This window comes from Lysobacter brunescens, from assembly GCF_042677005.1.
Classification (GTDB): domain Bacteria; phylum Pseudomonadota; class Gammaproteobacteria; order Xanthomonadales; family Xanthomonadaceae; genus Lysobacter_I; species Lysobacter_I brunescens.
In genome coordinates this window covers 1-113,646 of sequence record NZ_JBHTIF010000001.1, presented here as the reverse complement: position 1 = coordinate 113,646, position 113,646 = coordinate 1, and the positions used below count along the sequence as shown (strand labels likewise).

Sequence of the window (113,646 nt, the reverse complement as noted above, 5' to 3'; positions counted from 1 at the left end):
CGAGGTGCAGTTCATCGCATCGCTGGGCTATGCCGTGCTACAGGTCAATTTCCGTGGCTCCGAAGGCTACGGGCGACTGTTCCGCGAAGCGGGACATGGCGAGTACGGTGCCGGGATCGAAGACGATATCGACGCCGCGATCCGGGACGTGGTCGCGCGCCATCCCATCGATGCTTCCCGGATGTGCATCCTCGGGAGCAGTTACGGTGGGTACTCTGCGCTGATCTCCGCCGTGCGCTGGCCGGATCGCTTCCGTTGCGCTGTGTCGATCGCCGGACTCAGCGATCGCCTGCTGTTCTTCACGGCGAGCGACGCCGTGCGCAGCCAGGCCGGACGCAAGGTGATGATCCAGCTGATGGGCGATCCCCGCGAGCGGACGCAGGCGTTCATGGATGCTTCGCCGCTGTACCAGTATCGCAAGCTCACGCTGCCGGTCATGGTGGTGCACGGCCGCGAGGATCTGCGCGTCGATTTCGAGCACGCGCGTCGCCTGGTCCGCATGCTGAAGCTGGATGGGCGCCCGCCCGTGGTGCTCGCGTTTCCGGACGAAGGCCACGGGATCGATGGCAAGGCGGCGCTCGAAACGGCCTGGACCGGCATCGCCGGTTTCCTGCGCAAGCATCTGGACGACGTGTCCCCGACGGCCGCGCCTGCCGTGGCTGCGCCCGTCGTGCCCGCGCCAGGCGCCACACCTGCGGCGCCCGGGGGCTGAACGTGGCCGGCGGATTCAGGGAAGGTGGCCTGCTTTGCGGCAGACTGGCGCCCTGTCCGCTCTCGTCCCCGGTGTTCGAATGAAGAAGGTGTCCTTGCTGCTGCGATGCGGGATCGTGCTTGGCCTGTCAGCGCTCGCGGCCGTCGCGTCGGCCGCGAATTCGAACAAGTGGCGCCTGCAATTCAGCGGTGCGGCGGAATCGGCAGGGGAGATGGTGTTCGAGATCGTCCCGGCAGGGCAGCCGCCGGTGCGGGTGGTGGCGGTGATCGAGCGCAACGACGGCGAGAACCGGGTCGCGCGCAAGGTGAAGACCGCGATCGACCGCCAGGCGGGCAAGTGGGTCGATGCCGAGCTGGACGATGGCGAAGACGTGCTGGTGAAGCGGCATTTCTTCCGTGGCTTCACAATCGTGCTGGTGTCGAGCACGGTCAAGGACGTGCGGATCAACTTCGACCGGGAGTGATCCGCCGCGGCGCGGGTCCGATCCGGTCGATGCGCCTGCGTCCCGCGAGGCGCAGACTGCAGCCGCGTCGACTGCGTTCGATGCGAATTTCCGGAGGCGACATGGCCATCGAGTCGGCGGCATCCTCGGCATCCTGCAGCTCGCTGCGCATGGCGCTTGCGCTCTCGCTTGCGATCACGGCATCCATCGCCCTCGCGCAGGCGGACCGTCCGCGCATCACCGGTGGCCCGCTGCCCGCGACGCGTCTGACCTCGGCGCAGAGCCTCGCGTCCGGGCCCACGCCGTTCACGGCCGGCTGCGACGGAGTCACGCCCAGCGGCACGCTGTACGTCAACGCCGAAGTCGAACCCTACGTCACGGTGAATCCGGCGAACCCGAGCATCCTCGTCGGTGCCTGGCAGCAGGATCGCTGGTCGAACGGCGCCGCGCGCGGCCTGGTCGCCGCCACCAGCTTCGACGGCGGACGTTCGTGGCAACGCACCGCGCTGCCGTTCTCGCGCTGCGGCGGCGGCACGGTGATGAACGGCGGCAACTACGAGCGCGCGTCGGATCCGTGGGTATCGTATTCGCCGAACGGCGTGGTCCATGCGATGTCGCTGTCGGTCAGCGGCGCGACCAGCGCGATGCTCGCCAGCCGGTCGTTCGACCATGGGTTGAGCTGGAGCAATCCCGTCACGCTGATCGTCGACGGCGCCGGTGCGTTCAACGACAAGAACGCGATGACCGCCGATCCGTTCGACGCGAACTACGTCTATGCGACCTGGGATCGCCTGGTCGACGCCAACAACACCGGGCCGACCGTCTTCACCCGCACCACCAACGGCGGCGCCAGTTGGGAAGGCGCGCGCGTGATCTTCGACCCGGGCACGCGCGCGCAGACCATCGCGAACCAGGTCGTGGTGCTCTCCGGCGGCGTGCTGCTCAACCTCTTCACGCAGATCGACTATCCGCTCGGCGCGCCGCAGCGCGCACGCGTCGGCGTGCTGCGCTCGCTCGATCGAGGCGCCACGTGGTCCGGGCCGATCTACGTGTCCGACCTGCTCGCGATCGGCACGCGGCATCCGGAGACCGGCGCGGCGATCCGCGACGGTTCGATCGTGCCGTCGATCGCCGCCGCGCCCGATGGCGACGTCTACATCGCCTGGCAGGATTCGCGCTTCAGCGCCGGCGCGATCGACGCGATCGCGATCTCGCGTTCCAGCGACGGAGGCCTGAGCTGGTCGGCGCCTACGCGCGTGAACGCCGCGCCGAGCGTGCCTGCGTTCACCCCGAGCGTGCACGTCACCCGCGACGGCGTGCTCGGCGTGAGCTACTACGACTTCCGCAGCAATACCGTCGCGACCGGCCTGCCCACCGACTACTGGCTGGCGCGTTCGTTCGACCGGGGCGCGACCTGGACCGAGGCGCGCGTCGCCGAACCGTTCGAGATGACGCTGGCGCCGGTCGCCAACGGCCTGTTCGTCGGCGACTACCAGGGGCTGACCAGCGTCGCCGGGCGTTTCCTGCCGTTCTACAGTCGCACCAGCGCGGGCGATGCCGCGAACCGGACGGAGATCTTCGCCTCGCCGTTCATCGATCTCGGCTTCCCGTCCGCAGCGAAGTCGCTGGCCGCGCAGCGCGCCGAGCTGCAGTCGCGGCAGGTACCGCGCCAGTTCCGGATCACGCCGCTGGTCCGCCATCGGGTCAGCGAGAACCTGCGCCGTCGCCTGAAGCAGCCGCCGGGGTTCGGCAGCGGCTGGATCATGCCGAACGTGATGCGCGCGCTGCAGGGCTGAGCGTGATCGACGCCCTGTGGATTCAGCCGCTGACTGCGCGCGACAGGCGGTCGTGCACGTCGCGCCAGTCCTCGCCTTCGGGCGGGCGTTCCAGCCAGATCGCGTCGGCGCCGGCGCGATCGAGGGCGTGCAGCGTGGCGTAGAGCGCGCGGGCGAAACCGGGTTTGTCGGCAGGCAGGCGCAGTGTGGCGATCACGCCGCGCGATGCGGGCAGATCGTCGCTGGTGTGCGCCAGCGCGATGCGGGCGTCGTCGGGCAGGGCGTCGAGCTGCGCGCGCAGCGTGGCGGTGTCGAACATGCGCAGCGGCGTGCCGGGGCGGTAATGCACCGCGACGTTGCCGGGTACGGCGACCGTGTGCTGCCCGGGAAAGTCGACCGGCATGCCGAGCGCGGCTTCGAGCTGCGCGCGCGTGATCGGTCCGGCGCGCACGATGCGTGGCGGCTCGCCGGTGGCGCAGCCGGTCAGATCGACGATGGTCGATTCCAGTCCGACCTCGCACGCACCGCCATCGAGCACCGCATCGATGCGTCCCGACAGCCCGGCCAGCACCTGGTCGGCGCTGGTCGGACTCAGGCGCTGGTAGGGATTCGCCGACGGCGCTGCCAGCCCGCCGTCGAGGCGCACGAGCAGGGCGTGCATCACCGGGTGCGCGGGCACGCGCAGACCGATGCTGGGGCGGCCGCCGGTGACTTCGCCGGGCACATCGGGCGCCTTCGGCAGGAGCAGGGTGAGTGGGCCGGGCCAGAACGCCTCGGCGAGCCGCCAGGCGGCGTCGGGGATGTCCACGGCCCAGCGCGACAGATGCGACGCATCCGGCAGGTGGACGATCAGCGGATGGTTCGAGGGCCGGCCCTTGGCCGCGAAGATGCCGCGCACGGCCTCCGGGCTGCGGGCGTCGGCGGCCAGGCCGTACACGGTCTCGGTGGGCACGGCGACCAGCCTGCCGGCGCGGAGCAGGGCGACGGCGGCGTCGAGGTCTTCCGGGCGGTCGGGATCGAGCCGGCGCGTGTCGAGGCGGCGGATTTCAGGGGTCTGCGACATCCCGGCAGGGTAGCAAAGCGGGCTACACTCGGCGCCCTTTTCCCGAGTCGCCGGCATGTCGCCCAAATCCACCGTGGTCAAGGTCGAGCTGCAGGTCAGCGACATGGACCGGCACTACTACGCGCAGCACAACCTGACGCTGGCCCAGCACCCGTCGGAAACCGACATCCGGCTGCTGGTGCGGCTGCTGGCGTTCGCGCTGCATGCCGACGAACGACTGGAATTCGGTCGCGGGCTCAGCGACGAAAGCGAGCCGGACCTCTGGCAGCGCGATTACGTCGGCGACATCCTGCTGTGGATCGACCTGGGCCAGCCCGACGAAAGCCGCGTCCGCAAGGCCTGCGCCCGCGCGCGCAAGGTGGTGGTGGTCAACTACGGCGGCAACGCTGCCGAGGTCTGGTGGAACAAGAACGCTGCGGGACTGGCGCGCTTCGAGAACCTCACCGTGCTCGACCTCGACCCAAAGGCCATCGACGAGATGCTGGCCCACGTCCAGCGCGGCATGCGCCTGACCGCGATGATCCAGGACGAGGAAGTGCAGCTGATGAGCGACACCCTGAGCGTGACCCTGCGCCCCCGGGTGCGGATGCGCGCGCGGGGCTGAGTCGCGCCGGCGCCCGGCGTATGATCGGCCGGTACGTGAACACTCGGCGGAGGCGACCATGGCGACCGGATGGGCCGGCGACGGCGCGGTGCAGGACCAGATCGACGCGACCATCAAGGACGGCATCGAGCGCGTGCGGCGGCAGCTCGCCCAAGGGCCCGGGCTGGAACGCTGCGAGGAATGCGATGCCGAGATCCCGGAAGCCCGGCGCAAGGCTGTCCCCGGCGTGCGCCTGTGCGTGAGCTGCCAGGACGCGCAGGATCGCGAAGCCGGCGCCTTCAGCGGCTACAACCGGCGTGGCAGCAAGGACAGCCAGTTGCGGTGAGGTGTGCGGTGATGCGTCCTTGATGCGAGAGGGGGAATGATGCGCTGGATCTGCGGTTTGATCGTGGGCTGGATGGTCGTGTTCGCCGTGCAGGCGAAGGTCCGGGAGGTGCCGCCTGGGCAGGTGCCCGAGGTCGGGCCGGGCGAAGGGCTCGTCATCATCGTGATCGACACCGACTCGCGGCTGTCCGACATCCGCTTCCGGCAGGAAGGTCGGTTGATCCATTCCGCGGTCATCGATTCCGCGCCGCCCGGCGCCACGCCCAAGCTCTACGTCCTGCCTGCGGGCGAATACGAATGGGCCCGGCTGACGTCCCGGTACGGCCTGCGCTACGCGTTCATCGACAAGCCGGGCACCCGGTTCAAGGTCGAAGCCGGCACGCTGAACTACCCGGGCGACCTGATCGTCCGCGGAATCCTGTCCGAAGCGCCACGGCTGCAGTTCTCCAATCGCAGCGTGCAGGCGATGGACTGGCTGGACTCGAACTATCCGGGCCTGGGCGAACGCCTCGCTTTCCGCTATGCGGGGATCTACCCGGATGCCTTTCCCGCGTTCTATCGCGAGGCGCAGCGCGCCGTCGGCAAGCCGCATTCGGAACTGGCCTATGCGTTGAACCCCCCGAAGCCCGGGCCGTTGCCGCTGCCTGCGCGCGCCCTGTGGCGCAGGGAGCGCATGTCCGCCGCGGACCTGAATCCTCGCGGCGACATGCTGGTCAAGGTGCTGAACACCGACGCCGGGACCGAATACCACCTCGTGGAACTGCCGGGCGGCGAATCCACGCTGCTGATGAAGGGCGACGGTCCGATCGACGAGATGGGCTGGGCGGGCGATGACGTTTTCATCGTCGCGCTGCGGCAGCCGGGCTCCAGCGCGGCGGACATCCACGTCTTCCGTTTCCGCAAGACCGAGGCGGGCACGCGCGCCTTCGAACATCTCGAGCAGCTCACCTATGCGCAGTTCGTCACCCTGCTGCCCGAGCAGCCCGACTACATGCTGCTGTCGTCCTTCGACGACGACGGCCGCCTGCTGGTGCATCGCCTCGGCATCCGCGATCGCAAGGAGATGGCGAAATTCCGCTTCAAGCCCGGCAACAGGATCAATCGCGGGGTGGCGGAGGACAGGGCATGGTTCGCCGACGGCCAGGGCCGCCTGCGGGTCGCCCTCAGCCGCGTCGGCGAAGAGCTTGCGATCATGCACGGGCTCGATGGCTCGTTCCGCGAGGTCATGCGTTTCGGCCTGGAAACCCCGTTCTTTCCGATCAGCCTGTCGTTCGACGGTGATCGCATCTACGGGTTGAGCGAGCACGGGCGCGGACAGCGCGACCTCGTCGTCTTCGACACCGCGTCGCGGACGATCCAGACGCTTTTCAGCAAGCCGGGTGTCGACGTGGTCGCGCCGATCCTCGACGGTGCGCGCAAGCCGATCGGCGCGATGTACCACCTGGACGGCCACCTGGTGAGCGACTATTTCGACCAGGCACAGAGCGGAACGACCGAGGCGCTGCAGCGCCTGTTCCCGGGCAAGGCCATCGCGGGTTCGGATCGCGCCGTGAACGGCGGCATGCTGGTCTGGGTGAGCGGTGCCGAAGACGCGGGAGCGCTCTATCACGTCGATCTTTCGTCGAACAAGGCCACGATGATCGAATCGGACGCGCCGTGGCTGGCGGGTCATCGCTTCTCGCCGACGGAAGTGCTGAAGACGCCGTCCCGCGACGGCAAGACGATCGAGTCCTATCTCACCCTGCCTCGCGGACCGGGACCGGGACGGTGGCCGCTGGTCGTGCTGTCCCACGGCGGACCGGTCGGCGTGCGCGATGTCCGTGGCTTCGACCGCGAGGTGCAGTTCATCGCGTCGCTCGGGATCGCCGTGCTGCAGGTGAATTTCAGGGGGTCCGACGGCTTCGGCACGTCGTTTCGCGATGCCGGCATGCGCGCGCACGGCACGTCCATCGAGGACGACATCGATACGGTGCTGGCCGAGGTCGTCCGCGACCCGCGCATCGACGCGTCGAGGATGTGCGCGATCGGCTCCAGCTATGGCGGCTACTCGGCGCTGATCTCGGCGGTCCGCTGGCCGGAACGCTATCGCTGCGTGGTGTCGATCTCGGGCCTCAGCGACATGCCGCTGTTCTTCTCCGCCAGCGACAGCGGCAACACCCGCCTTGGTCGCGATGCGCTCACGCGCTTCGTCGGCGATCCGGTCAAGGATGCGGAGGCCATGCGGCGCAATTCGCCCGTGTATCGCTACGCCGAACTGAAGTCGGCGCTGATGCTGGTGCATGGCGACGACGACCTTCGCGTCGATTACGAGCACACGCGGCGCATGGTGCGCATGCTCAACATCGCGGGCCGCCGGCCGACGCTGATCACGGTCGAGAACGGCGATCATGGGTTCGATTTGCTGGACGATGTCGAACGTGTCTGGGACGGGGTCGCTGGCTTCCTGCAGCGGCACCTCAAGCCCGACGGGAAAAGCGGCGAGGCCCGATGAAGGCCCGGCGACGGCGCTCCGGCGCGCCGGTCCGGGCCAGCGTGCTGCGTGTGGTGCTGGCGGCCATGCTCGCGATGTCCTTCGCCGCGTTCGCGAAGGTCCGCGAGATCCCGCCCGGCGAGCTGCCGCGACTGGCCGACGGCGAGGGGCTGGTCGCGATCGTGGTCGATACCCGCACGCCGCTGCGCGAGGTGCATTTCCGCGATGACGTGGCGGATGCGGTGGTCGTGCAGTCCGCGACGCTCCGCAACCTGCCGGCGGGGGCAACGGCGCGGCTGTATGCGCTGCCTGCCGGCGAGTACCGCTGGCATCGGCTGACGACGCTCTACGGCCTGCGCTACCTGCTGCACGACCGGCCCGAGCATCGCTTCCGGGTCGAGGCGGGCGTGCTGAACTATCCCGGCGACCTGATCGTCCGCGACGTGATCTCGGACCTGCCGCGCGTGCAGTTGTCGAACCGGGCGCTGCAGGCGATCGACTGGCTGGACGAGGTCCATCCCGGCCTGGGCGAACGTGTTCCGCTGCGCTACACCGGCCGTTATCCCGATCCCTTTCCCGCGTTCTACCGCGCGCAGCAGGCCCTGGCCGGCAAGCCGCACACCGCGCTCAGCGACGTGCGCCGCCCGCCCGCGCCGGGCGCGCTGCCGCTGCCGGTGCGCGAGCTGTGGCGTCGCGAGCGGATCAGTCGCGCCGACCTCAGTCCGCGCGGCGACCGGCTGGTGAAGGTGCTGCACGACGCGCAGGGCGATCACCTCGAACTGGTGCCGCTGCCCGGCGGGCAGGCGACGCCGCTGATGCGCATGTGCTGTCCCATCGAGACGATGGGCTGGGCCGGCAGCGATGTCTTCGTGGTCGCGACCCGCGCGCCCGGCACCAGCATCGTGCACCTGCGCGTGTTCCGCTTCCGCGCGCCGGGCGAGGGCGAGCCTGCCTTCGACATGCTCGAGCGCTGGATGAACGCGCAGGCGATCGAGATCCTGCCCGAGCGTGACGACATCGTGCTCGTGTCCTCGCGCGACCGGCGCGGGCGGCTGATGGTGCATCGCCTGCGCATCGACAGCACGCACGCGATGACGCGCGAAGCCTTCGATCCGGCGACGAAGCTCAACCGGGGCGTCGACGGCGACCTGGCGTGGTTCTCGGATGGTCGCGGGCGCCTGCGCGTGGCGGTCGCGGCTGTCGGCGAGGATGGCGAGAACCGCGAGAACCGCAGCATGCGGCGCCTGCTGCACGGCGCCGATGGCGACCATGTCGAAGTGCTGCGCCATCCCGCCGATACCTTCACGCCGATCAGCCTGTCCTTCGACGGCGCGCGGATCTACGGTCTCGGCGAGCCGACCCGCAACGACGATGCGCCTGCCGACGCGCATGGCGGCGGGCAGCGCGACCTGCTGGTGTTCGACACCGCGACCGGTCGCCTGTCCACGCTGTTCAGCCGACCGGGCGTGGATGTCGTCGCGCCGATCCTCGATGGCGCACGCGAGCCGGTCGGCGCGATGTACCACCAGGACGGCCATCTGGTCAGCGAATATTTCGATGCGGCCGCGCCGGCGACCAATGCTCTGCTGCAGTCGATGTTCCCCGGGCGCAGCGTCGTCGCATCCGACCGCGCGGCCGACGGAGACCTGCTCGCATGGGTGGAAGCGGCGGATGACCCGGGCGGCCTGTTCCACATCGATCTGGATGCGGATACCGATGCCGGTGCGCCGCGCGCCACGCGCATCGAATCCGAAGCGCCATGGCTGGACGGTCGCGCGTTCGCGCCCTCGACGCTGCTGCGCGCGGTCGCGCTCGACGGCTCGCCGATCGAGGCCTACCTGACCCGGCCGCCGGGCAGCGGGCGCACGCCGCTCGTGCTGCTGCTGCACGGTGGCCCGGTCGGCGTGCGCGATGCGCGCGGCTTCGATCGCGAAGTACAGTTCCTGGCGTCGCTGGGCTACGCCGTGCTGCAGGTGAACTTCCGGGGTTCCGACGGTTTCGGCAGCGCCTTCCGCAGCGCGGCGCGACGCGCACAGGGCACGCTGATCGAGGACGACATCGACGCCGTGCTCGCGACCGTGCTCGACGATCCCGGCATCGACCGTGAGCGGGTCTGCGCGATCGGCGCCAGCTATGGCGGCTACTCGTCGATGGTGTCGGCGATGCGCTGGCCGGGTCGGTTCCGCTGCGTGGTCTCGATGTCCGGGCTGACCGACCTGCTGCTGTTCTTCACCGCCAGCGACAGCGGCAGCACGGCGAGCGGACGCGATGCGCTGGTCCGCGCGTTCGGCGATCCCGATACCGATGCCGAGGTCCTGCTGGGCCGCTCGCCCGCCTACCGTTTCCGCGAACTGGGCGTGCCGCTGATGCTGGTGCACGGCGACGACGACCTGCGCGTGGATTTCGAGCACACCCGGCGCCTCGTGCGCATGCTCAACATCGCCGGAACGAAGCCGACGCTGCTGACGGTGCGCGATGCCGGCCATGCCTTCGAGACGCTGGACGATGTCGAAGCGGTCTGGACCGGCGTCGCGGGCTTCCTGCGCCGGCACCTCGGGCCCGGCGTGCAGGTCGCGGCGTCGTCTTCTCCGCCGGCGCAGGACAGCGTGTCGGCGCCGCGCAGCGAGTGACGCCGCCGGTCGGCGAAGCGCCGCCTGCCATCACGATTCCGCACCGAATGCGCCGGCGGGCTGGCCGGAGGGCCGACGGCGGCGCGTTGACGGCAGTGGCGGTCGTCGATCGCCAGCGGTGCAGGGCACGGGCGTCGCGCATGCGGCGCCGATCGGGACGCACGGGCGGGACGCCGGCCATGGATCGCTTTCATGGATCACGAGTCGAAGGAGAGACGCATGAACGCATACAGACGTACGTGGATGTCACTGACGCCGCTGTCGCTGGCATTGGCATCACTGGCAACGATGGCCCCGCGCGACGCGACCGCGCAGAGCTGGGAACTGGTCTCCGGACTGCCGGCCCAGCGCGATGTGCATCGCGGCACCAAGGAGATCCGCAACTGCCTCAACCCCGGCGGCGTGCTCAGCGTGGGCACCACCACGCCCGGCGGCGCGGCCCCCAACACCAACATGCTGATCGAGCGCCTGACCGCAGGCGCCGGCCTGGTCTACCGGTTCCAGTACGACACCGCCCAGCAGCCCGAACAGGCCGCGCAGGTGACCGAATTCCGCGACGGCACCGGTTTCGCGGTGGTCGGCAGCCTCGACCCGCTCAACGTCGCCGCACCGCAGTCGCGCTTCATCGTCACCAAGATCGATTGCAACGGCCAGCCGCTGTGGCGCTTTGCCTACGGCGACAGCACCGAGTTCAACACCGGCTGGGACATCCTGCAGGCGGCATCGGGCGCGGCGGCGTCGGGCACGGCAGCCGGCGATCTCGTCGCGCTGGGCCGTTACTACAAGCCGGCCACGGCGGCCGCACCGGCGGTCTACCGCGCGCGCATCGCCCGCACCCGCGTCAACGGCACGCCGATCTGGGTGCGCGACTACCAGGCGTCGATCGCGGGCGACTTCGAACTGCACGCTATCGCCGAACTCGTCCCCGTGGCGCCCAGCACCACCGGCGATCTGGTCGCCGTCGGTCGCATCGCCGGCGAGGCAGCGGTGCTGCAGGTCAACGGCAATAACGGCGCGGTGGTCTGCACCGCACGCATGCGCGGCCTGGGCACGGCGCAGTACCACGACGTGGTGCCGGTGAAGACCTCGGCGGGCACGCCGGAATTCCTCGCCGTGGGCGAAACCAGCCCGGCCGGCGCGGCCTCCCAGGTCTATCTCTCGCGCTTCGTGCCCAACTGCCTGCTGCGCGTGCACACGCACTGGGGCGCGACGGCGGATCGCGAGATCGGCTGGGCCGGCGATCTCACCACGGCGACCACGGTGAGCGGCGTCGGCGCGGGCGTGCTGCTGTTCGGCGGCGAAGCGAACGGCACCTACAACGGCGTCTTCAGCCAGGATGCGTTCCTCCACCTGGCCAATCCCCAGACGCTGCTGCCGCTGCCCGGTGGACTGGGCAAGCGCTACGGCACGCAGGGCGCGCTGGCCGAGAAGGCGCTGACGCTCTCGTCCGCGAACAACGGCGCGTATTTCGCCGGGTTGTCGACCACCAACTGGCTGGCCAACGGCGACCCGCAGCACGCGCTCACCGCGCGCGCCTCGGTCAATGCGCTCAAGACCAGTTGCGCGGTCGACTGGCAGCCGCCGGCGGTCAGCCTGGCGCTCGCCAGTGCGACCTACGGCGTCACCATCACGCCGAAGGACGCCGTGCAGCAACCGCTGCCGACCCGTTCGGCCGTGCTGTCGCAGAAGCTGTGCTGCCCCGTCGGGCCGTGATGCCGGTCTGAGCAGCCAAGGCGATGCCCGGCGTGATGCCGGGCATCGCTTCCGTCACGCGATGCGCGCGGCAGATCCCGCTCAGCCCCGGCGCATCCACCACAGGAACAGTGCGAACAGCAGGCCGACCGCCAGTGCGATCTTCGTGAGGATGCCGAAGCGCGTGGCCTGCCCGGGCAAGGCATCGTCGTTGCGGTTGCCATAGTAGAGCCGTGCACGGATCGCCTTCGGTTCGAGGTTCACGCGATCCTGCAGGTCGAGGCTGACCGCGACCATGGCGCCATCCGCGAAGGTGTAGCTGTGCCCTTCGCGGCCGACCCACACCGCCTGCGGCGAGGCCCCGACGTTCGCCACGCTCTCGCCCATGTAGGCGGAGCGGATGCTGACCACGCCGAGGTTGACCGGGATCTTGCACGGCTGCGGCGTGTCGTAGCACTCGATGCCGATGTCGATCAGCGCTTCGCTGTCGGCATCCGGATCCGGGCGCGTCGCGGCGTAATCGATCACCAGCGTCACCGGGCCCTTGCTGGCGTCGTGCTTGAACTCGAGCGTGCCCAGCCCGCGCATATCCTTCGACTGGATCTGGATCTCCGGCCCGGTCCAGGTCTGGTCGGCGATGATCTCCAGCGGCTTCTCCGGATCCTCGCTTTCCAGCGGCATCGGCAGGGCGCCCGATTGCGCCTGCGCCACGAACGCGGCAGGCAGCAGGGCGAGGGCGAGCAGGGCGGTCAGGGCGCGTAGGGTCATCGGTCGGTCTTCATGCAGGATCGGTATGGGAAGGGCGGGCGGCGACGTCATTCGATCAGCCGCCAGCCGCCGGGGCCGTCGAACAGGGTGGCCTTGGTGCGGATGCGTTCGGGTTCGTCCTTCACCGGCGGGAAGCTCGCGCGGTAGGTGATGTCGCACACGTAGACGCGCTCGCCACCGGTGCAGCCATGCACGACGGTGCTGTGCAGGCGCACGTCGAAACGGATGTCCTTGAACCCGCCTGCGGAGCCCATGTTGATGCGGATGCCCCCGCGGTCGTTCTGGTGCTCGAACGCCTTGCGCAGCGCGCGATCCACGTCGTCGCTGTCCGGCGGCCCATCGCTGCCGCAGCCTGGCAGGGCGAGCGCGAGCAGGGTCGCGATCGCGACACGTCGAATCGTTGCAGGCATCGGTTCCGTCCCCCGGCGGGTGTATGCCGGGGGAGCATAGCCGATGCCGTGAGGGACATGTCTCAGGGCTGGTACGTCACCCGCAGCGTGGCGGTGGCGCCGTTGCCGATCCACAGGTAGTGGGTGGCGGTCTGCGGGTTCGCGAAGCGCAGTTTCAGCTGGGTGCGGCCGCTGCGGTTGATCGCGGCCAGGCCCGTGGCCGTGAAGGGCGTGCTGATCTGCGTGCCGCCGGTGAAGGGCAGCAGCTGCGCGATCGCCGATGCTGTCGTCGCGGCGCCCCAGTCGCCGGTCTCGATCGTGCAGGCGCCGAAGCAGCCGCTCTTCGCATCGATCACGAGGCTGTTGCCCGCCGGGTTGCTCCACGGGTCGCCGGAGGCGCTGCGATAGGTCACGGTGAGCGTGGCCGAGAGCACCGTGGCGGTGTCGGGCAGCGACGAGGTGTCGAACGACAGGATCGCGCGATTGAGCTTGCCGTCGGTGCCGCGACCGATCGCCAGCCCGAGGCTGGATTCCAGCGTGCCGATCGCGGGCGAGCCGCCGGTCGCGGTCGCCTTCACGTAACCGTCGTTCGCGTCCTCGTTCGCGAAGTCGACGGTGGTCGATCCGCCGCTGCCGCCGCCGCTGACGGTCACGTTCACCTGCGGCGACACGCCCGTGTTGCCGGCGAGATCGATCGCGCGCGCGGCGAGCACGTGCGCGCCGTTGCTCGTGGTCGCACTGTTCCAGGCGAAGGCGTAGGGCGCGCTGGCGTCGCTGCCGAGCAGACTGCCGTCGAGCAGGAATTCCACGCGCTCGACGCCGATGTCGTCGCTCGCGTTGGCGGTGATGTTGACGATGCCGCTGACGCCCGCACCATTGGCGGGTGCGGTGATCGTCGCGGTCGGCGGCACGCCGTCGAGGTTGTCCAGACCGAAGAAGCGCGCGATGCGGTAGCTCGAACACAGGTTCACGTCGAGGATGTACGCGCCGGCGGTGCCGCACTGCGTCTCGCCGGTGCCCGGGTCGACCGGCGTGCCGTGGCCCATGCCGGTGATCGTCCAGGTCTCGACGCGCGCGACGCCGGCCGCGTCGCGATACACGCGATGCGGATAACCGCTGATGGTTTCGCTGACATCCGCGACCTGATCGATGCCGTGCACGTTCGTCCACTGCTCCAGGCTCTCGGTCAGGTTCATCGGACGCACGGTGTAGTCGGCATCGCCATGCCAGATCGAGACGATCGGCCTCGGCCCGGTCCATGACGAGGCCGCGCGCACCCGGTCGCCCCACTGCGCGGGCGTAAGGTCGCTCCCCGGATTCATGCAGGAAAACGCGGCGCTCTGCGTCGTCGCGCAGCGGTAGGGGAGTCCGGCGATGATCGCGCCGCCGGCGAACACGTCGGGATAGGTCGCCAGCATCGCTGCCGTCATCGCGCCGCCCGCCGACAACCCGGTGATGTACACGCGCGACGGTGCGATGCCGTGGTCGGCGATCATGCGGTCGACCATCTGCTTGATCGACAGCGCCTCGCCCTGGCCGCGCGAGGTATCGCCGCTCTCGAACCAGTTGAAGCAACTGCTGGCGTTGTTCGACGACTGCTGCTGCGGCAGCAGCAGGGCGAAGCGGAAGCGGTCCGCGAACAGCTGCCAGCCGGTCTCGTTGTCGTAGCTCGATGCCGACTGCGCGCAGCCGTGCAGGGCGACGACCAGCGGTGCGCTCGAAGGCAGCCCGCCGGGCACATGCTTGAACATGCGCAGGTTGCCTGGATTGCTGCCGAAGCCGGTGACTTCGACCTGCGCCCAGGCTGCGGGCGCGGCGAGCGCGCAGAGCAGGGCGAACGCGAGCCGACGGACGTGCGGGGAACGCGACATGGCGGACATGGGCGGGAGCCTCCTGCGGATGGTGCGCGCAGTGGGCCACAGGCGCGCCCGGCTCGACATTGGCCGTTGGGGCAAGCTGCGCTGCAGCATCGCCGGCCGTCGCGCGGTCGCGCTTCGTGCGTGGCGCCTCGCTATGCTGTGGCGGTCCGCAGCGCCAGAGGAACGATGCCGTGACCCCGACCGAACAGAGTCCCGAGGACGCCCGCCCCTTCGTCGTGCCCTGCGCCACGCTCGACATCGGCGCGCCCTGGCGCTGGCTGGGCGCCGGCTGGCGCGACCTGCGTGCCGCACCGGGGCTGTCGCTGCTGTTCGGCGCGGTCATCGTCCTGGTCAGCGCAGCCATTTCGCTGCTCGCATGGAAACTCGGGCGCTTCGCGCTGCTGGCGACGCTGCTGTCGGGCTTCGTCTTCGTCGCGCCGCTGATCTGCGTCGGCCTGTACTGCGTCAGCCGCGCGCTGCAGAAGGGACGACGCCCGACCCTAGTCGATTCCTTCGTGCTGGCCCGGCGCGTGATCGGCCAGGCCGGCGTGTTCGCGATCGTGCAGGGCGTGATCGTGCTGCTGTGGTCGCGTGCCGGGATGATGGTCGGCGCGTTCTTCCCGATCGACGAAAGCAACGCGAACGCGTTGTGGGAATTCCTGGCGATCGGTTCGCTGGTCGGCTCGGTGTTCGCGGCGCTGACCTTCGCGATCGCCGCGTTCTCGCTGCCGATGATCGCCGACCGCGATGTCGACATGGTCACCGCCGGTATTTCCAGCGTGAACGCGGTCCTGCGCAACAAGGCGGTGATGGCCGTGTGGGCCGCGATCATCATCGTGCTTACCGCGATCGGCTTCGCGACCGGTCTGCTCGGGCTGGGCGTGCTGATGCCCTGGCTGGCCTACGCTGCGTGGCACGCCTATCGCGAGACGCTGGATGCGTCGGGCTGGCCGGAGCTGGACTGAGCCTGTTGCGCCTGCGGCAGGCGTGCGGCGTGGATGAGGCGGATGATGCGGTAGAGATCGCCGTCGTTGAACCGGTAGGCACGCTCGGTGTCGACGCGGTGCACCATCACCAGCTTGTGCTTCGGATACACACCGAGCATGTGGACGCCGACGCCGGTATGGTAGAACGATGGCGTTTCGTCGGGCGTCGCCGGCACCAGCACGTTCCACAGCATCCCGTAGGCCAGGCCGTACTTGGCGTCCTCGATGGAATAGGGCTGCGTGCTGCGCGCGATCCAGTCGGCAGGCACGAGCTGCTGCCCGCGCCACTGTCCGCGCTGCAGGTACAACTGGCCGAACAGGGCCAGGTCGTGGGCGCTCATCCGGAAGTGCCACGCGGGATACTGCGACTTCTCGCGTTCGTACTGGTAGTAGCCATCGGCGTTCGCATCGACGGGCGAGCCATCGCCGGCCGCGACCACGATCCGGTTGCGGTAGTCGCGCATGCCCAGCGGCCGTGCGATCTCGCTGTCGAAGAGGTCGTACAGGCGCTCGCCGGTCGCGCGTTCCAGGATGCGGCCTGCAACGTTGAAATCCCAATTGTTGTAGTAGTAATGCGTGCCCGGCGGATGCGCGCCGCGTGGCGGGCGTGATGCGGCCATGCCTTCGGACTCGGCGGCGGCCGGATGGTAGACGCCGGAGCGGGATTTCAGCACGTCCTCGAGTCGCGCCTGTCGCTCCTCGTCCGTGAGCGCAGGCGGGATGTCGTCGATGCCCAGCTGCGTCAGCGTCGCATCGAGATCGATTTCGCCGCGTGCTTCATGGATCCCGTACAGCGCGTTGAGCAGCGGTTTGCGCATCGAATGCAGCAGCAGTTTCCTGTGGATGTCGCCGTATTCGAAGAACACCTTGCCGTCGTGCAACAGCAACAGGCTGTCCGAGCCGGCCTCGCGCAGTGCCTGGCGCAGCCGTTCCAGCGCCTCGGGCGAATAACCGGCCTGTTCGGGCGTGATCCGCGCGAAGGCATCCTGCGCATGCGTCGCCGGTGCGGCGAACGCCAGCAGCAGGCTCAGGACGATGGCGCGCATGGCGATCCCCGCGTTGGCGATGCGCGCAGCCTGCGGCGCCCCGCGCCGGGCGGCCAGTCCCGAAGGTCATGCGCTTGTGGCCCGCGTCGCCGCTGCGGGACAATGCATCACTGTCGAACCCTTGGAATCCCGATGACCGCCGTTCCCGCCTGCCCGCAATGCACCCTCGCCAACACCTACCGCGACGGCGAGCTGTTCATCTGCGCCGACTGCGGCTTCGAGTGGCCGGCCTCTGGCGAAGCGCCGGCGGGGGATGAGCTCATCGTTCGCGACAGCAACGGCAACCGGCTCGCGGAAGGCGACACGGTGGTCGTCATCAAGGACCTGAAGGTCAAGGGCTCGTCGATCCCGCTCAAGCAGGGCACGGTGATCAAGCAGATCCGCCTGGTCGATGGCGATGCGGAACACATCGAAGGCCATTCCGACAAGATCAAGGGCCTGGTGCTGAAGACCTGCTTCCTGCGCAAGGCCTGAGCAGCCCGCCTGCATGCCCGACAAGCGCGACCTGCCGACGAAGACCTGCCCGGTGTGCGGACGCCCGTTCGCATGGCGCAGGAAGTGGGCGCGTGACTGGGACAACGTGAAGTACTGCTCCGACGCGTGCCGCAAGGGCACGCCGCGCGGTCGCGCCGCACCGCCTCGCTGAAGCGCTTGCGCAGGCGCCACGCCGAAGCGCACGCGCCTCGCCTGCGGCATGTGCGGAATCCGCTCGAATCGACGCGTGCGTGACGGCTGTCGACGAGCGCCGATCTGAATACGTATGCAGCTGTCCATGCTGCACCGCGATGCGCTCCTAGCATGCTCTCGCGTCGCGCATGTCGTGCGTGTCGCGACGCCCAACGTCCGGAACAGGGGCCGGTCGATCCATCGTCTGTCGCCATCGTGCGGCGCGCTCGCGCCGTGCACAGGGAACCTTCGTCCCGCTTCGGGACGCCATGCATCAGGAGAAGCCAGATGTCGTTCGATCGCAAGCCGTCGAGAAACACCGCGTCCCCCGCCTTGCTGCTGTGTGCCCTCGCGGGCGCGTCCCTGCTGTCCGGGACCGCGCGCGCCGATGCCGTGCTGCATGCGTTCAACTGGCGCTATGCCGATGTCGAGGCGCGCGCCGCGCAGATCCAGTCCGCCGGCTATCGCGCCGTGCTCGTCGCGCCCGCCTACAAATCCGAGGGCAGCGCCTGGTGGGCGCGCTACCAGCCGCAGGACTATCGGGTGATCCACCACCCGCTCGGCGACACCGCATCATTCAAGCGCATGGTGTCTGCGCTGCGCGCGCGCAACATCGACGTCTACGCCGACGTGCTGATGAACCACATGGCCAACGAATCGGCGCAGCGCCCGGACCTGAACTACCCGGGGACGCGCATCCTCAATCTCTACGCCGGCAATCCGACCTACTACAACGGGATCCGCCTGTTCGGCACGCTGTCGTCGAACTTCCTCAGTGCGCTGGATTTCGGCGAACAGCGCTGCATCGCCGACTACAACGACGTGTGGCAGGTGCAGAACTGGCGCCTGTGCGGCGGAAACGGCGATGTTGGTCTGCCGGACCTGAAGGCGAACAGCTGGGTGATCGGCCAGCAGCAGGAGTACCTGCGCCAGCTCAAGGCGATCGGCGTGAAGGGCTTCCGCATCGATGCCGCCAAGCACATGCCGATGTCCCATCTCAACAGCGTGCTCACCGCCGACATCAAGAACGGCACGTACGTCTTCGGCGAGATCATCACCGGCGGTGGCGCCGGCAGCCTCGAGTACGACCGCTTCCTGCAGCCCTACCTGCAGGGCACCGACCACGCCGCGTACGATTTCCCGCTGCAGACCAGCCTGCGCAACGCCTTCGGCTTCGGCGGCAGCATGAGCAGCCTGGTCGATCCGGCTGCCTACGGCCAGGCCTTGCAGGGCAACCGCGCACTAACCTTCACCGTGACCCACGACATCCCGAACAACAGCGGCTTCCGTTACGCGCTGATGGATCCGGTCGACGAGACGCTGGCCTATGCCTACATCTTCGGACGGAACGGCGGCAAGCCGATGGTGTATTCGGACAACAACGAAAGCGGCGACAACCGCTGGGTCAATGCGTACAACCGCAACGACATCAAGGGCATGATCCGCTTCCACAACGCGGTGCAGGGCAGCGACATGCAGGTGCTCTCGCACGGCAGCTGCCACATCGTCTTCCGTCGCGGCAGCCAGGGCATCGTCGGCATCAACAAGTGCGGCAGCACGGTCAATGCGACGGTGAACATGAACAACAGCGTCCTGTGGTGGTACGCCAACTACACCGATACCCTCGGCTCGGGCAGCGTGGTGAACATCGGCAGCAGCAGCTACACCTTCAGCCTGCCGGCACGCAGCGCGAGGATGTGGCTGCGCTGACGGATCGCCGGACGCCGCATGCCGGTGGCGTCCGGTCGTTTCGCGAAACCGCGATGGTTCGATCACGCGGGCTGCGCGCCTGCATCGTCGTCGTGGAATCGAGGTGGATGTGTCGTCAGTCCTTGCGGGATCGTCCGTCGTGTCGCTGGTGCTCGCGGCGTGCCTGCTCGCGTGCCCGTCGCGGAGTGCGGCCGAGGTGACGGTCAGCGAACGGGTCGAGCATTACCTGCTCGATGCCGCGACGCCCGACGAGCTGCGTCGCCAGCTTGCAGAGCGCGGTCCGCTGGGGCGTGGACGGACCGTCGCGGCGATCACGCGGCACGCGCTGAGCGTGCAGTACTGGCGGCGACAGGTCGGCGACGTCTGCGAGGCCTACGGCATCCGCGTCGAGATGGACATCACCATGCGCCTGCCGCGCTGGCGACCCAGGCAGGCGCCACCCCCGGCATTGGCCGAGCAATGGCACCGGCTGGAGCATGGCCTGCGCATGCACGAGCAGGGGCATCGCGACAACGGCATCGACGCAGCGCGCGCACTCGATGCCAGGCTGCGCGGCATTGGTCATGCGCCTGACTGCGGGATCCTCAAGTCGGCCTTCGACGCGGCGCGCAGGGAGGTCCGGCAGGCGCTCCAGGCGCGCGAGGATGCGTTCGACCGCGAGACCGACCATGGCAGGCGCTGGGTCCGTCAGGAGCGCGCGGACCCGTAGGGCGCTGTCCCGACGCTGGGGGAGGTCGGTCTTCCGGGCGGTCCGCACGGGGCGGATCTTCGACGTGCTCCGCAGGCCGACCGCTCGTCGGAAAGTCGCCGTGCAAGGCGCGGTTGCCGGCCGTCCGATGGGCTTCGCCTGACCTGTGCGCAGGGCGCCATCGGGTGCAAGATGGGTCGGGATGTCGCGGCAGGGGGCTTGTCGATGGCGGGGCGCTCGATGCGTGTCCAATGGCAGCGCGATGGACGGTCTGCACTTCCCGTGGGCCTGCCCCTACAATGCGCGCCCGTCCGGGGGTGCTTCGCAGCGACCGCCCGGGTGGACCACATCTTCCGCAGGGGGGCGGAATCCATGACCCGTCAACAGGCGCCTGGACGCTCGCCGCGCCCGGTCGCGGCTGGCCGGGCCGCATCCCGTCGTCGCGAGACCATCCGGCGCATCCGCATGAATGCGCTGTGCCTCGCCGCATGCCTGGTGGCCGTTCTCGCCGCGCCGGCACGGGCGCAGCACGCGCGCGCGAACAATGAGGTGCTGACCCTGCTGTCGCGCGCCGAAGCGGTGCAGCTCGGGAATCCACAGGAAGCCCTGTCCCTCGCCCGGCGCGCGGTGACCGTGGCCGATCGCGCCGGTGCGCAGGCGCTCGTCCGCCGTGCCGAGGCGGCCGTCTGCGAGATCACCGCCGACATCGACCCGCAGGCGGCCCTGCCCCTGGCCGAGGACGGCGAACAGGCCTCGCGCGCGGTCGGCGACATGCGCGGCGTGGCGCGCTTCCTGGGCTGTCAGGGCTACGCCCTCGAGCGCCTGGGCAAGAGCCACGAGGCCGCGCTGGTGCACGAGAACGCCGTCGCCGCAGCGGAACGGGCCAGCGACAAGGCCGCGCTGGCCGATGCGCTGGCGATGCGCGGCGAGAGCCGGCATTACCACGGCCGCTACGACGAGGCGATCGCCGACCTCGACCGCGCCTATGCGCTGAACCGCGACCTGGGCCGCAAGGCGGGCCAGCAGTACGCGCTCAATGCGATCGCCAATGTCTACAGCGACACCAACGTCGCCGAATTCGACAAGGCCATCGGCTACTACCGGCAGTTGCTCAAGGACAACGAGGCGGCCGGGCAGCGCAGCGAAGTGGCGACGATGCTGTTCAACATCGCCACCGCCAACGTGCAGAAGGGGCGGCTGGACGAAGCCCTGCCCGATTTCCGTCGCGCCATGGCGATCGACCTCGAACTGGGCAACACGGCGGGCGTGGCCGAGAGCGAGCGTTCGATCGGCCTGGTGCTGGCGAAGCAGGGCCGACCGGAAGACGCCTTGCCGCTGATGGACAGCGCGATCGCCCGTTACCGTGCCGCCGGCAGCGACGAAAGCGTCGCGCGCGTCCGCATCTCGCGCGCGGGCATCCTGCAGGCGCTGGGGCGCCCGCGCGATGCGCTCGCCGACCTCGCGATCGCCGAGCGGTATTTCCACGACCGCAACAATCCGCGCCTGCTCGCCCAGGTCTACGAATCGCAGGCCGACCTCCATGCCGAAGCCGGCGACTGGCGCAAGGCCTACGACGCGCTCAAGGCCTACCGTACGACCCAGGAACTGCTCGAAGCCCGCGCACGCGAGGAGCAGGGGTCGCGATTGCGGGTGCAGTTCGATACGGCGAAGAAGGAGCAGGAAAACCGCGAACTGCTGATCGAGAACGCGCATCGCGGCGAAGCGCTGCGCAACGCCGAGCGCATGCGCGCGCTGCAGCGCCTGACCATCCTGCTCGGCACGGCGCTGGTGGTCTTGCTCGCGGCGATGGCGATCCTGCAGGTCCGGCGTGGATTCCACCTGCGCCGGCTGGCCATGACCGACGAGCTGACCGGCATGCCGAACCGGCGCAGCATCCTCGAACGTCTTGAGCGCGAGGTGGCTGCGCTGCGCGACGGGCGCGCGCTGGCCGTGGTCGCGTTCGATGTCGATCATTTCAAGCGGATCAACGATGTCCATGGCCACCACGGCGGCGACCGCGTGCTGCGGTCGATCGCCGACATCATCGGCCGCGCGCTCCCCGCGAATGCGCGGCTGGGGCGGATGGGGGGCGAGGAGTTCCTGATCGTGCTGCCCGCCTGCGGTGCCGACGCAGCCTTCGCGCTGGCCGAACGCTTGCGTGCGCTTGTCGCCGAGGCCCGCTTCGACGGTTTCGCGGCCGACGAGCGGGTCACCATCAGCCTGGGCGTCAGCGAAGGCCTGCCCGGGGACGATGTCGAGGCCCTCCTGCGCCGGGCGGACGCTGCGCTGTATCGCGCCAAGGGCGATGGCCGGGATCGCGCCGTCCGCAGCTGAAGCTCCGCTCCGCTCGATTCATCGGCATGTGGCGTTGCACATATTCAACGAAATGGCGATGCCGACCGGTGTCACGTCCAGAATCCTGCATGGGTCACGCTCTGGTATCACTTCCCAGGCCGTCGCACCTTGAAACCCTGTCCGGGTTCGGGAAAATGTGACGTTGTTCAAGGGGAAGCCGGGCAAGGGAATCTTGGTGCATGCCGTGGCACGCACCAGAGCCTGGCGAAGCGGGTGAAGTCGGCACAGGGGGCAAGTGCGGGACAGCCTGTCATCCCGGCGCAATGCGCGCCATGGGATGCGGGCGTCTTTTTGCGCGTCGGTGTCGGCATCGCCGAGTCGTACATGTTCGGGGGATGCGTGAGGACGGTTCGATCAAGTCGCAGGAAAGTCGCAATACGCGCCCTCTGGGCGGTCGAGCTGGGCGTGCTCATGCTGGCGGTGATGCTGGCCGCGCGCCTGCGGTTCCATGCGGATCCCGCAGGCCTGGCGCACTTCATCGAAGGCATCGCGCCGCGCGCGCTGCTCGTCGCCCTGAGCATCACCGGCGCGATGCTCGCCTTCGGGCTGTACCAGTCCTATGTCCGCCACAGCCTGCTCGACCTCATCCTGCGCGTGCTTCTGTCGTTCGCGCTCGGCGGCGTGGCCCTGCTGGTGGTGTACTACGTGGCGCCGATGGCCTACATCGGTCGCGGCGTCCTCGCCATCGCGCTGGCGATGGGCGTGGTCGGCATCTTCCTGGTGCGCGGAATCGTCGCGCGCCTGTCCAGCGCGCAGGCCCTGAAGAAACGGGTCCTGGTCTACGGCGCGGGCAACAACGCCAACCTGATCAACACCCGCCTGCGCCGCAAGAGCGATCGCCAGTCCTTCAACGTGCTGGGATTCGTGGCGGCGCCCGGACAGCCGGTGGTCGTGGAGGCGTCGTCCCTGATCCAGACCGACGAGCCGCTGTGCGCGCTGTCGGATCGCCTCAACGTCGATGAGATCGTGATCGCGCCGGACGAACGCCGCGGCGGCATGCCGATGGCGCAGATGCTGGCCTGCGTGCAGCTGGGCGTGAAGGTCACCGACCTGTCGACCTTCTTCGAGCGCGAGGCCGGCATGGTCCAGCTCAACATCGTCGATCCCTCGTGGCTCGTGTTCTCCGGTGGCTTCGACTACTCCACGCCGCGCCGCCTGACCAAGCGCTTCTTCGACCTGCTCGCGGCCAGCGCGCTGCTGCTCGTGGCCTGGCCGGTCATGCTGCTTACCGCGCTGGCGGTGAAGCTGGAGTCGAAGGGCCCGGTGATCTACCGTCAGGTGCGCGTCGGCGAACACGGCCGGCATTTCGAGATGATCAAGTTCCGCAGCATGCGCGTCGACGCCGAAGGCGACGGCGTGGCGCGCTGGGCCACGCAGAACGACGACCGCAGCACGCGCGTGGGCAAGTTCATCCGCAAGACGCGGCTGGACGAACTGCCGCAGCTGTTCCTCGTGCTCAAGGGCGAGATGAGTTTCGTCGGGCCGCGCCCGGAGCGCCCGCAGTTCGTCGAGATGCTGGCCAGCGAGATCCGCTATTACGACGTGCGTCATTCTGTGAAGCCCGGCCTGACCGGCTGGGCGCAGTTGCGGTACCCGTACGGCGCCTCGGTGCGCGACGCGAACGAAAAGCTGAAGTTCGACCTCTTCTACGTGAAGAACCACGGCCTGGTCTTCGACCTGATGATCATGCTCCAGACCGTGGAAGTGGTGCTGTTCGGGCGCGGCGCACGCTGATCGACTGCGGCGGCAGCGCCTTTGCGCGCAGCGCGAACGCTCAGCCTCGGCGCAGCGCGCTGTGCAGCAGGCGACGTGCCGCGAACGGCACGAGTTCGCGCACCATGCGTCGCGATTCGCCCATCGTCGCGTGCGCGCGGGCCGCGCGCCACAGGCGCAGGGCATCGCGCCAGCGCCTGCGGATCAGCATGCCGCGCGCATTGCGCGCATAGGTCACCGCCAGTGCTTCGCGGCGGATGTCTTCGTCGACGCTGTCCCCGGCATCGGCCACCGCGCGCTCGACCACCTTCACGTAATCGTCGTAGGTGGTCGCTTCCGCAGAGAGTCCGGTGTCCTGGCCGCGCAGCGCATCGACCAGCGAGTCTTCGACCACGCCGATCTTCCAGTGCCGCGCCACGCGCAGGTGGAAGTCGATGTCCTCAGCCGTGCGCAGGCTCACATCGAAGCCGCCGCAGGTCTCGAACACTTCGCGGCGGAACATCGCCGAGGCCGGGACCAGCGACGGGTTGAGCAGCAGCCAGCGCAGCGCCCAGCCGTCTTCGGGCAGCACCTCGCGGCGCACGAACACGTCGTAGGGCTGGCCGGCGTCGTCCACGCGCACCACATCGCACAGCACCAGCCCGAAATCCGGATGCGCATCGAGCCACTCGACCTGGCGCGCGGTCTTTTCCGGGCGCCACAGGTCGTCGCTGTCGAGCAGGGCGAAATAGCGGCCGGTGGCGATCGACATGCCGGTATTGCGCGCGGCGGACACGCCGGCATTGGGCTGCCAGTGGTAGCGGATCCGGTCGCCGTAGCGCGCCGCGAGCGCCTCGCCTGTGCCGTCGGTGGAGCCGTCGTCGACGACCACGATCTCGTCCACGGCATGCGTCTGCGCCAGCACCGAATCGATGGCGCGCTGCACCAGCTCCCGCCGGTTGTATGTCGGTATAATCGCCGAGACTCCGGCGGAAATTTCGGTCGCGCGCATGCTCAGGGGATTCGCCAGGAAATACGTGTATGACGGCTTGTTCAGTGGCTTGTACGCCAGCGGTGCGCTGGGCCTGTACCACCGCCTGCGCAACGCCGATAGTCTAACGGTGGTGATGTTCCATCGCACGCTGCGACCCGGCGATCCGCGCTGGGCGAGCTGCGATCCGGACTATACGCTCGACGAATCGCTGTTCGTCGCATCGCTGGCCTTCTTCGCCCGCCATTACAACATCGTCTCGCTGGCCCAGGTCCTGCGTGCGCGCCGCGAAGGCACGCGCCTGCCACCCCGCGCCCTGCTCATCACCTTCGACGACGGCTGGCTGGACAATGTCGATTACGCATTGCCGGCCCTGCAGCGGTCAGGCCTGCCGGCGGTGATGTTCGTTGCCGCCGACGCCGTGGGCGCGCGCCAGCCGTTCTGGCAGGAACGCACGATCGCGGCGTGGCGCGCGGGTCGGCTGGCGGTCGACGCTTTCGCCGACACGGTAATCGCGCACGGCGGCCAGCGTCATTCGCGTGACGGCATCGCGGGCTTGCGCGAACTCATCGCGCAGATCGAGCGCATGCCGACGACGACGCGCCAGGCCGTGGTCGCGGCGCATGCGTCCGCGCTCGACGATGGGCTGAGGCACATGGTCGATGTCACCGATCTGCATCGCCTGCGTGCCGGCGGCGTCGAACTGGGCCTGCACGGCAAGAGTCATGTCGCGATGAAGCGCGCCGATGATCTCGATAATGAACTCGGTGGCGCGCGCGAGGCGATGGCGCGGATGCTCGATCTGCCCGAAGGCCTGGCATCGACACCGTGCGCGACGATGTCGTTCCCGCACGGCTCCTTCGACGAGGCGATCGCGCAGCGCGCGCGCGAATCCGGCTACGAACTGCTATTCACCAGCGTGCCGGTGCTCAATCGCGTGGGATCGCAGCCGTCGTGGCTGCTCGGCCGCACGGGTTACGAAACCGACACCGTCGCCGGAGCGGATGGCCACTTCCAGCCCGAGCGTCTTGCCTGGTATCTGTTCCGCCGCGAGGCGCGTCGCCTCGCCTGAGTCGTTGCCTGAAATGCTCCCTTTGCAGAGGGGGCGGCGGTCGCGCAGCGTCCGCGGGGGATTTCGATCCTTCATCGAGCGTGGTGGATCGGACGTTTTCGCTCGCGTTCCGCAAATCCCCCCGCCGCGCTTCGCGCGTCGCCCCCCTTTTGCAAAGGGGGCAAAAGAAACGATGAGCGGAGCGCGATCGACCTGCGATCACTCGTCCTCGTCGGCCGAGGTCAGGTGCAGGTCGGTGTCGCCGTCCGCGCCATCGCGGAAATCCGTGCCGAATACCGGGCGTCGGCTGCGTGCTTCGAAACCCAGATCGCGCCACGGCTGCAGGCGTTCGGCGTTCGTCGCCAGTTCGACCGAGATCACCGCAAAACCGGCCTGGTGCGCGGCACGCAGCAAGGCCAGCAGGATCGCGTGCGAGGGCGTCGCGCCGCCGTCGCGGGTCCAGGCGTCGTGCACATGCAGCGTGCGCGTGGCGTTCTCCGCGCGCGTGGCGAACCAGGCGGCATCGCCACGCGCATCGCGCAGCAGCAGATGACGGAACGGCGGCAGTGCAGCATCGGTCGGCGCGTCGTCGAACCGCCAGCGCAGGTGCGCGGCGTCGCGGATCGCGGTGAGCGCAGCGGGTTTCGGCGAGGCCGACCACAGCGCATCGATGTCGGGCGCGTGATCGCACCAGGTTGCGTGCAGTGCGCCGGTGCCGCGAAAGCGCAGTCGATCGCGCAGCGCCGTGCCGAGATCGAAGAATGCCCCCAGCGCGTCGGCCAGCGGCGCGGGCAAGGTCGGTGCGCGGCGCTGCACGTACGGCGCATGACGCACGACGCGGGCATGGCGCACCATCTCGCCGAGCTTGCGGTAGCCGATGCGCTTGAAGACCGGCGCCGCCTTCGGATTCGGAAAGCCGTAGAGCTGGTCGAGTTCACGACGACCGGCGGCGAACAGGCCCTGCTGCAGGATCAGTGCCGGCCCGAGGCTGCGATGTTCCGGCGTCACCGCGAGATCGACCAGTACGCCGGCGCGGATCTCGCGGCCTTCGCGCAGCATGCGTCGACGGCCGGCCGAGCACACGCCCACCGGCGCATCGCTGCCGACATGCGCCAGCAGCTGCATCACCGGCATCCCGGCCGGCGCGCCCAGGTAGAACCAGTCGTACTTCGCGGCCATGCGCGCGGCTTGGCCGAGATTGCCTCGCCAGGCCGCCAGCACCGCGTCGCGGTCGCGCGCGGCATCGCCATCGTGCGCCGCGTACTGCGGGGCGACGGGCGCTTGCGCGGGCGTCGTCGCGTCGCTCACGCGTGGATTTCGGGCACGTCGACCGCGAGCACCGGCGCGAGGTGCATGTACTGCGTGGTGCGGCGCTTGTTGCGGATGTCCTCGTAGATCGCGTGCGCCTGCACTTCGTCGATCTCCAGCACGCGCGCCAGTTCGGCCGCCGGGTAGTCGTGGTTCAGTGCGTACAGGGCGAGATCCATCTGCCGGTAGGGCAGGGCGAAATAGAACTCGTCCTGGCCCTGCGCGAGACTGTAGGTGTCGGTGGTCGGCACCGCCGCGCAGACGCGCTCGGGCAGGCCGAGGTGGCGCGCCATGCCGTAGACCTGCGATTTGTAGAGGTGCGCGATCGGCTTGACGTCGGCCGAGCCGTCGCCGTTCTTCACGAAGAAACCCTGGTCGTATTCCAGCCGGTTCGGCGTGCCGACCACGCCGTAGTTCAGGCGATCGGCGTGGAAGTATTCCAGGGTCTTGCGGATGCGCTGCTTGAAGTTCGTCGCGGCGACGATGGTGAGATAGTCGGCCAGCGCGAGGTCGCGATCGTGCGGCGTGCCGTCCGGCGCTTCGGCGATCAGGCGGAAGCGGTTGAAGCGACCCTGCAGGCCGCCGTCGATGACGATCTTGAACTTCCAGCCGTCGCCGTATTCGGGGATCGTGTTGCGCACCGCAGCGTCGCGGGCGCGGTAGCAGCCGATGGCGTCCAGCGCGGGCGCGATGTCGACGGTCTCGGTGCGGATGCCGAGGTGCTGCGCGAGGATCGTCGCGCGCGCGGCGCTGTCGTCGGAGGAATCGCGCTCGGGCAGGATCAGGCCGAACACGCGCTCCGGGCCCAGCGCGCGCACCGCGAGCGCGACGCTCGCCGAGCTGTCGATGCCGCCGGAAATCGCGACCACCAGGCCGCGTCGGCGCAGCTGGCGCGCGGTGATGTCGCGCAGCCGCGCGGCGATGCGATCGGCTTCTGCGGCGTAGTCGAGGTCGAGGACGGTCCAGTCCAGTGGCGCGTGTGCGGAGGCGTTCATGCGTTGGTGTCGGGTTCGGAGAGAGTGGCCAGGAGGGCGGCGCGGCGAACCTTGCCGGAGGCGGTACGCGGGAGCGCGGCGACGAAGGCGATGTCGCGCGGAATCTTGTAGGTGGCCAGGCGCTCGCGGCAGTGCGCCTTGATGTGGTTGCCGCTGTTCGGCGGCAGGCCCGGCGCGACCACGAAGGCCTTGATGACCTGGCCCAGCACGCTGTCGTCGATGCCGACGACAGCGACTTCGCTGACGCCGGGGATCTCGGCGATGACCTCCTCGATGTCGCCAGGATGCACGCGATGCGCGCCGGTCTTGATCATGTCGCTGCGACGCCCGGCGAGCCACAGCACGCCGTCGGCATCGAGATGGCCGAGGTCGCCGGTACGCAGCCAGCCGTCGACGAGCACGGCGGCGGTGGCGTCGTCGTTCTTCCAGTAGCCGCGCATCACGTTCGGACCGCGCACGCGCACTTCGCCGGTCTCGCCGATGTCGGCATCGTGGCCGTCTTCGCGGACGATGCGCAGCTCGACGCCATCGACGGGGATGCCGACCGCGCCGAGTTTCTCGTCCAGGCGGTCAGGCGGGAGATACGTCAGCCGCGAAGTCGCCTCGGTCTGGCCGTACATGACGAACAGGCGCGCATGCGGCAGCGCCGCGCGGAGACGTCGTGTGAGCACGGGACTCATGGCGCCGCCGGCCTGGGTGAGGTAGCGCAGTGAGGAGAGGTCGTAGTCGGCCAGCTTCACGCGTTCCAGCAGCAGCGCGAAGGTCGAGGGCACGCCGGAGAAACCGGTGATGCGTTCGCGGGCGATCGTGTCCATCAGCAGGTGCGGGAACAGCAGGTTCTGCGCCAGCACCACGCAGCCGCCGGACATCAGGTGCGTGTGCAGCACCGAGGCGCCGTAGGCGTAGTAGAAGGCGAGGATCGACAGCACGCTGTCGCCTTCGCCAAGCGACAGATAGCGCAGCACCGCATCGGCGTTCGCCAGCAGATTGCCGTGGCTGAGGGTGACGCCCTTCGGCGCGCCGGTGGTGCCGGAGGTGTAGAGGATGACGGCGATGTCCTCGCCAGCGATGGCTGCGGGATCGAGGTCGGATGCGTCCTCGTTCGATGCGGTGCGGTCGGCGAGCGGATGGTCGCCGTCGATCGCCCAGCGTTCGATCGGCTTCGCGCGCGTCGCGTCGCAGGCGTCGATCGCCGCGACCGCATCGCCGTGGCGCGTCTCGAAGACCACGTGGCGGGTGTCGCAGTGCGCCAGCCAGGCGAGGAAATCACGCTCGCGGGCCTGCGCGTTGAGCGGCACCGAGATGCCGCCGGCCAACCATGCGCCGTAGCAGGCCACGGCGGCTTCGATGCGGTTCGGCAGCAGGATCGCCACGCGCTCGCCCGGCTGCAGCCCGCGCGCGCGCAGCGCACGGGCGAAGCACTGCACTTCGCGCCAGAAACCGGCGTAATCGATGCGGCGGTCATCGCCGACGATCGCGGTCCGGCCGGGATGGCGTGCTGCGATCGCGGCGACGCGGGTGGGAACCGACGTCATGGCGTTGGAATCAGCCAGCGAGCTTGCGCTGGATGAAGGCATCCATCGATTCGAGGGTGTCGAAGTTCTCGGGCACCATTTCCTCCGGCGCGATGGAGAGCTTGAACTCTTCCTCGACGAACATGATCAGCTCGTAGATGCCGGTGGAATCGAGCACGCCGCCGCGCACCAGGGAATCCTGGTCGCCGATGGCGGTGTCGTCGTCCGAAAAGAGGAAATTCTTGAGGATGAAGCGTTTGATGGTCTGGCGATGCGACATGCGGAGTCCCCTGGTCGATGGTTCTGTACGCAATAAAGGCCCTGCGACGGCCAATCCGGGGCGCGTCGGGAGCGAAGGCGAGGAATCGGTGCGGAGGTGTGCGGGATGGGGCGAAACGGAGGCGGTGCGGGACCCTGCCGCGAACCGTCGGGTAGGATAACGTGCCGTCCGTCACGTCGATAGCGCAGTCCATGATCCCGAATTCTCCTGTGGTCGCTGATGCCGCCTCGTCTCGCCGTGGTCCGTCGCAACGCCGAGCGATGCCCGGATCGATGCTCCCCGCCGTCCTGGCGCTGGCCCTCGGGCTGACGGCCTGTGGCGCACCCGATGCGCCCACGCCGCCGAGCGAACCGCCCAAGGCCGCGCGCGATGCCGCGCCGGTCGCCGAGGCCACGGAAAAGACGCGCATCGAAGTCAGCGAGCTGGTGACGGGCCTGGAGCATCCGTGGGGGCTGGCGATCCTGCCCGACGGCGACATGCTGGTGACCGAGCGTCCCGGCCGCCTGCGCCGGATCGCGGCCGACGGCACGGTGTCCGCGCCCATCGGCGGGCTGCCGAAGATCTATGTCGATGGGCAGGCCGGCCTGCTCGATGTCGTGCTCTCGCCGACGTTCGCCGAGGACAAGCTGGTGTACGTGTCGTTCGCCGAGCCGAACCTGCGCGGCAACAAGTGCGGCACGGCGGTGGCGCGCGGCCGGCTCGAAGGCGACCAGCTCCGCGATGTCGAAGTGGTGTATCGCCAGGAGCCGAAGCTCTCCAGCGGCACCCATGTTGGGTCGCGGCTGGTATTCGACGACCAGGGCCACCTGTTCGTCACCCAGGGCGACAACCGCGTCGACAGCGCGGTGCAGTCGCTGGACACCCTGCAGGGCAAGCTGGTGCGGATCTGGCCGGACGGGCGAATCCCCGAGGACAACCCGTTCGCGAAGCGCGAAGGCGCACGGCCCGAGATCTGGTCGCTCGGCCATCGCAACATGCAGGGCGCCGCGCTGCATCCGGTCACGCGCAAGGTCTGGACCAGCGAGCACGGGCCGATGGGTGGCGACGAACTGAACATCCCCGAGGCCGGCGGCAACTACGGCTGGCCGGTGATCACGCACGGCGTCGACTACAGCGGCGAGCCGATCAAGGGCTCCACCGGCCGCGAGGCGCCTGGCATGGCGCAGCCGCACCACGTCTGGGAGGTCTCGCCCGGCCTGAGCGGCATGCTGTTCTACAGCGGCAAGGCGATTCCCGAGTGGAAGGGCAATCTGCTGCTGGGATCACTGGCGAAGACCGCATTGATCCGTCTGGAACTCGACGGCGACCGCGTCGTGCACGAGGAACGCCTGCTCGCCGCGCGCCAGGACCGCATCCGCGACGTGCGCGAAGGGCCGGACGGCGCGATCTACCTGCTGGTCGACGCAGAGCAGGGCAAGCTGCTGCGGATCCGCCCGGCGCGCTGAGGCGCGGACCGATGCGAACGGGGGCTGCGGGTCAGGCCCCCGGATTCCGCCCGATGAAATCCACCGTCGTGATGCACAGCTTTTCCGGTGCGATGTGCCGGAACTGTTCGGCGATGGCCATCGCCTGCAATTGCTGCAGGCGCTGCGGGCGTGCGTGCGAGGTGTCGAGGACGATGTCGAAGCCGGCGTCGCGGGCGCCGTCGACGAGCTGGTGCGCGCGCAGCCGGTTCTGGTAGAGGAAGCGGTTGTTCCAGAACGCCCACTGCGCGTCGGAGAACTGCAGGTAGTTGAGCTGGTGGATGCCTGGGTCGGCGTAGGCGTAGTGGTCGCCGCAGTTCACCGAGTGGAATACCCAGCCGCCTGGGCGGACGAGGTTGCGCGTCGCGCGATGGATGCGCGCGATGGCGTCCGGCGGGACGTGTTCGAGCACGCTGTTGGAGAACACGATGTCGATCGAGCCGTCGGGCAGTCCCGACGCGGCGGCGTCGGCCGGTGCGCGGTAGTCGATGACGCCGTCGCTGATCGTGCCGGGATCGTCGCTGCGGTTCGCGGCCTCGCGCAGGCGGGCGTAACGCGCCTCGACGTCCGCCAGGTCGACGTCGCAGGTGCTCGCCAGGCGCGGCAGCTGTTCGCCGAGCATCGCGATGCACAGGCGCATCAGGTCGGGTTTGAGCAGACGGTTCAGATCGAGCGTGTGCACGCGCGCGGCGCCGACCAGGTAGCAGGCCAGCGGCAAGGCGGGATACCAGCCGCTGCCGATCTCCATCAGCCGCGCGCCGGGAATGCGCACGCCGACGCCGTGCAGCTGCTTCACCATGCCTTCCCAGTCGTCGATCTTCAGGCCGATCTCACGGCGCGGATTGCGCATGCCGCCGAGGTGGCGCTGCAAGCGGTAGTGCAGGGTCTCGCCGGCGGGCAGCACGCCCAGGGTTTTCTGCAGCAGTCCTTTCAGTTTCCAGTGCATGGAGCAGGCGTATCCGTGTGATCAGTGGGGCGCGGCGGCGCCGGAGGCATCGCGCAGCTGGCGGTGGACCAGCATCGTCGACAGCACGCCGACGAAGGCCTGGTTGTCGGCGAAGCCGGTGGCGCGGCCGGCGCGGCACTTGTCGAACAGCCGGCCGACGGCGGCGGCATCGAAATAGCCGGCCTCGCGCAGGCTGGCCTCGCTCATCAGGTCGGCGACGTAGTCCAGCGGCTGGCCGTCGAAGAAGAAGCTGGCGCTGTCCGGTGCGCGGTACGGCTGCTTGGTGCGCTGCAGGATGTCGTCCGGCAGGAGGTCGCGCAGCGCGCGGCGCAGCAGCCATTTTTCGGTCATGCCGCGGATCTTCCAGCTGGGCGGCAGGCGGTTGGCGAACTCGATGACGCGATGGTCGAGGTAGGGCACGCGGCCTTCGATCGAGTTGGCCATCGCCACGCGGTCGCCCTGCGAGGAGAGCAGATAGCCCGAGAGCAGCGACTTGGCCTCGACGTACTGGTCGCGCGCCAATGGCGACCAGCGCGCGATCTCCGCCGGTAGCGTCGCTTCGAAGGCGTCGAGCGGGTCGAACGCGCCGACTTCAGCGCGCATGTCGGGCGAGAGCAGGCCTAGTGCGCGCTGCGAGGTGGTCCAGCGCGGCACGTGCGCGAACACCGGGCGATGCAGGTGCTGCATGCCCTGGCCGAAGAAGGTCTGCGCGAATGCGGGATTGCGCACCGGCGAGTTCGGCAGGTAGCCATACAGGCGTTCGAGCAGGCGCGGCCGCAGGCGCGAATCCGGCTGCTGTGCCCAGAAGCGGCGGATCTTCGCTTCCTTGAACAGGTCGTAGCCGCCGAACACCTCGTCGGCGCCTTCGCCGGTCAGCACGACCTTGTAGCCGTGTTCGCGCACGCTGCCGGCCAGCAGCATCAGCGGCACCGGCGCGGTGCGCAGCACCGGGGTGTCGGTATGGCGGACCAGGCGCGGGAAGGCTTCGCCGATGTCGCGTCGCGTGCAGCGCAGCGTGGTGTGTTCGGTGCCGAGGTGGCGCACCATCGCCATCTGGTGTTCGCTTTCGTCGAATTCGCCGTCCTCGAAGGCCACCGAGAACGTGCGCACCGGGGTGTGGGTGAAGCCGCGGATCATCGCGACGATCCCCGACGAATCCAGGCCGCCGCTGAGATAGGCGCCGACCGGCACGTCCGCGCGCAGCTGCAGGCGCACGGCATCGATCAGCAGCGCGCGCAGTTCGGCAGTCGCGGTTTCGACATCCATCGGGAAGCGCGACGGCGATGTGTCGGCCTCGTCCGGGAAGGTCCAGTCCCACCAGCGGCGCAGGGTCTCGCGGCCGTCGGCCTCGCGTACCAGCAGATGGCCCGGCGGCAGGCTCTCGATACCGCGATAGACCGTGTGCGGTTCGATCGGCGACCAGGTGGCGAAGGTTTCGGCCAGCCCGCGCGGATCGAGCGTCGCGCACTGCGGCAGGACCGCCAGCAAGGCCTTGGGTTCCGAGGCGAACCACAGCCGGCCGGCCTCGCGGGCGAGATACAGCGGACGGATGCCGGCGCGGTCGCGCGCCAGCACCAGGCGATGGCGGGTCGCATCCCACAGCGCGATCGCGAACTGGCCGTTGAGGTGCTGCACGAAATCGTCGCCGTCGCGGTCGTACAGGTGCACGATCACTTCGGTGTCGGATTGCGTATAGAAGACGCGGCCCTCGGCTTCGAGTTCGCGGCGCAGTTCGACGTAGTTGAAGATCTCGCCGTTGAAGACCGTCCAGGCCGTGCGCGACGGGTTGTGGATCGGCTGGTCGCCGGTGCTCAGGTCGATGATCGACAGGCGCGCATGGGCCAGGCCGATGCCGTGGTCGGCATGGAAGCCGAAGCCGTCCGGTCCGCGATGCGCCAGCGTGTGGATCATCCGCTGCAGCAGCGGGTGCGCCTCGTCCGGGCGCACGTCGGGCCCGCTGAATCCCGCGATTCCACACACGTCGGTACGGCCCCTGTTCTGTCGTTGCCTGCTCGGTCGGTATCCAACGTCAAAAACGCCGGACTCATGCCACGCTGCGTCGCGTGGTCAGCGTTTCGATGCCGTGACCGCTTCCTCGCAGGCGCGCAGGGTGTCGGCGGCGACCGCGTCCCAGCCGCGCGAGAAACGCCGCGACAGTGTGGTCTCGTTCCAGACGCGCCCCAGCGCCGCCGCCAGGCCCTCGGCCAGCGCGGCGGGATCGCGGACCGCCACCAGCAGCCCGCAATCGGCGTCGACCACTTCCGGGATGCCGCCGACCGGGGTCGCGACCACCGGACGACCGCAGGCCAGGGCTTCGACCAGCACGTTCGGATGACCTTCGGAATAGCTGGGCAGGGTGACCAGGTCGGACGCGGCCATCCAGCGCGCGACCTCGCGTGGCCCCTGAGCGCCGGGCAGGTGCACGCGCACACCCGGCATCGCGGCGATGCGCGCCTCCAGCTCGGCGCGCATCGGTCCTTCGCCGATCAGTGCGAGCTGCAGCCCGGTCAGGCGCGTCGCGAGCGCGGTCACCGCGTCGAGCAGTTCGCGCAGGCCCTTCTCCGGGACGAGGCGGCCGACATAGGCGATCAGCGGCACGCCGCTGTCCAGGCCGAGGGCGGCGCGTGCGTCGCCCTGCGGCTGTGGGTGGAAGATCGTCGCGTCGCAGCCGTTGGGGATCGCCCGGATCTTCGCCGGGTCGGCGTCGTAGTCGCGCACAGCGACCCGGCCGAGATCCTCGCTGACCACCAGGATGCGCTGTGCGGCCCGGAGGACGGGGCGCGTCAGGCGCCGGCTGATCGCATCGCGCACGCGCAGGTCCGAGCCCCGCGAACCGACCACCAGCGGCAGCCTGGCGCGGCGCGCGGCGTGCATCGCGCCAAAGGCGTCCGGATACAGCCAGTACGACAGCACCACGTCCGGGGCAAATTCGCGCAGCGGCGCGTGCAGGGTGCGCGCGCACAGCCAGCCGTTGAACGGCCGGCTGACGGCGGGCAGGGCGGGGTAGTCGACATAGCGCACGTCGCAGCCCGGGACTGCGAAGTCGGGATCGGACGCGCGGTAGAGGTAGCTGCGCGGCGTGGCCCAGCGGGGATAGCGCGCGACCGGGCTGAGCACCCGGACCTCGGCCCGTGTCGACAGTTCACGGACCGTCTGGTGGATCGGGCGTCCGCGGTTGGGTTCGCCGGCGATCGGGAATTGCGAGGTGACGATCAGGATGCGCATGCGGTCGGAATGGGTCGGGGGGCTGTCGGGGCGCGGTCGACGCGCACGGCAGGCCGACGATGTGCCAAGACGCGAACGGGTGTCGCCACAGGACAGGCGGTGTGTGCGGACGGCTGTCGCGGGGCTGTCCCCTCCAGCCGCTCTAATCCGTTCATGATAGCCAGCCGCCGTACCGTGCGGCGTGGGGGAGTGGGGTGGAGTCGTCGATGTCCGAACTGGCCGGTCCCGTGCCGACGGAGGTGTCCGATCGCGTTGTCGCTGCGCCGGCCGTGCGCGCCGGCGACCGTGGCCGCCTTGAGGAACTGGATGCCCTGCGCGGCCTGGCGGCGCTGGGCGTGGTGGTCTATCACTACACCACGTTCTACCAGTCGCAGCACGGCCATCTGCATCCGCTCGGCTTCGGCTTCCCCGCCGGCAACTACGGCGTGCACCTGTTCTTCCTGATCAGCGGCTTCGTGATCTTCATGACCCTGGACCGCACGCGCACCGCGGCGGACTTCGTGGTCTCGCGCTTCTCGCGCCTGTTCCCGGCCTACTGGGCCGCACTGCTGCTCACGACCCTGGTTGTCCATGCGATCGGCATGCCGCAGCAGCGGCCCGATGCCGCGACGTTCGTCGCGAACACGACGATGCTCCAGGAAATCCTCGGTTTCGAGGATATCGATGGTTCGTACTGGACCCTGCAGGTCGAGCTCTTCTTCTATGCGCAGATGCTGCTGTGGTTCGTGCTGCGGCAGTTGCACCGCATCCCGTGGATCATCGCCGGCTGGCTGCTGCTGGTGCTCGCGTACGCGCTGGCGTTGCGGCAGGGCTGGCACTTTTCCTACACCACGCGCGTGCTGCTCAATCTGCTGTACATCCCGTATTTCGCGCTGGGCATCCTGTTCTACCGCCTGCATGCCGCGCGCGGCTCGCGCCGTGCGAACATCGCGCTGATCCTCGCGTCGCTGGCCACGATCGGGATCGCCTACGAGCCGGTGTACTTCGTGGTCGGCCTGTCCTGCACGGCGGTGTTCGCGCTGTTCCTCGGCGGTGGCCTGCGCTGGCTGCGCCACCGGCTGTTCCTGTTCCTCGGCGGCATTTCCTATGCGCTGTATCTGCTGCATCAGGCGATCGGGTTCGCGGTGATCCACCGGCTCGAACGCCTGGGCGTGCCCAGCCTCGCGGCGATCACGCTCGCACTCGCGCTGGCGCTGGGCCTGGCCACGCTGCTCAATCGCTGGATCGAGCGGCCGGCGATGCGCGCGATCCGCCAGCGCTGGCAGTCGCGCCGCCGAGCGCCTGCTGCCTGACGTAGAATGCGGGCCTTCACGAACAAGGCGGGCCGCGGAGCGGCACCGGAACAGCATGTCGGCAACTGCCAGGGACGTCGTCCGGCCATCGAGCCCGGCGCACGGTGACACGATGCGCGAGCCTCATCGAACACGCTTCATCGAACTGATCCGTCGCGGCGCCGCCGCGCGCGACATCCACGATTCCGATGGCGTCGGCGATTACGACAGCCGTTTCGACGGCCGGGTCTCGGAACGCTTCCTCGAACGCGAGATCGGCCGTGTCGCGATGCATGCGCAGAGCCTGTGCGCGCCGCTCGTCACCCGCGTCGGCCACGCGCCGCGCATCCTCGACGTGGGCTGCGGCACCGGCGGCACCACGGTGGCGCTGGCGTTGTCGGCGCTGGCGGCCGACGAGGTCGTCGGCATCGACGCCAGTCGCGAAGCGATCGATGCCGCCGCCGTGCGCGCGCTCGGCCACGACCTCGATCCCGCGCGCGCGCGCTTCCTGCATGTCGATGCCGGCGCGCCGCTGCCTTTTCCCGACGGCCATTTCGATCTGGTGACTTGCGTGTCGGTGCTCGAATTCATCGGCAGCATCGAGGCGCGCCGTGCCTTCATCGCCGAGATGCTCCGCGTCACGCGCCGCGGCGGCCATGTCTACCTGGCCACGCCGAGTCCGCTGCGCCTGCGCGAATACCACTCGCGGCGCCTGCTCGGCGACTGGCGCCAGCGTCGCGGCTATCCCTGGTCCAGCAGCGCAGCGTCGCTGCGCCGGATGTTCGACGACTGCACGGTCGAATCGCTTTCGACCGAACGCCTCCGCCGTCATCCACGCCTGCGCCGCGTCGGCTGGGCCGCGCCGGTGCTGTCCTGGGCGCTGCCATGGCAGCGTATCCTCGCGCGCAAGGATTGAGCCCGGTGGTCGGTGTTCTCCTTCCCCCGCGTGCGAGGGAAGAGCGCCCGGCGATCAACGATAGAGATTGATCTCGTCGCGCAGCGCGCGGGCTGCGTTCGCCGCCGCTTCGGCATAGTCGTCGCCGCTGGACGCGTAAAGAATCGCCCGCGACGAGCTGATGACGAGCCCGTCGCCGTCGCGGTTGCGGGCGTTCGACACCACCGCGCGCACGTCGCCGCCCTGCGCGCCGACGCCAGGCACGAGGAAAGGCACCTGGTCGCCGACGATGGCGCGCACTTCGCGCAGCTGCTCCGGCCAGGTCGCGCCGACGACCAGCGCGCAGTTGCCGTGTTCGTTCCACTCGCGCGCGACCTTCGCGGCGACATGCTGGTACAGCGGCTTGCCGTCGACCAGCAGGTCCTGCAGGTCGCCCGCGCCGGGGTTGGAGGTGCGGCACAGGATCACCACGCCCTTGTCGGCGTGGTCGAGGAAGGGCTGCGCGGAATCGCGGCCCATGTACGGGTTCACGGTCACCGCATCGGCGGCGTAGCGCTCGAAGGCTTCGCGCGCGTAGTGCTGCGCGGTGCTGCCGATGTCGCCGCGCTTGCTGTCGAGGATCACCGGCACGTGCGGATGGCGCAGGCGGATGTGCAGGATCAGCATGCGCAGCGCCTCCTCGGCCTCGGCCGCGGCGAAGTGCGCGATCTGCGGCTTGAACGCGCAGGCGTACGGCGCGGTCGCGTCGACGATGTCGCGACAGAACTCGAAGATCGCGTTCGGTTGCCCGGCGAAACGCGCCGGGAACTTCGCCGGCTCCGGGTCCAGGCCGACGCAGACGAGGGTGTCGGCATCGTGCCAGCGGTCGCGGAGGCGATCCATGAAGCTGCGCATCGGTTCGGTCGTCGTGCTGCTTGGGATGGGAGACATGATTTCAGAATGGGTGGGAGAAGGGCAGGTCGATGCAGTGACGGACGGCACAAACCGGAGGGTTGGTGCTGCCGCGCCGTCAGTGTGTTCACCCGGATTCGATCGCCAGCCAGAAGCTGCAGCCGTCAGCGTGGGCGAGGCCGAGTGCCCCGGTGATCGCGGCGAACGCGCGCGGACAGGCATGCGAGGCGCTGGCAGCGCCGAACAATGGGCGATAGCGGCGACTGCCCATGAGCAGTGCGCGCAGCACGTACTGCTCGTTCCATGAGCGGCGGCCGTCGATCACCCACTGCTTGGGGTATTCGAAAGGCAGGAAGATGTCGTGGATGTGGACGATCACGCCGTCGGCGAGCCTTGGCAGGATCTCGAAGACGATGAAGTTCACGTCGCTGCCGGTCTTGGCGACGTGCGAGGAATCGACGAACAGGATGTCGCCGGCCGCGAGCGCGGAGAACATCGCCAGCGGCGCGGATTGGACGGGGATGTCGTGCAGGCGCACGCCGATGCCGGGGTCGCGGAGGAAGTCGCGCGGGAAGGGTTCGATACACGCGATCTCGATGCCGCCATCGAACGCATCGCGGTTGATCGCGCGCATCAGCAGCGTGGAAAAGCCCGATCCGATCTCGATGATCCGCCGTGGCCGCGCATGGTGCAGCATTGCGTACAGCACGAGGCTGTCGAAGTGTCCGTACTGGTCGTTGTCCGGCGGAAAACGCAGCGGGTCGTCTGCGCTCTGGCCTGCGCACAGCTGCAGGAAGCCGTCGATCTGCGGCAGGACGATCGTGTCGAGGAAGTCCGCCTGCGCGGTGGCTGTCAACGCGATGTCGGGCAGGTCGGCGGGAGCGTCCGGCCAAAGCCTCCCGGTGGCCGCCTGCGCCTCCACGAGATCGACCACCGGCGAATAGAAATGGCCCGACGGGAAAAACGGCTCGTCGCCCTTAGCCAGAGCGTATTCGAGCCGACGGCGGAGAGCCGGGGAGCGCGCGACGACGCGCTTGATCCCGGCCCACACCACCGATTTCAGTCGTTCGATCATCCTGCCGGGGCGTGCGGGAGAGGGCGCCGGAGTGGCCAGCGCCCGGTCCGGCTCGTCACTTCAGCGCCTTGAACTTCAGGCGGTGCGGCTTGGCGCCTTCCTCGCCCAGGCGGCGCTTCTTGTCCTCTTCGTACTCGCGGTAGTTGCCCTGGAAGAATTCGACGTGCGAGTCGCCTTCGAACGCCAGGATGTGGGTCGCGATGCGGTCCAGGAACCAGCGGTCATGCGAAATCACGAAGGTGTTGCCCGGGAATTCGAGCAGCGCGTCTTCCAGCGCGCGCAGCGTTTCGATGTCCAGGTCGTTCGACGGTTCGTCGAGCAGCAGCACGTTGCCGCCCTGCAGCAGGGTCTTGGCCATGTGCAGGCGACCGCGCTCACCACCGGACAGCGAGCCGACCATCTTCTGCTGGTCCTGGCCCTTGAAGTTGAAGCGGCCGATGTACGCGCGCGACTGGATCTCGACGCCGTTGATGTTGAGGATGTCGAGGCCGCCGGAGACTTCCTGGAAGACGTTGTGGTTGCCTTCCAGCTTGTCGCGGCTCTGGTCGACGTAGGCCAGCTTGACGGTCGGGCCCATCTCGATCGTGCCCGAATCCGGCTTCTCCTGGCCGGTGATCATGCGGAACAGCGTCGACTTGCCGGCGCCGTTCGGGCCGATGATGCCGACGATCGCGCCCGGCGGCACCACAAAGCTCAGGTCGTCGATCAGCAGGCGGTCGCCGAACTTCTTCGAGACGTTCTTGAACTCCATCACCTTGTTGCCCAGGCGCTCGCCCGGCGGGATGAAGATTTCGTTGGTCTCGTTGCGGCGCTGGTATTCCTGCGACTGCAGTTCGTCCAGGCGCGCGAGGCGGGCCTTGCCCTTCGAGCGGCCGCCCTTGGCGTTCTGGCGCGCCCACTCCAGTTCCTTCTGGATCGCCTTCTGGCGGGCCTTTTCCTGGTTTTCTTCCTGCTTGAGGCGCTCGTCCTTCTGGACCAGCCACTCGGTGTAGTTGCCCTTCCACGGGATGCCGCGGCCGCGGTCCAGTTCGAGGATCCACTCGGCGGCGTTGTCGAGGAAGTAGCGATCATGGGTGACCGCGACCACGGTGCCGGTGTAGCGGGCGAGGAACTGTTCCAGCCACTCGACCGATTCGGCGTCGAGATGGTTGGTCGGTTCGTCGAGCAGCAGCATGTCCGGCTTGCTCAGCAGCAGGCGGCACAGCGCGACGCGGCGCTTCTCGCCACCCGACAGCTTGCCGATCACCGCGTCCCACGGCGGCAGGCGCAGGGCGTCGGCGGCCACTTCCAGCTGCTGTTCCAGCATGTGCGCGTCGCCCGAGGCGAGGATCGCTTCGAGGCGCTCCTGCTCCTTGGCCAGCGCGTCGAAATCGGCACCTTCCTCGGCGTAGGCGGCGTAGACGGCTTCCAGCGCGGCCTGCGCCTGCAGCACTTCGCCCACGCCTTCCTCGACGGCCTCGCGCACGGTCTTGTTCGGGTCCAGCTCTGGTTCCTGCGCCAGGTAGCCGACCTTGATGCCCGGCTGCGGGCGGGCCTCGCCCTGGAAGTCCTTGTCGACGCCGGCCATGATCTTCAGCACGGTCGACTTGCCGGCGCCGTTCAGGCCGAGCAGGCCGATCTTCGCGCCGGGGAAGAAGGACAGCGAGATGTCCTTGATGATCTGGCGCTTCGGCGGCACGACCTTGCTGACGCCGTTCATGGTGTAGATGTATTGCATGGGGGCTCCGGGTCGTTCTGGCGCCCGTCCCCGGCGGGGGCGGACATCGATGGGCGTACGGTGGCGTCCTGCCGGCAGGGCAGGGCGCGGAGACTGGGGAATGGCGGGATTATCGCCGGAACCACCCCGGCATCGCCAGTTTTCATAAGGCCTCCGGTGGCCCGGGGGCGGGGGGGCGGCTACAATTCCGGGCTCCCCACGCCGCCTCTTGGAGCCCCGATGTTCCCCCGCGATGCCCGCATTGAAGGTTTCGACCCCGAACTGGCCCAGGCGATCGCCGCCGAGAACCGCCGCCAGGAAGACCACGTCGAACTGATCGCCTCGGAAAACTACGCCAGCCCGCTGGTGATGGAAGCGCAGGGCTCCCAGCTCACCAACAAGTACGCCGAGGGCTACCCGGGCAAGCGCTATTACGGCGGTTGCGAATACGTCGACATCGCCGAGCAGCTGGCGATCGACCGCGTCAAGCAGCTGTTCGACGCCGACTACGCCAACGTGCAGCCGCATTCGGGCTCGCAGGCCAACCAGGCGGTGTTCTTCGCCCTGCTGCAGCCGGGCGACACCATCCTCGGCATGTCGCTGGCCCACGGCGGCCACCTGACCCACGGCGCCAAAGTGAATGCCTCGGGCAAGCTGTTCAACGCCGTGCAGTACGGCGTGAACGACCAGGGCCTGATCGACTACGACGAAGTCGAGCGCCTCGCCCTCGAACACAAGCCGAAGATGGTCATCGCCGGCTTCTCCGCCTACTCGCAGGTCGTCGACTGGGCGCGCTTCCGCGCCATCGCCGACAAGGTCGGCGCCTGGCTGTTCGTCGACATGGCGCATGTCGCCGGCCTCGTCGCTGCGGGCGTGTACCCGAATCCGGTGCCGTACGCCGACATCGTCACCTCGACCACGCACAAGACCCTGCGCGGCCCGCGCGGCGGCATCATCGTTGCCAAGGCCAACGAGGAGATCGAGAAGAAGCTGCAGAGCATCGTCTTCCCGGGCATCCAGGGCGGCCCGCTGATGCACGTCATCGCCGCCAAGGCCGTGGCCTTCAAGGAAGCGCTGCAGCCGGAATTCAAGGCCTACCAGCAGCAGGTCGTGAAGAACGCGCAGGCGATGGCCAACACGATCATCCAGCGCGGTTACAAGATCGTCTCCGGCGGCACGCAGAACCACCTGATGCTGGTCGACATGATCGGCAAGGGCATCACTGGCAAGGCCGCCGAGGAGGCCCTCGGCCGCGCGCACATCACGGTGAACAAGAACGCCGTGCCGAACGATCCGCAGAAGCCCTTCGTCACCTCCGGCCTGCGCCTGGGCACCCCGGCGATCACCACCCGTGGCTACGTCGAGCAGGACTGCGTCGAGCTGGCGAACTGGATCTGCGACGTGCTGGACGCGCCGACGGACGAGGCGGTCATCGCCCGCGTCCGCGACGCGGTCACGGCGCAGTGCCGCAAGTACCCGGTCTACGGCTGAGCCCGCGTTTGGAGTAGGGTGGGCGCAGGCCCGCCCGCTCTTTCGCCCTCGTCACCGCACACGGCATGCACTGCCCCTACTGCCAGCACCAGGACACCCGCGTCATCGATTCGCGCGTCAGCGAAGACGGCGCGACGATCCGGCGTCGGCGCGAGTGCGAGGCCTGCGGCGAGCGCTTCTCCACGCTGGAAACCGTCGAACTGAAGCTCCCGGCGATCATCAAGAGCGATGGTCGCCGCGAGCATTTCGACGCGCGCAAGCTGCGCCAGAGCTTCGATCGCGCGCTGCACAAGCGCCCGGTGTCCGAGGAGCAGATCGAATCGGCGGTGCGCGCGGTCGTGCACCAGTTGCGCATGACCACCGAGCGCGAACTGCAGTCCCGCCGCGTCGGCGAATTCGTCATGGCCGAGCTGCGCAAGCTCGACCACGTCGCATTCGTACGCTTCGCCTCGGTCTATCGCGCCTTCGAGGACGTGGCCGACTTCCGCGAGGAACTCGATCGCCTCGAACGCGACATCCCCGGCGAAAGCCAGCTGCCCCTGCTGGGGGGCGACGTGGTGCCCTTCGACCTGCATGCCGAGCGCGGCGCGCGCGGCAAGGACGGCAAGAAGAAATCGTGAACACCTTCCTGCGCCGCACGGCGGGCGCACTCACGCTCGCGCTGATGCTGCTTGCCCCAACGGCAGGCGCCGCTGGCCCGGGCGGTCGCTATTTCCTGCAGGGCGTGATGGAAACCGGCTCCGAACTGCAGCTGCACGCGGACGGCCGCTTCGAGTGGTCGCTGGTGTACGGCGCGCTCGACCGCGTCCAGCGCGGTCGATGGTCGCACGAGGGCGACCGGGTGGAACTGGTCGCGGACCCGCCCGTGCCGGGGCCCTCGCTGCTGCGCGTCGATGCCATGTTCCCCTGGGATGCGGACACCGAGGCGCGCCTGCGCGACATCGAGATCGATCGCGAAGGCGCCCTTGCGCAGGAACGCTGCCCGTTCCTGGCGGTGGCGGATGCCGTGTCGGCGCCGCCGATGGCGGGGCTGCCGGCTCCGTCGCCCGATGCGCTGACCCGGGCCGCGCGTGAATCCCTGCCGCCGCTGGAGAACGCCCGCGGCGTGGCCGAGGCGGCGGCTGCGGCCGCCGTCCAGGCGCGCGCCTACGTCGCGACCGTGCAGGGCGACGTGCGACTGCAGCGCGATGCCGACCAGCAGATGCAGCTCGCGATCGCGGCGATGGAGGCGTACCGCGCCAACCTGGCGCAGGCGCGCGATGCGCAGGCCGTCCTCGGCCTGCCGATGCCGGCGCTGGCCGCACCGCGCATCCCCGAGGCCTGCGGCGCACCGTCGCCGGCGGATGCGGCGGCGATCGCTGCCGCGCGCCCCGGGCTGGGGTTGGGCGTGGTCGTCGGCGACCCGGCCGCCGGCCTGCGTTTTTCGGGCATCGACGTGACCTTCCTGTTTTCCGACGGCCACCGCGAGACGCGCACCACCAATCGCGGCGGCTGGGCGCTGCTGCGTCCGCGCCCGGGCGCGCGCTGGCAGCGCGTCACCCTGCACCGCGACGGCGGCGACGCATCCAGCGGGGATACATCAAGGGACATCCAATCGACCTTCGCGGTCGACACCGGCAAGGGCGACCTGATGGCGATCGCGCTCGACAGCGCGCGCCTGGCGCCGCCGGTATTCGAACGCATGCAACTGCGCATCGAGGGCGAGGCCCTGGTGCCGACATGGCCCGATGGCCAGGAACGGGGAAGCTATGTCCGGGAATGATCCGATGGCGTTCACCGCCACCGACCACGCACTGATGGCGCGCGCGCTGCGCCTGGCCGAGCGCGGCGCCTACACCACCAAGCCCAATCCGATGGTCGGCTGCGTGATCGCGCACGGCGATGAAGTGGTCGGCGAGGGCTGGCACCAGCGCGCCGGCGAGCCGCATGCCGAAGTGTTCGCGCTGCAGGCTGCGGGCGAACGCGCGCGCGGCGCCACCGCCTACGTCACCCTGGAGCCCTGCGCGCACCATGGCCGCACTCCGCCATGCTGCGATGCACTGGTCGAGGCCGGTGTGGCGCGCGTGGTCGCAGCGATGCGCGACCCGTTCGCGCAGGTCGACGGCGCCGGGTTCGAGCGCCTGCGCGCCGCCGGCGTGACGGTCGCGCATGGCCTGATGGAAGCCGATGCGCGCAGGCTCAATCGCGGTTACCTGTCGCGCCTGGAGCGCGGCCGGCCGTGGGTCCGCGTGAAGCTCGCGACCAGCCTCGACGGCCGTACCGCGTTGGCCAACAAGGATTCCAAGTGGATCAGCGGCGAGGCCTCTCGCCGTGACGTGATGCACTGGCGCGCCCGCGCTGGCGCCATCCTCACCGGCGCCGGCACCGTGCTCGCCGACGATCCGCGTCTGACCGTGCGCTTCGACGACGACGACGCGACCGGCGAGGGCATCCCCTTCGTCCCGCCGATGCGCGTGGTGCTCGACCCCGGCCTGGCCACGGTCGCCCGCGACCATGTCCGCGCCGGCGATGCGCCGACCCTGTATTTCCACGCGCCGGACGCCAAGCCGCCGCGCGGCTTCGCCGCCTCGCATGCGGTCGCGCCGATGCGCAACGGCCAGCTCGACCTGGCCGCCGTGCTCAAGCGCTTGGCCGAGCTTGGCGTGAACGAGGTGCAGGTCGAGGCCGGCGCCACCCTGGCCGGCGCCCTGCTGCGCGACGGCCTGGTCGACGAAGTGCTGCTGTACATGGCACCGCTGCTGCTGGGCGCCGAGGCGCGTCCGCTGTTCGACGGGCTGCACATCGACGACATGACGCAGCGTTTCGAGCTCGGCCTCGTCGAAACCCGCATGCTCGGCGATGATCTGCGCCTCCTGCTGCAGCCGAAGCGGGCGCCCTGACCGGCATCCGACCGCCGCACCCCACCGAGGAACCGCATCCCCATGTTTACCGGATTGATCGAAGGCGTCGGCCGCGTCCTGGCGCTCGAGCCCGTGGGCGGCGACGTCCGCCTGCGCATCGACGTCGGCAGCCTGCCGTTCGCCGACGTCGCGCTCGGCGAAAGCATCGCGGTCAGCGGCGTCTGCCTGACCGTGATCGAATTCGACGCCACGTCCTTCGCCGCCGATGCGTCCACCGAGACGCTGGCGCTGACCACGCTCGGCGGCCTCGCGGTCGGCCATGCGGTGAACCTCGAACGCGCGATGCGCCCGACCGACCGCCTCGGCGGCCATCTGGTCAGCGGCCATGTCGACGGCGTCGGCCGCGTGCTGTCCGTGCACGAGGACGCCCGCGCGCAGCGCTGGCGCTTCGCCGCGCCGGCCGCGCTGCTGAAGTACATCGCGACCAAGGGCTCGATCTGCGTCGACGGCGTCAGCCTCACCGTGAACGCGGTCGACGGCGAAGGCTTCGAGGTCGCGCTGATCCCGCACACCGTGTCACACACCGCCTTCTCGACGACGAACGTCGGCGATGCGGTCAACCTGGAAGTCGATCTGGTCGCGCGCTACGTCGAGCGACTGCTGGCCGCGAAAGCGGCGTCAGAGGACGCATGAGCATGAGTTTCGCGAGCATTCCCGAATTGCTGGAAGAGATCCGCGCCGGTCGCATGGTGGTCATCGTCGACGACGAGGACCGCGAGAACGAAGGCGACCTGATCATGGCCGCCGAGATGGTGAGGCCGCAGGACATCAATTTCATGGTCACGCACGCGCGCGGCCTGGTCTGCCTGTCGCTGACGCGCGAGCGTTGCCGCCAGCTCGGCCTGCCGCCGATGGTGCGCGACAACACATCGCCGCACGGCACCAACTTCACGGTCAGCATCGAAGCCGCTGAGGGCGTGACCACCGGCATCAGCGCCTACGACCGCGCCCACACCGTGCGCACCGCCGTGCGTCCCGACGCCTCCGCCGAGGACCTGTCGCAGCCCGGCCACATCTTCCCGCTGATGGCCCAGCCCGGCGGCGTGCTCAACCGCGCCGGCCACACCGAGGCGGCGAGCGATCTGGCCCTGCTCGCCGGCTTCGAGCCGGCCGGCGTGCTGGTCGAGATCCTCAATGCGGACGGCAGCATGGCCCGCCGTCCGCAGCTGGAAGTCTTCGCCCGCGAGCACGGCCTGAAGATGGGCTCGATCGAGGAGCTGATCCGCTACCGCCTGCACAACGAGCACACCATCGAGCGCGTGGACGTGCGCGAGATCGAGACCGAGCACGGCCCGTTCCGCTTGCATACCTACCGCGACCGCATCGGCCACGGCCTGCATTTCGCGCTGCTCAAGGGCGAGGCCGACGCCGCCGTGCCGACCGTGGTCCGCGTGCACATGCAGAACCCGCTGGCCGACGCCCTTCACTGGCGCCGAGCCGACTTCGGCCCGGCAGTCGGCGACGTGCTCGCCAAGATCGCCGCCGAGGGCCGCGGCGCGCTGGTCCTGCTCGGCGAGCCGCAGGGCGCCGACGCCCTGCTGGCCCGCATCCGCGAGCAGCCCGAGCCCACCGCACGCGGCGGCGCGATGGCCGAGTGGCGGCGCAACGGCGCCGGCAGCCAGATCCTCGCCGACCTCGGCCTGGGCAAGCTGCGTGTCCTCGGCACGCCAAGGAAGCAGGTCGGCCTGGCCGGCTTCGGCTTGGAAGTGGTGGAGTACGTCGGGCTCTGATCGACGTCGGTCCGTCGCCCGGGTAAGCGCAAGGCGCGCACCCGGGACACAAGGCGCATCCACCTCTCAAGCCCCCGGGTGCGGCCTTCGGCCTGACCCGCTGAAGACCCCCGGGTGCGGCCTGCGGCCTTACCCGGGCTACAATTCCCGGCCCCTTTCCCGGCCCGCCCCCACATGTCCCATTACGAAGGCGACCTGCGCGCCCCTGAAGGCGCCCGTTTCGCGATCATCGCCAGTCGCTGGAACCCCCGCATCACCGACCGCCTGGTCGCTGGCGCGCGCGAGGCCTTCACGGCCCATGGTGTCGCCGAGGACGCCGTCGACGTGGTTCGCGTCCCCGGCGCCTGGGAAGTGCCGCTGGCCGCCGCACGCCTCGCTGCCAACGGCCGGCATGCCGGCATCGTCGCCCTGGGTTGCGTGGTCCGGGGCGACACCCGCCACTACGAGCAGGTCGCCGACGGCTGTTCCGATGCGCTGATGCGCGTCGCGCTGGATTTCCGCCTGCCGGTCGCGAACGGCGTGCTGGCGGTCGACAGCTATCAGGATGCCGAAGCCCGTGCCGGTGGCAGCCACGGCAACAAGGGCGAGGAAGCGGCGCTGGTCGTGATCGAAATGGCGCACCTGATGGAGAAGCTGGCATGAACAAGCACCGTCGTCCTGATGGCGTCGATCCCGTCCTGCGCACCCGCGCGCGCCGCCGCGCACTGCAGGCCGTGTACGCCTGGCAGCTGTCCGGCGCTACCGCGCGCGACATCGTCACCCAGTTCGCCCACGAGCAGGCCCGCGAGATCGCCGACCTGGCCTACTTCGAGGACCTCGTGCACGGCGTCGACACCCACCGCGACGCGCTCGACGCCGCGCTCGCCCCGTTCCTCGACCGTACCATCGACGAAGTCGATCCGATCGAGCGCGCCGCGCTGCGCATCGCCGCCTATGAATTCATGCACCGCCAGGACGTGCCCTACCGCGTCGTGATCAACGAGGCGCTGGAATCGGTGAAGCGCTTCGGTTCCGAGCACGGCCACACCTACGTCAACGGCGTGCTCGACCATGCCGCCGCCGCGCTGCGCGGCGTGGAAGTGCAGGCAGGCCGCTCTAAGTAAGCAATCGCGCACGCCTTTCCGGAGGCGATGCCTTGAAACCCTCCCTTCCATGGGAGGGAGAACAGCACAGGCGCCCGATGCCCGAATTCGACCTCATCGCCCGCATCCACGCCCGCGCCGCGACGCGCCGCGACGTGCTGCTGGGCATCGGCGACGATGCGGCGATCCTGCGCGTGCCGCCGGACCGCGATCTCGTCGTGGCGATGGACACGCTCAACAGCGGCGTGCACTTTCCCGAAGACACCGCCCCGGCCGACATCGGCTGGAAAGCGCTGGCGGTGAATCTCTCCGATCTCGCCGCGATGGCCGCGACGCCCGCGTGGTGCACGTTGTCGTTGTCCCTGCCGCAGCCCGATGCCGCGTGGGTCGACGGCTTCCTCGATGGTTTCCTCGCGCTCGCGACGCAGCACGAGGTCGCGCTGGTCGGCGGCGACACCACGCGCGGTCCGCTGTCGATCTGCGTGACCGCGCATGGCCTGGTCGATCCGCGCGGCGCGCTGCGACGCAAGGGCGCGCGCGTCGGCGATGACGTGTGGGTGACCGGCACGCTCGGCGATGCCGCCGGTGCGCTGCGCCAGTGGCAGGCCGGTGGCGCGTTCGATCCCGCGCTGCGTGCGCGTCTCGATCGACCGACGCCCCGCGTCGCCGCCGGTCGCGCGCTCGCCGGGATCGCCGGCGCCTGCATCGATGTCTCCGACGGCCTGCTCGCCGACCTCGGCCATGTCTGCCGCGCCAGTCGTGTCGGTGCGGTGCTCGATGTCGATGCCCTGCCGGCCTCCGACGCGCTGCGCTGCGCCTTCGATCGCGAAACGGTGCGCGTGCTGCAGAGCGCAGGCGGCGACGACTACGAGCTGTGCTTCACCGCGCCGAAGACCGCGCGCCTCGCGCTCGAATCCGCACTGTTCGCCTGCGACGTGCCGGCGACGCGGATCGGCCGGATCACGGCGGAGGCCGTGGTCATCCAGCTGCACGATGCCGACGGCGCCGCCTGGTCGCCGCCGCGTCGCGGCTACGAGCATTTCGGCAGCTGAAGCGGCTGCATCGCCCTTGTAGAGCGGAGCTTGCTCCGCTCATGCTTTTCGCGAGAACCATGAGCGGAGCAAGCTCCGCTCTACGAAAAACGGTGCGGCTCACGGCGGCAGCAGCTTGCCCGGGTTGAGGATGCCGTCGGGATCGAACACCGATTTCAGTTGCCGCATCAGCGCGAGCGTCGGCGCATCGACGGCCTGCGGCATGAAGTCGCGCTTCGCCAGGCCGATGCCGTGTTCGCCGGACAGCGTGCCACCGAGCGACAGCGCCAGCACGAAGACGTCGGTCATCGCCGCCTGTGCGCGCGTCGCCTGATCGGCGTCGGCGGGGTCATACATCAGGTTCACGTGCAGGTTGCCGTTGCCGGCGTGGCCGAAGCAGACGATCGGCAGCGCATGGCTGCGCGACAGCGCCTGCACGCCGGCGACGAGATCGGGGATGCGCGACACCGGCACCACCACGTCCTCGTTGATCTTGCCGGGCGCGAGGCTGCGCAGCGCCGGCGTCAGCGCCTTGCGCGCGGCCCACAGGCGTTCGCGCGCGGCTTCGTCGGCGGCCGGCTCGGCCGCGAGGCAGCCGTCGCCGCGCGCGGCGGCGAGCAGCGCATCCACCGCATGCGAGAGGGTCTGCGCGTCGCCGTCGGCTTCGATCATCAGCAGCGCGCCCACGTCGTGCGGCAGGTCGGCGCCGCCGACATCGCGCGCCAGCCTCACGGCGTCACCGTCCATGAATTCCAGCATCGACGGCGTCACCGGCTGCGCCATCAGTCGTGCGACCGCTGCAGCAGCGGCATCGACATCGCGATACAGCGCGCGGATCGCGCGACGCGCCTGCGGCAGCGGCGTCAGGCGCAGCGTCGCTTCGACGATCAGCGCGAGCGTGCCCTCGCTGCCGACCAGCAGGCGCTGCAGGTCGTAGCCGGTCGCGCCCTTGGTGGTCGCGCTGCCGCAGCGGATCACCTCGCCGGCGCCGGTCACCGCGACCAGCGCCAGCACGTTGTCGCGGCTCGCGCCGTACTTCACCGCGCGCGGCCCGCCGGCATTGCAGGCGAGATTGCCGCCTACGCTCGAAAAATCGGCGCTGGTCGGATCCGGCGGCCAGAACAGGCCGTGCGGCGCCAGCGCGCGCTGCAGCTCGCCGTTGAGCACGCCCGGCTGCACGATCGCGCAGCGGTCGCCGGGCCGGATGTCGAGGATGCGGTTCATCCGTTCCAGCGACACCACGATGCCGCCGTCGACCGGCACGGACGCGCCGGTGGTGTTCGTGCCGCGTCCGCGCGCGATCACCGGCACGCGATGCGCGCGGCAGCCGCGCACGATCGCGACGACCTGTTCGACGGTGGTCGGCAGCGCGACCGCATCCGGCATCGCCTGCCGCTTCGAGTTGTCGTAGCCGTAGGTCAGTCGCTCGCCGGGATCGGTGCGCAGGCCGTTGCCGAGCGCATCGGCGAGGGTGCGGAGCAGGTCGGCGGGCAGGGCGCTCATTCCGCGATTCCAGTGCGAGCCCTGGCCCGCCATCCCCGGACCGGTATCGCCAGCAGCAGCGTCGGCAGCACCACCCACTTCAGTTCCGACCACAGCACTTCGAGCCCGCGCAGGCTGAAGAAGCCGGCGCCGATCGGCGAGACTGCGATCGGTCGCCATGGCGCGAACAGGCGTTCGTGCGACCACGGCCACAGCAGGGCCACGCCCAAGCCGCCGTCGGTGAAGGCGTCGAGCAGCGGATGCGAGGCGGTGCAGGCGGCGATGAACACGAACGCCTTCATCCGCGTCGTGCGCAGCCACGACGCGCACAGCGCGGCGAGCACGCCCAGCGCGATCGCGAATGCGATGGAATGACTGGCACCGCGATGCCCGAACTGATCGGCGTAGGCGATGCCGAGCTTGAACGCGATCGAATCGAAGTCCGGCGCGATCGCCGCGAACATGCCGGCGGCGACGAAGCGCGGCGACAGCGTCCTGCGCCCGAGCGCGAGCCCGGCGGCGAGCGGGATGACGGCGTGGGTGAAGATGGTCGGCATGCGGGCGCGGCGTGCGGTCTCAGGCCGCGAAGAACCAGGCTTCCGCGATCAGGCCGTCGGCGACCCGGTAGACCGCCGCCATGTCGTAGGGCTCGGGACGCAGGCCGTGGATGCGCTCGTGGTCGATCACCTTGTCGCCGAGCGCGATGCGGGCCATGAGTTCCGCGCGCAGCGACGGAATCGCGAAGCGCTGCTCCGCGTAGAAGCTGCGAAGGGCAGCCTTGCCTTCGAGGGCGGGCGATGACGCATCGGGCATGCGCCAAGTGCGCACGTCGTCGGTGAAGCAGGCGCAGAACGCGTCCAGGTCGTGTGCGTTGTAGGCGTCGAGCTGGCGCTGGACGATGTCGACAGGGCGCGTGCCGGGCGTGGTCATCACCAGTCGTCCGCGCGGAAGGCATCGCGCAGCCAGTCGAAGGTCGGGGCCTCGGGATCGCCGTGCGCGGCGATCACGTCGAAGCGGCAGGGCAGGCGGGCGAGATCGCGATGCGTGGCGAGGAAGAGTTCGGCGGCGAGCACCAGCTTGCGCCGCTTGTTCGCATCGACCGAGGCCGCGCCGCCACCGAACGCGGTGCTTTTCCGGTAGCGCACCTCGACGAAGACCAACGCGTCGCCGTCGCGCATCACCAGGTCGAGTTCGCCGCCGCGATAGTTCGCGTTCGCGGCGACCGGCAGCAGCCCCTGGCGCTGCAGGAATTCGCGCGCCAGGGCTTCGATGCGCGCGCCGTCGCTGCGCCGCGACGCGCTGCGTCGCGATGCGGTGGGCTCAGCCGCCACTGCGGCCCAGCGCGACGATCTGGCCGTTGCTGAAGGTCGACCAGGCCGGCGTGCGCAGCACGTTGCCGAAGCCGTCCAGGCGCAGGTCGCCGGTGGCGCCGTCGAGCTTGCCGTTGGCGTCGTTCGCCAGCTTTTCCAGATAGGCGGTGAGCAGCCAGGCGTCGTAGCCGAACGCGAACAGCTTGGCCGCCGGGCCGCGCGCGGTCATCAGGTTCTTGCCGGTGGCTTCCGCCGGCGGCAGGCCGTTGAGGCCCTGCACGGTCCAGGTTTCGGTCGGGAAGGCGATGCCGTCCAGCGCCTTGTCCTGCTCGGGCTTGCCGGTGCCGGACAGCAGCTGCGAGGTGCCGACTCGCAGCTTGTCGCCCAGGCCCGCCATCAGCAGCTGCGGGGCCAGTGCGCGCGCCTGCGGTGCCTTCAGCGCGATGAACACGGCGTCGACGCCGCCTTCCTTCTGCGCGGCGGCCTGCAGCGCGGCGATGCTGTCGACCGGCTTCTCGGCGACCATCACCGTCTCGATCACGCTGCCGCCTCGGCTCGCGAGGTGGTCGCGGAACGCGGTCGTGCTGCGGCGGAGGTTGTCGTCGCTGGCCTGCAGCACCAGCACGCGGCGCGCCTTGCGCGAGAGCAGGTATTCGGCGGCGGCGATGCCGTCGTCCTCGGGCGCCAGCGCGAAGCTGGCGTTGCCCGACGGCGGGGGCTGCGGGCCGCGATTCAGCGCAAGCACCGGTACGTCCAGCGCGTCCTGCTGGAACAGCGTGCCGACTTCGTCGCGGCCGAGCGGGCCGAGCACGTAGTCCGCGCCTTCGGCGGTGGCCTTGCGATAGGCCTCGACCGCGCCGCTCGGCGTGCCGGCGGTATCGTAGAAAACGATCTGCGGGCGCGCGCGGTGTTCGCCGTAGTAGCCGGCGAGCAGGCCGTCGCGCACCGGCGACGCAGCGGTGGCCAGATTGCCGGTCAGCGGCAGCAGCACGGCGAGCTTGCGCGGCGGGCGGTAGCCGTCGCGGTCGGCGGCGGGGCGGTTGCCGGCGTTGAAGCGCCACTGGCCTTCGCGATCGAAGGGGCGGGGCAGGGCCAGCCCGCGACGCTGCAGCTCGCGGCCCATGAAGTTGTAGAGCGGGTCGCCTGCCGCCAGCTTGCCGGCTTCGATGCCGAGCGTGGCGTTGTCGAGGCCCGCGATCAGTCGTTCGATGGCGGTCGCGTTGTCGCGCCGAGACTGGCCGGTCAGGGTGTCGTGGTTGCGCGCCAGCGCCGAGGCCTCGACCACCACGGGGTGCGTGCGGGTCACGGTCGGCTTCGTGCCGCCGGGCTTGGTCGGGACACAGGCCGCCAGGCCCAGCACCATCAGGCCGGCGCACAGCCAGGCCAGACGCTTCGCATTCGTTCGCATGCCGCTACACCTCGTGGGGAACGGCTAGGATTCTACCGTCCGTCCCCAGCCCGAGCGACCCGCATCCGATGTCACGTCCCAGCCCCGCAGGCACGCTCCATGTCGTCGCCACCCCGATCGGCAACCTGAACGACCTCTCGCCGCGGGCGCTGGAGACCCTGCGCGGCGTCGCCGCGATCTGCGCCGAGGACACCCGCCACACCCGCCAGCTGCTGTCGCACTTCGGCATCGAGCAGTCGCTGGTCGCGCTGCACGAGCACAACGAGTCCGGCATCGCCGAGCGTATCGTCGCCCGGCTGCAGGCTGGCGAGTCGCTGGCCCTGGTCTCCGACGCCGGCACCCCGCTGGTCAGCGACCCCGGCTTCCGCCTGGTCGCCGCCGCGCGCGCCGCCGGCATCCGGGTCAGCCCGGTGCCCGGCCCCTGCGCGCTGGTCGCTGCGCTGAGCGTCGCCGGGCTGCCCAGCGACCGCTTCGCCTTCGAGGGTTTCCTGCCCGCCAAGGCCGGTGCGCGCCGCGAACGCCTGTCGCAGCTCGCCGGCGAAACCCGCACGCTGATCTTCTACGAGTCCTCGCACCGCATCGAGGAGACCCTGGGCGATGCCGCCGCCATCTTCGGCGCGGACCGCCCGGCGGCCATCGCCCGCGAGCTGACCAAGCTGTTCGAGACCGTGCTGTCCGATGGCCTGGGTGCGCTGCATGCGCGCGTCGCCGCCGATCCCGACCAGCGCAAGGGCGAGTTCGTGCTGCTGGTGCAGGGCGTCGCCGACGACATCGAGGCGAAGACCGCCGAAGGCCGCCGCGTCTACGCCCTGCTCAATGCCCACTTGCCGCCCTCGACCGCCGCGAAGCTGGCGGCGGAGATCACCGGCGCGCCGAGGAAGGCGTTGTACGGCAGCTGACGCGCCCGGAGGGGCGCGATTGCTCAGAACTGGTCGTGGCTCGATGCGTCGTCGTGGATGCCATCCGCCAGCACCACCCGGTTCCGTCCTTCCGCCTTCGCCTTGTACAGCGCGCGATCGGCGCGGATCAGCAGCGTGTCGAAGCCGGTGTCGTCCGGCGACAGGCAGGCCACGCCGACCGAGGCGGTCACGACGATGTGCTGGTCGCCGGCGCGCACGCGCACGTCCGCGACCGCCTTGCGCAGGCGTTCGGCCGCGATCTGCACGTGGTCGTTGCCGATGCCCTGCAGCAGCACCGCGAACTCCTCGCCGCCGTAGCGCCCGAGCGTGTCGCTGTCGCGGCAGACCTCGCGCATCGCGGCGGCCACTGCTTTCAGCACCTCGTCGCCGACCGCGTGACCGAAGCGATCGTTGATGCGCTTGAAGTGGTCGATGTCGACCACGGCGATGGCGAAGTGATGGCCGTGCGCCAGCGCACTGGCCACCGCAGCATGCCCGGCCTCGGTGATGTGCCGGCGGCTGTGCACGGCGGTCAGGAAGTCGGTGGCGATGGCGATTTCCATTTCCCTGCCGCGTTCGCGCATCACCCCGGCGTAGCGGCGCTGCTGCCAGTACAGGCCGGCCACGCCGGCGAGGAGGAGCACCACCAGGGCGCTGCCGATGAGCGAATAGCGGAAGCGGTTCTCGCTGACCGTCGCGCGCAGGCGTTCGTTCTCGACCAGGGTTTTCGCCGCAGCCAGTGCCGCCTCGCTCTGCACGAAGCGCAGGCGTTCCTCGAAATCCGCAGCCGCCGATTCGCGTTCGATCCGCGCGACCTCGTCGGTCAGCATCATCAGGCGCGCGGTTGTCTCCGGCAGCTGGTCGGCGCGCACGCCGGCGAGCTGCAGGTCGACGATCTCGCGCACGGCGCGCAGTTCGTCGCGATACAGACGCAGGCCGGCGAAGGCGTCGCGCGCCTTGACGTACTCGGCGTAGGCCAGCTCGCGTGCGCCGCGCATGCGCTGCGCATGGCCGATGGTCTCGAAGCCGAGTCCGCGGATCTGGGTGTTCTCCAGCCCGCCGCCGATCGCACCGATGCGCCGGCCGCGTTCCTCGACGGTGTCGGCATCGCCGAGCACGCGCGCGGCGTTGGCTTCCTCCAGCAGGATCTCGGCGGTGAGCTTGGGATCCTCCACCGCCGGCAGCAGCGGTTCGGCCTGGCGCAGCAGCGCCTGCGCCTCGCGCGCGCGGCCGGTCTCCGAGGCCACCTTCGCCATGTTGCGCAGCAGGCGGATGTGCATTTCCGGCTGCGTGGCCGGCGGCGCATAGGCGAGGCCTTCGCGCGCGTAGCGATACGACTCGTCCAGCTTGCCCAGGCGCGCGCTGATCGACGAATACGCCAGCAGCACGTCGGCCATCAGCGCGTCGTTCTTCTCCGCGCCCAGCCGTTGCCGGGCTTCGGTCAGCAGGCGCGAGGCGTTGCTGAAATCGCCCAGCCGCGACAGCGCACGGCCCAGCGCGATGCGCGAGCGCACCTGCAGGTAGATGCTTTTCGTGCGGTCGGCGGCTTCCATGGCCGTCGAGCCGGCCCGGCGCTGGCAGCTCCAGTCAGCGGTCACGCGGCAGGCATTGGCTTCGGCCAGCGCGAGCTTCGCGCGACCTTCATGGTCTTCCGCATCCAGCGCCGTGCGCGCCGCCGGCAGTTTCCGCAGCACTTCCTGCGGCGAAGTCAGGGCCTCGATTTCGAGCGGATGGCGCGGATCGGGCGCACCCTGCGCGGGCGCGGCGTCTTGGGCGAAGGTGGCCCCGGTGAGCCATGACGCGAGGCAGGCGAGCAGGGCGAGGGCGATGACGTGGATCGGCCGGGTGCGACGGCGGATGGGGTCCCGAGGTGACGGCAAGCAGGCTTCTCGCAGAAGGCGTGGGCAGGCCCGGTGCCGCATCGCTGGCGCCGGCTCGTGGACGACATCCTGTCGGATTGACGGGGCCAGCGTAGCGCATGCGCGCGACGGAAGTGTGATGGACGTGCGACAATGCCTGCGGCAGAGTCGATCAGGCAGTCGCGTCATGCGCAAGCATGCCGAGGAAAGTCCGGGCTCCGCAGGGCACGGTGCCAGGTAACGCCTGGGCGGCGCGAGCCGACGGAAAGTGCAACAGAAAGATACCGCCGATGGCCCGTGGCTCTCGCAGCCGCGTGGATCAGGCAAGGGTGAAATGGTGCGGTAAGAGCGCACCGCGAGTCCGGCAACGGACCGGCACGGCAAACCCCACCGGGAGCAAGGCCAAATAGGGAGACGATGTCGCGGCCCGCGATGTCTCCGGGTAGGCTGCTTGAGCGTATCGGTGACGATGCGCCCAGAGGAATGACTGTCCACGACAGAACCCGGCTTATCGATCGACTCTGCCGCCTCTTTCCGGGCTGTGCCCGGAAAGAGCTCCAAACCTCGCCTTCCGGGCTGTGCCCGGGAAAAGCCCCAAGGTTCGCTGTGCGAACCTCGGGCCCCGCCGCGCACTTCCAGACCCCCGCTCGCGCTGCGCGCGAGCCGCCCCCTGACTCAGGGGGCGAATCACCGCGTTTGCGAGCCACAGGCTCGCGCGGTGATGAGCGCCCGGCCATGGATGGCCGGGCCGGGCGTTCCGTCACTTGCAGTGTCGCGCCATGGATGGCATCGCGACGTTACCTGCGGCGGCACTCTTCTCGAAGCAATTCCGCGACTCGCTCAGTGAAGCACGGCATCAGCCGGCGATCCCCAGCCGCTCCGCGTACTCCGCTTCCAATTGCGTATGCGTGCGCCAGAACGGACGCGCCTCGCGACCGCAGAGCGTGTCGTCGAGGATGCCGAGGTGGGTATGCCAGCCGCCGGCGACGCTGAGCAGTTCGTTCGACCACAGGCGCGTGTGCGTCAGTGTGAGCAGGACCCGGTCGCCCTGTGTTTCCAGCGTGAAGCGCACTTCCGAATCCTCCGCTTCCGGTTCGCCGGGCATGTCGCTCCAGGTGAAGGCCAGCAGGCGCGGCGGGTCGCAGGCGACGATCTGGCCGAACACCTCGCCGCTGTTCTCGTACTCCCGGTATTTCTCCGGCGCCGGGTCGTCGCCGCGCGACAGCTCGGCATTGCGGAAATGCAGTTCGACCTCGCCGCCGGGCGCCAGCGGCATCGGACCGCCGGCCAGCCACAGCGCGCGCTTGGCGGGATCGACCAGATGGGCCCAGACGCGCTCGATCGGCCCGGGCAGGAGGCGTTCGAAGCGGATCGTGTCGGGGGCGACGAGGGTGCCGTGCGCGTTGTTCATGGGCTGTCCTTTTCGGGGTCGAGCGAGGAGGGCGAAGGCCCGTCGGCCTGCAGCAGGGCGTCGAGGGCGTCGAGGCGTTCGGTCCAGAACGCCGAATAGCGGCGCAGCCAGGCGTCGGCTTCGGCCAGCGGCGCGGGCGCGAGCGCACAGCGATGGGTGCGGCCGACGATCGTGCGTTTCAGCAGGCCCGCGCGTTCCAGCGTCCTGATGTGCTTGGAGGCCGCCGCGAGGCTGATCCGGTGCGGCGCTGCCAGCTCCCCGACGCTCCGCTCGCCCTCGCGCAGGCTCGCGAGCATCGCGCGGCGGGTCGGATCGGCCAGGGCGTGGAAGACCTGATCGAGTCGGGTGGCGTGAAGTTCAACCATGTGGCTGAATATCGCCGCATCCGGAACGGACTGTCAACCATCCGGTTGAGCATGGTGGGCCGTCTGTCGGCGAACGTGAGGCGCGTCACGTCGGCTTGCATCAGCGTTCTGCGTCACAGATTCTCAAAATTTGAGACGAAACAGGGGCTTGTGGATAAACCTTGAACCAGTCTCTGAACATTGCTGCAAGTCATTGACCTGCTTGATGAATTTGCGCTCATAAAGTTGTTGACAACCCTGTGGGGCACTCCTAATGTGGCGACTTGTGGGAAAACCGGGTGTTTTGTGGTTTTCCGGTGTTGACCCTCCCGCCCAGCGCGGACAAAGCCGCCCAGAGGTAACGTGTTCCAAGGTGAGACCGCCATCACGATTGACGACAAGGGCCGGCTGGCGATCCCCACCGGCTACCGGGACGTCATCGCGCGCGCCTGCGAGGGCCGGCTGGTCATCACCTACAACCCGTTCGAGGCCGGCTCGCTCTACCTCTACCCGATGCCGGTGTGGGAGCGCGTGCGGGACCAGGTCAACGCCTTGCCGCGTACCAAGAGCGTCAGCCGCAGTCTGCAGCTGAAGCTGGTGGGCGCCGCGACCTTCGTCGAGCCGGACGCCAACGGGCGCATCGGCATCCCGGCGAGCCACCGCAGCGCGGTGGGCATCGAAAGGCGCGCCGTGCTGCTTGGCATGGGCGACAAGTTCGAACTGTGGAGCGAGCAGGCGCACCACGAACAGATCCGCATGACGCTGAGCGATGCGGACCTGGGCGAGGCGATGCTCGATCTGCAGCTGTGACCGCGGGTGGCGCGGGTTCGGTGCCCGCCCACCTGACGGCGCCGAACGGGCAAGTGCTGCATTTGCCCGTGATGTTCGAGCAGGTCATGGACGGGCTGCGGGTTCTGCAGGAAGGAGCGTATCTCGATGGCACGTTCGGCCGTGGCGGTCACGCCCGCGGCGTGCTGCAACGTCTGGGTGCCGGAGGTCGGTTGCTGTTGATGGACAAGGATCCCGAAGCGATCCGTGTCGCCGAACGCGAGTTCGGCACGGACCCGCGCGTCGCGATCCATCGCGGCAGCTTCATCGATCTCGCGACCTGGGGCGAAGCCCAGCGCGGGCTCGATGGCGTGCTGTTCGACCTCGGCGTGTCCTCGCCGCAGCTTGATGTGGCCGAACGCGGTTTCAGCTTCGGCAAGGACGGTCCGCTCGACATGCGCATGGACTGCGAGTCCGGCGAGAGCGCTGCGGAATGGCTGGCCCGCGCGGATGAGCGCGAAATCGCCGACGTGCTGTGGACCTACGGCGAGGAGAAGCAGAGCCGTCGCATCGCGCGCGCCATCGTCGCCCGTCGCGCCGACACGCCGCTGCTGCGCACGGCGCAGCTGGCCGACCTGATCGCCTCGGTCGTGCCGCGCGGCGCGCAGAAGATCCATCCGGCCACCCGCAGCTTCCAGGCCATCCGCATCTACATCAACCGCGAACTCGATGACCTCGAGCGAGGCCTCGATGCCGCGCTGGCCGCGCTGCGCCCGGGCGGGCGGCTGGCCATCATCAGCTTCCACTCGCTGGAAGACCGCATCGTCAAGCAGTTCATGAACCGGTACGCCAAGGCGCCGCCGGCGAACCGCCGCATGCCGATCGAAATCGCGTTCACGCCGACGCTGAAGCTGATCGGCGACGCGCAGAAGGCCACCGAGGCCGAAACCGCCGCCAATCCGCGCGCGCGCAGCGCCGTGCTGCGCGTGGCCGAGAAGATCGGAGGCGCCGCATGAGCCTTCGTTTCATCATCGCGGTCCTCACCCTGGCGTGCGTGGTCTCCGCGATCGGCGTCGTCCACGCGCGTTACCGCCATCGCCAGCTGTTCATCGAGCTCTCGCGCCTGGAGAAGGCGCGCGACGATTTGAACATCGAATTCAGCCGTCTGCAGCTGGAGCAGGCCACCTGGGCGGAAAGCAATCGCATCGACCAGGTGGCGCGCGTACGCCTCGGCATGAAGACGCCGGAGCCGGCGGACATCGTGGTGGTGCGTCCATGAGCGGCGGCATGCGCGGACTCGGCTCGCGGATCGGCGCCATGCGCGATGCCTGGCGTCGTCGCGGCGAGCGCCGGCCGACGCCGCGCGGTCGCGCGCAGTTCGACCTGCGCGGCCGGCTGCTGCTGGTCACCGGTGCGCTGGGGGCCTGCGCGCTGGCCCTGGTCGCGCGCGCGGTCGACCTGCAGCTGGTGCGCAACGAGTTCTACCAGAAGCAGGGCGACGAGCGCTTCCTGCGCGAGATCGAGATCGCCACCTCGCGCGGCATGATCACCGACCGCAACGGCGAGCCGCTGGCGGTGTCGACGCCGGTGGAATCGATCTGGGCCAATCCGCAGGAGCTGCTGAAGACCCCGCAGCACCTGCCCACGCTCGCGGCCGCGCTGGGCGTGGATGCCGAAAGCCTGACCCGCAAGCTGACCCAGCGCGCGGATCGCGAATTCGTCTACCTCAAGCGCCGCATCAACCCGGCCGAGGCGCGCCGCATCCTCGCGCACAACCTGCCGGGCGTGTTCTCGCAGCGCGAATACCGCCGCTTCTACCCGCAGGGCGAGGCCATCGCGCACGTGCTGGGCTTCACCAACATCGACGACCGCGGCCAGGAAGGGCTGGAGCTGGCCTTCGACGAATGGCTGCGCGGCACCGCCGGCATGAAGCGCGTGATCCGCGACCGCCACGGCCGCACCGTGGAGGAAGTCGACCTGGTGCGTGCCGCCCAGCCGGGCAAGACCCTGACCCTGACCATCGACCGCCGCATCCAGTACCTGGCCTATCGCGAGCTGAAGCGCGCGCTGGCCGAAACCGGGGCGGTCAGTGGTTCGGCGGTGGTGCTGGACGTGGCCACCGGCGAAGTGCTGGCGATGGCCAACCTGCCGTCGTTCAATCCGAACGCGGTGAGCAGCGGCAACCGCGATGCGCACCGCAACCGCGCCGTGACCGACCTGATCGAACCGGGCTCGACGGTGAAGCCGCTGACCGTGGCCGCCGGCCTGGAAGCGGGCGTGATCACGCCGACGACCGTGTTCAACACCAATCCCGGCTGGATCGCGAACGGTCGCTACCGCACCACCGACACCCACAACTACGGCGTGCTCGACACCACCGGCGTGATTAAGAAGAGCTCGAACGTGGGCGTGTCGAAGATCGTGCACCTGCTGCCGAACGACGAGTTCCACGCGTTCATGCGCCGCGTGGGCTACGGCCGCAGCACCGGCAGCGGGTTTCCGGGCGAAAGTCCGGGGCTGCTGCTGCCGCCGTCGCGCTGGAGCGGGACCACCAAGCAGACGATGTCCTACGGCTATGGGCTGAGCGCGACGCCGCTGCAGATCGCGCGCACCTACGCGATGCTGGGCAACCATGGCCGCGCGATCACGCCGACCTTCGTCAAGGGCGAAGTCGGCGACACCGAGCAGGTGCTCGATGCGAAGATCGCGGACGAAGTGGTGCGCATGATGCAGACCGTCACCGAGCCCGGCGGCACCGCGACGCAGGCCGCGATCCTCGGCTACCACGTCGCCGGCAAGACCGGTACCGCACGCAAGTCCGAGAAGGGCGGCTATTCGCGGCGTTACGTCTCGTTCTTCGCAGGGCTGGTGCCGGTCGACAATCCGCGCTTCTCGATGGCCGTGGTGATCAACGACCCCGATCCCGCGCGCGGCTACTACGGCGGCATCGTGTCGGCGCCGGTGTTCAAGAACGTCATGGAAGGCGCGCTGCGCCTGATGGACGTGCCGCCGGACGACATCGACACCTGGATCGCCGCACAGCAGAAGGTCGCGTCCACGCGCCCTGCGGCGAAGCTGGCTACGCTGGCGCCCACGGTTGCGCCCGTCGCGCAGCCTGTCGCGACGCCCGCAGCGGCACCGCGCGTCGCGCCTGCGGCGCCGGCACGCCCTGTGCTGCCGCAGGCCATCGATGGAGGTGCGCAATGACGCGCCGCATGTCGCTCGCCGCACTGCTGCCGGATGTCGCCGACGTGCCGGCGCTGGATATCTCCGGCCTGGTGCAGGACAGCCGCGCGATCCGCCCGGGCGATGCGTTCGTCGCGATCGCAGGTTTCGGCGCGCATGGCCTGAAGTTCGTCGCGCAGGCGAAGGCCGCCGGCGCGGCGGTGGTGCTCTTCGAGCCGCCGATGCCGGAAGAATTCGCTTCGTCGAATGACATGGGCATTCCGATGGTCGCAGTGCCGGGCCTGCGCGCGCGCCTCGGCGCGATGGCCGATCGTTTCCATGGCGAAACCACGGCGGCGATGACCACCGTCGGCGTCACCGGGACCAACGGCAAGACTTCGACCGTGCAGTTGCTGGCGCAGGCCTGGACCCTGCAGGGTCGCCGCGCCGGCACCATCGGCACGCTCGGCGCAGGCCTGCACGGTCAAGTCGTGCCGACCGGCTTCACCACGCCGCTGGTGCTGCAGTTGCATGCGCTGCTCGCCGACCTGCGCGATCAGGGCGCGGACGCGGTGGCGATGGAAGTCAGTTCGCACGCGCTCGATCAGGGGCGCGTCGACGGCGTGCATTTCCGCGTGGGCCTGTTCACCAACCTGACCCGCGACCATCTCGATTACCACGGCACGATGGAGCATTACGGTGCGGCGAAGGCGAAGCTCTTCGTGTGGCCGGGCCTCGAATCGGCGGTGGTCAATCTCGACGACGCCTTCGGGCGCGCCTTGCATGCCGGCGTGCGCGCGCACGGCGCGGCGCGCGCGATCGGCGTCAGCTCGCGCGGCGCGGCCGACGCCACCCTGCGCGCCGAGGACATCGTGCCGGATCTCTCTGGCCTGAATTTCACCCTGCGCGTGGACGACCAGGCGCATCCGGTGCGTTCGCCGCTGCTCGGACGCTTCAACGTCGACAACCTGCTGGCCGTCGGCGGCGCGCTGCATGCGCTGGGCGAACCGGCAGCGGTCATCGCCGATCTGCTGTCGCGCCTGCAGCCCGTGCATGGCCGCATGAACCGCCTCGGCGGCGACGGTCGCCTGCCGCTGGTGGTGATCGATTACGCGCACACGCCCGATGCGCTGGAGCAGGCGCTGACCAGCCTGCGTGCGCACGCCGCCACGAAGCTTGTCTGCGTGTTCGGCTGCGGCGGCGACCGCGACACCGGCAAGCGTCCGCAGATGGCGGCGATCGCCGAGCGACTGGCCGATGTGGCCGTGGTGACCGACGACAATCCGCGCACCGAAAGCGGCGACGCGATCGTCGCCGACATCATGGCCGGCTTCGCGAATCCGTCCGCCGCGATCGTCGAGCGCGACCGTGCTGCTGCCATCGCGCGCGCCGTCGCCATGGCCGGCGTGCAGGACATCGTGCTGATCGCGGGCAAGGGACACGAGCCATACCAGGAGATCGACGGCGTGCAGCATCCCTTCGACGACACCGAGACCGCGCGCGCCGCGCTGGAGGTGCGCGCATGAAGCCGATGCCGCTGTCGTCCATCGCGCGTGCCGTGAACGGCCGCCTCGTCGGCGACGACGTGGTCGTCGAATCGCTCGTCACCGACACCCGCCGGCTCGATGGCGCGGCATCCGCCTCGGCGCTGTTCGTCGCCATCAAGGGCGAGAACTTCGACGGGAACGATTACGTCGCGCGTGCCGCCGAGCTGGGTGCGCGCGCCGCGCTGGTCTCGCGCGAGACCCCGGGCCTGGCGATCCCGCAGGTCGTGGTCGCCAACACCGAGCTGGCGCTGGCCCAGCTGGCCATGGCCGTCCAGCGCGCGCGCAGCGTCAAGGTGGTCGCGGTGACCGGCAGCAACGGCAAGACCAGCGTGAAGACGCTGATCGCGACGATCCTCGCCGGTGCCGGCCGCACCTACGCCACACCGGGCAACCGCAACAACGAGATCGGCCTGCCGCTCGCGGTCATCGATGCGCCGGAAGACGCCGAGTTCGCGGTCTACGAGATGGGCACCGGCAAGCCCGGCGACATCGCCTATCTCACCGCGATCGCGCCGCCGGACGTGGCCCTGGTCAACAACGTGGCGCCGGCGCACCTGGAGCGCATGGGCAGCCTGCTGGAGATCGCCAACACCAAGTCGGCGGTGTACGACGACCTGCGCGACGGCGGCGTGGCCGCGATCAACGCCGACGACGCGTTCGCCCCGTATTTCGCCGAACGCGCGCATGGCCATCGCCTGATCCGCTTCGGCCTGGAGGCGAATGCCGACGTCACCGCGCGCGACATCCGCCTCGATGCCGAGGGCTCGCGCTTCGTGCTGGTCACGCCCGAAGGCGAGGCCGAAGTCTCGCTGGCGATGCCGGGCCGCCACAACGTGCTCAACGCGCTGGCGGCGACTGCGCTGGCGATGGGTGCGGGCGTGCCGCTGGCGATCATCGCCGCCGGCATCGACGTCACGCGCCCGGTGCACGGTCGACTGAACACGCATGCGCTGGGCGAGGGCATCACCCTCATCGACGACAGCTACAACGCCAATCCGGGCTCGCTGCACGCGGCCATCGACACCCTGGCCACCGCAGGCGGCGCACGCTGGCTCGTGCTCGGCGACATGCGCGAACTCGGTGACGACGCCGTGGCGCTGCATGCCGAGGTCGGTCGTCGTGCGAAGGCCTCGGGCATCGCCCGGCTGTACACGCTGGGTGCGCTCAGTGCCGCAGCTACCGAAGCCTTCGGCGACGGCGCCGCACATTTCGAGGGCCATGACGCGCTGACTGCGGCGCTGCGCGCGGACATCGCCGCGCGCGCTTCGGCGGCCGAGGGCGCTGCACAGCCGCTTCGCGTGCTGGTGAAGGGGTCGCGCGGCAGCGCGATGGACAGGATCGTGAAAGACATGCTCGCGACCGGCCCGCAGGCCGGCGGCGCGCATGGGGGAGACACTCATGCTGCTTGAACTGACCCGCTGGCTCGAACAACTGCAGAGCCTGTTCGGCCTGTTCGGCTACCTGACCTTCCGCGGCATCCTCGCGGCGCTGACCGCGCTTGGCCTGTCGCTGTGGTGGGGGCCGTACGTGATCGATCGCCTGAAGCTGCTCAAGGGCGGCCAGCCGATCCGCACCGACGGACCGCAGTCGCATTTCTCCAAGGCCGGCACGCCGACCATGGGGGGCGCGCTGATCCTGCTCACCGTGCTCGCGTCGGTGCTGCTGTGGGGCGACCTGCGCAACCGCTACGTCTGGCTGGTGCTGGCGGTGATGGTGGCGTTCGGCTGGATCGGCTGGTGGGACGACTGGATCAAGATCGTCAAGCGCGATCCCAACGGCATGAAGTCGCGGACCAAGTACGCACTGCAGTCGCTGTTCGGCCTCGCCGCCGGCCTGTTCCTGTACTTCACCGCCGACGCGCAGTCGGCGACCACGCTGTACATCCCGTTCTTCAAGAACGTGGCGCTGCCGCTGGTCGGCATCGGCGGCACGATCTTCTTCGTCGGCATCGCCTATTTCTGGATCGTCGGCTTCTCGAATGCGGTGAACCTGACCGACGGCCTCGACGGCCTGGCGATCATGCCGACCGTGCTGGTCGCCTGCGCGCTGGGCGTGTTCGCCTACGCCACCGGCAACGTGAAGTTCGCGACCTACCTGCAGATTCCCATCGTGCCCGGCGCGGGCGAGCTGGTGATCATCTGCGCGGCGATCGCCGGCGCGGGCCTGGGTTTCCTGTGGTTCAACACCTATCCGGCGATGGTGTTCATGGGCGACCTCGGCGCGCTGGCGCTGGGCGCGGTGCTCGGCGCGATCGCGGTGATCGTGCGCCAGGAGCTGGTGCTGGTGCTGATGGGCGGCATCTTCGTCATCGAAACACTGTCGGTGATGATCCAGGTCGCGTCGTTCAAGCTCACCGGCAAACGCGTGTTCCTGATGGCGCCGATCCACCACCACTTCGAGAAGAAGGGCTGGCCGGAGCCGCGCGTCATCGTCCGCTTCTGGATCATCTCGGTGATCCTCGTCCTCGTCGGCCTCGCCACCCTGAAGATCCGTTGATGAGCCACTGGTTCCCGCCCCTGCCACGTTTCGGTCTCGGCCAGCAGGCCACGCGTCTCGACGCGTTGCCCGGCCGCTTCGACCCGTGGCTGCTCGGCGTGGCGTTCGCGCTGGCCGGCATGGGCGTGGTGATGGTCGCCTCCAGCTCGATCGCGATCGGCGAGGGGCTGGACGTCGGTCCGTACTACTTCCTCACCAAGCACCTGATGTTCCTCGCGCTTGGCGCCTGCGTCGCGGGCGTCCTGATGCGCACCGAGCTCAAATCGATCGAGCAGAAGGACCGCCTGCTGCTGGTGCTGTGCTTCGTGCTGCTGCTGCTGGTGTTCGTGCCCGGCATCGGCAAGACCGTCAACGGCGCCAAGCGCTGGCTGAATTTCGGGATCATGGGCTTCCAGGCGGTGGAAGCGGTGAAGCTGATGTACATCATCTGGCTCGCCAGCTATCTCGTCCGCTTCCGCGACGAGGTCAACGCCACCTGGGGCGCGATGTTCAAGCCGCTGGGCGTGGCCGTGGCGCTGGTCGCGCTGCTGATCCTGCAGCCGGATTTCGGTTCGCTGTCGCTGATCCTCGCGATCACCGCCGGCATGCTGGTGCTCGGTGGCGTGCACATGCCGCGCATGTTCGGACCAGTGCTGGTCGGCCTGCCGGTGCTGGCGCTGATCGCGATCGCCGAGCCGTATCGCTGGCGCCGCTTCACCTCGTTCTGGGACCCGTTCGCCGATCCCTTCGGCAGCGGCTACCAGCTGTCGAACGCCCTGATGGCCATCGGCCGCGGCGAATGGTTCGGCGTCGGCCTCGGCGGTTCGGTGCAGAAGCTGTCCTACCTGCCGGAAGCGCACACCGACTTCATTCTCGCGGTCATCGCCGAGGAGCTGGGCTTCGTCGGCGTCTGCCTGGTGATCGCGCTCTATGCCGTGCTCGTCGGTCGCGCCTTCTGGATCGGCCTCAAGTGCGTCGAGATGCGCCGCCATTTCGCTGGCTACTGCGCGTTCGGCATCGCGCTGTGGATGGCGCTGCAGAGCTTCGTGTCGATCGGCGTGAACCTCGGCCTGCTGCCGACCAAGGGCCTGACCTTGCCGCTGATCTCCTCCGGCGGCTCCAGCGTGCTCGGCACCTGCGCCGCGATCGGCCTGCTGCTGCGCATTTCCTACGAGCTGGACCGCGCCGAGCGCCAGGTCGCGCGCCTGCGCGGCGAGGCTGCGCAGGTGTCGGCCGGCATCGAGCCGGGCACGCCGCCGCAGACCGCGCAGCCGCTGCCGTCGACCGCTGCGTCCGCGCTGGGCAGCGTGTCGATCGGAAGCGCGCCGCGTGGCACCAGCCGCCTGCGCGACCGCGTCGAGCCGAGTTTCGGGAGGGGCGCATGAGCACCTCGACCGCACGACATGACGCACCCGTGATGATCCTCGCCGGCGGCACCGGCGGCCACATCTTCCCCGGCCTCGCGCTGGCGGCGGCGCTGCGCGCGCGCGACATCCCGGTGGTGTGGCTCGGCGCCGAAGGCGGCATGGAAACCCGTCTCGTCCCGCAGCACGGCATCGCCATCGAGACCATCGCGATCTCCGGCGTGCGCGGCAAAGGCCTGGGCACGCTGCTGCGCGCCCCGCTGCGCGTGCTGTCGGCGATCCGCAGCGCCCGCGACATCCTGCGCAGGCACCAGCCGCGCGCCGTCGTCAGCTTTGGTGGTTTCGCGGCCGGTCCGGGCGGCATCGCCTCGGTGCTCGCCGGCATTCCGCTGCTGGTGCACGAACAGAACCGCGCGCCGGGCATGACCAACCGCGTGCTCTCGCGCTTCGCGCGCCGCGTACTGACCGGTTTCCCGGATGCGTTCCCGGGCAAGGAAACCGTGGTCGGCAACCCGGTGCGCGAGGTCATCGCGCAGGTGCCGTCGCCGCGCGAACGCTTCGCCGGTCGCGGCGACGACGACATGCGCGTGCTCGTGCTCGGCGGCAGCCAGGGCGCGCGCGCGCTGAACGCGGCGATGCCGTCCGCGCTGCGCCAGCTCGACGGCGCGGGCGTGATCGTCCGTCACCAGTGCGGCGAGCGCATGCGCGAGGAAGCCGAAAAAGCCTATGCCGAGGCCGGCGTCGTCGCATCGGTCGAGCCCTTCATCGCCGACATGGCTGCGGCCTACGCCTGGGCCGATGTGGTGGTCTGCCGCGCCGGTGCGCTGACGCTCGCCGAGCTGTGCTCCGCAGGCGTCGGCAGCGTGCTGGTGCCGCTGCCGACCGCGGTCGACGACCACCAGACCAAGAACGCGCAGTATCTCGCCCAGCGTCGCGCCGCCGTGCTGCTCAAGCAGGACGACGCACTCGCGTCGAAGCTGGCGATGGAGCTGCGCAATTTCATCCTCGATCCCGCGAAGCGGCTGTTCATGGCCGAAGCTGCACGATCGCTCGCCAGGAACGATGCGGCCGACCGCGTCGCAGATGCCGTGCTGCAGGAGGCACGCCCATGATCCGCCGACTGCTCGACACCCAGGACCTGTCCAAGGCCTTTCCCCGCGTCCATTTCGTCGGCATCGGCGGCGCCGGCATGAGCGGCATTGCCGAAGTGCTGTGCACGCTCGGCTACCAGGTCTCCGGTTCCGACAACGCCGACAACGCGACCACGCGCCGTCTCGCCTCGCTGGGCATCACCGTCTGCCGTGGCCACGCCGCCGCCAACGTGCTCGGCGCCGACTGCGTGGTCGTGTCCAGCGCGATCAAGCGCGAGAACCCCGAGTGGATGGAAGCGCGCGCGCAGCGCATCCCGGTGGTGCCGCGCGCGGAGATGCTGGCCGAACTGATGCGTTTCCGTCGCGGCATCGCCATCGCCGGCACGCACGGCAAGACGACGACGACATCGCTGACCGCCAGCGTGCTCGCCGAGGGCGGGCTGGATCCGACCTTCGTGATCGGCGGCCAGCTGCTCGCGGCCGGCGCCAATGCGCGCCTGGGCAGCGGCGACTGGCTGGTGGCCGAGGCCGACGAGAGCGACGGCAGCTTCCTGCGCCTCAATCCGTCGATCGCGGTCGTCACCAACATCGACGCCGACCATCTGGAGAACTACGGCGGCGACTTCGCGCGCGTGCAGGCCGCGTTCTCCGAATTCCTGCACCGCCTGCCGTTCTACGGCCTGGCCGTGCTGTGCATCGACGATCCCGAAGTCGCGATGCTCGCCGCCGACATGCCGCGCCACGTGATCAGCTACGGCTTCGCGCCCGAAGCCGACGTGCGCGCCGAGGATGTCGAGCAGGCCGGCCCGGCGATGCGCTTCACGCTGTGCCTGCCCGACGGCACGCGCACGCCGACGACGCTGGCGCTGCCCGGCCGGCACAACGTGCAGAACGCGCTGGCGGCCGCCACCATCGGCTGGCAGCTCGGCGTGGCACCGGAGACCATCGCGCAGGCGCTGGAGAAGTTCGCCGGCATCGGCCGCCGCTTCAACCTGCTGGCCGAACTGACCACCGCGCAGGGCGCCAAGGTGCAGCTGGTGGACGACTACGGCCACCATCCGAAGGAACTCGAAGCGGTGTTCGAGGCCGCGCGCGGCGGCTGGCCCGATCGCCGGCTGGTGGTCGCGTTCCAGCCGCATCGCTACAGCCGCACGCGTGACCTGTTCGACGACTTCGCCGCCGTGCTGTCGAACGTCGACGCGCTGGTGCTGACCGAGGTCTATCCGGCCGGCGAAGCGCCGATCGCCGGCGCCGACGCCAAATCGCTGGCGCGCAGCATCCGCGCGCGCGGCCGCATCGATCCCGTGGTCGTCGGCGGTGCCGCCGATCTCGCCCAGGTGCTGCCCGACGTGCTTCGCGACGGCGACCTGCTGCTGATGATGGGCGCGGGCGATATCGGCCATGCCGCGCAGCAGATCGCGGCCCACGGCTTCCATCAGGACAACAATGAGGGACACCGGTCGTGAGCATCGCCACGCCATCGCCGCGGTTCACCGATCCGGCCGTGTTCGGCCGCGTTGCCGTGCTCATGGGCGGCACCAGCGCCGAGCGCGAGGTCTCGCTCGATTCCGGTCGCAACGTGCTGGAGGCGCTGCGTGCGCGCGGCGTCGATGCGCACGCGGTCGACGGTATCCCGGCGTTGATCGACGCCCTGCGCGGCAAGCAGTACGACCGCGTCTTCAACATCCTCCACGGCAACAAGGGCGGTGGCGAGGACGGCGTGCTGCAGGGCGCGCTCGAAGCGCTGGGCGTGCCCTACACCGGTTCGAAGGTGCTGGGCAGCGCGCTGAGCATGGACAAGATCCGCACCAAGCAGGTGTGGATCAGCGAAGGCCTGCCGACACCGAAGTTCGTGCGCATCGCTCCGGGCAGCGACCTGCGCGCTGCCGCGGCCTCGCTCGGTCTGCCGGTGTTCGTGAAGCCGTCCTGCGAAGGTTCCAGCGTCGGCGTGTTCCGCATCCTCGCCGACAGCGACCTCGATGCTGCCGAAGCCTTCGCCGCGATCTATGCCGGTGAACTGCTGATGGAGCAGATGGTGCAGGGCGATGAATTCACCGTCGGCATCTTCGGTGATCTCGCGCTGCCGTCGATCCGCATCGTGCCCGCCGGAGAATGGTACGATTACCACGCCAAGTACATCGCCGACGACACGCAGTACCTGTGTCCCGGCCTCGAAGGCGACGACGAGACGACCATCCGCGACCTTGCGCTGCGCGCCTTCCGCGCCGCCGGTTGCAGCAGCTGGGGCCGCGTCGACGTGATGCGCGACCGCCGCCACGGCTTCCAGCTCATCGAGATCAACACCGCACCGGGCATGACCAGCCACTCGCTGGTGCCCAAGGCCGCGCGCCAGATCGGCATCGATTTCGAAACGCTCTGCTGGATGGTCCTGGAAACCTCGGTCGACACCGCTGCGGGTCCGGAGGTGGGCGCACGATGAACGCCTTCCTGCGACTCGTCGCGTGGCTGCTGGCGCTGGCACTGGTGACGCTGCCGGTGGTGGCGGTCATCCAGGGCTGGGTCGGCGCCGAGCGCTGGCCGCTGCGCACGCTGCGCGTGGTCGGCGACCTCGAGCGCGTCGATGCCGCGCGGCTGCGTGCGACGGTCATGCCCTATGCGCATCGCGGTTTCTTCGCGGTGCGCCTGGAGGACGCGCAGGCGGCGGTCGCGAAGCTGCCGTGGGTCGAGTCGGCGGAAGTGCGCAAGCAGTGGCCCGACGTGCTGATCGTGCGTGTCGAGGAACACCGGCCGTTCGCGTGGTGGGGCGAGGACCAGCTGCTGTCGGAGCGCGGTCGATTCTTTCCCTCCGCCGACGTGGCCGTGCCGAAGGGCTTGCCGCGTTTCGAAGGTCCGGTGTCGCGCAGCAGTGACCTCGTGGCCCTGTACAACGAGGCCCGCGCGCTGTTCGCGCCGATGGGCATCGACGTGCAGGCGCTGCGTCTCGACGCACGCGGCAGCTGGTCGATGACCCTGTCCAACGGTGCGGAACTGCTGCTCGGTCGCGACGATGCGCGCTTGCGCCTGGCGCGGTTCGCACGTTTGCTGCCGCAGTTGCAGGCGCAGGACCCGCGCACGCTGGCACGCGCCGACCTGCGCTACACCAACGGTTTCGCGCTGACCTGGCGCGAGGCCGACGCCCCTGGCAAGACGATCGGCACGCCCGCATCGGCCGTGCCCGGCGTCGAGCCGAATGCAGCACCCCAACAGGCGAATCCGGCCGGCAACACCGCCCGGGTCGCCCATCTCAAGACATTCCCGATGTTCCATTTCCGATCCACGGCCCTGCCCACATGAACCGCAAAGGCGACAAATCGCTCATCGTCGGCCTCGACATCGGCACCTCGAAAGTGGTGGCGCTGGTGGGCGAGTACGCGCCGGGCAACCCGATCGAAGTCATCGGCATCGGCACGCACGAATCGCGCGGGCTCAAGCGCGGCGTGGTCGTGGATATCGAGTCGACCGTGCAGTCGATCCAGCGCGCGATCGAGGAAGCCGAGCTGATGGCCGGCTGCGAGATCCGCTCGGTCTACGCCTCGATCTCCGGCAACCACGTGCAGTGCCGCAACTCGCCGGGCATCGTGCCGATCCGCGATGGTGAGGTCAGCTACATGGACCTCGACCGCGTGCTGGAAGCTGCCAAGGCCGTGGCCATTCCGGCCGACCAGAAGATCCTGCACGCGATCCCGCGCGACTACGTGCTCGACGATTCGCAGGAAGGCATCCGCAACCCGGTCGGCATGACCGGCGTGCGCCTGGAAGTGCACGCGCACCTGGTGGTGTGCGCGCAGTCGGCGGCGGCGAACATCAGCAAGTGCGTGCAGCGCTGCGGCCTGCAGGTGGACGACCTGATCTTCTCTTCGCTGGCCTCCAGCACCGCGGTGCTGACCAGCGACGAGCGCGAGCTGGGCGTGGTGCTGGTCGACATCGGCGCGGGCACGACCGACATCGCGGTGTTCGTGCACGGCGCGATCTGCCACACCGCGTCGTTGCCGATCGCCGGCGACCACGTCACCAACGACATCGCGCACATGCTGCGCACGCCGACGCCGGAAGCCGAGCAGATCAAGGTCCGCTACGCCTGCGCGCTGGCCCAGCTGGCGACGGCGGAGGAAAGCATCCAGGTGCCCAGCGTCGGCGATCGTCCGCCGCGCCGCCTGCCGCGCCACGCGCTGGCGCAGGCGGTGCAGGGGCGCTACGAGGAAATCTTCGAGATGGTGCAGGCCGAACTGCGCCGCTCGGGCTTCGAGGAGCTGGTGCGCGCCGGCATGGTGCTCACCGGCGGCGCCTCGAAGATGGAAGGGGTGGTCGAACTGGCCGAGGAAATGCTGCAGATGCCGGTACGCGTCGGCATCCCGCAGCACGTCAGCGGCCTGGGCGAAGTGGTCGGCAACCCGGTGCACGCCACCGGCGTGGGCCTGCTGCTGATGGGCAGCCAGATCGAGCATCCGCGTCGTCCGGTGATCCCGGCCGGCCGTGCGCTCGGGGTGTTCAACAAGCTCAGGAACTGGTTCAAGGGCGAGTTTTGACGATGCGATCCATGGACGACGGCAGATGCCCGGGACGGGTGCACGTGAAATGCGGCAGCGATCCAACAGACAACAACAGCGATACCAAATAAATAGACGAGGACACGGACATGGCATATTTCGAACTGGTCGAAAAGATGGCCCCGAATGCGGTCATCAAGGTCGTTGGCGTGGGCGGTGGCGGCGGCAACGCCGTGGCGCACATGGTCAACGGCTGCATCGAAGGCGTTGAGTTCATCACCGCGAACACCGATTCGCAGGCGATCAAGAACTGCGGCGCCAAGCTCCAGCTGCAGCTGGGCAGCAACGTCACCAAGGGTCTGGGCGCGGGCGCGAATCCGGAAGTCGGTCGCCAGGCCGCGCTGGAAGACCGCGAGCGCATCATGGACGCGCTGCAGGGCGCCGACATGGTGTTCATCACCGCCGGCATGGGCGGCGGCACCGGCACCGGCGCCGCGCCGGTCGTCGCGCAGCTCGCCAAGGAGATGGGCATCCTCACCGTGGCGGTGGTCACCAAGCCGTTCCCGTTCGAGGGCCGTCGCCGCATGCAGGTCGCGCTCAAGGGCATCGAGGAGCTGTCGCAGCACTGCGACTCGCTGATCACGATCCCGAACGAGAAGCTGATCACCGTGCTCGGCCGCAACGCGACGATGATCCAGGCGTTCCGCGCCGCCAACGACGTGCTGCAGGGCGCGGTGCAGGGCATCGCCGACCTGATCGTGCGTCCCGGCCTGATCAACGTCGACTTCGCCGACGTGCGCACCGTCATGTCCGAAATGGGCCTGGCGATGATGGGCACCGGCACCGCGCGCGGCGACGATCGCGCGCAGGCCGCGGCCGAGGGCGCGATCAACAATCCGCTGCTCGACGACGTGAACCTGGCCGGCGCCAACGGCATCTTGGTCAACATCACCGCCGGCCCGGACTTCACCATGGCCGAGTTCGACGAAGTGGGCCGCACGATCGAGAACTTCGCGTCGGAAGACGCGACGGTCGTGATCGGCACCGTGCTCGATCCGGACATGCAGGACGAGGTCAAGGTGACCGTGGTCGCCACCGGCCTGAACCGCGCCGTCTCGCGCCAGGCCGTACGCGACCGCGACGAGGGCCACGTGCCGGCGCGCCGTCCGCAGGTGCAGCTGATCAACACCCAGGGCCGTCGCGACGGCACCACCGGGATGATGATCGACGAGCCGGCGGCGTTCACCCCGGGCGCGGGCATCGCCGCCAACCTGCGTGGTCGCGGCAGCGATGCCTCGACCCCGGCCGCCGCCGATTTCGGCAGCGACAGCAGCTACCTCGACATCCCGGCCTTCCTCCGCCGCCAGGCGGACTGACCGCCCGTCGCTCCAACGGGGAATGCCGGGTCCGCCATGGCCCGGCGCCGCCCCGCATCGTGTCCTTTACCCGCCGGGTCGTCCGGCCCGGCGGGCTTTTCTCCTCTCCTCCGGCGAGCCCGGAAGGCGGTCGTTGCAGGCCCGCCGTTGCAGGCCCGGAACGGTCCATCCCTTCCGTTCAGGTTCAGCCTGACGCGTGCTAATCTGCCTCCCCACTCGACTGGCGAGTGCTCCCGGCCGCATGGATTCGCGCATCGTTCCCGGCACGATCCCCGCACAACGCCCCCCGCACACGATCACATCGCCCATGGCCCAGCAACGCACCCTGCAGAACATGATCCGCGCCACCGGCGTGGGCCTGCACAGTGGCGACAAGGTCTTCCTGACCCTGCGCCCGGCCCCGGTCGACACCGGCATCGTGTTCCGTCGCGTCGACCTGGACCCCGTCGTCGAAATCCCCGCACGCGCCGACCTGGTCACCGAGACCATGCTCTGCACCGGCCTCACCCGCGAGGGTGGCAAGGCGATGACCGTCGAACACTTGATGTCCGCGCTCGCGGGTCTGGGCGTCGACAATCTCTATGTCGAGCTGTCGGCCCCCGAAGTGCCGATCATGGACGGCTCGTCCGGTCCGTTCGTGTTCCTGCTGCAGTCCGCCGGCATCGTGGAGCAGAACGCTCCGAAGCGCTTCATCCGCATCCTCGAAACGGTGGAAGTGCGCGATGGCGACAAGGTCGCCCGCTTCGAGCCCTACGACGGCTTCCGCCTCGGTTTCACCGTCGAATTCAATCATCCGGCCATTCCCGCGTCGCGTTCGCGCGCGGTGGTCGAGTTCTCCACCGAGAACTACATCCGCGAAGTCAGCCGCGCGCGCACCTTCGGTTTCATGCGCGATCTCGAATTCATGCGCGAGCGCAACCTCGGCCTCGGCGGCTCGATGGACAACGCGATCGTGCTCGATGAGTTCCGCGTGCTGAACGACGACGGCCTGCGCTACGCCGACGAGTTCGTCCGCCACAAGATCCTCGATGCCGTCGGCGACCTGTACCTGGCCGGCCATCCGATCCTCGGCGCCTACGAAGGCTTCAAGTCCGGCCACGCCCTCAACAACAAGCTGGTCCGCGCCCTGCTGGCGGCCACGTCGGCCTGGGACATCGTCACCTTCGACGACCGGACCCCGGTCCCGGTGGTCTACGGCGCCCTCCAGCCGGCCTGATCCTCCGGCCCGCATCCCATCCGCTTTCGAGTCCTGAGCGGTCCTTCGACCGGCGGCCGTCCGGTCATGCATTTCGCCCGTCGCGATCAGTCAACTTGCCTGATCCGTGAACTTGCGCGCGATTTTTAACGAAATCCGAACGAAAAGGCCCCGGCTTCTTAACCCCTGGCCGGCTTCCGGCCAGTAGGATGCGTCCTTCGCGTCCGCCGGACGCCCCTGTACGGGGTGGTCGACGGATGGACTCAGGACGAGTCCTGCTTCGACGGATCCTCGTCGCGGCCAGCGAGCGCGGCCGCGAACGCTTCACGCGCGGCTGCCGAGAGTGGGGGAACCGAGTGGCTGTTCGACGTCCCGACGGCGGGTGCGCGCATCGCGTGCGGGCCGGTTGCGATCTTGACCACCAGTTCGGTCACTTCCAGTCCGATGGACCGGGCCACTTCGAGGACGTCGGTCGCCGCAAGCCGCAGCTTGGCATGCCAGACCGGCGCATCCACCAGGTAGACGAGTCGTCCGCGGTTGATGTTCGCCAGGCGCGCATGCGCGGCGACGCCAGGCGGAAGACCCGGACGCAGTTGCAGATCCAACGCTTCGAGCCACATCGCCCGCCGCAGGAACAGTTTGCCCGGGTCATTGGCGTCGCCGTCGAGCAAGGCATCGGCGGCGATCTTCGGGCCCGCAGGGCGGGACGGGGGAGGAGGGTTGGATCGAGAACGGGACATGGGCCGCATGACTGTACACAGCTTCGAAGAAAATACGCAGCACCGGACGGACGCCGATGATCAGTCGCAGGCGCAGGGCGCCGCGCATCCGCACCGCCCGCCGGCGCTGCTGCTCGCACAGCACCACATGCGCGTCGCCGCGCACACGCTCGCACGGGGCTGCACCACCAGCGCGCGCCGCATCGGGGCCTTCCTCGTCGAGACCGGACATCGCGGCCGGATCGCGATGCAGGCCCGCCCGGGCATGGCCGCGATCGCCCTGGTGACCATCGGTGTGGGCTTGGGGGCGATCGGCGATGGCCTGGTCCGCGACCTGCACCACGATCGCCTGAAAGTGGCGGTGCAGGAGCAGGAACGCACCCTGGAGGCCACCCGCCGCGAGGCGCAGCGCGAAGTGAACGCGCTCGCTGCGCGCATGGCCGAACTGCAGGCCGAAGCCAATCGCCTGAACGCGCTCGGCGAACGGCTGACCCGCGCCGCCCAGCTCGGCGACGGCGAATTCGATTTCGACAAGCCGGTGGGCATCGGTGGCGCCGGCCCGGTCAGCGACATGCAGGCTCGCGCGCTGCGCGACGGCATGAGCGGCCTGGATGCCCAGCTCCGCCATTCCGGCAACCAGCTGTCCGTGCTGGAGGCCCTGCTGTTCAACCGCGAGCTGGACAGGAGCAGCCTGCCGACCGGCCTGCCGATCCAGCAGAGCTACATCACCTCGAACTTCGGCTATCGCGCGGACCCCCTGGGCGGCGGCAGCCAGTTCCACAAGGGCGTCGATTTCGAGGCCAACACCGGCGATCCGGTGCTGACCGTCGCCGATGGCGTCGTCACCTACTCGGGCGTGCGCTCGGGCTACGGCAACGTGATCGAGGTCGACCACGGCAACGGCTACGTGACCCGCTACGCCCACAATTCGCGGCTGACCCGTCAGGTCGGCGATCTGGTCCGTCGCGGCGAGGAAGTGGCCAAGGCCGGTTCGACCGGGCGTTCGACCGGCGCCCACGTCCATTTCGAGGTCTGGGAGAACGGCGTGGTGGTGAATCCCGCGCAATTCCTGGGCCAGGCCGGCGCGCCCGTGGCCGGCGGCAAGGTCGTCACCCGGGGCTGAGACAGGCGCCACCCCGGGGGCTTGATACCTCGGGGCGGCGGCACCAAGTACAATGGAACGTTGCAGGGCGCTCTGCGCCCTTTTTTATTGCCGTGGATGGCCGTTCCCGACGGTCCTCGCGGCCCAACCAGCCCGGACCCTTTCCGCCCATGCTCAATCGCCTGTTGACCAGCATCTTCGGTAGCCGCAACGATCGCCTGATCAAGCAGCTCAGCGGCATCGTCAAGAAGATCAACGCACTCGAACCGCAGATGGAGGCGCTGTCCGACGCCGACCTGCAGGCGAAGACGCCCGAGTTCAAGCAGCGCATCGCCAAGGGCGAATCGCTCGACAAGATCCTCCCCGAGGCCTTCGCGGTCTGCCGCGAGGCGTCGAAGCGCGTGCTGGGCATGCGCCACTACGATGTGCAGCTGATCGGCGGCATGGTCCTGCACCTGGGCAAGATCGCCGAAATGCGCACCGGCGAAGGCAAGACCCTCGTCGGTACGCTGCCGACCTACCTCAACGCGCTGGAAGGCAAGGGCGTCCACGTCATCACCGTGAACGACTACCTCGCCCGCCGCGACTCGGCTTGGATGGGCCGCCTGTACAACTGGCTCGGCCTCAGCGTCGGCGTCGTGTACCCGGGCATGCCGCATTCCGACAAGGCCGCCGCCTACGGTTCGGACATCACTTACGGCACCAACAACGAATTCGGCTTCGACTACCTGCGCGACAACATGGCGCTGGCGAAGGAAGACCGCCACCAGCGCGGCCTGCATTACGCGATCGTCGACGAAGTGGACTCGATCCTGATCGACGAAGCGCGCACGCCGCTGATCATCTCCGGCCGCGCCGACGAATCGCCTGAGCTGTACGTCAAGGTCAACCGCATCGTCCCGCAGCTCAAGCGACAGGACGTGGAAGACGGCGTCGGCGACTACTGGGTCGACGAGAAGAGCAAGCAGGTGCACCTGTCCGAAGCCGGCCAGGAGCACGCCGAGGAGCTGCTGCGCCGCGCCGGCATCCTCGAAGGCGAGGACACCCTCTACGCCGCGCACAACATCCACGTGGTCCACCACCTCAACGCCGCGATGCGCGCGCACGCGCTGTTCCAGCGCGATGTCGACTACATCGTGCGCGATGGCGAAGTGGTCATCGTCGACGAATTCACCGGCCGTACCCTGCCGGGTCGCCGCTGGTCCGACGGCCTGCACCAGGCGGTCGAAGCGAAGGAAGGCGTGCCGGTCCAGCACGAGAACCAGACGCTGGCCAGCATCACCTTCCAGAACCTGTTCCGCATGTACGGCAAGCTCGCCGGCATGACCGGCACGGCGGATACCGAAGCCTTCGAATTCCAGAGCATCTACGGCCTGGAAGTGGTGGTGATCCCGACCCATCGCCCGATGGTGCGCAAGGACCATCCGGACGCGGTATTCCTCAACAAGGCCGGCAAGTACCGCGCGGTGCTTGGCGAGATCAAGGAGTGCAACGCCAAGGGCCAGCCGGTGCTGGTCGGCACGACCTCGATCGAAGTGTCGGAAATGCTGTCCGAGCAGCTCAAGGCCGCCGGTGTCGCCCACGAGGTGCTCAACGCCAAGCAGCACGAGCGCGAAGCGCACATCGTTGCCCAGGCCGGTCGCCCGGGCGCGGTGACCATCGCCACCAACATGGCCGGCCGCGGTACCGACATCGTGCTCGGCGGCTCGCTGGAAGCCGAACTGCAGGCCCGCGAGGCCGAGGCCGGCGCGGAGCTCAACGACATCGAGCGCCAGCGCATCAAGAACGAATGGCAGCAGCGCCACGATGCGGTCAAGGCCAGCGGCGGCCTGCACATCATCGGCACCGAACGCCACGAGTCGCGCCGCATCGACAACCAGCTGCGCGGTCGTTCCGGCCGCCAGGGCGACCCGGGGTCGTCGCGCTTCTACCTGTCGCTCGAAGACAACCTGATGCGCATCTTCGCCGCCGACTGGGTGCAGCGCATGATGGCGCGCATGGGCCTGAAGGAAGACGACATCATCGAAAGCCCGCTGGTGACCAAGCAGATCGCCGGCGCGCAGCGCAAGGTCGAAGCCCACAACTTCGACATCCGCAAGAACCTGCTCGATTTCGACGACGTCAACAACGACCAGCGCAAGGTCATCTACCGCCAGCGCGACGAGCTGCTCGAAGCCGACAGCGTCAAGGACAACGTCGACGGCATCCGCAACGACGTGGTCGCCGACATGGTCGACCGGTTCGTGCCGCCGAATTCGATCGACGACCAGTGGGATCTGCCGGGCCTGCAGGCCGAGCTGGCCGCCGAGTTCAACCTGCAGCTGCCGCTGGTCGAGCATGTCCGCTCGCAGAGCGAAATCGATGCCGAGGGCATCGCGCGCTACGTGCAGGCCGAGGTCGAGAACCTGTTCACGACCAAGGAAGCCTCGATCGGCGCCGAGAACATGCGCATGCTCGAAAAGCACCTGATGCTGACCGTGCTCGACCAGAGCTGGAAGGAGCATCTCGGCCGCATGGACTACCTGCGCCAGGGCATCCACCTGCGCGGCTACGCGCAGAAGCAGCCGAAGCAGGAGTACAAGAAGGAAGCGTTCGAACTGTTCAGCGAGATGCTGGAGAAGGTCAAGCGCGAAGTGATCTCGCTGCTGGCCCGCGTGCGCATCCGCAGCGAGGAAGAGATCGCCCAGGCCGAGGCTGCCGAGCGCGCCCGTGCGCAGGCGCTCGCCCGCCAGATGGAGTTCCAGCATCCGGACATCGGTGGCTTCGGCGCCGACGAGGAAGCCGCCACGCCGGATTACCAGCACCCCGAGCAGTTCGCGGGCGTCGGTCGCAACGATCCGTGCCCCTGCGGCAGCGGCAAGAAGTTCAAGCATTGCCACGGCCAGTTGGTCTGACGCGGGAGCCGTGACGCGGGGCCGCTGAATTCGCCAGTCGCGCAGAGGAAGCGATGACCGAATCCCGAGCCGGGGCTTCTTCCGGACCCAGCATCCACGTCGTCGCGGGCGTCATCACCGACGCCCGCGACCGCATCCTGCTGGCGCGACGCACCGAAGGCCGCGACCTCGCGGGCCTCTGGGAATTCCCGGGCGGCAAGGTCGATCCCGGCGAGACGCCCGAGCAGGCGCTGGTACGCGAACTCCGTGAGGAACTGGGCATCGAGGCCCGCGTCGGCGAGCGGGTGATCGTGGTGCCGCAGCAGTATCCCCACAAACGGCTGCGCCTCGACGTGCGCCGCATCGCCGCGTGGAGCGGCACCGTGAAGGGACTCGATGGCCAGGCGCTCGCCTGGGTGCCGCCGCATCGGCTGGCGAGCTATGCGATGCCCGATGCCGACCGCCCGGTCGTCGCCGCGCTGCGCGATCCGTCGCTGTACCTCATCACCCCCGAACCCGAGGACGACGTGTCCTGGCTCGATGGCCTGCGCGCCGCCTGCGATGCCGGCATCGCGCGCGTGCAGCTGCGCGCGCCGATGCTGTCGATCGTCGATCCCGCGCACTGGTCGTTGCTGGTCGAGCGCGCCGTGGCCATCGCCCGCGAGGTCGACGCCGACGTGCTGGTCAACGGTGACCTCGCCCTGGCCGAGCGGCATGGCATCGGCCTGCACCTGCGCGCTGCGCAGCTGGCGGAATTGACGACGCGTCCCGACGTGCCGGGCCGCGTGATTGCCTCCTGTCACACCCTCGACGAACTCGTGCGTGCGCAGGCCTGCGGCTGCGATGCCGCCGTGCTCGGCCCGGTGCTGCCGACCGCATCGCATCCCGGGCAGGCCGGCATCGGCTGGGACGCCTTCGCGCGCCTGCGCGAGCAGGTCGCGCTGCCGATCTATGCCATCGGCGGACTCGTGGCCCGGGATGTCGAGGTCGCGCGTGCCCAGGGCGCGCAGGGTGTCGCCGCGATCCGGGGGTTGTGGCCGCGCTGAGCGTTGCTGAAGGGATTCTCACACATGCTCGGGGCTTTCCCGCCCTGTCCTGCAAACGCAGTCGTCATCCTCGCGCAAGCGAGGACCCAGGCTTGATCGTGATTGATGGTTGGGTCCTCGCTTGCGCGAGGATGACGTTGATGTATCGCCGAATCGCCCGGGCTGCTCATCGCAAAGCCCGGGCGAAGCGGTTCACTTCTTCTCGTCCAATAGGTTCTCCTGCCAGAACAACACGCTCGCCGCACCGAAGTAATCGTTGTTGCTCTTCTTGCGGAAGCCGTGGCCTTCGTCGTTGAACAGCAGGTACCAGACCGGCTGGCCGTTGGCGCGCACCGCCTTCACGATCTGCTCGGCTTCGGTCCATGGCACGCGCGGGTCGTTCTTGCCCTGGGCGACGAACAGCTTGGCCTTGATGCGATCGGCGTGGTTCAGCGGCGAGATGCGTTCGAAGATCTCGGCCATCTTCGGGTCGCGCTCGTCGCCGTATTCCACCCGGCGCAGGTCGCGGCGATAGCTTTCGGTGTTCTTGAGGAAAGTGCCGAAGTGCGAGATGCCGACCACGTCGATGCCTGCGCGGATGCGGTCGCTGTAGTGCATCAGCGAGGCCAGCACCATGTAGCCGCCGTAGCTGCCGCCGACCACGCCGACGCGCGAGCTGTCGAGTTCCGGCTGCTTCGCGATCCAGTCGAGCAGTGCGCCGATGTCCTTGACCGAATCCTCGCGCTTCTCGGCGTTGTCGAGCGAAAGATAGGTCTTGCCGTAGCCGGAGGAGCCGCGCACGTTCGGTACCAGCATCGCCACGCCCAGCTCGTTGGCCATGAACTGCGCGGTCGGGTTGAAGGTCGGCAGCGACTGCGCTTCCGGGCCGCCGTGGATGTTGATGACCACCGGCAGCCTGCGGCCCGCAGGCACGTTCGCCGGGCGGTAGTAGAACGCGGGAATGGTGCGGCGGCTCTTGCCCTGATTGCCGCCGTTCACGTGATCGAAGGTCGGATAGCGGATCAGCGTCGGCGCGACGAACTTCGATGCGTCCAGACCGCCGACTTCGCTTTGCGTCCAGCGCGCCAGGCGTGCGTCGCGCAGGTCGATCACGTACACGTCGCTGGGCGAGGTCGCGCTGTTGATGCTCAGCGCCAGACGGTGGCCGTCCGGCGAGAACACGCCGGCGCCGAACACGCCGACCGGCAGAGCCGGCAGGGGAATCTCGCGGTGCGACGGCAACGCCAGCACGCGCAGGCGGCTGATCCCGTCCTCATTGGTGGCGTAGGCGAGGTGGCGACGGTCTTCCGACAGGCTGAAGCCGGTGACGTCCCACGGAATCGTGCCGCTGAGCACCGTGATCTTGCCGGTGGCCGCGTCGTGATGGCGCAGGGTCTGGAACTCCTGCGGCTTGCCGTCCACGGGTTCGTCCGACACGTAGTACGCGGACTTGCCGTCGGGCCCGTAGGCGAAATCGCCGAACGCCGCCTTGCCGCCTTCGACCGGGAACATGGTCAGCGCGCCGGTTGCCAGATCGACCTTGCCCGGATACGACTCCGCTGCGGAGACGCCTTTCATCACCAGCAGGGTCTTGCCATCGGGCGAGAAGTCGCGCGCGCTCCAGCTGCCGCCGGCGGTGACCACGGGCCGCGACTGGCCGGTGGCCATGTCGCGCAGCCAGATATCGGTGTCGGTGCCGTTGCGTGCGGTACTGCGATAGGCCAGCCACTTGCCGTCCGGCGAGAACAGCGGGCCGGTGTTCTGGGTGCGCTTGCCGTCGGTGAGCAGACTGACTTCGCGGCTGCCGCCGTCGAACCAGTACAACTGCGAGAACTCGTCGCCGCCCTTGTCTTTCGAGAAGACGAAGCCGTCGCGCGACCCGGCGGCCGGCATCGGCGCCACCGCACCGATCGGCTCGGGATAGAAAGTCAGCTGCTCGCGCATGCCCAGCGGCTGGCAGACCCGGTGGACCTGGTTGGTTTCGGCGAAGCGCGTGCCGACCAGCAGGCAGCCGTCCTTCGTCCAGCCGGCCACGCCGGCGCCGCGCGTGTTCTGGTAGCGGTTGAGGCGTTCGACCAGCTCGGCGGGAATCGCCGGGATGTTCTCGCTGATGCGGTTGCCGACTTCCTGGCGCTCGACGGCAGGCGCCTGCGCATGCGCAGGCAGGGCGCTGGCGATGACCAGCAGGGCGGTGGCGATGCTTGTGCGGCGCAGCATGATCTGGATCCCGGAGAGGAAAACCTCCGGAGCATACCCCTGTCGTACCGCATGCCGGGAGCCCGGCGGCCGTGCCCGGCTTGGCGGATTGCCGCAGGCTGCCCGTCCGCAGGCACCACGCTACACTCGAGGCGTATCGACGATGCGGGAGGAAGACAGGGATGCGACGTCGTGGATTCATCGCCGCGCTTGGCGGCCTGGCGCTCGGCGCTGCATGGCCGCGCTTCGCTTCGGCGCGCATGCAAGCGCGCGACATCGTCGCGATCGACGGTGCCGGCGGCACGAACCTGTTCTGGTTCGATGCCGACGATCCGGCGAACGCGCGAGCGATCCGGGATGAACTCGACGCCATCCGCGCCTCCGGCCTGACGGCGGTGGTGCTGACCTTGTCGCCATCCGGGCGTTTCTGGATGGACGATGCCGCGTTCGATAAGACGAAGCGGGCATTCGAGACGTGGGAAGGCATCGTGTCTCGTCATCCCGATCACTTGACCCTCATCCGGACCGCCGACGATCTCGAACGCGCGCGCCGCGAGCGCAAGCTCGGTCTGATCCACACCTTCCAGGGCGCCGAGCCGCTGGGCGAGGACATCGAACGCATCCCGATGTTCCGCGAACGCGGCCTGCGCGTGCTGCAGCTCACGCACAACCGCCGCAATCTCGTCGGCGACGGTTGCATGGAACCGGGCAACGCCGGACTGAGCAATTTCGGTCGCGAGGTCGTGAAGCGACTCAATGCCGAGCGCATCGTGGTCGACCTGGCGCACGGCTCGCCGCGCACGATGACCGAAGGCGTCGCCGCGTCGCGCGCGCCGATGCTGATCAGCCACACCGGCTGCCGTGCGCTGGCGGACCTGCCGCGCAATGCCGACGATGCCACGTTGCGCGCGATGGCCGACAAGGGCGGCGTCGCCGGCATCATCTTCTGGCCCTACCTCCGCACCGACACCCAGCCGATGGCCGAGGACGTGGTTCGCCACATCGAGCACGCGGTGAACATTTGCGGCGAGGACCACGTCGGCATCGGCACCGACACGGGCGTCGCGCCGATCGCGCGCACGCCCGAATTCGAGAAAGACAATCGCGAATGGGTTGCGGGTGCGGTCGACGACGGCGTGTTCGATCGCGGGCGTCCGGCGGACCTCTACACCTTCATTCCCGACCTCAACACGGCGAACCGCTTCGATCGTCTCGCCACGCTGCTGTCGAAACGCGGGCATTCCGATGCGCGCATCGCGAAGATCCTCGGCGGCAACTTCGCGCGGGTGATGCGCGAGGTCTGGGGCGCCTGACGCTCGGGGCGACGATGGTCGACAGGCGAGGGGGCGGCGTCGCGATGTGCGCGCTGTCGTTCCCATGGTGCGAGTTGGCCTTCCGTGGTTGCCTGGCCCTGATGGCGCGTCGTCCGCAACGCCGCCACCCCTCCCGTCGTGCAGCCAGTATCGCGAACCCCCATCTCACGGACTGCGACCCCCGCGCGGAGGTGCGATCGAAGAGCGTCAGCGGCCCGTCGCGATGACGCGCAGCAGTTCGCGCAGCTCGACCTTGTCCTGGTCGTCCAGGCCCTGTTCGCGCTGCTTCGCCTGCAGGGCTTCGATGCGCTGCTGCAGCGTCTGTCGTTCCAGCTGCTGGGCGACGTCGAGGAATTCGTCGCGCCACTTGGCTTCTTCGCCGGGCATGTCCTGCGCGGCGAGTTTCTGCAGGTGGCCGAATTCCTCGCGGCCCTCGAAATGTTCGAGCAGCGCGCCGGTGGTGATGTCGGGGCGTTCGCGCACCAGCGCGATGAGTTCGGCCAGCAGCGGGATGCCGGGCTGGCGCAGCGCGCCGAAGGTCCAGGGCGACTGCAGTTCCAGCGCCAGCGACGGTCGCTGCAGCAGCAGCGCGATCGCGCTGCGCACCAGGCTGCGCTTCTGCGTGGGCTGCACCTGCGGGCGCGTGCGCGCGGATGGTTTCGAAGCCTGTGCCGCAGCATTCGCGCCGACGCCGGTCAGTTCGGTGAGTCGCTGTCGCATCAGGTCGCCGAAGGCGCCATCGGGAATCTGCGCGAGCAGCGGTTTTGCACGCTCGGCCATGCGCGCCTTGCCATCGAGCGTGCCCAGATTCACGTCCTTCGCCAGTTCGTCGAAGAAGAACTGCGACAGCGGCACCGCAGACTGCAGGCGCGCGTCGAAACCTTCGCGGCCTTCGCTGCGCACCAGCGTGTCGGGGTCCTCGCCTTCGGGCAGGAACAGGAAGAACGCCTGGCGGCCGTCCTTCATGCGTGGCAGCACGGATTCCATCGCCTTGGTCGCGGCGCCGCGACCGGCGCGATCGCCGTCGAAGCAGAAGTACACGTCGGGCGCGTTGCGGAACAGCAGTTCGGCGTGTTCGGGCGTGGTCGCGGTGCCCAGCGTCGCGACCGCCTGCGCGATGCCGTGCTGGAACAGCGCGATCACGTCCATGTAGCCTTCGACCACGATCAGCCGTTCGATCTTCTGGTTCGCCTGGCGCACCTGCCACAGCCCGTACAGCTCGCGTCCCTTGTGGAACAGTGCGGTCTCGGGTGAGTTGAGGTACTTGGGTCCGTCGTCCTTCTCCAATACCCGACCGCCAAACGCGATCGTGCGCCCGCGCCGGTCGTGGATCGGGAACATCACCCGGTCACGGAACTTGTCGTAGACGTGGCCGCGATCGTTCTTCGAGAACAGGCCGACCCGTTCGAGGAGCTTCATCCGGCGTTCGTCGGTGCCCAGCGCATCCTTCAGCGCCGAATAGCCGTCCGGCGCATAGCCCAGGCCGAACTGCGCGCGGATCTCCGCGCCCACACCGCGCCGCTCGAAATACGCCAGCGCCTTCGGGCTCGCCGCGAGCTGGCGCTGGAAGAACTTGTTCGCCGCCTCCAGCGCCGCGTACTGGTCGACGCTGTCGGGATTGGCGTTGCGCTGCTGGGTATCGCGGGGAATTTCCATGCCCGCGCGCTTGGCCAGCTCGTCGACCGCGTCGAGGAATTCGAGCCGGTCGTAGTTCATCAGGAAGCTGATCGCGGTGCCGTGCGCGCCACAGCCGAAGCAGTGGTAGAACTGCTTGGTCGGCGACACCGTGAACGACGGCGAGCGCTCGTCGTGGAACGGGCACCGCGCCGAATACTCGCGTCCCTGCCGCTTCAGCGGCACGCGTGACCCGATCAGCTCGACGATGTCCGTGCGAGCCAGCAGGTCGTCGATGAAGGCGTCGGGGATGCGGGCCATGTCAGGGTCGGGTCAGCCGTTCCAGCAGCAGCGAATCGAGATCGCGCCTGGCATCCAGAACCGCGATGACCACGGTGCGCGCACCATCGTCCCGGTACACGATACGCCACGGGCGCTCGATCAGCTCGCGATACTGGTGCACGCCGATGTCGCGCAATTCGGGAACGACACGCCCGCGTGGCGCCAGAATGTCGAGTCCCGCCGCACGCGCCTGCAGACGATCGAGCACCTCAAGCGCGGCGGCCGGGTGCTCGGCGGCGATATGGTCGATGATGGCCTCGAGGTCGGACAACGCGGTCTGCGTCCACAGCACCGGGCGCGATGTCATGTGCGCTCGGCGATCCGGGCGCGAAGGGCGTCGAAGGCCTCTGCCTGTGGTGTCAGGCGTCCGTCGCGCAGATCCGCTTCGCCCTGGGCCATCAGCTTGAGCATCAGCAGCGCCTGCTGCTGGCGCTGGTAGCTTTCGAAACTCTGCACGACCGCGCTCGCCCGCCCGTTCTGGGTGAGCACCACCGATTCGGAGGCGTCCTGCAGACGCTTGAGCCACTGGCTGGCGTCTGCCTTGAAGTCGCTGAGGCTGATGATCGGGTCGCTCATGCGATTCCTCCGGACTGAATTCGGTCCGAGTATAGCAAGGCCAGTTGGTCAGGCGTCCTTCGACGCCAGCGCTGCCAATGCGTCTCCGGCGACCCGCTGCACGGTCCATTCGTCCATGCCCACCGCGCCTAGGCTGCGGTAGAAATCGATGGCGGGCTGGTTCCAGTCCAGCACCGACCATTCGAAGCGGCCGCAGTCACGTTCCACCGCGAGCTTCGCCAGCCGCACCATCAGCTTCTTGCCCAGCCCGAGGCCGCGGAAGGCCGGGCGCACGAACAGGTCTTCCAGGTACAGGCCGGGCTTGCCGACGAAGGTCGAGAAGTTGTGGAAGAACAGCGCGAAGCCGGCGGCCTGGCCGTCGACTTCGGCGATGAGCACTTCCGCGCGGGGCGTGGCGCCGAACAGCTGCGCGGCGAGGCCGGCTTCGTCGGCGATGGCCTCGTGCACGAGTTTCTCGTATTCGGCCAGCTCGCGGATGAAGGCGAGGATCTGGCCGACGTCCTCGCGGACGGCGGGGCGGATGAGGATGGCGGGCGTGGTGGTCATCGCGGTGATGTCCGGTGTCGGGATCAGCCGGCGAGGCGCTGCTTGATCAGTTTCGAGACCTCGCCCATGTCGGCCTGGCCGGCCAGGCGCGGCTTGAGCACGCCCATCAGCTTGCCCATGTCGGCCGGACCCGATGCGCCGGTCTCGGCCACGGCAGCTTCGATCGCGGCCTTGATCTCGTCCTCGCCCATCTTCGCCGGCAGGTACTGCGCGATGATCGCCATTTCCGCGCGTTCGATGACGGACAGATCCTCGCGGCCGGCCTTGTCGAACTGCTCGATCGAGTCCTTGCGCTGCTTGACCATCTTCTCCAGCACGGCCAGCACGCGGGCGTCGTCCATCTCGACGCGCTCGTCGACTTCCTTCTGCTTGATGGCGGCGTTGATCAGGCGGATGGTGGCCAGGCGATCCTTCTCGCCGGCCTTCATCGCGGTCTTCATGTCGTCGGTGAGGCGCTGCTTGAGGCTCATGGTGTCGCTCCGTGTTGCGCGGTCCGCGCCGGGCGGCCGCAGGGGATCAATTCGGGGAAGAGTGTCGGCAAGGTGTTTCGAATGCCGGGAAAGACAAAAAGCCGGCTGCGCGTGGCGCGGCCGGCTTCCGGATTCGCTCGGACGCGGCAGGAGCCGCGCGGGAATCGGGTCTGCGTCGTCAGGCGTTCCGGGTCAGGACTGCTGAACCGAACCGTCCGATCGGACGGTGTCGATCAGAACAGGCGCTGACGCTTGGTCACGTCGCGCGAGCTGCGACGGGCCTGGCGCTTCACAGCCGCAGCCGCCTTGCGCTTGCGCTCCTGGGTCGGCTTTTCGTAGAACTCGCGCTTGCGGACTTCGGCGAGGACGCCGGCTTTCTCGCAGGTGCGCTTGAAGCGACGCAGGGCAAACTCAAAGGGCTCGTTTTCGCGGACTTTGACGCTGGGCATAGGAGTCTCGAAGTTGGGATTCCGGCCGAAGGGCCGGGCTGATGCGACTGGATCGCACACGACCGGGCCCGGCAGACCGGGCGAGCCGCGCATGATAGCGGCGACCATGGCTCCGGCGCAAGTTCGCAGGGGCAGTTCCGGGCGCCGGGCGCGGTAAACTGCGGCCCCGCTTCGAAAATCCCCCTTCCGTGAAAGTCCTCGGCATCGAATCCAGCTGCGACGAAACCGGCGTCGCCGTCTACGACACCGCCCTGCCGGGCGCGGCCGGCCTGCGGGCGCATGCGGTCTACAGCCAGATCGCCCTGCACGCCGAATACGGCGGGGTGGTGCCCGAGCTGGCCAGCCGCGACCACGTGCGCAAGCTGCTGCCGCTGATCCGCCAGACCCTGGCCGAGGCCGACCTGACCACGCGCGACCTCGACGGCGTGGCCTACACCGCCGGGCCCGGGCTGGTCGGAGCGCTGCTGGTCGGCGCGGGCGTGGCGCGATCGCTGGCCTGGGCGCTGGACCTGCCGGCGGTGGGCGTGCACCACATGGAAGGCCACCTGCTGGCGCCGCTGATGGAGGATGACCCTCCGCAGGCCCCGTTCGTCGCCCTGCTGGTCTCCGGCGGGCACAGCCAGCTGGTCGCGGTGGATGCCATCGGCCGCTACCGGCTGCTCGGCGACACCCTGGACGACGCCGCCGGCGAGGCCTTCGACAAGTCAGCCAAGCTGATGGGCCTGCCGTATCCCGGTGGCCCGCAGCTGGCGGCGCTGGCCCAGACCGGCACGCCGGGCCGGTTCAAGTTCCCGAGGCCGATGACCGACCGGCCCGGGCTGGATTTCAGCTTCAGCGGCCTCAAGACCCAGGTGCTTCTGGCCTGGCGCGATTCCGACCAGAGCGACTCGACCCGCGCCGACATTGCGCGCAGCTTTGAGGACGCAGTGGTCGACACCCTGGCGATCAAATGCGAACGCGCGCTCGACGCCACCGGCTCGAAGGTGCTGGTGGTCGCGGGCGGCGTCGGCGCGAACACCCGCTTGCGCGAGAAGCTCCGGGCGATGGCGGCGAAGCGCGGCGGCCGGGTCTGCTTCCCGCGTCCCGAACTGTGCACCGACAACGGCGCGATGATCGCCTTCGCGGGTGCCCTGCGCCTCGAAGCCGGCGAGCGCGCCGGGCCGTCGGTGTTCGTCACGCCGCGCTGGGATATGGCAACCTTGCCCGCCGTCGAAACCGGAGTCACCCATGGATAAGGTCTTCATCGAAGCCCTCGAGATCGAGGCGCTGATTGGCATCTACGACTGGGAGCGCCGCATCCGCCAGCCGCTGTGGTTCGACATCGAGATGGCCTTCGACAACCGCAGGCCGGCGGCCAGCGACGACATCGTCGACACGCTGGACTACAAGGCGGTGAGCAAGCGCCTGATCGAATACGTCTCGCAATCCTCGTTCGGCCTGGTCGAGACGCTGGCCGAGCGTTGCGCGGAGATCATCCTGGCCGAATTCGCGGTGTCCCACGTGCGCCTGAAGCTGAGCAAGCCCGGCGCGGTGCGCGGCGCGCGCGCGGTGGGCGTGATCATCGAGCGCAGTCGCGCCTGAGATGACGACATGGAAGTGGAATCGTCGCGACAAAGTCGTCGCGTTCTGTCGGGCGTCGGGCATCGCGATTCCGCAGAACTTCGATATCGCACAGCAGACCTTCCGTTACGTGCTCGTCGACTGCACGGGCTCTCCGCCTGTCTTGCATCCGCGTTCGTCGTACCTCCGGAAGGCTGTCGTCGCGTTGGTGGCGACGGACCCGGGGCGCTGGCGGATCTTCGACTTCAAGGCCATGCGCGAGCTGGCGCTGGACGCCTCCTCGACAGGGCTGCGTCGGCTGCGTGGCATCGATCTGCGAACAGGGTGGCATGACGTGTCGAAAACTTCGAGCAAGGCGCTCTTGAGCCTCGGCAGCAACATCGATGCCGAGCGCAACCTCCGTTCCGCGTTCGCGGCGCTGCGCGAACGCTTCGGCGACGTGGCGATGTCGATGGTCTACCGGTTCCCGGCGGTCGGGTTCGACGGGCCGGACTTCCTCAACGCGGGGGCGGTGGTCGAGAGCGACCTGGACCCGTTCGCGCTGAACGACTGGCTGCACGCGCTGGAGGATGCCCACGGCCGCGACCGCAGCGGGCCGCGCTTCGGCGACCGGCCGCTGGACATCGACATCGTGTTCTTCGACGACCTGGTGCTGTCCGGGCCGGGACATCTTCAACTGCCGCGCGACGAGCTGAAGCATGCCTTCGTGCTGCGACCGCTGGCCGAGATCGCGCCGGACTTCGTCGATCCGCGCAGCGGGCGCACGCTCACTGCGCTCTGGGCGGATTCGGCCGAGCGCGAGGTCGCCTGCGAGGCGGCGTTCGATCCCGTCCTGGTGCCGGTGCCCGACCGACACGGGTGACTTCCAGCGCTTGCCGGCGCCTGGTCGCAGGCGCAGGATGGCCCCGACCACAGTCGTCCGGGGAGGGCGCCGCGATGTTCGAGAAGTTTTCCCGCAGCTGGGACCTGGTGAAGGCCAGCGCATCGGTGCTGCGTTCCGACAAGGAACTGATGCTGTTCCCGATCCTGTCGTCGCTGGCGACGCTGCTGGTGCTGGCGACCTTCGCGCTGCCGGTGTTCATGCTGAAGCTGTTCGAGAACGGCTTCAACGTGGTCGGCGCGGTCGTCGGCTTCGCCTTCTACTTCTGCCAGTACACGGTCATCATCTTCTTCAACAGCGCGCTGGTCGGCGCGGCGACGATCCGCCTCGAAGGCGGCGACCCGACCGTCTCCGACGGCCTGCGCATCGCCCGCTCGCGCCTGCCCGCGATCCTGGGCTATGCGGCGATCGCCGCGACGGTCGGCCTGATCCTGCAGTCGCTCAAGAACCGCGACAACAACATCATCGTCCGTCTGATCGGCAGCGGCCTGGGCGCGGCGTGGACGCTGGCGACCTTCCTGGTCGTGCCGGTGCTGGTCAACCGCGAGATCGGTCCGATCGATGCGCTGAAGGAAAGCATCGCGCTGCTGAAGAAGACCTGGGGCGAGAACGCCATCGGCAACGTCGGCATCGGTGCCGCGTTCGGGTTGATCTTCGTGCTGGTGATGCTGGTTGGCATCGTGCTCTCGATCGCCGCCTGGCAGGCCGCACCGGCCGCAGGCATCACGGTGGCGGTGGTCGTGGTGATCGCGCTGCTGGTGCTGGGCGTCACCCAGGCCGCGCTGAGCGGCATCTATTCGGCCGCGCTGTACCGCTACGCCGTGTCGAACGAAACCCCGGCCGCCTTCCAGGGCATGGCGCTGGAACAGGCGTTCTCGCCCAAGCGCTGATCGAAGCCCGGGTGTTCCGCGCCGGGCTCAGCTCGGCAGCAGGCGTCCGCCGTCCACCGGCAGCACGTGGCCGGTGGTGTAGCCGGCGCCCTGCACCAGCCAGAGCACGGCTTCGGCGATGTCGTGCTCGCTGCCGACGCGCGCCAGCGGGGTGCGTGCGAGCATCGCAGCCTTGGCCGCCTCCGGCTTGCCTTCTTCCGGCCACAGGATCGCGCCCGGCGCGATCGCGTTCACCCGCACGTCCGGGGCCAGCTCCAGCGCCAGCGCGCGCGTGCCGGCGACCAGCGCCGCCTTGCTCATGCAGTACACGGCGTGGTCGCGCAGCGGGCGCTCGGCGTAGAGATCGACCAGGTTGACGATGGCGCCGCGCGTGGTGCGCAGGTGGGGGGCAGCGGCCTGGGCCAGCAGCAGCGGCGCGCGGGCGTTGGTCGCGAACTGGGTGTCCCAGTCGGCGACGGTGATCGTGCCCAGCGGCGTGGGCGAGAACGCCGAGGCGTTGTTGACCAGCACGTCCAGCCGGCCGAAGCGCGCCACGGTGGCGTCGACGAGGTCGGGCAGCGCGTCGGCGTCGGCGAGTTCGGCCTGCAGGCTGAGTACGCTGCCGGGGCGGATGGCGTCGAGTTCGGCGGCCAGCGCCTGCATCGCCGTGGCGGAGTCGCGATAGTGCAGGGCGAGGTCGTGGCCGGCTGCGTGCAGGCGTCGGGCGATGGCGGCGCCGAGGCGGCGCGCGGCGCCGGTGACCAGGGCGACGGGGCGGGTGTCGGAAACGGAGGTGCCGGGCGAGGTCATGCAGGGGTCCGGTATGCGGTGCGGACGCCATTTGACCATAGTCAACGACGGTCGCCCGGGGCCGGCGCAGGCTGGCGGCATCCATCGTCCCCCTCCTTCATCCCTCATCGCGGAGCCGCGCCATGCACCCCATCGTGTCCGAACTGTTCGCCAAGCCCGTCGGCTGGATGACCCTGGGCGGTCTGGGCTTCATCGTCTTCCTCGGCGGCTACCTGTGGTGGTTCGCGCGGCGCAGGATCCGCGAGGAAATGCGCCAGCAGACCGGGGCGCAGACGCCAAGGGACTGAGCCCGCACGATCCCGGCGGTACGGCCTCGCGGGTTATCCTGTGCCACCCCCACGGAGTGGCCGAATGCACCCCGACGACGAGCTCGATCCCGACGCACAGGCCCACAGCGGCAGACTCGCGGCCCTGATCCGGGAGCAGATCGCCGGCAACGGCGGCGCGCTGCCCTTCTGGCGTTTCATGGAGCTGGCGCTGTACGCGCCGGGACTGGGTTACTACAGTGCCGGCGCGACCAAGCTCGGCCCCGGCGGCGATTTCGTCACCGCGCCGGAACTCGGGCCGCTGTTCGCCGAATGCGTGGCCGATGCGCTGTCCCCGCCGCTGCGCACGCTGGGCGCAGACGCGACGTTCATGGAGATCGGTGGCGGCACCGGTGCCTTCGCCGAAGCCGCGATCGCCCGCCTGGTGGCCACCGGCGCGATGCCGGCGCGCTACGCCATCCTCGAACCCAGCGCCGACCTGCGCGAACGCCAGCGCGAACGCCTGCGCGCGTCGCTGCCGGCCGATGTCTTCGCGCGCGTCGAATGGCCGCAGACACCGATCAACACGCCCTGGAACGGCGTCGTGTTCGCCAACGAGGTGATCGACGCGCTGCCGACCTCGCGTTTCGCGGTGATCGACGGCGAAATCCACGAGGAGCATGTCGCGGTCGGCGAGGGCGGGCGCTTCGTGCGCATCGACCGTCCCGCCGATGCGCTGCTCTCGGCGGCCGTGCGCCATGTCGAGCGCCAGTGCGAGCATGCCTTCCCCGAAGGCTACCGCTCCGAACTGCTGCCGCAGCTGCCGTACTGGGTGCAGGCGGTGATCGGCGGCCTGCAGTCGGGGGCGATGCTGTTCGCCGATTACGGCTATCCGCGTCGCGAGTACTACGACCCGCGCCGCGTCGACGGCACCCTGCGTGCCTTCCATCGCCACCGCATGAGCGACGACGTGTTCGCGCGCGTCGGCCTGCAGGATCTGACCGTATCGGTGGACTTCACCGCGCTGGCCGAAGCCGGCACCGGCGCCGGCTTCGAGTTCGATGGCTACTGCTCGCAGGCCAGTTTCCTGCTCGGCAACGGCCTGGACCAGCGCCTGGCCGACCATGAAGCGCGCTGCGCGGATGAGATCGCCCGCCACGCGCTGCGCCAGCAGGCGAAGAAGCTGACCCTGCCGGGCGAGATGGGCGAGCGTTTCCAGCTCATCGGCTTCTCGCGCGATGTCAGCCTGGCCCACGCCTTTCTCGTCGGCGACCTGAGTTTCCGCCTGTGACCGGCTATCGTTTCGGGCGTTCGCTGAAACCCTTTCGTCGGCCGCTGCTGTGGTCGATGCTCTGGTGCGCCGCCGTGGCTGCGGTGGTGGTGCTGTCGCTGACGCCGGTGCCGGATCTCGGCGAGCTGCCCGAACACAGCGACAAGCTCGAGCATTTCCTGGCCTATGCGCTGCTCGCCGCCGGTGCGGTGCAGCTGTATCCGCGCTGGCGTTCGCTGGTGGTCGTAGGCATGGCCCTGGTGTTCATGGGCATCGGCCTGGAGTACGCGCAGGGCGCGCTGACCACGACGCGGATGATGGATCGCGCCGACGCGCTGGCGAACACGCTCGGCGTGATCGCGGGGCTCGCGATCCAGCTGACGCCCCTGCGCGACGCCCTGCTTCGCTTCGACACGCGGGAATGAGCGAAGAGCGTCCGCGTCGGCAGGTGCGCACGACCTCGCTGCAGGTCTGGCGCATCGTGCTGGTCGCGGCCTGCCTGCTGCTCGCCTGCATCCTCGGGCTCGCCGAGACCCGTGCCGCCACGCGCGAGGGCGCGGACGCCGTGCCGGATGCACGGACCTGCCTGCGCATCGACCGGACAGACGCCAACGCCGATGGCGAGCGTTTCCATCGCATCGAGAACACCTGCGACCACGGCGTGGTGGTCTTCTACTGCATCCTCGCCGGCGCCGAGTTCGATCCGCGCTGGGGCGTCGGCGATTGCCGGTCGTCGCGGGTGCAGGTGCTCGCCGCGTTCGACCAGCGCCTGAAAGCGCTGGACCTGCATGTGCTCGCCGCGCCGAAGTCGGTGAAGCTCGCGACGAAGAGCAGCCGCAACTGGCTGGAGAACTACCGCCTGTTCGGCGTCGGTGAAGGCCGGCAAAGCATCGATGAGACTGAAGTGCTGGCCGACATCGGCCGCGCGCCTGCGGCGCTGTACACGCTGCGCCCGGGACGGGCATTCATCTCGGGCAGCCTGTCGTCCGCGACCGACATTCCCCGTGCGATCCTCGTGCCCTCGGCGTGTCGCATCGAGACCTACCTCGCTGGCAAGTGCAAGCCGGACCCGGTGAAGGCCTGGGTCGCGCTCGGCCAGCCGTCGATGGTGGATGTCGCGATCGCGGCGATGCGCGCGCACGGCGTGCGCGTGGAGTGAGTCGCGCTCAGCTCGCTTCGGCGGGCTTGCGCGCCCGGCCGATCGCTTCACCGCGCGCGCGGCGCAGGGCTTCGCCGACGGCGGGGCCGTCCATGCCCGGGCGCATCACGTCGGCACCCCGCACCGTCATCGCGGCGGCGTGCAGGCGCACCAGTTCCGGACCCTGCGGATAGTCCGATTCGGCCATGCCGCCGCGACCGCGCTTGTCGGCTTCGCAGGCCAGCGCGATCTGGGCGATGCGCTGCGGCTGTCGGAAACCGTCGCAGCGTGCGATCAGGTCGTGGACGCTGATGTTGCGCAGCTCCATCAGGCGATGCACGTTGATGTGCTCGCGGCAGACCGCGACCGCGAGGTTGCGGTGGTCGACCGGGATGCGCAGGCGCTCGCACAGCGCGAGCAGCGGTTCGACGCCGCGTTCCTCGTGGTGGATGTGCTTGGGCAGCACGTCCGGCGGGGTCAGGGCCTTGCCGAGGTCGTGGGTGAGCGCGGCGAAGCCGATCAGGTCGTCGCCCGGCGCAAGCTGCGCGGCCATGTCGCAGACCATCTCGATGTGGACGCCGGTGTCGACTTCCGGGTGGTATTCGGCGCGCTGCGGCACGCCGTACAGCGCGTCCACTTCCGGCAGCACGACCGCGAGCGCGCCGCAGTCGCGCAGGGTGCGCAGGAATGCGGACGGACGCGGCGTGCGCAGGGCGCCGGCCAGTTCCTTCCAGACGCGTTCGGCGGTCAGTTCGCCCAGCTCGCCGTCGGCGACCATCGTGCGCATCAGCGCCATCGTTTCGGGGGCGACGCTGAAGCCCAGCGCGGCGAAGCGGGCCATGAATCGCGCAGCGCGCAGCACCCGCAGCGGATCCTCGACGAAGGCCGGGCCGACATGGCGCAGCACGCGATCCTGCAGGTCGCGCGCGCCGTGGTACGGGTCGACCAGGGTGCCGTCCGGGGTCCGGGCGATGGCATTGATGGTGAAGTCGCGGCGGACCAGGTCGTCCTCCAGCGTGACCTCGGGCGACGCGTGGACGACGAATCCGCGATGGCCACGCGCGGATTTGCGCTCGGTGCGCGCCAGCGCGTATTCCTCGCCCGTCTCCGGATGCAGGAACACGGGGAAATCCTTGCCCACGGTCTGGAAGCCGGCGGCGAGCATGGATTCGGGCGTTTCGCCGACGACCACGTAGTCGCGGTCGCCGCAGGGCAGGCCGAGCAGGGCGTCGCGCACCGCGCCGCCGACGAGATAGGTCTTCATGCGTCGATTGTAGAGCGGAGCTTGCTCCGCTCGATGTTTCCGGAGGGAAAGGGTGCCGGGGAAAAGCGACGGCGCAAGCTCCGCGCGATGGTCCCCGGACAAGGCGTGAGCGGAGCAAGCTCCGCTCTACAGGGGGGCGGGTTATTTCGGCGCGTGCTGCGCCATCAGCGCCACGATCTGCTGGGCGCCGGAGTTGCGGCCCAGGTGCAGCTCGATCGGCGCGGGCTGGCCGGACAGCCAGATGCGCAGTTCCGACTCCAGGTCGAAATGCCCGGCGGTTTCCAGCGAGAACATGGTGATCGCGCGGTAGGGAATGCTGCGGTATTCGGTTTTCTTCGCGGTCACGCCCTGCTTGTTGACCAGGATCAGGCGGCGGTCGGTGAAGACGATCAGGTCGCGGATCAGCGCGAACGCGCGCTGCAGGGTCTCGCCCGGCGCCAGCAGCGGTGCGAATTCCTCGTGCAGGTCGTCGATCTTCTTTTCGCCGGCGTGGCCGAGCAGTGCGTCGAGCAGGCCCATCGTTGGTGTCCTCGGTGTGGAGTGCAGCGGATCAGCGTTCGGAGTTCGGCTTCCCGCGCGTGCGGGTCGGTGTCGGTTTGGCGGCCGGTTTCGCGGCTGGCCCGGGTTGCGCGGCCGGCGCCTCCGGCAGGTCCGGTGGCAGCGGGCAGGTGAAGGGCTTGCGGGTGTCGACCATGCGCCCCGCCAGACGGTCGGTGATCGGCATCGCGTTGCGGTTCAGGCGCCAGTCGTAGATCACGCTGAAGGCGAGGATGCGCGCCACGTAGTCGCGGGTTTCCTTGTAGCTGATCGTCTCGATCCAGAAATCCGCGTCCATGCCCGGGCGCTGCGACTGCCAGCGTGCGACCGGTGCGGGGCCGGCGTTGTAGGCGGCGATGGCGACGTAGGTCTGGCCGTACTTGTCTTCCAGCTCGCGCAGGTAGGCGGTGCCGAGCTGGATGTTGAAGTCCGATTCGTACAGGCTGTCGCCGCCGCGCCAGGGCAGGCCCAGCCGCTTGGCGACGCCGGCGCCGGTGCTGGGCAGCACCTGCATGAGGCCGCGCGCGTCGGCATGCGAGCGCGCCTTCGGGTTGAACACGCTTTCGGCGCGGATCTCCGCAGCGACCCAGGTCGGGTCGATGCCGTGCTTCGCCGCCTCGCGACGGATCGTGTCGTCGTGGTGGAGCGGGAAGCGCAGGTGGTACAGGCGCAGTTCGTCCGGATACGACTTGCCGCCGACGTTGACCAGGCCGAACACGCCGCGGTCGAACCAGCCGTTGTCCTGGGCGATCTCGACTGCGTGGATGCGTTGCTGCGGCCTGAAGCGCGCCAGCGCCTCGTTCCATTCGCGTTCGGCCCAGGCGCCGCGTTCGATGCGGTACAGCTGCATCGCGCGCTGCATCGCCGGATCGCGCGCCACCGCCGACTTCGCGGTGAAGTCCGCCTTCGGTTCGATCGGGCACAGCGCGTAGGGCGCGCCGATGCGGTCGGCGGCGAGGAAGCCGTGGAACTCCGGCTTGGTCGCCGCGTCGGCATAGAGGATGCGTGCGTTGGTCTTGTCGCCGTCGATCTCCAGCAGGCGCGCTTCGAAATAGCGCCAGCGCGAATCGCGACGCTGCTTGTCGCCCATCCTGCGGATCGCGGCGAGGGCTGCCTTCCAGTCCGAACGCGCCATGGCTTCGCGCACCCGCCACTCGTGGAGCTTCTCGTCGTAGGCCACGTCGGGCACGGCGTTCAGTCGCCAGGCCGAATCCGCTTCGTACGAGGCCACGGTCCACAGCGCCGCCTGGTAGAGCGCGCGACCGCGCTCGGCGTCGTTGAGGCCCAGGGCTTCGGTGAACTTCGGCAGTTGCGTGTCGACCGAGCGCGGCGAGGCCTTGGCCTGTTTCGCGAGGCCGTGCGAGGCGATCAGCCGGCTGCGCGCGGTCTTCGGCCAGGCCAGGGCACGGTCGTGCGGTGCATCGATGAAGGCGGCGTAGTCGTTGGCCAGCGCGAACTCCTCGGCGGGCAGGCCGCGCGCCGCCGCGCGCATCACCGCGGGCTGCCATTCGGCGGCGGCCTTCTCGATCCGCTCCCAGCGCAGCGCCGGGGGCAGGCCGCCACGCGAGGCCAGCACGGCCATCGGCGCGTCGCATTCGTTCGGCAGGGCCTTGCCGCTGCCGCGCCACAGGGCCTGCGCATCGGCGGTCCAGTCGGCATCGGTCTGGCCGAGGGCCTGTCGCGCGTTCAGGTTCGCGCAGCGCAGGGCGGCGGATTTCACCGTCGGTGCCCAGGTGGCGCGGAAGGTCGGCCAGTCCTCGCGGCGGGCCAGGGCCGCCAGCCACTGCTCGCGGAAGGTCTCGCCCACGGCGTCGCCGCGATGGCGCTGCAGGAAGTCTTCGGCGACCGAGGTGGGCAGGGTGTCGATGCGGCGGCGCAGGCTCGCGTATTCGACCCAGCCGGCCAGCGGATGCGTGGCGGCCAGCGGGGCATCGTCGGGCGTGCCGCGTTCGGCGGCTTCGATGGCGGCGCGTGCGCTGGCGAGTTCGGCGGCGCTACCGATCAGGATCGGGGTGCTGGCAGGGCCGGGCAGGGCGCGGCCGGGTGTGCCATTGCGCGGGCCGGCGTCGGCCTGCTGGCGGGGTGTGGCGGTCGGCGTGGCGAACAGCGCCGCGCCCAGGGCCGCACCAGCGGCAAGAAGGGGGAGTTTCATGGGCGGACTATAGCGAAGGCCGCCCGTGAGGTCAGTCACGGAATGGTGACGGTTCAGCCACCGCCCCCGGGCTGGCGACGACGAACCGGCCTGCCCTCCGCCACTGCCCGCGCGAACGCCTCCGCCAGCCGACGCAGGGCTTCGCGGCGCTGCGCGGGCGTCCAGCGGTGGCGGTAGGCGATGCCCATGCCGGCGGGCGTCTTGTTGGCGTCGATGATGTAGAGGCGGCCGTCGGCGTCGTCGCGGAGCACGTCGAGCTCGCCGAAATCCAGGCCGAGCGCGTCGCAGAAGGCGAGGATCGCGTGCTGCTCGTCTTCGCTGAACAGGTCGGCGGTCTCGACCAGGCGGCAGGCGGTGGCCTCGGTCTTGAGATGCTCGACGATCGGCGCGCGATCGAGCACGTAGCACAGCGGCAGGGTCCCGGCGATCACCGGCACCCGGTAGTTCACGGTGCGGCCCTGCTCGGTACAGGGAATCAGGCGCTGGTAGACCATGCGCGGGTCCGGGTCGTCGATCGGGCAGTCGACCACGCCGCCGCGACCGCGCGCGTTCTCGTCGGCCTTCACCGCGCAGCGGCCGTGCCAGGTGCGCGGATCGACTTCCGCGCCATGGCCGAAGATCGCGCGCTGCACGGCATCGACGTGGCGCTTGCTGATGTCGGTGCAGTCGATGTTCCACACCGGCATGCGCGCGGCGAGCGCGTCGAGCAGCGGGTCGGCGTCCATCCAGGTGCGGTCGGCCCAGTGCACGGCGATGTCGAAGCCTTCGTCTGCCGACAGCACTCCCTGCCAGTCGAGTTCGTGCAGCAGCGCGACCAGGGTGTAGCCCTCCATGGTCGGGAATTCGGGATGGAAAAGCACGCGCATGCGTCGGCCTCGGCGGGGGTAGAGGATCAGTCGAATAGGGATCAGTCGAACACGTGGGCCAGCGGCGTGCCGGCGAGCGCGCGGCGCAGAGCCCGCGCGTTGTCGATCAGCTCGTCCAGCGGTTCGGGGTTCTGGTGGATGCTGCGCGTGCGCAGCGGATGTGGCGGCAGGTCGAGGAAGGCGAGCAGTCGCGCCTGTTCGTCGGCGTCGAACAGGCATTCGTAGCGCAGCGACAGCGCTGCCTGGCCGCTGCGCAGCAGGGCGGCGTCGATGCCGGCATGGAAGGCGTCGACGCGCGCGGCGTGTTCGGCGAGTTCGTCGGCCTCGACATGCACGCGCGGACGCGCCAGCGGCGATGCGTCGTCGTAGGCTTCCCACCGGCCGGTGATGCCGGCGATGCGCTCGGACACCAGCCGACGCAGCGCGTTCTGCCGGCGCAGGACGATCTTGGCGATGCCGGCGTCGGCGAGCACATGCGCGAGCACCTCCGGCGCCTGCTCCGGCGTCATCTTGAAGCCGATCGCCCGTGCACCGCGCGCGTCGCTCCAGATGCGGTCGAGGAAGCCGATCGGATCACGGTCGCGCGCGGCGAGCGCATCGGCCGTCGTGGTCTCCTCGCGCTCGTCCAGTACGGTGAAGATGCCGTTCGGGTTGAACAGTTCGTGGTGGCAGCGGACCTCGGGATGGCTGCCGAGCAGCGAGCACAGCAGGTTGCTGCCGCTGCGCCGCGCAGCGAGGATGACGAACCGACGCGGCGCAGCGGGCAAGCGTTCCGTCATGTGCTCAGTCACGCTGCGGCGCGGGCCGCTGCTGCATCGCGCGCAGGGTGCCGACGACCTCGAGCGTGTCGCTGCGCACGCGGTAGCAGGCGCCGTCGTAGGACGAGGCCAGCAGGTGCGTGCCTTCGGCATCGGCGCGCGCCACCGCGCTGATCCCGTTCGCGGCGATCGCGCGGCGCAGGATCGTCCGGGTCGGCAGGTCGATGCGCAGCAGTTCGCCCCAGTAGTTCGAGACGACCACGGTGTCGCGGTCGAGGAAGCACAGACCCTTGGGCGAACGGCGACCCAGGTCGAAGGCGTCGAGCAGCACGCCGTCCTCCAGCCGGTAGACCAGCAGGTGGAAGTCGCGGCCGGTACTGGCAAGGAACTCGCCGGTGGGATCGAGGTCGAGATCGTCGATGATCGCGGTGTGGCCGGCGAAGCGGTGCCGCAGGCTGCCATCGAAATCCCAGGACGTCATCACGCCATCGGCGCTGCAGCTCACGCCGACCCGCTGCGTTGGATGCAGGCGCAATGCCTTGACCGCATTGGCGTGATGGGCGAAGCGCGTCAGCGGTGTGCCGTCGGGCGCGGTGCGCACGATCGCACCGGAATAGCAGGCGACGAACAGCGCATCCTCGCCGTGTGCCGGCGTGGTGCCGCGCACGCAATTGATCGGGCCTTCGCCGAGATGGTGCCAGGTGGCGGCGCGAAGGTCGGTGTCGCCTGTGCGCTCGAAGACGTGCAGGTGCTGGTCGTGCGCGCCGCAGACCACGCGGCGACCGCCATCGCGACTGGTCACCGCGTTCATCAGCATGCGTCCGTTGCCGGGCGCGGCCTGGGCGATCCAGCGTCCGCCCTGCGTGTCGAAACGGCCGATGCGCAAGTGGCCGGCATCGTTCACGGTGGCGAAGCTCCGGTCGTCGACGGCGGCGATGTCGTTGAAGCAGTCGTTGCCGAGCGTGCCCTGCGACGCGCCCAGTTCGGTGACGAAGGCGCCGTCGTCGGCGCGCCAGACCAGTACCGTGCCGTCGAAGGTGCCGGCGACGACATGCGCACCGTCGCTCGACCAGTTGAACGAGCGTTCCCACTGGCGCGGCCGCGCTTCCAGGCGCAGGCGATGGCTGAAGTCGTGGCCGCTCCACAGGTGGATCGCCTGGTCGTAGGCGGCGCTGAGGATCGCACCGTCCATCGGCGAACAGGCGACCTTCTTGATGCCGGAACGGTGCGCGGGGATCACCGCGAGCAGGTCGCCGCTGTGGATCGCGAAGACGCGAATGCAGCCGTCGTCGCAGCCCAGCACCACACGGCCGTGGCGCGGGTCGATGGCGCAGGTGTCGGTCTCGGTCTCGAACGGTCCCCACATCCGCACCTGGCGGCCGCTGGCGATGTCCCACACGCGCAGCGTGCTGTCGTCGCCGGAGGTGTAGAGATGGCGCTCGTCAGCGCAGATGCTGAGCACGTCGCGCTCGTGGCCTTCGATCGCGCGGACGATCGCGCCGCTGCGCAGGTCCCAGACGAGGATGCGGCGGTCGCGCGACACCGAGGCGCCCATGTGCGCGCCGATGAAGCAGAAATCCTCGACATCGTCGCTGTGCCCGATCAGTCGCAGCAGGCGCTGGCCGGTGCGTGCGTCCCAGACGATGACGCTGTAGTCCGACGACACCGAGGCCGCGCGCAGGCCGTCGTCGGAGACGACGACGCGGTTCGCGAGGTGATCGTGGTGGCCGAACAGCGTGACCTCGTCGGTGTCGAGATCGAAACGCGCGATCGCGCCGTCGTATGCGGCGGTGAGGATGCGCTGGGTGCCAGGGATCCAGGTCGCGGTGGTCACCGGGCCACGATGACGGTGGAAGACGAAGGGCGCTGCGTCCGTTTGTGCGCCTTCGTCGCAGGCGCGATGCGCGGGGGCGAGCGGTGCGATGGCGTCGGTGGTGGTCATGGTCGCCTCTGCATCATGGGGAGGATCAGAACCGGATCGCGGCGTCGCCGACGCGCAGCGGTTCGTGGATGCCGCCGCGCCACTCGGCGAGTCGGCGCGCGTAGTCGCCGGCGCGGATGCCGCCGACCGGGCTGTTGTTCGCGTCGGCACCGAGCAGCCAGGCCTGTGGCGCACGCTGCGCGATGGCGTCGATCCAGCGCGCGAACGCGGCTTCGCGCTCGGCGTGGCGCAGGTGCCACAGCGCGTGCACGGACGAGAACGCGTTGCTCCACCACACCGCTGCAGGTCCGGGCGGCGGGGTGCCGATCGCGCGTTCCGGCGCGCGCAGCAGATCGACTTCGACATAGCGATGGCGCAGGCCGCGCGTCGCGCGCCAGTGCGCGGCGAAGGCATCGGCACCGCCCCAGTCGTCGAGTTCGCGTGCCCACAGTCGCTCCAGCTCGTCGCGTGCCGGGGCGTCGCCGCGCGCAGTGGAGGTCAGCCAGTAGTGCGTGGCGTCCGGCTGCAGGCGCGGCCAGAGGAAGCCGGGCAGGTCACGGCCGTCCCACTGTTCGACCAGCATGCGCCGGAAGTCGAGCGCGTCGGCGCTGTAGTCGAAGAAGGTCAGCTCGGTGGCATCGGTGAAGCCATGCCGGCGCAGGATCGCATCGGGCTTGAAGCCGGCGGCGACACAGGCCAGCGAGGCCAGCGGTTCGGGATCCGCGACGACGATGTCGTCGTAGCTTTCGAGGTTCCAGATGAACACGCCACGCTGGCATTGGTCGAGCGTGCGCGCCAGCGAGGCGACGAACTCGGCGAGCGGGCGTTCCAGCGTCGCGTCGTCCACCGCGCCCGGCGTCGCGCGCAATGCCTGCGCATGCGAAGGGCGATGCGGTTCGAGGTCGCGACTGCAGCGCAGCGCATCGTCGGGCGCATCGGCGATGCCTGCATCGGTCGCGGCCATCAGCTGCTGCGTGCCGCCGACGCGCGTGAGACGTGGACGACCCAGCGCCTGCCAGCGTTCGAGATCGACCAGCCAGCAGCTGTCGTGCACCGTGTCTTCGGCGAGCCGGCGTCCGACCAGCCACGCGTCGTCGCCGAGCGCGCGGATCAGCACGTTGACCAGCTCCGGTGCTTCGGCGCCTTTCGGGCGCAATCGCTCCACGACCAGATGGCCGCAGGCTTGCACGAGGCAATGGCGTGCGCCCGATTCGGCGGCGCGTGCAAGCAGGCGGTCTGGGTCCGCGTCTTCGAGGATCGGACCAGCGTACGACCAGCGGGACCAGGCGAAGGTCAGTTCGCGGCAGCGTTCGGCCAGCGCGCGATCGTCGAAACGATCGCGGGTATCGAGCACCGCATAGATGAAAGGCGCGCCGCTCATGACACCGCCTCGACGCGCATGTCCTCGCGCTGCGGCTCGCCCCAGACCACCAGGTCCTGGCCGATCGGCAGGTAGTGCGGTTGCGCGATCCGCGTGTGCTGGTGGTGCAGCAGGCCCTGGTTCGGTGCGAACGCGGGCACGCCGCCGACCATCAGCGGCGCCACGGTCAGCACCAGCAGATCGAACAGACGCTGGTTCACGACCTGGGTGAGGATGCGGCCGCCACCTTCGACCATCAGGTTGCGCACGCCACGCTGCCGGAGCATGGCGAACAGCGCGGCGAGGTCGACGCGATCGGCGGCGTCGGTCGGCACGATCAGCACTTCGGCGCCGAGTGCTTCGAGACGACGCACGCGCAGCGGATCGGCGTGGTGCGTGGTCGCGATCCATACGCGACGATTCGGATGGTTGAGCAGGCGCGCATCGACCGGAAAGCGCAGACGGCTGTCGACCACGATCGGCTGCGGATCCGGGCCAGTGGCGTCGCGCACCGTGAGGCTCGGGTTGTCGGCGAGCACGGTGCCGATGCCGATCAGGATGCCGTCGTGCGCCGCGCGCATGCGATGCGTGAACGCGCGCGAGGCGCTGCAGCTGATCGCCAGCGGCCGGTCCTTGGTCGCCGCCGCGCAGCCGTCGAGGGTCTGCGCGTAGCTGAGCGTGACGAAGGGCAGCGTCGGCGACGGCTGCACGCGCGCTCGGTCGAGCAGGGCGAACAGCCGCTCCAGTTCCGGCGCGACCGCAGGGTCGTGGCCTGCCGGGGCATCGAGCATGTGTCCCATGCGCACGGCCTTGGTCTGCAGGTAATCGCGGTTCTGCGGACGCGGCGCGATGACGAGGGGCACGCGCGCGACGACCTCGATGCCGTGTTCGCGCAGGCCGTCGACCTTGGCGGGGTTGTTGGTGAGCAGGCGCACCGTCTCGATGCCCAGCGCCTGCAGGATCCGCGCGGCCACGCCGTAATCGCGCGCATCCGGCAGATGGCCGAGGCGGACGTTGGCGTCCACCGTGTCCAGGCCCTGGTCCTGCAGGTTGTAGGCGCGCAGTTTTTCGGGCAGGCCGATGCCGCGGCCTTCCTGGCGCAGGTAGAGCAGCACGCCGCGACCGGCCTGCGCGATGCGCCGCAGCGACTCTGCGAGCTGTTCGCCGCAATCGCAGCGGCGCGAGCCGAGCACGTCGCCGGTGAAGCATTCCGAATGCAGGCGCACCAGGATCGGCCGCGCGTCGTCCTCGCCGGCGTCGAGGTCGCCCATCGTCAGCGCGACGTGCTCGCGGCCGTCGAAGCCGTCGAACACGGCGGTCTGGAATTCGCCGACATCGATCGGCATGCGCGCGCAGGGGACATCGAGCTTGTTCATGGTGTCGGCTCCGGTTCGGTGCGCGGCCGCATCACCGATTGCAGGCCGCGTGTTTCTCGGGTGGTGTCGCTGGCCGCATCCGCGGCGCCGGGCAGCAGCGCACGCAGCTGCTGCCACAGTTCGTAGAACTTCGCGAGCCCGGGCGCCTGCTCGAACAGGTCGTCCGGCGGCGTTTCCCATGGCTTGCAGCGCCCGGCCATGTGCACGATGCGCGCATCGAAGCAGTGCAGGCGGTGGGCGCGGCGGATTTTCGCTTCGAGGATCGGCATGTAGTTCCAGCGGCCGTCGAGCAGGGTGGCGCGCCCGGCGAAATGGCGGTTGAGGATCAGCTGGTCGGTCCAGCCCACGGTCTCGACACCGCGCCAGAACGCCGGATCGATGCTCGCGACCAGCGCGTCGCGCACCTCGCGCCGCAGGCATTCGCCGCCGATCGACAGCACGCCGCTGTTGAAGCATCCGGACAGGTCGAGGCCGTAACGCTGGCGGTTGGATTCGCGCGCGGCATCGGCATCGCCAAGCAGCTCGTCGTAGCGGCTGCCGTCGGGGCTGGCCAGCAATGGGCCTTCATCGAAGAACAGCGGCGACAGGTCGCCGGTGACGAAGGCATCGCTGTCGATGTAGACCACACGCTCGAAGTCGACCAAGCCGAAGGCTTCGAGCGAGGCGAAGCGAGGCCCGGCGCGCTTGAGTGCGGGAATGGCCTGCGTCAGCGACGCGACGCGCGCGTCGAGGTCCGCGCCGGGCGCGATGAATTCCACCGGCGCCAGCACGCGCAGCCGCGCTTTCGATGCTTCGGAAAGCGCGCCACCTTCCAGGATCAGGATGCGGCCCGCGAACCACGGGTTGTGGCGCAGGAAACTGAAGACCAGCATCTCGGTGCCGTCGATGAAACCATCGTCGGTGATCGTCAGCAGGCAGTGCCCTGAGCGTGCTGATGCCTGGGTCATGGTGTCACGGCTCCGGAGCCGGGACCGGCACGCGGTCGAACAGGAAGCTCATGTCGCCCATGCCGAAGGGCCAGCCTGGCGGATTTGTCGACGGCGTATGGCATGCGAAGCAATCGCGGCCCATCAAGGGTGTCGCACCGGGCGACGGCACCAGGCAGGTGCCGGCCTGCATCCAGGTCTCCATCGCGGTGTTGGCCAGCGCGGTGTCGCCGGCGCGCACGCGCAGCGGCGTGGTGTCGATGCCGTTGCAGGTGCTCGGGAAGCGCGATCGCGGCGGCGTGGTGGTCAGCATCGGGCCGTCGTCGTAGCGGAAGCAGCCGGTCACCGGCGCATGCCCGGCCATGTACGCGTTGCCGATCAGCCGGTAGTAGCGCCACTTGCCGTCGAGATTCGCGGGAAAGTTCGCGCGCAGCGAGGCATCGAGGCATGCGGCGGCATCGCCGGGCGAACCGTCGCCGGTGCACTGCGAGAGCTGCGTCGTGCGGCAGACGTTGATGCGTGAGTAGGCCGGGTTCGATTCGCCATCGACGGACAGCGCAGTTGCACTGGCCACGTCGGTGGCATTGCGGCGCGGATCGATGTTGCACAGCGGCGTGGCCGAGGGCGTGCCGCAGGTCTGGTCCTGCAGGGTCTGACCGTCGGCTGCCACGGTGTAGCGATACGCGCCATCGGGCACCGCACAACGCGCGCCATCGCCGCCCTGCGCGCGGTAGCTCGTCCAGTCGAACAGGTTCCACTCCGCGAGCGTGCGCTCCGGGTGGACGGGATCGCGCGGACGCGGCGCGATGGGCGCGGCGCCACCGGGCGCGCAGTCCGGCGCGTTCGCCACATGCTCGAACGTGGCCCAGGTCATCTCGCCGAGCGTCGGCGTCTTCTGCACCAGGTGCAGGCCGATCAGCCCCCACTCGCGGCCCTGCGCGTCGCGCTCGCAGTGCATCGTCTGCGCGGGGCAGGGCGCCTCGTCGCCGAACCGGCGCCATGCCGTCTTGAGGCTCACGGCGCCGGGCGTGTCGCGCGTGCCTGCCGGCAGCCAGACGCCACCGGTCGCGGGATCGGCCTTGAAGGCATCCGCGGCGGCCTGCAGGCGATCGGCGCGATACAGGCCGGTACGCGAGAGATAGTCGACGTAGCTGCGGTTCACGCGCACGTCGTAGCCGATGCGGCGATGGTGCGCGTCGATCAGCACGAATCCGTCGCCGGGCTGGCCCTCGCGTGCGGTCTTGCGCAGCGCGCGCGTGGCCAGCGGCTTGTAGCCGTCGCGCCAGCGCGGTGCGCCGCCGTCCTGCGGGATCGCCTCGTACCACGGCGCATAGGACATGAAGCGCGGATGGCCCTGTCGGTCGTTCGCGGCGAGATGCAGGAAGTTGTTCAGCGCGAAGCGCAGCATCGCGCAGTCTTCGCCGCGCGCGTCGACATCGCCGGGCGACAGGTCGGTCCAGAATCGGCTGCCGTCGGCACCGGTCGCATCGCAACCCGGCGACGAGGCCCGAGGGCGCGTGGTCTCTTCCCGGCGCGCATCCGCCGTGCAGCCTGCCAGCAGCATCGATGCGGCGATGGCGACTGCCTGCATGGCCACGATGTACAGCGTACGCATCCGCATGCCATTCATCGGACTCCTCCCTGAAGACCGTGGATGCCCTCCGCCCACGCGTGGCGGCCCCGGCGATCACGTTACGGAAAAACAGCGCGCAAGGGAATCGGTCGCCGGCATGCATGCGAAGGTCGGTCCTTGCCGTGCGCACGCACGACGCGCATGAATTCCGCGCATTGCAAGACATCGGCCGCCTGGTCGCTACCGTCGCCCTGCAGGGACTGATTCCGGACTGATCCCGCAGCGATGCCGGTGCGTCGATACCTTGCACGGAACGCGGGCATGGCCTTGCCGCGTTCCGCATCTCCATCCACACGACAGGGAGTCCATCGATGTCCATGCCAGCCCTCGCTGCCGCGCCGCGCGCGCCGCAGAACGCCAGCCTGCTGCTCAACGCCGCCCAGGTGCATGCCCAGGTCGCTGTCGCCGTCGAGCTGTACACCATTCCGTTCTACCTCAGCGCGCTGGCCTCGATCATCCCGCCGAACGCACCCAACGCCACCGACAAGTCCAAGGCCGCCTACGCCGCCGTGCTCAGTGTCTGCACCGAGGAAATGCTGCATCTGCAGCTGGCCGCGAACATGTGCATCGCGCTCGGCACCACGCCGAACTTCACCGCGCCGGTCTACGGTGTCGTGCCGGCGTTCCCGGACGGCACGCCGATCCTCGATCCGAACGATCCGGCCACTGGCGACAGCGGCATCCTCAATGCGCGCATCGGCAATCTCCTGCAGGCGCTACCGACGATGCTCGACATCGAGGTGCCCTCGGAATTCGAGGCCGGTCGCCTCGTGCCGCCCTACCATTCGATCGGCCAGATGTACGCCGCGCTGCGGACCCTGGCGCGACTGGCTTCCCCGGGCATTCCGTGGACCACGACACACCAGCAGGTCGTCTTCGCCACGCAGCCGTTCACGCAGACCATCGCCAGTTTCAACGACCTCTCCACGGCGATCGACGTGATCTGCGAACAGGGCGAAGGCCAGGCGCAGTCGCCGCCGCCGAGTGCGCCGTTCAACGCCGATGAATTCCGCGTGCCGACGGCGGACCAGACGGCCGGCACCGGATCCGTTCCGGCCTCGCAGGCGCAGTTCAGTCATTTCGGCCGCTTCCTCAACGTGCAGGCGCTGGGTCTCGATGACTCCGTGCTCGTCTACCCGGGCACCGCGACCTCGAATCCGACCAGCCCGGAAAACCTCAAGCTGCAATCCGACTTCGCCGCGCTCATCACCACGCTCAACGGCATCTGGGCGGGCACGACGCCACAGGGCGGCATCTGGAGCATGACCTCGCTGCTCGACGATGCCGCTGCGGTCTGGCAGAAGGGCAACATCCCGCAGTGGACGCCGGAAGAGATCCTCTGATGCCTTAGCCGGTCGCGCCTCGCTCGTCGCGCTTTGCTGGTCGTGCCAGCGAGGTGCTGCGATTCGTGATTCTTGTCTCAGAAGACGCGCTGTCGCGCCTGTGCCAGTGCGTCTTCGTTCGCGCGATCGACGTGTCGGTTCGCCGTCGATCGCACCGCCGCGCCCGCGCATGTCCCTTGGACACGATGGCGTATGGCGCGTCGTGAGCGTTCGAAGTCGCTGATTTTCATGTCCTGCATGTGGGCCAGGTGCCGTGTCGATGCCGCTGGCCAGCCGGCCTGACCTCCGGCACCTTGCTGCCGCTTCACAATTTGTTTACAAAGCCCTGTTGCTGCCCAGGGAGGGGGACCGGGTAGTGCGCACGCGTTGATGTCGATTCGAGCTACAGGACTTCAGCAGTTACCCAAACTAGACACACGGAGAGAACGTTAATGAGCAACTTGCGCCGCAATCGCCTGACGGCCGCGGTCCACCTGACACTGCTCCTCGCGCTGCCCACGGTGGCTGCCGCACAGGACGCGGAACAGAGCCAGGACCTGGACACCATCAGTGTCACCGGCAGCCGCATCAAGCAGACCAATGCCGTCACCGCACAGCCGGTCATGGTGCTGGACCGCGCCAAACTCGAGCAGACCGGCGCCAAGAGCGTCGCTGAAATCCTCCAGCAGCTGCCCGCCAGCGGCAAGGCGCTGAACGCAAAGTTCAACTCCTCGGGCAACTTCGGCTACCCGCCGGACGGCGGCGGCATCGGCGCAGGTTCCGCGCAGGTCGACCTGCGCAACCTCGGCTCGCAGCGCGTGCTCGTCCTCGTCGACGGCGTGCGCTGGGTGAACGAATCCTCGGCCTCGGGCGTCAGCGGCAGCGCCGACCTCAACACCATCCCGCTGGCCATCGTCGAGCGCATCGAAGTGCTCGAAGACGGCGCCTCGGCGATCTATGGCTCCGACGCCATCGCCGGCGTGGTCAACATCATCACCCGCAAGGATTTCAAGGGCGCCGAGTTCCACAGCTACTACGGCGAATACAGCCGCGGTGGCGAGACCAAGGACTTCTCGCTGACCTTCGGCACCGGCGGCGACATCTGGACCGGCGTGTTCGGCGCCACCTGGTACGAGCAGGACGAGATCAGCTCGGGTTCCTGGGGCCAGTCGTCCAACTGCCAGCCGGGAGCCGGCCTCGGCGCCTGCAGCTCGGGCACGCCGCAGGGTCGCTTCGTGTTCAACGATCCGACCAATACCACCTCCTACAACATCACGCTCAACAACGGCACCACGGTGCCGGTGTTCGTCCCGGGCAACCCGAGCGGCGGCACCTACCATCCGTTCACCGGCGCCGATCGCTTCAACTTCGCGCCGTACAACCTGATGCTGACGCCGAGCGAGCGCAAGTCGCTGTTCGCCAACATCAACATCGACCTGACCGAGAACACCCGCCTGCATTTCAAGGGCCTGTTCAACAACCGCCAGTCGCGCAACCAGGCCGCGCCCGAGCCGATCTTCGTCGGTCCCGGCGCCGGTACCGGCGGCATCGCCGACACGATCTCGATCCCGGCAAACCATCCGTTCAACCCGTTCGGCTTCGCGCTGGATGCGAACAACAACTTCGTCTTCATCGGTCGTCGTCCGCTTGAAGTCGGTCCGCGCGTGTTCACGCAGAACGTCGACACGTGGTATTTCAACGTGGGCATGGACGGCCTGTTCAACATCGGCGACCGCAGCTACGGCTGGGATACGAACTACATCCACAGCCGCAACTCGGCGACGCAGCGCTTCACCAACGGCTACAACGTCGCCAAGATCAAGCTCGCGCTGGGCGATCCGGCCGCGTGCGCCGCGACCCCGGGCTGCACGCCGCTCGACCTGTTCGGTGGACAGGGCCGTCCGTTCACCCAGCAGATGATCGACTGGATCCGCACGAACCAGCGCGACGCCAGCACGCAGGTCCTCGACATCTTCTCGTTCAACCTGTCGGGCGACCTGTTCAGCATCGGCGACCGCACTGCCGGCTTCGCCGTCGGCGCCGAATACCGCGAATACCAGGGCGACTTCGATCCGGATCCGCTGCGCCAGACCGGCGAGTCGCAGGACTCGTTCGCGGCGCCGGTGTCGGCCGAATACAACGTCAAGGAAGTCTACGGCGAGTTCAACTTCCCGGTCCTGGCCAGCCTCGACCTCACTGCCGCCGCCCGCTGGTCCGACTACTCGACCTTCGGCGACGCCTTCACCGGCAAGCTCGGCTTCCGCTGGCAGCCGATCGAGGACCTGGTGATCCGCGGCACCCGCTCCACCGGTTTCCGCGCCCCGAACCTCGGCGAGCTGTACGGCCTGACCCAGTTCGGCGCGACGCTGACCGATCCCTGCGGCCCGACCGGTTCGCCGGTGGTCGATCGCACCAACGGCGTCTCGCCTGGCCTGGAAGCGGCGTGCGTGGCCCAGGGCGTGCCTGACAACTTCGAGCAGGCCAACACCCAGATCACCACCTTCACCGGCGGCAATCCGAACCTGGATCCGGAAGAGTCCGACAGCTGGACGGTCGGCCTGGTCTACAGCCCGGGCTGGGCCGAAGAGAAGTCGTGGTCGCGCAGGCTCGATGTCGAGTTCGGCTACTACAACCACCAGATCGACGGCGCCATCCAGTCGCGCGACATCCAGACCCTGCTGAACTCGTGCATCGCCGCGGGCGGCACCGACGCGCGCCTGTGCTCGCCGTTCACCCGCCAGACCAACGGCAACCTGCGTCCGCCGAACAACTTCCTGCAGAACTTCGGCACCGTGGAAACCGATGGCGCCGATCTCAAGATCAACTGGCTCAGCCCGGAATGGGGCTTCGGCAGCCTCAGCGCCTCGCTGCAGACCGTGTGGGTCAACGAGTACAAGGCCGTCGACGGCGATGGCGTGACCTCGTCGCGCCAGGTCGGCGTGGAAGTGGGTGACAGCGCCATCCCCGAGTGGCAGAGCAACCTGCAGCTGGGCTGGAAGAAGGGCAACTTCGACTTCACCTACGGCCTGCGCTACATCGACGCCGTCACCGAGGACTGCACCAGCGCGACCATCGCCGCCGTGCCGGGCTGCCTCAACCCGAGCCAGACCAACACGCTTGGCGCGACCACGTACCACGACGTCCAGTTCGGCTGGAAGGACGCCTTCTGGCTGGAAGGCCTGAGGCTGTCGGTTGGCGCCAACAACGTGTTCGGCAAGGAGCCGCCGATCTGCGTGACCTGCTCGCTTAACGGCTACGACGCGGGTACCTACGACCTCCCGGGTTCGTTCTGGTACGTCAGCGCGGATTACCGCTTCTGATCGAGGCGTCCATCGCTCGATGTGTCACCGACGGGCCCGGCATTGCCGGGCCCGTCGCGTTATGGGGCTTGGTCGCGGCCGCAGCCGGCGTGCCGTGTCGCCACGCCTTGCCGTGATCCGTCGACCGTGTCCCATCGTGACCGTTTGTCGCCATCCCTTCGATCGGCCCTAAACAATTTCCCGGTAGTCCGGACAAGGAAGGTATCAGAGCGGGCGGATATCGCCCCCACCCATACGGATCAAAGGGTTACTCCATGGCTGCTGTCTTCACCGGAACCGGTCTCGGGCTGTTCAACTCCTCCTTCACCCAGCTCGGGGGCGCCTCGG

General features: G+C 69.2%; 99 protein-coding genes, 1 other RNA gene and 2 pseudogenes (1 of these 102 only partly in view). 59 read left to right on the top strand and 43 right to left on the bottom strand.

The features are described from left to right. The 3 genes from ACFQ0E_RS00510 to ACFQ0E_RS00500 all read left to right on the top strand — a co-directional run. Window positions 1–712: the 3' portion of an alpha/beta hydrolase family protein gene (locus tag ACFQ0E_RS00510; protein WP_386821753.1), read on the top strand. The gene continues 1,838 nt to the left of window position 1, outside the view; the window shows 712 of its 2,550 coding nt (coding positions 1,839–2,550); the start codon falls outside the window, past its left edge; it ends in the stop codon at window positions 710–712. A gap of 79 nt (window positions 713–791) precedes the next feature. Then, complete coding sequence (locus ACFQ0E_RS00505) at window positions 792–1,175, top strand: hypothetical protein (RefSeq protein WP_386821752.1); 384 nt, start codon at window positions 792–794, stop codon at window positions 1,173–1,175. 101 nt (window positions 1,176–1,276) lie between these two features. After that, a complete protein-coding gene (locus tag ACFQ0E_RS00500) occupies window positions 1,277–2,950 on the top strand; it encodes a sialidase family protein (RefSeq protein ID WP_386821751.1) in 1,674 nt (557 codons plus the stop codon). A 22-nt stretch (window positions 2,951–2,972) separates the two neighbouring features. Here ACFQ0E_RS00500 and ACFQ0E_RS00495 read toward each other — a convergent pair whose 3' ends face one another. Then, the gene (locus tag ACFQ0E_RS00495; RefSeq protein WP_386821750.1) at window positions 2,973–3,992 is read right to left on the bottom strand and encodes an L-threonylcarbamoyladenylate synthase; all 1,020 of its coding nucleotides are present in this window, start codon (window positions 3,990–3,992) and stop codon (window positions 2,973–2,975) included. Window positions 3,993–4,047: 55 nt separating this feature from the next. Here ACFQ0E_RS00495 and ACFQ0E_RS00490 point away from each other — a divergent pair, with 55 nt between their 5' ends. The 5 genes from ACFQ0E_RS00490 (at window position 4,048) to ACFQ0E_RS00470 (ending at window position 11,733) form a co-directional block, all read left to right on the top strand. Continuing rightward, a complete protein-coding gene (locus tag ACFQ0E_RS00490) occupies window positions 4,048–4,596 on the top strand; it encodes a YaeQ family protein (RefSeq protein ID WP_386821749.1) in 549 nt (182 codons plus the stop codon). Between the two features lie 58 nt (window positions 4,597–4,654). Beyond that, window positions 4,655–4,921: a DksA/TraR family C4-type zinc finger protein gene (locus ACFQ0E_RS00485; protein WP_386821748.1), complete on the top strand. Its 267-nt coding sequence runs from the start codon at window positions 4,655–4,657 to the stop codon at window positions 4,919–4,921. A gap of 36 nt (window positions 4,922–4,957) precedes the next feature. After that, complete coding sequence (locus tag ACFQ0E_RS00480) at window positions 4,958–7,411, top strand: alpha/beta hydrolase family protein (protein WP_386821747.1); 2,454 nt, start codon at window positions 4,958–4,960, stop codon at window positions 7,409–7,411. Then, window positions 7,408–10,020: an alpha/beta hydrolase family protein gene (locus ACFQ0E_RS00475; RefSeq protein WP_386821746.1), complete on the top strand. Its 2,613-nt coding sequence runs from the start codon at window positions 7,408–7,410 to the stop codon at window positions 10,018–10,020. Before ACFQ0E_RS00480 ends, ACFQ0E_RS00475 begins: the two co-directional genes overlap by 4 nt. Window positions 10,021–10,239: 219 nt before the next feature. Then, on the top strand, window positions 10,240–11,733 hold the full coding sequence (locus tag ACFQ0E_RS00470; RefSeq protein WP_386821745.1) for a hypothetical protein: 1,494 nt from the start codon (window positions 10,240–10,242) through the stop codon (window positions 11,731–11,733). 81 nt (window positions 11,734–11,814) lie between these two features. Here the strand turns inward: ACFQ0E_RS00470 and ACFQ0E_RS00465 are convergent, their stop codons facing one another. From ACFQ0E_RS00465 to ACFQ0E_RS00455, 3 genes are all read right to left on the bottom strand, one after another. Next, window positions 11,815–12,480, bottom strand: coding sequence for a hypothetical protein (locus tag ACFQ0E_RS00465; RefSeq protein ID WP_386821744.1), 666 nt, complete (start codon window positions 12,478–12,480; stop codon window positions 11,815–11,817). Between the two features lie 47 nt (window positions 12,481–12,527). Beyond that, the gene (locus ACFQ0E_RS00460) at window positions 12,528–12,890 is read right to left on the bottom strand and encodes a hypothetical protein (protein WP_386821743.1); all 363 of its coding nucleotides are present in this window, start codon (window positions 12,888–12,890) and stop codon (window positions 12,528–12,530) included. A 62-nt stretch (window positions 12,891–12,952) separates the two neighbouring features. Then, window positions 12,953–14,749, bottom strand: coding sequence for an extracellular catalytic domain type 1 short-chain-length polyhydroxyalkanoate depolymerase (locus ACFQ0E_RS00455; RefSeq protein ID WP_386821742.1), 1,797 nt, complete (start codon window positions 14,747–14,749; stop codon window positions 12,953–12,955). 170 nt (window positions 14,750–14,919) lie between these two features. Here ACFQ0E_RS00455 and ACFQ0E_RS00450 point away from each other — a divergent pair, with 170 nt between their 5' ends. After that, window positions 14,920–15,693, top strand: a complete 774-nt coding sequence (locus ACFQ0E_RS00450) for a DUF2189 domain-containing protein (protein ID WP_386821741.1) — start codon at window positions 14,920–14,922, stop codon at window positions 15,691–15,693. On the opposite strand, the gene ACFQ0E_RS00445 is transcribed toward ACFQ0E_RS00450, so the two are convergent. Further along, a complete protein-coding gene (locus ACFQ0E_RS00445) occupies window positions 15,648–16,760 on the bottom strand; it encodes a serine hydrolase domain-containing protein (RefSeq protein ID WP_386821740.1) in 1,113 nt (370 codons plus the stop codon). The two genes, ACFQ0E_RS00450 and ACFQ0E_RS00445, sit on opposite strands and share 46 nt — an antisense overlap. A gap of 132 nt (window positions 16,761–16,892) precedes the next feature. Here ACFQ0E_RS00445 and ACFQ0E_RS00440 point away from each other — a divergent pair, with 132 nt between their 5' ends. The 6 genes from ACFQ0E_RS00440 (at window position 16,893) to ACFQ0E_RS00415 (ending at window position 23,913) form a co-directional block, all read left to right on the top strand. Beyond that, on the top strand, window positions 16,893–17,234 hold the full coding sequence (locus ACFQ0E_RS00440) for a zinc ribbon domain-containing protein YjdM (RefSeq protein ID WP_386821739.1): 342 nt from the start codon (window positions 16,893–16,895) through the stop codon (window positions 17,232–17,234). Between the two features lie 13 nt (window positions 17,235–17,247). Then, window positions 17,248–17,406: a DUF2256 domain-containing protein gene (locus ACFQ0E_RS00435; RefSeq protein ID WP_386821738.1), complete on the top strand. Its 159-nt coding sequence runs from the start codon at window positions 17,248–17,250 to the stop codon at window positions 17,404–17,406. A gap of 356 nt (window positions 17,407–17,762) precedes the next feature. Beyond that, the gene (locus ACFQ0E_RS00430) at window positions 17,763–19,136 is read left to right on the top strand and encodes an alpha-amylase family glycosyl hydrolase (protein ID WP_386823982.1); all 1,374 of its coding nucleotides are present in this window, start codon (window positions 17,763–17,765) and stop codon (window positions 19,134–19,136) included. Between the two features lie 139 nt (window positions 19,137–19,275). After that, window positions 19,276–19,845, top strand: a complete 570-nt coding sequence (locus ACFQ0E_RS00425) for a DUF922 domain-containing protein (protein WP_386821737.1) — start codon at window positions 19,276–19,278, stop codon at window positions 19,843–19,845. A gap of 351 nt (window positions 19,846–20,196) precedes the next feature. Further along, entirely contained in the window at window positions 20,197–22,158 is a 1,962-nt protein-coding gene (locus ACFQ0E_RS00420; RefSeq protein WP_386821736.1) for a GGDEF domain-containing protein, read from the top strand. A gap of 426 nt (window positions 22,159–22,584) precedes the next feature. After that, a complete protein-coding gene (locus tag ACFQ0E_RS00415) occupies window positions 22,585–23,913 on the top strand; it encodes a TIGR03013 family XrtA/PEP-CTERM system glycosyltransferase (protein WP_386821735.1) in 1,329 nt (442 codons plus the stop codon). 40 nt (window positions 23,914–23,953) lie between these two features. On the opposite strand, the gene ACFQ0E_RS00410 is transcribed toward ACFQ0E_RS00415, so the two are convergent. After that, entirely contained in the window at window positions 23,954–24,883 is a 930-nt protein-coding gene (locus tag ACFQ0E_RS00410) for a glycosyltransferase family 2 protein (RefSeq protein ID WP_386821734.1), read from the bottom strand. Between ACFQ0E_RS00410 and ACFQ0E_RS00405 the strand changes: the two genes are divergently transcribed. After that, window positions 24,882–25,934, top strand: a complete 1,053-nt coding sequence (locus ACFQ0E_RS00405; protein WP_386821733.1) for a polysaccharide deacetylase family protein — start codon at window positions 24,882–24,884, stop codon at window positions 25,932–25,934. The genes ACFQ0E_RS00410 and ACFQ0E_RS00405 overlap by 2 nt on opposite strands. Window positions 25,935–26,132: 198 nt before the next feature. Here ACFQ0E_RS00405 and ACFQ0E_RS00400 read toward each other — a convergent pair whose 3' ends face one another. From ACFQ0E_RS00400 to ACFQ0E_RS00385, 4 genes are read right to left on the bottom strand one after another with little or no spacing between them, the layout of a single operon-like run. Beyond that, window positions 26,133–27,221 carry a hypothetical protein gene (locus ACFQ0E_RS00400; protein ID WP_386821732.1) on the bottom strand — a complete coding sequence of 363 codons (1,089 nt, stop codon included), beginning with the start codon at window positions 27,219–27,221 and terminating at the stop codon, window positions 26,133–26,135. Further along, window positions 27,218–28,216: an NAD(+) synthase gene (gene nadE, locus ACFQ0E_RS00395; RefSeq protein ID WP_386821731.1), complete on the bottom strand. Its 999-nt coding sequence runs from the start codon at window positions 28,214–28,216 to the stop codon at window positions 27,218–27,220. The genes ACFQ0E_RS00400 and nadE overlap by 4 nt, the downstream gene beginning before the upstream one ends. Next, a complete protein-coding gene (locus ACFQ0E_RS00390; protein ID WP_386821730.1) occupies window positions 28,213–29,751 on the bottom strand; it encodes a class I adenylate-forming enzyme family protein in 1,539 nt (512 codons plus the stop codon). The genes nadE and ACFQ0E_RS00390 overlap by 4 nt, the downstream gene beginning before the upstream one ends. A gap of 10 nt (window positions 29,752–29,761) precedes the next feature. Next, complete coding sequence (locus ACFQ0E_RS00385) at window positions 29,762–30,010, bottom strand: acyl carrier protein (RefSeq protein ID WP_386821729.1); 249 nt, start codon at window positions 30,008–30,010, stop codon at window positions 29,762–29,764. A gap of 272 nt (window positions 30,011–30,282) precedes the next feature. Here ACFQ0E_RS00385 and ACFQ0E_RS00380 point away from each other — a divergent pair, with 272 nt between their 5' ends. Continuing rightward, window positions 30,283–31,455, top strand: coding sequence for a PQQ-dependent sugar dehydrogenase (locus ACFQ0E_RS00380; protein ID WP_386821728.1), 1,173 nt, complete (start codon window positions 30,283–30,285; stop codon window positions 31,453–31,455). A gap of 31 nt (window positions 31,456–31,486) precedes the next feature. Here the strand turns inward: ACFQ0E_RS00380 and ACFQ0E_RS00375 are convergent, their stop codons facing one another. The 3 genes from ACFQ0E_RS00375 to ACFQ0E_RS00365 all read right to left on the bottom strand — a co-directional run bounded on the left by ACFQ0E_RS00375 (window position 31,487) and on the right by ACFQ0E_RS00365 (window position 35,644). After that, window positions 31,487–32,419: a methyltransferase domain-containing protein gene (locus ACFQ0E_RS00375; RefSeq protein WP_386821727.1), complete on the bottom strand. Its 933-nt coding sequence runs from the start codon at window positions 32,417–32,419 to the stop codon at window positions 31,487–31,489. Between the two features lie 21 nt (window positions 32,420–32,440). After that, the gene (gene asnB, locus ACFQ0E_RS00370) at window positions 32,441–34,399 is read right to left on the bottom strand and encodes an asparagine synthase (glutamine-hydrolyzing) (RefSeq protein WP_386821726.1); all 1,959 of its coding nucleotides are present in this window, start codon (window positions 34,397–34,399) and stop codon (window positions 32,441–32,443) included. Between the two features lie 87 nt (window positions 34,400–34,486). Then, complete coding sequence (locus tag ACFQ0E_RS00365; protein ID WP_386821725.1) at window positions 34,487–35,644, bottom strand: glycosyltransferase; 1,158 nt, start codon at window positions 35,642–35,644, stop codon at window positions 34,487–34,489. A gap of 206 nt (window positions 35,645–35,850) precedes the next feature. Between ACFQ0E_RS00365 and ACFQ0E_RS00360 the strand changes: the two genes are divergently transcribed. Beyond that, complete coding sequence (locus ACFQ0E_RS00360; protein ID WP_386821724.1) at window positions 35,851–36,936, top strand: acyltransferase family protein; 1,086 nt, start codon at window positions 35,851–35,853, stop codon at window positions 36,934–36,936. Window positions 36,937–37,048: 112 nt separating this feature from the next. Further along, entirely contained in the window at window positions 37,049–37,831 is a 783-nt protein-coding gene (locus tag ACFQ0E_RS00355) for a class I SAM-dependent methyltransferase (RefSeq protein ID WP_386821723.1), read from the top strand. A gap of 54 nt (window positions 37,832–37,885) precedes the next feature. Here ACFQ0E_RS00355 and pyrF read toward each other — a convergent pair whose 3' ends face one another. From pyrF to ettA, 3 genes are all read right to left on the bottom strand, one after another. Then, complete coding sequence (gene pyrF / locus ACFQ0E_RS00350) at window positions 37,886–38,740, bottom strand: orotidine-5'-phosphate decarboxylase (RefSeq protein WP_386821721.1); 855 nt, start codon at window positions 38,738–38,740, stop codon at window positions 37,886–37,888. An 88-nt stretch (window positions 38,741–38,828) separates the two neighbouring features. Next, complete coding sequence (locus tag ACFQ0E_RS00345; RefSeq protein WP_386821719.1) at window positions 38,829–39,776, bottom strand: class I SAM-dependent methyltransferase; 948 nt, start codon at window positions 39,774–39,776, stop codon at window positions 38,829–38,831. 55 nt (window positions 39,777–39,831) lie between these two features. Next, the gene (gene ettA / locus ACFQ0E_RS00340) at window positions 39,832–41,493 is read right to left on the bottom strand and encodes an energy-dependent translational throttle protein EttA (RefSeq protein ID WP_386821717.1); all 1,662 of its coding nucleotides are present in this window, start codon (window positions 41,491–41,493) and stop codon (window positions 39,832–39,834) included. A gap of 219 nt (window positions 41,494–41,712) precedes the next feature. Between ettA and glyA the strand changes: the two genes are divergently transcribed. The 9 genes from glyA (at window position 41,713) to thiL (ending at window position 49,727) form a co-directional block, all read left to right on the top strand. Beyond that, window positions 41,713–42,963 (top strand): serine hydroxymethyltransferase, encoded by a 1,251-nt coding sequence (gene glyA, locus ACFQ0E_RS00335; protein ID WP_386821715.1) that lies wholly within the window; start codon window positions 41,713–41,715, stop codon window positions 42,961–42,963. Between the two features lie 65 nt (window positions 42,964–43,028). Beyond that, entirely contained in the window at window positions 43,029–43,583 is a 555-nt protein-coding gene (gene nrdR, locus ACFQ0E_RS00330) for a transcriptional regulator NrdR (RefSeq protein ID WP_386821713.1), read from the top strand. After that, entirely contained in the window at window positions 43,580–44,725 is a 1,146-nt protein-coding gene (locus tag ACFQ0E_RS00325; protein ID WP_386821711.1) for a hypothetical protein, read from the top strand. Before nrdR ends, ACFQ0E_RS00325 begins: the two co-directional genes overlap by 4 nt. A 4-nt stretch (window positions 44,726–44,729) precedes the next feature. Then, window positions 44,730–45,842 (top strand): bifunctional diaminohydroxyphosphoribosylaminopyrimidine deaminase/5-amino-6-(5-phosphoribosylamino)uracil reductase RibD, encoded by a 1,113-nt coding sequence (gene ribD / locus ACFQ0E_RS00320; RefSeq protein ID WP_386821709.1) that lies wholly within the window; start codon window positions 44,730–44,732, stop codon window positions 45,840–45,842. A 42-nt stretch (window positions 45,843–45,884) separates the two neighbouring features. Then, a complete protein-coding gene (locus ACFQ0E_RS00315; protein ID WP_386821707.1) occupies window positions 45,885–46,496 on the top strand; it encodes a riboflavin synthase in 612 nt (203 codons plus the stop codon). A gap of 2 nt (window positions 46,497–46,498) precedes the next feature. Then, window positions 46,499–47,593: a 3,4-dihydroxy-2-butanone-4-phosphate synthase gene (gene ribB, locus ACFQ0E_RS00310; protein ID WP_386821705.1), complete on the top strand. Its 1,095-nt coding sequence runs from the start codon at window positions 46,499–46,501 to the stop codon at window positions 47,591–47,593. A gap of 174 nt (window positions 47,594–47,767) precedes the next feature. Then, window positions 47,768–48,235: a 6,7-dimethyl-8-ribityllumazine synthase gene (gene ribH / locus ACFQ0E_RS00305; protein WP_386821703.1), complete on the top strand. Its 468-nt coding sequence runs from the start codon at window positions 47,768–47,770 to the stop codon at window positions 48,233–48,235. Further along, window positions 48,232–48,696, top strand: coding sequence for a transcription antitermination factor NusB (gene nusB, locus ACFQ0E_RS00300; protein WP_386821701.1), 465 nt, complete (start codon window positions 48,232–48,234; stop codon window positions 48,694–48,696). Before ribH ends, nusB begins: the two co-directional genes overlap by 4 nt. Window positions 48,697–48,773: 77 nt before the next feature. After that, window positions 48,774–49,727 (top strand): thiamine-phosphate kinase, encoded by a 954-nt coding sequence (thiL, locus tag ACFQ0E_RS00295; protein ID WP_386821699.1) that lies wholly within the window; start codon window positions 48,774–48,776, stop codon window positions 49,725–49,727. Window positions 49,728–49,826: 99 nt separating this feature from the next. Here thiL and ACFQ0E_RS00290 read toward each other — a convergent pair whose 3' ends face one another. The 5 genes and pseudogenes from ACFQ0E_RS00290 to ACFQ0E_RS00270 all read right to left on the bottom strand — a co-directional run. Continuing rightward, a complete protein-coding gene (locus tag ACFQ0E_RS00290; RefSeq protein ID WP_386821698.1) occupies window positions 49,827–51,209 on the bottom strand; it encodes an FAD-binding oxidoreductase in 1,383 nt (460 codons plus the stop codon). Further along, window positions 51,206–51,745, bottom strand: coding sequence for a metal-dependent hydrolase (locus ACFQ0E_RS00285; RefSeq protein WP_386821696.1), 540 nt, complete (start codon window positions 51,743–51,745; stop codon window positions 51,206–51,208). Before ACFQ0E_RS00285 ends, ACFQ0E_RS00290 begins: the two co-directional genes overlap by 4 nt. A 19-nt stretch (window positions 51,746–51,764) precedes the next feature. Further along, a complete protein-coding gene (locus ACFQ0E_RS00280; RefSeq protein ID WP_386821695.1) occupies window positions 51,765–52,118 on the bottom strand; it encodes a nuclear transport factor 2 family protein in 354 nt (117 codons plus the stop codon). Next, window positions 52,118–52,519, bottom strand: coding sequence for a YraN family protein (locus tag ACFQ0E_RS00275; protein ID WP_386821693.1), 402 nt, complete (start codon window positions 52,517–52,519; stop codon window positions 52,118–52,120). Before ACFQ0E_RS00275 ends, ACFQ0E_RS00280 begins: the two co-directional genes overlap by 1 nt. Beyond that, window positions 52,509–53,849: pseudogene (locus ACFQ0E_RS00270) on the bottom strand (penicillin-binding protein activator); the annotation flags it as partial. The gene ACFQ0E_RS00275 and the pseudogene ACFQ0E_RS00270, both read right to left, overlap by 11 nt. A 125-nt stretch (window positions 53,850–53,974) precedes the next feature. Here ACFQ0E_RS00270 and rsmI point away from each other — a divergent pair. Next, on the top strand, window positions 53,975–54,805 hold the full coding sequence (gene rsmI / locus ACFQ0E_RS00265) for a 16S rRNA (cytidine(1402)-2'-O)-methyltransferase (protein ID WP_386821692.1): 831 nt from the start codon (window positions 53,975–53,977) through the stop codon (window positions 54,803–54,805). Window positions 54,806–54,828: 23 nt separating this feature from the next. Here rsmI and ACFQ0E_RS00260 read toward each other — a convergent pair whose 3' ends face one another. Then, window positions 54,829–56,685, bottom strand: a complete 1,857-nt coding sequence (locus tag ACFQ0E_RS00260; protein ID WP_386821690.1) for a diguanylate cyclase — start codon at window positions 56,683–56,685, stop codon at window positions 54,829–54,831. 143 nt (window positions 56,686–56,828) lie between these two features. On the opposite strand from ACFQ0E_RS00260, the gene rnpB reads away from it, so the two are divergent. Continuing rightward, an RNA gene (rnpB, locus tag ACFQ0E_RS00255) (RNase P RNA component class A) lies at window positions 56,829–57,191 on the top strand. A 329-nt stretch (window positions 57,192–57,520) separates the two neighbouring features. Here rnpB and ACFQ0E_RS00250 read toward each other — a convergent pair. Continuing rightward, a complete protein-coding gene (locus tag ACFQ0E_RS00250) occupies window positions 57,521–58,075 on the bottom strand; it encodes an SRPBCC family protein (RefSeq protein ID WP_386821689.1) in 555 nt (184 codons plus the stop codon). After that, entirely contained in the window at window positions 58,072–58,440 is a 369-nt protein-coding gene (locus tag ACFQ0E_RS00245; RefSeq protein WP_386821687.1) for an ArsR/SmtB family transcription factor, read from the bottom strand. Before ACFQ0E_RS00245 ends, ACFQ0E_RS00250 begins: the two co-directional genes overlap by 4 nt. 342 nt (window positions 58,441–58,782) lie before the next feature. On the opposite strand from ACFQ0E_RS00245, the gene mraZ reads away from it, so the two are divergent. The 15 genes and pseudogenes from mraZ (at window position 58,783) to lpxC (ending at window position 75,908) form a co-directional block, all read left to right on the top strand. Continuing rightward, complete coding sequence (mraZ, locus tag ACFQ0E_RS00240; protein WP_386821686.1) at window positions 58,783–59,229, top strand: division/cell wall cluster transcriptional repressor MraZ; 447 nt, start codon at window positions 58,783–58,785, stop codon at window positions 59,227–59,229. A 53-nt stretch (window positions 59,230–59,282) separates the two neighbouring features. Next, window positions 59,283–60,203, top strand: coding sequence for a 16S rRNA (cytosine(1402)-N(4))-methyltransferase RsmH (rsmH, locus tag ACFQ0E_RS00235; RefSeq protein ID WP_386821684.1), 921 nt, complete (start codon window positions 59,283–59,285; stop codon window positions 60,201–60,203). Beyond that, the gene (gene ftsL / locus ACFQ0E_RS00230) at window positions 60,200–60,466 is read left to right on the top strand and encodes a cell division protein FtsL (RefSeq protein ID WP_386821682.1); all 267 of its coding nucleotides are present in this window, start codon (window positions 60,200–60,202) and stop codon (window positions 60,464–60,466) included. The genes rsmH and ftsL overlap by 4 nt, the downstream gene beginning before the upstream one ends. Before the next feature lie 38 nt (window positions 60,467–60,504). Then, complete coding sequence (locus ACFQ0E_RS00225; RefSeq protein ID WP_386823980.1) at window positions 60,505–62,394, top strand: peptidoglycan D,D-transpeptidase FtsI family protein; 1,890 nt, start codon at window positions 60,505–60,507, stop codon at window positions 62,392–62,394. A gap of 8 nt (window positions 62,395–62,402) precedes the next feature. Continuing rightward, window positions 62,403–63,878 carry a UDP-N-acetylmuramoyl-L-alanyl-D-glutamate--2,6-diaminopimelate ligase gene (locus ACFQ0E_RS00220; protein WP_386823978.1) on the top strand — a complete coding sequence of 492 codons (1,476 nt, stop codon included), beginning with the start codon at window positions 62,403–62,405 and terminating at the stop codon, window positions 63,876–63,878. Beyond that, a complete protein-coding gene (locus tag ACFQ0E_RS00215) occupies window positions 63,875–65,308 on the top strand; it encodes a UDP-N-acetylmuramoyl-tripeptide--D-alanyl-D-alanine ligase (protein WP_386821680.1) in 1,434 nt (477 codons plus the stop codon). The genes ACFQ0E_RS00220 and ACFQ0E_RS00215 overlap by 4 nt, the downstream gene beginning before the upstream one ends. After that, window positions 65,298–66,395, top strand: coding sequence for a phospho-N-acetylmuramoyl-pentapeptide-transferase (gene mraY, locus ACFQ0E_RS00210; RefSeq protein WP_386821679.1), 1,098 nt, complete (start codon window positions 65,298–65,300; stop codon window positions 66,393–66,395). Before ACFQ0E_RS00215 ends, mraY begins: the two co-directional genes overlap by 11 nt. Then, entirely contained in the window at window positions 66,395–67,759 is a 1,365-nt protein-coding gene (ftsW, locus tag ACFQ0E_RS00205; protein WP_386821677.1) for a putative lipid II flippase FtsW, read from the top strand. The genes mraY and ftsW overlap by 1 nt, the downstream gene beginning before the upstream one ends. Beyond that, window positions 67,756–68,841, top strand: a pseudogene (gene murG / locus ACFQ0E_RS00200) (undecaprenyldiphospho-muramoylpentapeptide beta-N-acetylglucosaminyltransferase); the annotation flags it as partial. The gene ftsW and the pseudogene murG, both read left to right, overlap by 4 nt. A 5-nt stretch (window positions 68,842–68,846) precedes the next feature. Then, window positions 68,847–70,295: a UDP-N-acetylmuramate--L-alanine ligase gene (gene murC / locus ACFQ0E_RS00195; RefSeq protein WP_386821675.1), complete on the top strand. Its 1,449-nt coding sequence runs from the start codon at window positions 68,847–68,849 to the stop codon at window positions 70,293–70,295. After that, on the top strand, window positions 70,292–71,269 hold the full coding sequence (locus ACFQ0E_RS00190) for a D-alanine--D-alanine ligase (protein ID WP_386821673.1): 978 nt from the start codon (window positions 70,292–70,294) through the stop codon (window positions 71,267–71,269). The genes murC and ACFQ0E_RS00190 overlap by 4 nt, the downstream gene beginning before the upstream one ends. Beyond that, complete coding sequence (locus ACFQ0E_RS00185; protein WP_386821671.1) at window positions 71,266–72,123, top strand: cell division protein FtsQ/DivIB; 858 nt, start codon at window positions 71,266–71,268, stop codon at window positions 72,121–72,123. The genes ACFQ0E_RS00190 and ACFQ0E_RS00185 overlap by 4 nt, the downstream gene beginning before the upstream one ends. Beyond that, window positions 72,120–73,355: a cell division protein FtsA gene (ftsA, locus tag ACFQ0E_RS00180; RefSeq protein WP_137850111.1), complete on the top strand. Its 1,236-nt coding sequence runs from the start codon at window positions 72,120–72,122 to the stop codon at window positions 73,353–73,355. The genes ACFQ0E_RS00185 and ftsA overlap by 4 nt, the downstream gene beginning before the upstream one ends. A gap of 110 nt (window positions 73,356–73,465) precedes the next feature. After that, window positions 73,466–74,692 (top strand): cell division protein FtsZ, encoded by a 1,227-nt coding sequence (ftsZ, locus tag ACFQ0E_RS00175; protein WP_137850110.1) that lies wholly within the window; start codon window positions 73,466–73,468, stop codon window positions 74,690–74,692. Window positions 74,693–74,999: 307 nt separating this feature from the next. Further along, window positions 75,000–75,908, top strand: a complete 909-nt coding sequence (lpxC, locus tag ACFQ0E_RS00170; RefSeq protein WP_386821670.1) for a UDP-3-O-acyl-N-acetylglucosamine deacetylase — start codon at window positions 75,000–75,002, stop codon at window positions 75,906–75,908. A gap of 242 nt (window positions 75,909–76,150) precedes the next feature. Here the strand turns inward: lpxC and ACFQ0E_RS00165 are convergent, their stop codons facing one another. Further along, window positions 76,151–76,627, bottom strand: a complete 477-nt coding sequence (locus tag ACFQ0E_RS00165) for a DUF721 domain-containing protein (protein ID WP_386821669.1) — start codon at window positions 76,625–76,627, stop codon at window positions 76,151–76,153. 226 nt (window positions 76,628–76,853) lie between these two features. On the opposite strand from ACFQ0E_RS00165, the gene ACFQ0E_RS00160 reads away from it, so the two are divergent. From ACFQ0E_RS00160 to ACFQ0E_RS00150, 3 genes are all read left to right on the top strand, one after another. Then, window positions 76,854–77,729, top strand: coding sequence for a peptidoglycan DD-metalloendopeptidase family protein (locus ACFQ0E_RS00160; protein WP_449284339.1), 876 nt, complete (start codon window positions 76,854–76,856; stop codon window positions 77,727–77,729). 149 nt (window positions 77,730–77,878) lie between these two features. Beyond that, on the top strand, window positions 77,879–80,602 hold the full coding sequence (gene secA, locus ACFQ0E_RS00155) for a preprotein translocase subunit SecA (protein WP_386821666.1): 2,724 nt from the start codon (window positions 77,879–77,881) through the stop codon (window positions 80,600–80,602). Window positions 80,603–80,655: 53 nt separating this feature from the next. Further along, window positions 80,656–81,627, top strand: coding sequence for a Nudix family hydrolase (locus ACFQ0E_RS00150; RefSeq protein ID WP_386821664.1), 972 nt, complete (start codon window positions 80,656–80,658; stop codon window positions 81,625–81,627). 192 nt (window positions 81,628–81,819) lie between these two features. Here the strand turns inward: ACFQ0E_RS00150 and ACFQ0E_RS00145 are convergent, their stop codons facing one another. Next, window positions 81,820–83,823, bottom strand: coding sequence for a S9 family peptidase (locus tag ACFQ0E_RS00145; RefSeq protein ID WP_386821663.1), 2,004 nt, complete (start codon window positions 83,821–83,823; stop codon window positions 81,820–81,822). Between the two features lie 161 nt (window positions 83,824–83,984). Between ACFQ0E_RS00145 and ACFQ0E_RS00140 the strand changes: the two genes are divergently transcribed. Continuing rightward, window positions 83,985–85,115 (top strand): dipeptidase, encoded by a 1,131-nt coding sequence (locus ACFQ0E_RS00140; RefSeq protein ID WP_386821661.1) that lies wholly within the window; start codon window positions 83,985–83,987, stop codon window positions 85,113–85,115. A gap of 207 nt (window positions 85,116–85,322) precedes the next feature. On the opposite strand, the gene dnaG is transcribed toward ACFQ0E_RS00140, so the two are convergent. The 6 genes from dnaG to rpsU form a co-directional block, all read right to left on the bottom strand. Continuing rightward, window positions 85,323–87,050, bottom strand: coding sequence for a DNA primase (gene dnaG / locus ACFQ0E_RS00135; protein WP_386821660.1), 1,728 nt, complete (start codon window positions 87,048–87,050; stop codon window positions 85,323–85,325). Window position 87,051: 1 nt separating this feature from the next. After that, the gene (locus ACFQ0E_RS00130; protein ID WP_386821658.1) at window positions 87,052–87,363 is read right to left on the bottom strand and encodes a type II toxin-antitoxin system RelE/ParE family toxin; all 312 of its coding nucleotides are present in this window, start codon (window positions 87,361–87,363) and stop codon (window positions 87,052–87,054) included. A gap of 11 nt (window positions 87,364–87,374) precedes the next feature. After that, window positions 87,375–87,647, bottom strand: a complete 273-nt coding sequence (locus tag ACFQ0E_RS00125; protein ID WP_386821656.1) for a type II toxin-antitoxin system Phd/YefM family antitoxin — start codon at window positions 87,645–87,647, stop codon at window positions 87,375–87,377. Window positions 87,648–87,695: 48 nt separating this feature from the next. Further along, the gene (locus ACFQ0E_RS00120) at window positions 87,696–88,193 is read right to left on the bottom strand and encodes a GNAT family N-acetyltransferase (protein WP_386821654.1); all 498 of its coding nucleotides are present in this window, start codon (window positions 88,191–88,193) and stop codon (window positions 87,696–87,698) included. A gap of 23 nt (window positions 88,194–88,216) precedes the next feature. Then, window positions 88,217–88,663: a GatB/YqeY domain-containing protein gene (locus ACFQ0E_RS00115; protein ID WP_386821653.1), complete on the bottom strand. Its 447-nt coding sequence runs from the start codon at window positions 88,661–88,663 to the stop codon at window positions 88,217–88,219. A 233-nt stretch (window positions 88,664–88,896) separates the two neighbouring features. Then, complete coding sequence (gene rpsU, locus ACFQ0E_RS00110) at window positions 88,897–89,112, bottom strand: 30S ribosomal protein S21 (protein WP_137850099.1); 216 nt, start codon at window positions 89,110–89,112, stop codon at window positions 88,897–88,899. Between the two features lie 188 nt (window positions 89,113–89,300). Between rpsU and tsaD the strand changes: the two genes are divergently transcribed. The 4 genes from tsaD (at window position 89,301) to ACFQ0E_RS00090 (ending at window position 92,442) form a co-directional block, all read left to right on the top strand. Further along, window positions 89,301–90,347 carry a tRNA (adenosine(37)-N6)-threonylcarbamoyltransferase complex transferase subunit TsaD gene (gene tsaD, locus ACFQ0E_RS00105; protein WP_386821651.1) on the top strand — a complete coding sequence of 349 codons (1,047 nt, stop codon included), beginning with the start codon at window positions 89,301–89,303 and terminating at the stop codon, window positions 90,345–90,347. Beyond that, the gene (folB, locus tag ACFQ0E_RS00100) at window positions 90,340–90,693 is read left to right on the top strand and encodes a dihydroneopterin aldolase (RefSeq protein WP_386821650.1); all 354 of its coding nucleotides are present in this window, start codon (window positions 90,340–90,342) and stop codon (window positions 90,691–90,693) included. The genes tsaD and folB overlap by 8 nt, the downstream gene beginning before the upstream one ends. Window positions 90,694–91,006: 313 nt before the next feature. Beyond that, complete coding sequence (gene folK / locus ACFQ0E_RS00095) at window positions 91,007–91,534, top strand: 2-amino-4-hydroxy-6-hydroxymethyldihydropteridine diphosphokinase (protein ID WP_386821649.1); 528 nt, start codon at window positions 91,007–91,009, stop codon at window positions 91,532–91,534. A 74-nt stretch (window positions 91,535–91,608) separates the two neighbouring features. Further along, window positions 91,609–92,442 carry a DUF6159 family protein gene (locus tag ACFQ0E_RS00090; RefSeq protein WP_386821647.1) on the top strand — a complete coding sequence of 278 codons (834 nt, stop codon included), beginning with the start codon at window positions 91,609–91,611 and terminating at the stop codon, window positions 92,440–92,442. Between the two features lie 27 nt (window positions 92,443–92,469). Here ACFQ0E_RS00090 and ACFQ0E_RS00085 read toward each other — a convergent pair whose 3' ends face one another. Then, complete coding sequence (locus ACFQ0E_RS00085; RefSeq protein ID WP_386821645.1) at window positions 92,470–93,231, bottom strand: pteridine reductase; 762 nt, start codon at window positions 93,229–93,231, stop codon at window positions 92,470–92,472. Window positions 93,232–93,353: 122 nt separating this feature from the next. Between ACFQ0E_RS00085 and ACFQ0E_RS00080 the strand changes: the two genes are divergently transcribed. The 4 genes from ACFQ0E_RS00080 to ACFQ0E_RS00065 all read left to right on the top strand — a co-directional run bounded on the left by ACFQ0E_RS00080 (window position 93,354) and on the right by ACFQ0E_RS00065 (window position 95,905). Beyond that, the gene (locus tag ACFQ0E_RS00080; RefSeq protein ID WP_386821643.1) at window positions 93,354–93,518 is read left to right on the top strand and encodes a hypothetical protein; all 165 of its coding nucleotides are present in this window, start codon (window positions 93,354–93,356) and stop codon (window positions 93,516–93,518) included. A gap of 64 nt (window positions 93,519–93,582) precedes the next feature. Then, on the top strand, window positions 93,583–94,767 hold the full coding sequence (locus ACFQ0E_RS00075) for a class I SAM-dependent methyltransferase (protein WP_386821641.1): 1,185 nt from the start codon (window positions 93,583–93,585) through the stop codon (window positions 94,765–94,767). Between the two features lie 56 nt (window positions 94,768–94,823). After that, window positions 94,824–95,171 carry a VanZ family protein gene (locus ACFQ0E_RS00070; protein ID WP_386823976.1) on the top strand — a complete coding sequence of 116 codons (348 nt, stop codon included), beginning with the start codon at window positions 94,824–94,826 and terminating at the stop codon, window positions 95,169–95,171. Further along, window positions 95,168–95,905 carry a hypothetical protein gene (locus tag ACFQ0E_RS00065; RefSeq protein ID WP_386821640.1) on the top strand — a complete coding sequence of 246 codons (738 nt, stop codon included), beginning with the start codon at window positions 95,168–95,170 and terminating at the stop codon, window positions 95,903–95,905. Before ACFQ0E_RS00070 ends, ACFQ0E_RS00065 begins: the two co-directional genes overlap by 4 nt. Window positions 95,906–95,912: 7 nt before the next feature. Here the strand turns inward: ACFQ0E_RS00065 and ACFQ0E_RS00060 are convergent, their stop codons facing one another. The 10 genes from ACFQ0E_RS00060 to ACFQ0E_RS00015 form a co-directional block, all read right to left on the bottom strand. Then, window positions 95,913–97,148: a multifunctional CCA addition/repair protein gene (locus tag ACFQ0E_RS00060; RefSeq protein WP_386821638.1), complete on the bottom strand. Its 1,236-nt coding sequence runs from the start codon at window positions 97,146–97,148 to the stop codon at window positions 95,913–95,915. Between the two features lie 141 nt (window positions 97,149–97,289). Next, window positions 97,290–97,667: a PH domain-containing protein gene (locus ACFQ0E_RS00055; protein WP_137850088.1), complete on the bottom strand. Its 378-nt coding sequence runs from the start codon at window positions 97,665–97,667 to the stop codon at window positions 97,290–97,292. Window positions 97,668–97,698: 31 nt separating this feature from the next. Then, window positions 97,699–99,837 (bottom strand): lytic transglycosylase domain-containing protein, encoded by a 2,139-nt coding sequence (locus ACFQ0E_RS00050; protein ID WP_386821636.1) that lies wholly within the window; start codon window positions 99,835–99,837, stop codon window positions 97,699–97,701. A gap of 53 nt (window positions 99,838–99,890) precedes the next feature. Next, window positions 99,891–100,703 (bottom strand): hypothetical protein, encoded by an 813-nt coding sequence (locus tag ACFQ0E_RS00045; protein ID WP_386821634.1) that lies wholly within the window; start codon window positions 100,701–100,703, stop codon window positions 99,891–99,893. A gap of 41 nt (window positions 100,704–100,744) precedes the next feature. Continuing rightward, on the bottom strand, window positions 100,745–101,482 hold the full coding sequence (locus tag ACFQ0E_RS00040; protein WP_386821633.1) for a hypothetical protein: 738 nt from the start codon (window positions 101,480–101,482) through the stop codon (window positions 100,745–100,747). Between the two features lie 4 nt (window positions 101,483–101,486). Further along, on the bottom strand, window positions 101,487–103,403 hold the full coding sequence (locus tag ACFQ0E_RS00035; protein ID WP_386821632.1) for a WD40 repeat domain-containing protein: 1,917 nt from the start codon (window positions 103,401–103,403) through the stop codon (window positions 101,487–101,489). Between the two features lie 25 nt (window positions 103,404–103,428). Continuing rightward, window positions 103,429–104,763, bottom strand: coding sequence for a hypothetical protein (locus ACFQ0E_RS00030; RefSeq protein WP_386821630.1), 1,335 nt, complete (start codon window positions 104,761–104,763; stop codon window positions 103,429–103,431). Continuing rightward, the gene (gene ribA, locus ACFQ0E_RS00025) at window positions 104,760–106,118 is read right to left on the bottom strand and encodes a GTP cyclohydrolase II (RefSeq protein WP_386821629.1); all 1,359 of its coding nucleotides are present in this window, start codon (window positions 106,116–106,118) and stop codon (window positions 104,760–104,762) included. The genes ACFQ0E_RS00030 and ribA overlap by 4 nt, the downstream gene beginning before the upstream one ends. Next, complete coding sequence (locus ACFQ0E_RS00020) at window positions 106,115–107,065, bottom strand: glycosyltransferase family 8 protein (RefSeq protein ID WP_386821627.1); 951 nt, start codon at window positions 107,063–107,065, stop codon at window positions 106,115–106,117. The genes ribA and ACFQ0E_RS00020 overlap by 4 nt, the downstream gene beginning before the upstream one ends. A gap of 4 nt (window positions 107,066–107,069) precedes the next feature. Then, entirely contained in the window at window positions 107,070–108,674 is a 1,605-nt protein-coding gene (locus tag ACFQ0E_RS00015) for a hypothetical protein (protein ID WP_386821626.1), read from the bottom strand. A gap of 314 nt (window positions 108,675–108,988) precedes the next feature. On the opposite strand from ACFQ0E_RS00015, the gene ACFQ0E_RS00010 reads away from it, so the two are divergent. Beyond that, the gene (locus ACFQ0E_RS00010) at window positions 108,989–110,020 is read left to right on the top strand and encodes a ferritin-like domain-containing protein (protein ID WP_386821624.1); all 1,032 of its coding nucleotides are present in this window, start codon (window positions 108,989–108,991) and stop codon (window positions 110,018–110,020) included. 431 nt (window positions 110,021–110,451) lie between these two features. After that, window positions 110,452–113,319 carry a TonB-dependent receptor plug domain-containing protein gene (locus tag ACFQ0E_RS00005; protein ID WP_386821623.1) on the top strand — a complete coding sequence of 956 codons (2,868 nt, stop codon included), beginning with the start codon at window positions 110,452–110,454 and terminating at the stop codon, window positions 113,317–113,319. The last annotated feature ends 327 nt before the right edge of the window (window positions 113,320–113,646 follow it).

Coding starts and splice junctions, on each gene's coding strand:
- rsmI (WP_386821692.1), top strand. CDS start 53,975: ATGTCACGTCCCAGCCCCGCAGGCACGCTCCATGTCGTCGCCACCCCG.
- ACFQ0E_RS00285 (WP_386821696.1), bottom strand. CDS start 51,745: ATGCCGACCATCTTCACCCACGCCGTCATCCCGCTCGCCGCCGGGCTC.
- ACFQ0E_RS00040 (WP_386821633.1), bottom strand. CDS start 101,482: ATGACGGAACGCTTGCCCGCTGCGCCGCGTCGGTTCGTCATCCTCGCT.
- ribD (WP_386821709.1), top strand. CDS start 44,730: ATGGCGTTCACCGCCACCGACCACGCACTGATGGCGCGCGCGCTGCGC.
- ACFQ0E_RS00085 (WP_386821645.1), bottom strand. CDS start 93,231: ATGACCTCGCCCGGCACCTCCGTTTCCGACACCCGCCCCGTCGCCCTG.
- ACFQ0E_RS00445 (WP_386821740.1), bottom strand. CDS start 16,760: ATGCGCGCCATCGTCCTGAGCCTGCTGCTGGCGTTCGCCGCACCGGCG.
- ACFQ0E_RS00075 (WP_386821641.1), top strand. CDS start 93,583: ATGCACCCCGACGACGAGCTCGATCCCGACGCACAGGCCCACAGCGGC.
- ACFQ0E_RS00505 (WP_386821752.1), top strand. CDS start 792: ATGAAGAAGGTGTCCTTGCTGCTGCGATGCGGGATCGTGCTTGGCCTG.
- ACFQ0E_RS00015 (WP_386821626.1), bottom strand. CDS start 108,674: ATGAATGGCATGCGGATGCGTACGCTGTACATCGTGGCCATGCAGGCA.
- ACFQ0E_RS00365 (WP_386821725.1), bottom strand. CDS start 35,644: ATGCGCATCCTGATCGTCACCTCGCAATTCCCGATCGCCGGCGAACCC.
- ACFQ0E_RS00160 (WP_449284339.1), top strand. CDS start 76,854: ATGCAGGCCCGCCCGGGCATGGCCGCGATCGCCCTGGTGACCATCGGT.
- ACFQ0E_RS00465 (WP_386821744.1), bottom strand. CDS start 12,480: ATGACCCTACGCGCCCTGACCGCCCTGCTCGCCCTCGCCCTGCTGCCT.
- ACFQ0E_RS00345 (WP_386821719.1), bottom strand. CDS start 39,776: ATGATCGAACGACTGAAATCGGTGGTGTGGGCCGGGATCAAGCGCGTC.
- ACFQ0E_RS00385 (WP_386821729.1), bottom strand. CDS start 30,010: ATGTCGCATCGCCAGACCATCAAACGCTTCATCCTCAAGAATTTCCTC.
- ACFQ0E_RS00140 (WP_386821661.1), top strand. CDS start 83,985: ATGCGACGTCGTGGATTCATCGCCGCGCTTGGCGGCCTGGCGCTCGGC.
- ACFQ0E_RS00375 (WP_386821727.1), bottom strand. CDS start 32,419: ATGCACTGGAAACTGAAAGGACTGCTGCAGAAAACCCTGGGCGTGCTG.
- nrdR (WP_386821713.1), top strand. CDS start 43,029: ATGCACTGCCCCTACTGCCAGCACCAGGACACCCGCGTCATCGATTCG.
- ACFQ0E_RS00460 (WP_386821743.1), bottom strand. CDS start 12,890: ATGCCTGCAACGATTCGACGTGTCGCGATCGCGACCCTGCTCGCGCTC.
- dnaG (WP_386821660.1), bottom strand. CDS start 87,050: ATGGCCCGCATCCCCGACGCCTTCATCGACGACCTGCTGGCTCGCACG.
- ACFQ0E_RS00290 (WP_386821698.1), bottom strand. CDS start 51,209: ATGAGCGCCCTGCCCGCCGACCTGCTCCGCACCCTCGCCGATGCGCTC.
- murC (WP_386821675.1), top strand. CDS start 68,847: ATGATCCGCCGACTGCTCGACACCCAGGACCTGTCCAAGGCCTTTCCC.
- ACFQ0E_RS00420 (WP_386821736.1), top strand. CDS start 20,197: ATGACCCGTCAACAGGCGCCTGGACGCTCGCCGCGCCCGGTCGCGGCT.
- ACFQ0E_RS00125 (WP_386821656.1), bottom strand. CDS start 87,647: ATGAGCGACCCGATCATCAGCCTCAGCGACTTCAAGGCAGACGCCAGC.
- ACFQ0E_RS00485 (WP_386821748.1), top strand. CDS start 4,655: ATGGCGACCGGATGGGCCGGCGACGGCGCGGTGCAGGACCAGATCGAC.
- ACFQ0E_RS00060 (WP_386821638.1), bottom strand. CDS start 97,148: ATGAAGACCTATCTCGTCGGCGGCGCGGTGCGCGACGCCCTGCTCGGC.
- ACFQ0E_RS00050 (WP_386821636.1), bottom strand. CDS start 99,837: ATGAAACTCCCCCTTCTTGCCGCTGGTGCGGCCCTGGGCGCGGCGCTG.
- pyrF (WP_386821721.1), bottom strand. CDS start 38,740: ATGTCTCCCATCCCAAGCAGCACGACGACCGAACCGATGCGCAGCTTC.
- mraY (WP_386821679.1), top strand. CDS start 65,298: ATGCTGCTTGAACTGACCCGCTGGCTCGAACAACTGCAGAGCCTGTTC.
- ribH (WP_386821703.1), top strand. CDS start 47,768: ATGTCCCATTACGAAGGCGACCTGCGCGCCCCTGAAGGCGCCCGTTTC.
- ACFQ0E_RS00020 (WP_386821627.1), bottom strand. CDS start 107,065: ATGACCCAGGCATCAGCACGCTCAGGGCACTGCCTGCTGACGATCACC.
- ACFQ0E_RS00045 (WP_386821634.1), bottom strand. CDS start 100,703: ATGCGCGTGCTTTTCCATCCCGAATTCCCGACCATGGAGGGCTACACC.
- ACFQ0E_RS00490 (WP_386821749.1), top strand. CDS start 4,048: ATGTCGCCCAAATCCACCGTGGTCAAGGTCGAGCTGCAGGTCAGCGAC.
- ACFQ0E_RS00245 (WP_386821687.1), bottom strand. CDS start 58,440: ATGGTTGAACTTCACGCCACCCGACTCGATCAGGTCTTCCACGCCCTG.
- thiL (WP_386821699.1), top strand. CDS start 48,774: ATGCCCGAATTCGACCTCATCGCCCGCATCCACGCCCGCGCCGCGACG.
- ACFQ0E_RS00065 (WP_386821640.1), top strand. CDS start 95,168: ATGAGCGAAGAGCGTCCGCGTCGGCAGGTGCGCACGACCTCGCTGCAG.
- ACFQ0E_RS00495 (WP_386821750.1), bottom strand. CDS start 3,992: ATGTCGCAGACCCCTGAAATCCGCCGCCTCGACACGCGCCGGCTCGAT.
- ACFQ0E_RS00145 (WP_386821663.1), bottom strand. CDS start 83,823: ATGCTGCGCCGCACAAGCATCGCCACCGCCCTGCTGGTCATCGCCAGC.
- ACFQ0E_RS00435 (WP_386821738.1), top strand. CDS start 17,248: ATGCCCGACAAGCGCGACCTGCCGACGAAGACCTGCCCGGTGTGCGGA.
- nusB (WP_386821701.1), top strand. CDS start 48,232: ATGAACAAGCACCGTCGTCCTGATGGCGTCGATCCCGTCCTGCGCACC.
- rpsU (WP_137850099.1), bottom strand. CDS start 89,112: ATGCCCAGCGTCAAAGTCCGCGAAAACGAGCCCTTTGAGTTTGCCCTG.
- nadE (WP_386821731.1), bottom strand. CDS start 28,216: ATGAACGCCTCCGCACACGCGCCACTGGACTGGACCGTCCTCGACCTC.
- ACFQ0E_RS00035 (WP_386821632.1), bottom strand. CDS start 103,403: ATGACCACCACCGACGCCATCGCACCGCTCGCCCCCGCGCATCGCGCC.
- ACFQ0E_RS00390 (WP_386821730.1), bottom strand. CDS start 29,751: ATGACGTCGGTTCCCACCCGCGTCGCCGCGATCGCAGCACGCCATCCC.
- ACFQ0E_RS00280 (WP_386821695.1), bottom strand. CDS start 52,118: ATGACCACGCCCGGCACGCGCCCTGTCGACATCGTCCAGCGCCAGCTC.
- ACFQ0E_RS00475 (WP_386821746.1), top strand. CDS start 7,408: ATGAAGGCCCGGCGACGGCGCTCCGGCGCGCCGGTCCGGGCCAGCGTG.
- ACFQ0E_RS00005 (WP_386821623.1), top strand. CDS start 110,452: ATGAGCAACTTGCGCCGCAATCGCCTGACGGCCGCGGTCCACCTGACA.
- ribB (WP_386821705.1), top strand. CDS start 46,499: ATGAGTTTCGCGAGCATTCCCGAATTGCTGGAAGAGATCCGCGCCGGT.
- folB (WP_386821650.1), top strand. CDS start 90,340: ATGGATAAGGTCTTCATCGAAGCCCTCGAGATCGAGGCGCTGATTGGC.
- ftsA (WP_137850111.1), top strand. CDS start 72,120: ATGAACCGCAAAGGCGACAAATCGCTCATCGTCGGCCTCGACATCGGC.
- ACFQ0E_RS00010 (WP_386821624.1), top strand. CDS start 108,989: ATGTCCATGCCAGCCCTCGCTGCCGCGCCGCGCGCGCCGCAGAACGCC.
- secA (WP_386821666.1), top strand. CDS start 77,879: ATGCTCAATCGCCTGTTGACCAGCATCTTCGGTAGCCGCAACGATCGC.
- ACFQ0E_RS00030 (WP_386821630.1), bottom strand. CDS start 104,763: ATGAGCGGCGCGCCTTTCATCTATGCGGTGCTCGATACCCGCGATCGT.
- ACFQ0E_RS00500 (WP_386821751.1), top strand. CDS start 1,277: ATGGCCATCGAGTCGGCGGCATCCTCGGCATCCTGCAGCTCGCTGCGC.
- ACFQ0E_RS00120 (WP_386821654.1), bottom strand. CDS start 88,193: ATGACCACCACGCCCGCCATCCTCATCCGCCCCGCCGTCCGCGAGGAC.
- ribA (WP_386821629.1), bottom strand. CDS start 106,118: ATGAACAAGCTCGATGTCCCCTGCGCGCGCATGCCGATCGATGTCGGC.
- ACFQ0E_RS00150 (WP_386821664.1), top strand. CDS start 80,656: ATGACCGAATCCCGAGCCGGGGCTTCTTCCGGACCCAGCATCCACGTC.
- ACFQ0E_RS00165 (WP_386821669.1), bottom strand. CDS start 76,627: ATGTCCCGTTCTCGATCCAACCCTCCTCCCCCGTCCCGCCCTGCGGGC.
- ACFQ0E_RS00480 (WP_386821747.1), top strand. CDS start 4,958: ATGATGCGCTGGATCTGCGGTTTGATCGTGGGCTGGATGGTCGTGTTC.
- ACFQ0E_RS00220 (WP_386823978.1), top strand. CDS start 62,403: ATGTCGCTCGCCGCACTGCTGCCGGATGTCGCCGACGTGCCGGCGCTG.
- ACFQ0E_RS00440 (WP_386821739.1), top strand. CDS start 16,893: ATGACCGCCGTTCCCGCCTGCCCGCAATGCACCCTCGCCAACACCTAC.
- ACFQ0E_RS00080 (WP_386821643.1), top strand. CDS start 93,354: ATGCACCCCATCGTGTCCGAACTGTTCGCCAAGCCCGTCGGCTGGATG.
- ftsW (WP_386821677.1), top strand. CDS start 66,395: ATGAGCCACTGGTTCCCGCCCCTGCCACGTTTCGGTCTCGGCCAGCAG.
- ACFQ0E_RS00410 (WP_386821734.1), bottom strand. CDS start 24,883: ATGCGCGCGACCGAAATTTCCGCCGGAGTCTCGGCGATTATACCGACA.
- ACFQ0E_RS00090 (WP_386821647.1), top strand. CDS start 91,609: ATGTTCGAGAAGTTTTCCCGCAGCTGGGACCTGGTGAAGGCCAGCGCA.
- ACFQ0E_RS00215 (WP_386821680.1), top strand. CDS start 63,875: ATGAAGCCGATGCCGCTGTCGTCCATCGCGCGTGCCGTGAACGGCCGC.
- ACFQ0E_RS00315 (WP_386821707.1), top strand. CDS start 45,885: ATGTTTACCGGATTGATCGAAGGCGTCGGCCGCGTCCTGGCGCTCGAG.
- ACFQ0E_RS00185 (WP_386821671.1), top strand. CDS start 71,266: ATGAACGCCTTCCTGCGACTCGTCGCGTGGCTGCTGGCGCTGGCACTG.
- ACFQ0E_RS00250 (WP_386821689.1), bottom strand. CDS start 58,075: ATGAACAACGCGCACGGCACCCTCGTCGCCCCCGACACGATCCGCTTC.
- ACFQ0E_RS00455 (WP_386821742.1), bottom strand. CDS start 14,749: ATGTCCGCCATGTCGCGTTCCCCGCACGTCCGTCGGCTCGCGTTCGCC.
- lpxC (WP_386821670.1), top strand. CDS start 75,000: ATGGCCCAGCAACGCACCCTGCAGAACATGATCCGCGCCACCGGCGTG.
- ACFQ0E_RS00070 (WP_386823976.1), top strand. CDS start 94,824: ATGCTCTGGTGCGCCGCCGTGGCTGCGGTGGTGGTGCTGTCGCTGACG.
- ACFQ0E_RS00470 (WP_386821745.1), top strand. CDS start 10,240: ATGAACGCATACAGACGTACGTGGATGTCACTGACGCCGCTGTCGCTG.
- ACFQ0E_RS00055 (WP_137850088.1), bottom strand. CDS start 97,667: ATGGGCCTGCTCGACGCACTGCTCGGCCACGCCGGCGAAAAGAAGATC.
- ACFQ0E_RS00380 (WP_386821728.1), top strand. CDS start 30,283: ATGCTCCCCGCCGTCCTGGCGCTGGCCCTCGGGCTGACGGCCTGTGGC.
- ftsL (WP_386821682.1), top strand. CDS start 60,200: ATGAGCCTTCGTTTCATCATCGCGGTCCTCACCCTGGCGTGCGTGGTC.
- ACFQ0E_RS00115 (WP_386821653.1), bottom strand. CDS start 88,663: ATGAGCCTCAAGCAGCGCCTCACCGACGACATGAAGACCGCGATGAAG.
- glyA (WP_386821715.1), top strand. CDS start 41,713: ATGTTCCCCCGCGATGCCCGCATTGAAGGTTTCGACCCCGAACTGGCC.
- ACFQ0E_RS00355 (WP_386821723.1), top strand. CDS start 37,049: ATGCGCGAGCCTCATCGAACACGCTTCATCGAACTGATCCGTCGCGGC.
- ettA (WP_386821717.1), bottom strand. CDS start 41,493: ATGCAATACATCTACACCATGAACGGCGTCAGCAAGGTCGTGCCGCCG.
- ftsZ (WP_137850110.1), top strand. CDS start 73,466: ATGGCATATTTCGAACTGGTCGAAAAGATGGCCCCGAATGCGGTCATC.
- ACFQ0E_RS00225 (WP_386823980.1), top strand. CDS start 60,505: ATGCGCGATGCCTGGCGTCGTCGCGGCGAGCGCCGGCCGACGCCGCGC.
- ACFQ0E_RS00405 (WP_386821733.1), top strand. CDS start 24,882: ATGCTCAGGGGATTCGCCAGGAAATACGTGTATGACGGCTTGTTCAGT.
- ACFQ0E_RS00360 (WP_386821724.1), top strand. CDS start 35,851: ATGTCCGAACTGGCCGGTCCCGTGCCGACGGAGGTGTCCGATCGCGTT.